The organism is Nodosilinea sp. AN01ver1 (assembly GCF_050565655.1).
GTDB lineage: Bacteria > Cyanobacteriota > Cyanobacteriia > Phormidesmidales > Phormidesmidaceae > Nodosilinea.
In genome coordinates this window covers 449,498-537,013 of the sequence record NZ_JBNXVS010000001.1, presented here as the reverse complement: position 1 = coordinate 537,013, position 87,516 = coordinate 449,498, and the positions used below count along the sequence as shown (strand labels likewise).

Below are 87,516 nucleotides of genomic sequence, written 5' to 3'. Positions count from 1 at the left end.
ACCGGGTCACCGCTTGCGCGATACCGCGCTTTAAGCTCGTCGGCTGAAAAATGAGGTTCGAGATGGAGGGGTCTAGGCATTCCCTAATCCTACACCATTTCAGGGGTAGCCAAGTCGGATTTAGTATAAGCTATAGCCAGAGTCACCTGAATTAGGACACCCATAAAGCCTGAAAACGTTCAAACGTTTGAACGTTCGTCTGGCAGGCGTTTTAACCTGATTGGTTACAGCCATATCTGGCAATAGTCGACCACACAGTGATTTTTGTTCTGTCCCAGGTAGCGTTGCTGCTCATACCTAACTGCTATGCTGATGCCAACCCATTCTTTTAGGGATGATTCACTCCTTTCGCAATCAAGGAACTGAGGATGTCTTTAACGGCAAACGTTCTAAGATCGCGCGGACTGTTTGTCCTCAGGAACTCTGGAACCGAGCCAACCGAAAACTTGACCAGCTTGATGCAGCGGTCAGCTTAGATGACTTGAGAGTTCCACCAGGCAATCGATTAGAGGTGCTTAAAGGCGATCGAGCGGGACAATACAGTATTCGAATTAATGACCAATACCGAATCTGCTTCGGCTGGACGGATCAAGGAGCAGCAGAGGTTGAGATCGTAGACTATCACTAAGACCAATTGCACCATGAGAATCCCAACTCACCGTCCCCCTACCCATCCAGGGGAAATGCTGTTAGAAGAATTCTTAGTCCCCATGGGATTGAGCCAGCAAGCCCTGGCCGAATCAATTGACGTCCCCACCGCAAAAATTGAGGCTGTTGTTAGCGGCCAACAGGGAGTGAGCCCTGGTTTTGCGTTGCGGCTAGCAAAGTTCTTCAGCATGTCTGCGGATTTTTGGCTGAATCTGCAACTTCGTTGGGATCTCTACCAGGCCCAGCAGGAAGAAGCAGAGGCTTTAGAGCAAATACACCCCTACCAGGCAGCCTCCTAGGCTAGCTCCTAGCATTAAGGAGCCGATCGGAGCGTAGCGCTGGCTGTGGCCAGGCTGAGTCAGCCACCGACTGACCTCAATCTCTCACCACTTTACCTCTAAGGCGGCGGTAGATTTTTTCGAACTCTACCCAGACAAATAGCAGAGTGCTGAAGCCGAAGCAGATCAGCAGTTCAAAGGGGCTGAGCAGGTGGGTGCCGAAGAAATTGCGCAGCGGCTCGACGTAGATCAGCATTAGCTGGAGCACGCAGGTCAGAATCACCGCCGCCAGCACAAAGGGGTTTGACCAGGGCGACATTTCTACGGTCAGGCGGGTGCTGGAGCGCACGGCGATCGCGTGGCCCATCTGGGCCAGACAGAGAGTGGTAAACACCATCGTCTTCCAGCGATCGGGGTCGCCGCCCTGCTGCGACCAGTGGTAGGCCCACACCATCATCGTCACCGAAATTATCGCAAATACGATACCGATACGCAGCATGTAGGCCCCCAGCCCGCGCGCAAAAATGCCCTCTTGCGGGTCATGGGGCGATCGCTCCATCACATCGGGTTCAGCCGGTTCTACCGCCAGGGCCAGGGCCGGAAAGCCATCGGTAACTAGGTTCATCCACAAAATTTGTAACGGCGTCAGGGGCACATCCAGAATCGGCAAAATCAGCGGCGACAGGGCAATGGTGAGCAGCTCGCCAATGTTAGAGCCGAGGATGTACTTCACAAAGCGGCGAATGTTGGTGTAGACCACCCGGCCCTCTTCGGTGGCGGCAACGATAGTGGCAAAGTTGTCGTCGAGCAGCACCATGTCGCTGGCCTCTTTGCTGACGTCGGTGCCGGTAATGCCCATAGCAATGCCAATTTCAGCCTGCTTGAGGGCCGGGGCATCGTTGACGCCGTCGCCGGTCATAGCCACGATCTGGTGGTCTTTTTGCAGGGCTTTGACAATGCGCAGCTTGTGCTCGGGCGATACCCGGGCGTAGATATTGACTTCCTTCACTGCTGCTTCCAGCTCGGCCTGAGACATCTTCTCCAGTTCGGCTCCGCTGAGCGATTGAGCCCCGCGGTCGGCAATGCCCAGGTCCTGGGCGATCGCCATCGCGGTGAGCTGGTGGTCGCCGGTAATCATCATCGGGCGAATGCCCGCGCTGCGGCAGCGCTCTACCGCCACGCGCACCTCCGGTCGCAGGGCGTCGATCATGCCGACTAAACCGAGCCACACCAGGTCTTGCTCGGCCCGATCGGCATCACCTTCGGCGGGTACTGCCTCCAGGGGACGGTAGGCAAAGCCCAGCACCCGCAGCCCCTGGGCGGCCATAGCAGCATTGTCGGCTAGAATCTGCGATCGCGCCTCCTGGTCTAGCGGCACCCGCTCTGCCCCCCTCAGGTGGCTGGTGCAGCACTCCAGCAGCATCTCCGGCGACCCCTTGGCCAGCATCAGGTAGGGAGCCCGAACCACGTCCCCAGGCGGGGTGAGGTCAGACCTCAACGCCTCGACACCGCTGAGCACCACGCTCATGCGCTTGCGCTCTGAGGAAAACGGAAACTCCACCTCCCGCCTCAGTTCGTGGCCCAGGCGGTGACGATCTAAACCGCTTTTGGCCGCCATCACCACCAGCGCCCCCTCGGTGGGGTCGCCCATGATCGCCCAGTCGCCCGCTTCCTTTTGCAGCACCGAGTCGTTGCACAGCAGGCCATCCAGCAGCAGTAGCCCGATATCGGGGCTCTGGCGGGGGTTAATTGACTGGCCCTGGCTCAAAAAATCGCCCTCGGGGGCATAGCCCTCGCCAGTGATTTGCAGCGTCTCGCTCAGGGTGCGCACCTGCTGCACCACCATTTTGTTTTGAGTCAGGGTGCCGGTTTTGTCAGAGCAAATGGTGGTGACAGAGCCCAGGGTTTCGACCGCGGGCAGGCGGCGAATCAGGGCGTGGCGGCGCACCATGCGCTGGGTGCCGATCGCTAGCGTCACGGTAATTACCGCCGGCAGTCCCTCGGGCACTACCGCCACGGCCATACTCAGGGCTACCTCCAGCAGGCGCTCAAAGGCCTCCCAGCCCGCAAAGATGACGCCGCCAACCACGACAATGGCCACCAGCGTCAGCGATCCGGTGACCAGCACGTTGCCCAACTGAGTCATGCGCTGCTGTAGCGGAGTGGGCTCGGTTTCGACCCCCTGCAGCATGGCGGCAATGCGGCCCAACTCGGTTTTCATGCCGGTGTTGGTAATCAGCACGCGGCCCCGCCCCTGCACTACCTCGGTGCCCTGAAAGACCAGGTTTTTGCGCTCGGCCAGAGCGGTCTCGGCCGCCAGGGTGTGGTGAGCCTGTTTGTTGACGCCCTGGGCTTCGCCGGTCAGGGCCGACTCGCGCAGCTGCAGGTTGACGGCCTCCAGCAGGCGACCGTCGGCGGCCACCTGATCGCCCGCCTCCAGCAGCATGATATCGCCGGGCACCAGGTCCTGGGAGGGCACCTCCTGCAAACGGCCATCGCGCTGCACCCGCACGCTAGGCGATGCCATTTGCTTCAGGGCGGCCAGGGCTTTCTCAGCCCGGCTTTCCTGCAGGTAGCCCAGCACGCCGTTGAGAATGACGATCGCAAAAATCGCGATCGCATCCTTGGGAAACTCTTGATTTCTAAACGACAGCACCCCCGACACCACCGCCACGGCGATCAGCATCAGCAGCATAATATTGGTGAACTGGTCGAGCAGAATTTGCCAGGCCGGGCGACCGCCGGTGTCTTCTAGCTCGTTGGGGCCGTACTGGCTGCGGCGCTCAACCACCGCCTGGGCACTGAGGCCCGTGTCGGCACGGCTGTCGAGCTGGCTCAGGGCCGCGTCGATGCCAACCGTATGCCAGGCGGTCGTCGTGGGGGCGGGGGAAAGGTCAGTCATGCAACGCTACCGGCTACCGTTGAATTCACGCTCTAATGGTATAGCCTTGGTCGAAGCTACGGTAACAGGCAGGGGTAGGATTTTGGCCCAGATCATTGCAATACAACGGTTAAAGGCCCTCAGGTCGATCGGATCTGGTAAACGCCTGGTCTGGCGTCTGGCGCTGCTGCTCTGGCTACCGCTGCTGCTCAGCGGCTGTCTGCGCTACGACCTTACCCTGCGCTTTGACCACCACACCCACGGCCAAATTGTGCAGACCATCGACCTGAGCGATCGCGCCACCGCCCTGGCCCAACCCACCCTGGAGCCCTGGCTGGAGGAGCTAAAGGAGCGATCGCGCCCCCTCGGTGGCCAGCTCAGCCAGAGCCCGCAGACCGTCACGCTCACCGTACCCTTTAGCACCGCCCGCGATCTGGGCGATCGCTTTCAGCAGCTGTTCGCGGCGGCACCCGAGGTCGCTCAGCCCGAGGGCAAACAGGCTGAAGCCCTTGACGTCAGCGACAATCTTGCCCGCCCAACTGGCTCCACCTATCTACAGCTGCCCGGCTGGGGGCCAGTGCCCTTTGAGCTAGACCTGGAGCAAACCAGCTGGGTTTTCGTCAGCCGCACCCACCTCACCTACGCTCTCGATCTGCGCGATCTGCCTGCCAATGAGGAGGATGCGGCTACTGCCGCCTGGGCCGATCTGCGCTTTCGCCTGCAGGTGCCCTGGGGGCTGGCCCAGCTGGCCACCGCCACCCCGCCGCTGAGCCAGGATGCCACCGGGGCCGTCTGGCAGCTTCAACCCGGCCAAACGACCCGCATCGATGCCGTATTTTGGCTGCCCAACGCGATCGCCCTCGGCACGCTGGGCATCGCCGCGCTGGTGCTGGGCGGCTACGGCCTGCGCTACCGAGTGTTTAAACCCGCAAAAACCTTTGGCCAAAGTTAAAGTCTGCCTGGTTAAATAACCTTATCTAAGTCCATCCATAGAACCCTACCGATTTCGACCGGTGGGCAACCCCTGGCGGGAAACCATAGATTCTGAGCTGGACTTAGGGCTAACCTAGCAATTTAGACCAAGCGTTTTGAGGCCAGAGCCATGCGGCAGATAAATTTCGTCGTTATTTTTGTAATTGCCCTAGCCCTGGTGCTATTCGGCATTGAGAACACCGAGCCCGTCATTATTCACCTTGCCCCCGGCATGGATATCGAAGCGCCGCTGTGCGTAGAGCTGATTATGGCGATGGGCGTTGGGGCAGTATTTGCCTGGGTGTTTAGCGTCTGGGCTCAGGTGCAGGGCTACATGTCCTTTGGCAAGCAGGTGCAGCAGCGCGAAATTCGCATTCAGGAGCTAGAGCAGGATGTGCAGCGCTACCAGGTCAAGCTTGAGGAACAGAGCCTGCTGCTGCCCGCCGCCAAAGTCGAGGAGAGCGATAGCGAGGAAGCGTTTGCCCAATAGGGCGGCTGTCGGTTGATAGGATCCTTCGGTAATAGTTCGTTAAGATAAGGGCCAGCGCTGGAGTTTTGGTTGGCCCTATCGTTGGTTATGCCGACCGTTTTCTCTAGAAATGGTATAACCAGCCACCTTGAGGAAACCTGTATGGCTTCTAACGATACGTCTAACCACCCCGACAGGTCTATCGAGGCCAATCCATCCTCAGGCAGTGGAGTAATTCAGCGATTTGTGGGCGGTGCTGCGATCGCTACGTTTTTGAGCATTATTTTAATGTCCTATGGGGTACCCATAGACTGGAGCTGGACGCAGATGGGCACCGTAGCCGGTCTGGCTCTGATGTTTGGGTTACTGTCGGCGGTTTGGGGACAACGGTTTATCGATGCAGCCATGCAGGCTTTAAACAATTTGGGACTTTAACCTCGGCTGGAATTCTCAAGGCTCATCGACTAGGGTCCTCAACCCGTTTCTCCAAAATCTTTGTGGTTCGGCAGCGACTCTGCCCCTTGACCATTTATGTCGTCATCCCTGGCTCAAACCGCGATCGCGTTTCTCATCGACCTGGCTGACCAGGGCGAAATCGACCCGTGGGATGTCAAGGTGATCGACGTCATCGATCGCTTTTTGTCGCTGCTCAAGGCCCAGGCCGAAACCCTGGCCAGCCAGGGCCGCACCCCCTACGAGGCCAACCTCTCCGAGTCGGGCCAGGGCTTTCTCTACGCCTCTATGCTGGTGCTGCTCAAGGCCGACACCATGGTGCGGGCCGAAGCCGAGGCCGAGGCCGAAGCCAACCCCGAAGAGGTCTGGGAGGAGGAGCTGCCCGAGCTGGTGCCCCTGCCCCGCAACCTGGAGCGCCACCTGCACCGCCGGGCCGTTGCCCCCACCCCGCAGCGGCGACAGGTCACCCTGCAAGAGCTAATTCAGCAGCTCGAAACCATGGCCACGGTCATGGCCGACCACACCCCGCGCCTGCGGGCGCGGCGGGCCAGGCCCCAGCCCCAGCGCCAGGCGGTGCGCGCGATCGCCCAGCTGGCCCACCAGGAAAACCTCTCCGAAATTGCCGCCGCCCTCGAAGCCTTTCTCGACCAGTACTGGGATGAGTTTGGCGAAGACCTGCTGTGGATCGACTTTGAGCTGTTGCTGCAGCAGTGGCCCCACTTCAAGCCCGCCGACCTCGAAGACGCCCACGACTTCGACACCCCCCACGCCGCTGAGGTACACGAGAAGGTAGGAGTGTTTTGGGGACTGCTATTTCTCTCGGCCCAGTCCAAGGTAGAACTCAACCAGGACACCTTCTATGCCGATTTGCGGGTCAGAAACCTCAACCGCGCCCCTCTGACGGCTGAAGACACCGAACTACCGACCTTTATTCTGCCGGACTGAGGTTTAGGCGCTCTGGGGAGCGCAGGCGATCGCTACCGTTTCAGTGTGAGGAGGGCTATTTTAAAGAAAGTGTAAGAACTCCTTGAAGGCCCGCTAGCTGAGCCATGCCCTGACTGGGGGCGCTGTTAGCATGGCCAAGTGCAATGGCTAAAGACCGGCTAGGGAAAACCTCCCGCTCTGATTTCGGCTTTTTTAGGTCGAGAGGGTCGTTTACAGCCCCAAAAACCTGCTCTGCGGCAGATCTATACCCCAATACATATTAAGGATTCTATTTGTATGAAAGCCATGATCTTGGCTGCCGGCAAAGGCACCCGCGTTCGGCCCATCACCTACACCATTCCCAAACCCATGATTCCGATCATGCAGAAGCCGGTGATGGAGTTTTTGCTCGAACTGCTGCGTCAGCACGGCTTCGACCAGATCATGGTGAATGTGAGCCACCTGGCCAACGAAATTGAGGGCTATTTTCGCGACGGGCAGCGTTTTGGGGTTGAGCTGGCTTACTCCTTTGAGGGCCGCATTGAAGAAAATGGCGAGCTGGTGGGCGACGCCATTGGCTCCGCTGGGGGAATGCGCAAAATTCAGGACTTTTCGCCCTTTTTTGACGACACCTTTGTGGTGCTCTGCGGCGACGCCCTGATCGATCTCGACCTCACCGAGGCCGTGCGCCGCCACCGCGAAAAAGGCTCGATCGCCACCATCATTACCAAAACCGTGCCCCTCAAGCAGGTGCCCAGCTACGGGGTAGTGGTCACCGACAGCGAAGGGCGGGTGAAATCGTTCCAGGAAAAACCGGCGGTAGAAGAGGCGCTTAGCACCGAGATCAACACCGGCATCTACATTTTTGAGCCGGAGGTGTTCGACTACATTCCCTCGGGGGTGTCGTTTGATATTGGCGGCGACCTGCTGCCCAAGCTGGTGGCCAACAACGCCCCCTTCTACGGCATTCCGATGGAGTTTGAGTGGGTCGATATCGGCAAGGTGCCCGACTACTGGCGCGCCATTCAGGATGTGCTCACGGGCGTGGTCAACCTGGTTGACATTCCTGGCGAAGAGATTCGCCCTGGCGTTTACGTCGGGCTGAACGTCAAGGCCAACTGGGATAAAGTCAACATCGAAGGCCCGGTCTACATCGGCGGCATGACCCACATTGAGGACGGGGCGACCATTATTGGCCCCAGCGCCATTGGCAACAACTGCGCCATTTGCAGCGGCGCGATTGTCGACAAGAGCGTGATCTTTGAATATTCGCGAATTGGCCCCGGCGTGCGCCTGGTCGACAAGCTGGTGTTTGGCCGCTACTGCGTCGACAAAACCGGAGCCTCGATCGATATGAAGGCCGCCGCCCTCGACTGGCTAATTACCGACACTCGTCAGCAGTTTCCGCTGGTGCCGCCGGTCGAGCACCGGGCGATCGCCGAACTGCTGGAGCAGCACATCTAGCTCTAGCCGCTGACCCTAACCCAAAGATTTTCTTAAATTGATGGTGTCGTGGCCCCGGAGTTTAGCGGCTCTGGGGCTTTGCGTTTGACAATCTATACCCGCAGATAGTGGCGAAGAACACGGCAGACAGTTGTTTCTGATACAACTACTTCAGGGCCTTTTGCCAATTCTTAGAGGGTAACCTAAACACCAGGGACAGCCTCGGGCTCGCTGGGCCAATCTGAAGACCTGTTTATCTGGCTCCAGGCGACCGTTCTGACGCTATTCTGCCACTGTATTTACAAGAATTTGAGAGTTATACACAATGAGCGATCGCAACCGTTCTTTTCGCCTATCGCGGCGGCAGGTGATGCGGGGGCTGCTGGCCACCTCTGCCTTTGGGCTCACCGCTAAGTTTGGCACCGGCTGTGCTCAGTCGCCGGGCACGGGCGGCGCGGCGGCTGACGGCGCGGCAGAAGAAATGGTAGTGGGCTTTATCTACGTCGGCCCCAAAGACGACTTTGGCTACAACCAGGCCCACGCTGAGGGGGCCGCAGCCATGGCCGCCAACGTGCCCGGCATTCGCCTGGTCGAAGAGGCCAGCGTGCCCGAAACCACCGCCGTGGCCGAGACCATGCGCAGCATGATCGAAATCGACGGAGCCAAGGTGCTGTTTCCCACCTCCTTTGGCTATTTTGACCCCCACATTTTGGCCCTGGCCGAAGAATTTCCCGAGGTGCAGTTTTTCCATGCCGGGGGCCTCTACCAGGAAGGCGTACACCCCAAAAATGTCGGCAGCTACTTTGGCTACATTGACGAGGCCCAGTACGTGGCCGGGGTAGTAGCCGCGCAAATGAGCCCCTCAGGCAAGCTGGGCTTTGTGGCGGCCAAACCCATCCCGCAGCTGCTGCGCAACGTCAACAGCTTTACCCTGGGAGCCCGCTCAGTCAACCCCGCCGCCACTACCCAGGTGATCTTTACCGGCGAATGGGCAGAACCGGTGAAAGAGGCCGAGGCCACCAACAGCATGGCCGACCAGGGTATTGAGGTGATTACCTGCCACGTTGACAGCCCCAAGGTGGTGATCGAAACCGCCGAGCGGCGCGGGGTGATGACCTCGGGCTACCACGCCAACCAGAGTGCCCTGGCTCCCAAAGGCTACCTGACCGGGGCCGAGTGGGACTGGTCGAGCATTTACACTCAGCTGGGCCAAGAATTTGTGGCGGGCAAGACTCTGATGACGGGGGGTATTCCCCACATTCTGCGGGGCGGGCTGGCCGATAACTTCTGCAAACTGTCGCCCTACGGCCCCGCCGTCAGCGATGAGGCCAAGGCCGCTGGCGATCAGGCGCTGGCCGCCATTAAGGCCGGAGAGTTGGTGATCTATCAGGGGCCGCTGAAGACCAATACTGGCACAGAAATTATCCCCGCCAGCGAGGAGCTAAAGACCGACAACGTCGAGCTAGAGAAAATGGACTATTTTGTTGAGGGCGTAATCGGGTCCATTAGCTAGGCAGTAGCGATGCAGTTGACGGCAATCTGGCGGCGATTTACGCAGCGCCCCCTGCGGGCAGGGCTAGAATCGGTAGTTCTACCCGTAGGGGCAGTGCTGGCGTCCCTGGTGATTTTTGGGGTGTTTTGTGCTCTGGCGGGAGCCAACCCGCTGGCGGTGTATGGCTCGATCTATCGGGCCGCCTTTGGCAGCTGGAGCGCCTGGCAAAACACCCTGATTCGCGCTTCGCCGCTGATGCTGACGGCCCTGTGTACGGCTCTGCCCGCTCGCCTGGGTCTGGTCATTATCGGCAACGAAGGAGCGCTGGTAGTGGGTGGCCTGGCGGCGGTGAGCGTCGGGCTGGGGCTGGGCGGCTCTCTGCCCGGTAGTCTGGTGCTGCTGGCGATGGCGCTGGGCAGCCTGGTGGCCGGGGGCCTGTGGATTATGGCAGCGGGGGCGCTGCGCCACTACCGGGGGGTCAACGAGACGATTAGCAGCCTGCTGCTGAACTACATTGCGATCGCCCTCCTGAACCACCTGGTGCAGGGGCCTATGCGCGATCCGGCCTTTGTCAGCAAGCCCTCCAGCTTTGAGATTGCCCCCGCTGCCTGGCTGGGCACCCTGCCCGCCACTCGGGTGCACTGGGGGCTGATCTACGGCCTGGTGGCCTCGGTGCTGGCCTACGTGCTGATTCAGCGCACCACCTTTGGCTTTGCCGCCCGCACCGCCGGGGGCAACGTGCGGGCCGCCCGCATTGCCGGGCTGCCGGTGGGCAAGCTGACGCTGGCGGTGTGCTTTCTGGCGGGCTCTTGCGCCGGGCTGGCGGGCATGGTCGAGGTGGCCGCCGTGCAAAAGCGGCTGAACGAATCGATCGTGTCGAACTACGGCTACGCGGGCATTTTGGTGGCCTTTGTGGCCCGCCACAACCCCCTGGCTACGGTGCTGGTGTCGGTGCTGCTGGGCGGCATTTTGGCGGCGGGGGGCATTTTGCAGCGATCGCACAATCTGCCCGATGCCACGGTACTGGTGTTCCAGGGCATCGTCTTTCTCTGCGTGCTCTATAGCGAATCGCTCTACGGTCGCTTTGGGGTGTTTCAGGAGCGCGTGGTCGAGAGTGAGGGAGCGGTTGTGGCCTGATGGGGGAGTGAGTGGATGAGTGGATGAGTGGATGGATGGGTGGTAGACGCGGAGCGGCTTCCCGGAGTCCTGTAGGGTGGGCACCGCCCACCAGCATAAAATCAGTGTTTTGGGATAGGCGTTTGGCCTTGGAGTAGCGAGATAAGGAGACAGGATGGCGACGGAAGCGCTGGGCTGGTGGGGCGTGCCCCTGGGCATTTTGGCCGGTACCCTACGGGGCAGCGTCCCCTTTTTGCTGGTCAGCCTGGGCGAATGCCTGACGGAGAAAAGCGGCAAAATTAACCTCGGCCTGGAGGGCACTCTGCTGTTTGGGGCCATGAGCGCCTACGCCATTTCTTATCTCAGCTCGGGCATCGTTGGCCCTGCCCTGGCTCCCTGGCTGGGGGTGCTGGCGGCGGGGGTGGCAGGCATGGTGCTGGGGGCTATCCACGGCTGGCTGTCGCAGCAGCCCAGGGTCAACGATGTGGCGGTGGGCATCGCCATGATCATCTTTGGCGGCGGCCTGGCCAATTTCTTTGGCAAGCCTTTCATTCAGCCCCAGGCCCCTCAGCTGCCGACGCTGCCAGCGGGGAGCTGGAGCAGTCTGCCCCAGGTGCAGTCGGCACTGCAGATTAGCCCGCTGTTTTTGCTGGGGGTCGCGATCGTGCCCCTGATGAGCTGGTTCTTTAAGTCGACTCGCTGGGGGCTTTACGTGCGGGCGGTGGGTGACAGCCCCGATGCGGCCTTGGCCATGGGCATTTCAATTTTTTGGGTGCGGATGGCCAGCATTGTGGCGGGCAGCTTTTTGGCGGGCATTGGCGGGGCCAGTCTGTCGCTGTTCTACCCCGGCGTGTGGACCGAGCGCATCTCCAGCGGTCAGGGGTTGATGGCGGTGGCGCTGGTGATTTTTGCCCGCTGGCAGCCCTGGCAGTGCCTGTGGGCCTCGCTGCTGTTTGGCGGTGCCCAGGCGCTGGGGCCAGCGTTTCAGTCGGTGGGCATCGACTCGTACTATTACCTGTTCAACGCCGCGCCGTACATTCTCACGCTGGTGATTATGATCATTACCTGTTCGCCTAAGAGAACCCTGGCAGGTGCGCCGGGGGCTCTGGGTAAAGATCAGTGAGGCGGCACCACAAAACCAGGGCTGTGATCAATTAGCCTTTGAAGGCACCAGAATCAACGGGTACAGCCCTTAGCCTGTTTTGTTGGGTCGGGCGTGGCACTGCTGAGATTAAAGGGTTTTTGGCCAGAATTGATGAAACGCCCAGGGTGCCCAGGCGGTATCAAATTGTGTAACGGCCTGAGGGACCTTGGGTGGGTTGTGTTTGACTACTGATCGGTGGCTGTAAGCGGTTATCGCCATACCGCTCAGGGCACCTGTTCTCGGTCGCTGTAGCATCTGCACAAGGTAACCGTTGGATGGCTCAGCCCTACACTTCATACCGAATCCTGTTCGGTTGGCCCCGATTGGTAGGGGCGTAGCATGCTACGTCCCTACGAGGTTCCTGATTGTGAATCGGGGTTAACTAAATCGGATTTTGTATCACTACTCATTCTGGGGGAATGGTTTGTGTTTACTGCTGCTATGGCTAAGCGAGTCGCGCCGAAGCGACTGAGCCTGGCTCTATTGGTCGCCCTGGCTTCCGTCCTATTACCTGCAACGGCCCAGGCCAATCCTGATCGCATCACCTGTCAGGCCACCACGCCCCTGAATCAGGGGGGGAGCCTGACCTACCGGCTGACCGGCACCGTGCCAGCCGTAACCGACGGCTCGGTGCCCCAAAATCCGATCGGCACTGGCCTCAGCCTGACTGTGCAGCAGCGCGATGGGGCTGGTCGGGTGCAAACCCTAATCAGCGCCGCTGCGCTGAGCGACTACGAGCACATCGCCCCCGATGCCGACTATTCTCAGCTGCCCTTTGGCGATCGCTTTCGGGGGCAGCCCAACCGGGGGCATCGTCTGTATAGCGCTACCGCTTCGGTCAACGGCCTCTATGTCAGCCTGCGGCCCACCAGCGGGCAGCCCCAGCAGGTGCAGGTGGTGCACTACCTGAGCCGGGGGCAGTATGTGCGCTCGGAGGTGGGTAGCTGTCAGGCGGGTTAGAAAGTGGCCCTGCCCACCGGAATACTCCCCATCTTCGTTGTTAGTAGCTGTTGCCCATTCATGTCACTCTTTATCGTCTAACCGAACGTCATCGGTCAGGTTTTTATGGGTTTATTGCCCCCATCCCAGACTCGGTTCTCGTTTTCGCTTCAGGCTGCGGCCAGTCTGCTGTTGGCGATCGGTGCGGTTTCTCCGCTGCCAGTATTGGCACAGGCGATCGGCGATCGCGCCCCCGTTTCCCACCGGGTTGAAGCTCAACCCTCGCCCGCCAAGATCTCTCTGGGCAATGCCAAGCTGTCCGTAGACACGGCCACGGCGACCCTACAGCAGCTGCTCCAGGCGCAGAACTGGGCGGCGGCGGATCGCGAGACCCGGCGACTGCTGGCTCCTGATTCAGTGCTGATTCAGCCTGATGCAGAGATTCCGGTGCTGACCCCAGAGCTGATTCGGGCCATCGACCAGGCGTGGCTGACGGCCAGTGACGGGCGCTTTGGCCTCAGCGTGCAGCTGCGGCTGTGGCAGGCGGCGGTGGCGGCCCATCCCAGCGATCGCGATGCGGCGGTGAATGCCTTTCGCGATCGCGTCGGCTGGAAAATCGCCGCCCCCCGCCAGGAGGAAGACTTTATCAGCAGCGACTGGCGCAACGAGTCGGAGCTGACCTACTCCTTGCAGGCCCCCGAGGGGCACCTGCCCTGGGCGGGGGTTTCAGATGCGGTGGTGCAGTCTGTCGCGGTGCCGCCCCCCGATCAGCACTGCGGCAGCTGCACGATTGATGCCATGGCCCTGCGCTATGGCCACTTCTATGGCTATATTCCCAGCTTGTTTTCGACCGTAGAGCGGGCGATGAATCCACCGGCTGATACCTCCTGGCGATCGCCCCAGGTGCGGTTCAGCCTTGATCTGGCGGCGCTGTACCAGACGGTTGCGCTGAGGGGGGGTGATGTATCGCCCGTGACGGCGGCGATTAGCCCCGACAATCAGCTGCTGGCCGTGAGCAGTTCCACAGAGGTTGCCGATTACCACGCTGCTCTGGCGCTGTGGAACCTGACGACGGGCACCCGCCGCGTTACCCTGCTGCAACCGGCTAGACTGCGGGCCGAGACGCTGGCCTTTAGCCCCAACAGTCAAACCCTGTGGGCCGGGTTAGACAGCGGTGAACTGGCGAGCTGGGAGACGGGCCGGGGCACGCTCATGCAGCGGTGGTACGCCAACCAGGGCAGGGTGAACGCGATCGCCCTTGACCGCGGTGGCACGTCTATCTACAGCGGCGGCGCAGACGGCACGGTCAAAGTCTGGTCGCCCAATGGCCAGCTTTATCAAACGCTGGAGCTGTCGGCAGGGGAAGCCAACCCCAGCCCGGTGCGATCGCTGCTGCTCAGCCCCGACGGTAGACAGCTGGCGGTGTCTACCGATCGCACCATCCAGCTGTGGAGCACCGACGGTCGGCTGATCAAGGTGACGACTCAAATCACGGCGCCAACCAATATTGTCTACGACGCCTCGGCTCTGGCCAACAGCATGGCCTTTAGCCCCGACAGCCGCTATTTGGCCACCCTCGACACCGACCAAAGCGTCAAGCTGTGGAGTGCGGGTACCGGGGCGCGGGTGATTACCCTGCGAATGCCAAATCCCCCCCAGGCGCTGGCCTTTACCCAGGAGGGTCAAACCCTGCTGGTGCGCGACCATCAGCAGTCGGTGGTGTACTGGAATTTGCAGACCTACCAGCGCGATCGCACCATCTCCGTGGCCACAGGCAACCGTTTTGAGCCCATCGACACCAACGAAGCCGTTGCCCTGCCACGGCCAATGGCCTTCAGCCCTAACGGTCAGACCTTTGCGGTGCCGCTAATGCTGGCTTCGCTAGAGTCTGCCGTCGATATTCGCCGTACCGACAGCGGCGAACGGCTGACCGTCTTGCCAGGGGTCCACAGGGCGCAGTTTAGCCCCGACAACCGCTGGCTCGTCACGGAAGGGGACACCGTTCAAATTTGGGCTCCTCAATAGATTCAGATCTGGGTAGCGCAGAATGATGATCCACCGGATTCCATTAATTGGCCTGGGGCTACTGCTGAGCGGTGGGCTGTCCGCCTGTCAGTTTTCCCCAGTCGAGAAGGCTGCCTACCAGCAGCTAGAAGCACAGCTGCGGGCGCAAAATTGGCCAGCAGCGGATGCCACCACCCTACAGGTATTGCTGGAGGTGAGCGATCGCGATCGCGCAGGCTGGCTCACCGAAGCGGATGTGGCGGCGCTGGACTGCTCTACCCTGTTAGCAATTGATCGACTGTGGACAGTGCACAGCCAGGGGCAGTTTGGCTGGAGTCGCCAGCAACAGATCTGGCAGGCCGTAGGCGGACAACGCGGAGACTATGCGCCAGCGGTGGCGGTAGCCTTTGGGGCACAGGTGGGCTGGCGCGAATCGGCGGCTCCCCAGTGGCGCAGTTATGAGGCGCTGACTTTTTCTACCGAGGCCCCGGCGGGTCACCTGCCTGCGACTACCGGCAACGGAGTTAGCGGGGCGGTTTGGGGCGGTGTTGCCACCCTCAGCCAGCGGCTACAGACCTGTCAGGCACCGGCAATCGTCACGCTGCTGCGAGAGGATTATTATACAGAGTGCGATCGCACCCCGCACACCGACCGCTGCCGCCTCAAAGCCGCTGCCGAGCGCTGGGGCGAAACTGCCGACTGGGGCGGTGCCGGTCTGCCTCAGCGCCTGATCGAGCTAGAGCAAGCCCTGGCGCAGCAGCGGTGGATTGCCGCCGACAAGATCACGCGGATTGTGTTCGATCACTATCGTCAGGCCCAGTGGGCCGAATTTGGCGACACCGATCGCCACCAACTGATTCCCTGTTATCTGCTGACCGCGATCGACAGTCTGTGGATGGACTATTCCCAAGGGCACTTTGGCCTCACCGCGCAGGCCGAACGCTTAGCAGACCTGAAACTTTTACCCGCCAAAAACCAACCGCCCAGCCCAGAACAAATGCTGGTCTTTTTTCAAGCGGTGGACTGGTCAGAACGCCTCTCCGATCGCTCTGAAAATCCTTACCGACCAACCTACGATGCGGTGTCACCGGAGCAAGTCCCCAAGGGGCATTACCCGTACGATATGGGCTATGGCTTTTCTACCTATAGCTCGGGTTACTACACAAGCTGGCGTTGGTCTCTCAACCCGAGCTGCGGGTTCAACTCGGCAATCAGGTGATATCAGAACCGTCTAGTGATTAGGACGGGTTTGATGTCGGGGGCGTAGCAGTGGGGGCATTGCAGTGTGTTATGCCCCCTCCACCCTATATTTGGCCCTATATCTGGCAGAGTATGGCGATCGCCCCCACCGTCTCATTCGTCACCTCCAGCTCCATCGTGCAGGCGGCGTCCGTGTTGGTGTACTGCCAGTAGTCGGCATCGGAGCGGGGCTCTACCAGCGGTGCCCCGTAGAGGCGCTCGGCCTCAGCAACGGTAGCGCCCGGACACAGCCCCGACGGCGTGCAGTAATTGGGGCTGACGCTGCGAATGGTCGCAGCAGCATCTTCAAAGAAGCTCACCGACAGGCCCCGGTAGGTCAATTTGGTCGAAAAGGGGCTAACTTGCTCGAATTGATCGGGTTCGCCCAGCTGACCAATCACCTCGGCTTCCGCAGCCCCGGCCTCAACGCCACCCAGAGAAAGCTCGGCGGACGAAATCTTGCCAATGCTGCTGTAGGCCTGCCAGCCGTTGGCTGTGCAGAGGCCGCCGCCCTCAGGGACACTGTCGCTGTGGCACCAGTAGTTTTCCCCGTCAAACAAATGGCCAGGGTTGATGGCGGTCAGTTCGCGGATGGGCCGCCATTCTTGCTCACCACCTTCGTCGTAGTAGCGGTATTGATTGCCGCGCACCTCCAGCCCCTGACCAGTGCCGCCCATGGCGTAGTAGCCCTCGGTAATGCGTGGGCGCACGGTCGCTTGCTCTGGAGCCGGATTGCCGTTGGATTCGGGCTGAGCAGGCGATTCGGCGGCTTCTGCCGGGGTGGCGTCACTGGTCGCTGCGGAGCTTGCTGGCGGACTGGTTGGGCTCTCAGCAGTGGCCGAGTTACCACAGCCATAGGCGGCGATCGCGATCGCCGTGGGCAGCAGCAGCGTACTGAAGCGTCGGCCAAAGAGATCAAATTTCATAGTATTTACGGGTTCAGTGAGGAATAAAGGAATAAAAGGAAGAGTATTGCCGATTTGACGCCAAATCTATCGGTTTAAATCCGATTTGTAGGGGCATTGCACTGCAATGCCCCTACGAGAGGCACTGAATGTTTGATTCAATCCGGTATCCAGCAGCCCCAGATTAAAAAACGCAGTCGACTCAGGCGAATCAGCGAGGCAGAGGGACGCTTGATCAAAGCTGGCATTCGACGGTCATGACGTCGATATTATGGTCATCATCAACGGCGATTTTTAGCCAGCAGGTGCCGGGCTCAGGTGGGTAATACTCCATGTACTGGCCGTCTTCTCGCTCGGTTACGGTGGGGGTGCCGTACCGGGCGCGGGCGCGCTCAAAGGCCATCGTGGGGCAGATGCCGCTGGGGGTGCAGTAGGACGAATTGGCGCTGACAACTTCGAGCACCCGCCCGGCGTAGAAGACAACGGTAAAGTCGGTGTATTCAAAGGTGCGATCGCCAAAATCTTCAGCAATATTATTTGGCTGTCCCAGTTTGCCAATTACCGTTGCTTCGTCATCGCCAGGGAAAATTCCACCGAGAGAGAGTTCGCGTTCCGATATCCCTGGCAGGGACGTTTCTCCGAGCGTTGCAGCAGATGCTGAGGCACTCTCTGGGGTGCTCTCTGGGGTGCTCTCTGGGGCGCTCTGGGATGGCGGTACAGATGGGGGCACCTGGGTACAGGCCAGCGTGGCGATCGCACCGCAACCACCGACCAGCCCAGCGACCATCGTGCAGATTCCATAGCCAGACATTTTTTGCAGCATGGTTGTGTTCAACCTGTTTGGGGTGAGTACTCTATGCCGCCAGCGATCGCCCCGACCCAGGCCAGAAAAGCAGGGTGGAGGCGATCGCATGACGTTCCTTACTTCGGCAGCGGCTGGCCGATTAGCGGCCTCGGTAGGCAGCGGCCTCCCAGCGAGATACCTTGACCCCGCCATTGACCACGTCGGTTTCCACACCGTTGGGCAGGTTCACTCTGTAACCCAGCGGCGTGCTGCGGGCGTGGAGACCTACCAGGTAGTAGTTGTTATCGTCGAACAGGGCGAAGATCGGGCCGCCCGATGCCCCTGGGTTGGTGTCGCAGTCGTGGACCAGGGTATCGTTGAGTTCGTCGTCGGTGTGCCAGATGCCCAGAACACTGCAGGCCTGGTCTACCCCTGCGGTTTCACTCGGCAGGCCAAACTCCCGCAGATTCTCGGTGGGAAAGTCGCCTGAGTAGCCCAGCAGGTTGATGCGCTCGAAGCTGGCCTCCAAGACATCGGGGCTGTCAAAATCGAGGTTGCGCCAGCCCATGTAGCCGTAGTAGTTGCCCAGGTCGGCGGCGAGCCGCAGCACCGCCCAGTCGTCTTTGTCGAGCATGTAGTTGGTCGACCAGCCAGCTTCGTAGCTGACAATTTCAGACTCGTCTAGGGCGATGCCTTCGATCAGGCTGGGCTTGAAGACCAGCTTGAGCCCCAGATCGGCATTGTCGGCGATCAGCCCCCGGTAGTCGCCGGGTTCGATAAAGGTGTTGACCAGGTCGCCAGAGCCATCTGGCAGCGGCAGAATCAGACAGTGGGAGTTGGTCAAAATGGCGCTAGGGCCAATCAGGGTGGCGGTGCAGGTGGACAGAGCCTCGCCCTGAATTTGCCACTCCAGGCGGCCCATCGCCACCCAGGGAAACTCGCGGGTTAGAACGGGCAGACGGTCATCTGCGCCAATCACCACGCGGCTGTCGTCGTAGGGGGCATCGCTCTGGGAGAGATCGGCGGGCAGCAGGGTGGTGCCGTCGGTGTCGGCGTTGAAGGGGAGCGCGATCGCAGCGGCTGCGCCAGGCACCGTCTGATCTACCTGCGCGGGAGCAGGCCGATGCAGCCCCAGCGTGGTCAATAGCGTTACCAGTAACAAAATTCCAAAGGGATGACGAATCCATCGTTTCAGCATGTTTAGCAACCTTTTTGAGTAATTGAAAAGGAATAAGTAGGTAGATACGTTTGCATTGTGTCTTTTGCGTTTGGGCGCATCGGGCCAGTATCAGAAATGGATACCAGCCGCTAGCGCCACTCACCCTGAAGCGTAAAGGCCGCCCAGTAGTAGGGGCTTTGGCCCACCTGCCACTGGTCAAGCTGGGCCGCCCGCAGCGCCGCCGCTGGCGTTTGCCCCTCCTCTAGCAGGTAGCGATACAGCCCGCCCATCAGTGCCGCTGTGGCCTCGTCATTGACATTCCACAACGACACAGCGACCCGTTCCGCACCGGCATACATAAATCCCCGCGACAGGCCGATGATGCCCTCGCCGCTGACCACTTCGCCGCGCCCGGTCTGGCAGGCGCTCAGCACCACCAGCTCCGCCGCCAGCCGCAGGTTAAAGATGTCGTGCAGCCGCAAAAAGCCGTCGTCGCGCAATTGCCCCTGCTCATCCACCAGCGACAGCACGAGGCCCGAGAGCTGCGGATTCACCGGGTTGATAAAGCCGTGGGTGGCCAGGTGCACCACGCTGTACTGGTTGAGTTTGGGGTCGGTCACCCAGTCGTAGTTGGCGTCAAAGTCGAAGGCCGCCAGGGCCGGGACCTGGCGCGCCTGGGCTAGGGCCAGAATGCTGTCGGCCTCGGTGCGGGTAAAGGGTAGGGGCTGAATCGCCTGTAGGTCCATATCCCGCAGGTTGCGCTGGGCAGCGCTGGGCAGGTCGCTATTTTCCTGCTTCAGGCGCTGGTCGTTGGGCTGGTAGACCGGGTCGGCCAGCACCGCCACCGACAGGGGCAGTTCCCCCCGGCCGCCCAGCTGCTGCCTGAGGACGGCAACGGCTGAGATCGACGGCTGTGAGAGAATCTCATGCTCCACCACCAGGGGAACGTACTCGGGGCTGCCGGGCACCGCCAGGGCCGCAAAGGGAACCTCCGCGAGCACGCCGTCTCCGGCAATCAGCAGGCGCTTGCCCTCCGCCCAGGCCGGTAGCTCGGGCAAAATCATCGCCGTCAGCGCCTGGGCCGGGCGCTTAATGAAGGAGACAGCACCGGGCTTGGCCACCGCGTTGCGAAAGGCCTGGGCGGCAGCGGTGATGTCGGCTTCTGCGGGGAGCACCACGCTCTGAAACTGGGTCTTGCCCACCAGATACAGGTAGCTCTGGTTTGCGCCCAGGGCGTACTGCACCAGCACCGTGTCATCATCCAGTATCTGCTGCTGAATTTGGGCCAGGGTGAGGGGGCGGGGCTGTACGGTGTCGGCATAGGCGGGGCTGACCCGGCGAATCTCGGTCAGCGTGGTTTCGAGCCGTTGCAGAACGGCTTCGCTCTCGCGGTCGATGGCCTCGGCCTCGGCCTGGGTGTAATCGCCGCTGCGCAGGGCAATGCGACGGCTTTCGATGGTTTGCAGCTCGGTTTTAAGAGCTTGTTCCTGGGCCAGCAGCGCGGGGTTCACGCCCTGGCGAATATCGACGTTGGCTTCGCTGAGCAGCTCGATGAGTAATCGCGCCCGCGAGGCTTCGCTGGTTTCAAAGGCGGCTTCAGGCCGACCCAGCTGCATCAGCAGGTCGGTCTTGAGCTGGTAGTAGTCTTGAACGGTGGCAAAGTAGCTGGAGCGCAGGTCACCGGGGCTGATGGCGAGGCGCAGGTCTTCGATTAGAACAATGGCATCGTTGAGAGTTGTGAGGGCGTCTTCTAGCTGGTTCTGCTCACGATATAGCAATGCCAGGTTGTACAGGGTGTCGGCTTCCCCCGATCGGTCGCCTACGGCTCGTCTCAGCGGCAGCGCTTGCTGATAGGAATCGAGGGCGGTGGCGCGATCGCCGAGGGCCTGATAACTGGTCCCGATGTTGTTGAGGGTCGTGGCCTCGCCCTGGCGATCGCCCACGGCTCGACGCAGGGGTAGCGCCTGCTGGTAATACTCCAAGGCGGTGGCGCGATCGCCTTGGAGTTGATAAATCACGCCGATGTTGTTGAGGGTTGTGGCCTCGCCCTGGCGATCGCCCACGGCTCGACGCAGGGGCAACGCCTGCTGGTAATAATCCAGGGCGGTGGCGTAATCGCCGGTAACATTGTAAATTCCACCAATATTGTCGAGGGTCACCGCTTCCCCTTCGCGATCGCCCACGGCCCGCCGCAGTGACAGGGCCTGTTGGCAATAGTCGAGGGCCGTTTCGTATTCGCCGAGGTCACTGTAGACGGCACCCATATTGTTTAGGGTGGTCGCTTCTCCGCGTCTGCTGCCCACGGCCCGATTGAGCGCCAGGGCCTGCTGGTAGTGTTCTAAGGCGGTTTCGCGTTCGCCCAGGGCATCGTAAAGTGTGCCCATATTGTTGAGCGTCGTGGCTTCAGACTGCCGGTCGCCCACAGCCCGATTGAGCGGCAGGGCCTGCTGGTAATAGTCCAGTGCGGTGTCGCGTTCGCCCAGGGCATTGTAAAGCGAGCCCAGATTGATGAGAATTACTGCTTCAGCCTGCCTATCCCCAACCGCCCGACTGAGCGGCAGGGCCTGCTGGTAGTAATCGAGAGCGGTGGTGCGATCGCCCAGGGCATCGTAGACCAGGCCGATCTTGGTGAGGGTGACAGCTTCACCCTGCCGGTCGCCCACAGCTCGACTCAGGGGCAGGGCCTGTTGATAATAGCCTAAAGCCGTTTCGCGATCGCCCAGGGTATCGTAGAGGTAGCCCATATTGCTGAGGACATCCGCTTCACCCCGGCGATCGCCGATCGCCTGTCTCAGGGTCAGAGCCTGCTGATAGTAGTCGAGGGCCGCCTGGTGATCGCTCAGGGCGCTGTAGACATTGCCAATATTGTTCAAAGTAGCGGCTTCACCCGCCTGGTCGCCAACGGCTCGCCGCAAGGGTAGGGCCTGCTGGTAGTAGTCCAGAGCAGTTTCGCGATCGCCCAACGCGTCGTAAACACTCCCCATATTCGTCAAAATCGAGGCTTCACCCCGGCGATCGCCGATCGCTCGACTCAGGGGCAGCGCCTGTTGGTAATAGTCGAGAGCCGCGCTGCGATCGCCCAGCGCATTGTAGATATTGCCCACATTGGTGAGAATCGCCGCTTCACCCTGCTGATCGCCCAGGGCTTGAATCAGCGGCAGCGCCTGCTGATAGGCATTGAGGGCGGCGGTGCGATCGCCCAGGGCGTCGTAGGCCAGGCCAAGATTGTTGAAGGTAAGCGCCAGTTCTCGCTGGGCACCGGCCTGCTGCCACAGCGGCACCACCTGCAACCACAGCTCAATGGCCCGCCGCAGCGACGCCTCACTGCCCTCCTGGTAGAGGCGATCGCCCTCCTGGTACAGGCGAGTCGCCGCCGCGAACGGGTCGGACTGGGCCTGGGCGATCGCCCCGCTGGGCTGATTCGGCACAACAGTTGTAACTGGCATGAGCCAAACCAAACCGGCACACCCGGCGATTAAAGCCCGCTGTCTGGAGTCCATACAGACACTCTTTTTTTAAGGTTTAGAACGAGTACCGACGGCGAATAAGTACAGCGTGGTCGCCGTCTGCTTAGCAATTAAGCTAATCAATTTGCGATTAATTCACAGAAAGGTTGCAAATTTTGAAACTACGGTGTTGACAGGCGTTTAAGGATTGCTATCGCCCGCCCACTTGACGACGATTTTGCCTTGATGCTCGCCCGCCCCAAAGTACTGAATCAGGGCCGGAATCTGGCTGAACGAATAGGGGCCGTCGATCTGCGGCGTCAGCTGGTGGGCCTCAAACAGGCGGTTTACCGCCGCCATGTCCTGGTTGGGCTTGAGCACCACCAGCCGCAAATCCTTCTGAGTCAATCGCCGAACGAAGGGACCAAGCAGCAGCGTTTGCAGCAGGTTGGGGGTCGCCCCGCCCACCGTCACGTAGGTGCCGCCAGGGTTGAGCACCCGCAGGTAGCGGAGCGGAAAATGGTTGGTTTTGGTATCTAAAATCAGGTCGTAGCGCTGGGGGCCTGCCGTAAAGTCGGTCTGGGTGTAGTCGATGGTGTGGGTAAAGCCCAGCGATCGCATCAGCTCAGCCTTGCTGCCGTCATCCACCCCGGTAATCTCCGTCACCCCTGCGGCCCGCGCTATTTGTACCGCCAGGGTGCCCACCCCGCCGCCCGCGCCGTTAATCAACACTTTTTGCTGGGGCCGCAGCTGGCCCTGGTCGCGCAACCCCTGCAGGGCCAGGGCTGCTGCGTGGGGCAGGGCGGCGGCCTGGGCAAAGCTCATGGGCTCGGGCTTGCGCGTCAGGGCCGTTTCGGGAACGCAGACGTACTCGGCAAACCCGCCGCCACCGTCAGAAATGTCGCCGTAGACGGCATCGCCGGGCTGAAACTGGGCTGCATTTTCACCGACGGCTTCGACCCGTCCGGCAATCTCTGCCCCCAAAATGGTGATTCGAGGCCGCCACAGACCGTAGAACAGGCGGATGACGGCGGGCGACCCCCTGAGCAGGCACCAGTCCCAGTCGTTGATCGCAGTCGCATAGACTTTGACTAAAACCTCGCCCGCTCGGGGTACGGGCTTGGCGATCGCTTTCAGCTCCAGATTGTTGGCCGCTCCGTACTGGCTCAGCACAAAGGCTTTCATCATCGGTTCATCCCTCACACGGGCGCGGTAACGCCCTGACATCAGGCGATCGCCCCATTGAGCGATCGCGTTCAGTCCCAATGTAGTCTCGCCGCCCGGGGGGGCCGCTATCTAATTGCTGCGCAAAATGGCACATTCTTGCCCTCAGTTGCGGCACTGAGTTGCGGCACTGAGGATAGACTGGACGAGACTTGGGCGCAGAAGGCTGCTCCCGGCCAGCGGCTGAAGCTGCAATTGAGCTGAATGCGATGAGGTTTTGCGATGACCCAGGGCCAGTTTTTGCCCACCAAGGGGGCGGCGGACTCAAAATGGCTGGTGACGCAGCAGTGGGGGCCGCTGGGCTTGCTTGACTGCCGTCAGACCTGTGCCGTCGAGGACGATGAGGAACCGTGGGTCTACACCACCGAGCATACCCTGGGCCTGTTTCTCTCGCCGCGTCCCCTGTGGATCTCCCATCGGCAGGCCAGCCGCAGCTATACGGGGTTTTACAACCGGGGCGATCTGCTGATCACCCCGGTCAATACAACGCTGGTAACCCAGTCGGAGGGGGTAGTTGAGATGGTGCAAATTCGGCTGCAAGACGCGTTTCTGCGCCAGGTGGCCGCAGAAACCCTGGGGCAAAACGAAGATCGCGTTGAGCTAATGCAGGCGTTTCAAACCCGCGACCCTCAGATTGAGGCGATCGCCCGTATGCTTCAGGCCGAACTCCGCCAGGCCGCTGCGGGCAGTCGGCTCTACGTAGACTCGCTGGCCAACGTGCTGGCGGTGCATCTACTGCGGCAGCACGCCACGGCGCGATCGCCCCTGCCCACCTACCCAGGCGGCCTGCCCCCGCGCCAGCTGCGGCAGGTTTTAGACTACCTCGATGCCCACCTGGCCACCGAAATCACCCTGGCCACGCTGGCCGAGCTGGTGGATATCAGCCCGTTTCATTTCAGCCGTCTGTTCAAACAATCCCTGGGCGTTTCCCCCTACCAGTACCTGCTCCAGCAGCGGATCGAGCGGGCCAAACGACTGCTCAAACAAACTGATCAACCCATCACCACCATTGCCCTCGCCTGCGGGTTTAACAGCCACAGCCACCTCGGGCGCAAGTTTCGCCAGCTCACCGGCATGACCCCCAAAACCTTTCGCCTGAGCTAATCTCAGCTAAAAAGAAAACCTGTGCTGCGGCAACCGTAGCCAAATTGCTCTGGTTTGTGGCCCTATTTCTGAGCCATAGGCAAGCCGTGACACCACTGATAGAGCTAAAACCTAGCCAATGGCGACAATTGCGCGATCGCCACAAAATCCTGCGTGCCCTCAAGGAAGAGCTTGATAAAGCAGGGCTTTAGGCCAGAGAAGGCCATTACAGTGAGATAATCAGTCAGGAACTGTTTCCCCGCGATCTCATTTCGGACCATTATCCTATGACCCAAGCTGAGCAGCTCATTCGCATGGCAGAAGACGAGCTGACGGAGTACAGCACCGACGCCCGCAAAATTGAGAAACTGCGCCGCAAGTTTAGCTTTGCGGTGCCCTACCCGCAGCAGCAGGCGGTGCGGGAGGAAGTGGCAGCCAGCATGCCCAAAAACTTTCTGGCTAAGCTCGTTGAAGAAAATCGCCAGACGGTGGCGCTGCCCTTCTGGGGCATTGGCGGGCTGGGGCTGCTGCTGGGCATTTCGGGACGGCAGCCGCTGGATTTAATTGCCACCGGAATTGGGTTTTACGTCGCTTTTCAGGTGCAGAAGTGGGGCTGGGAGCTACAGGCCAAGCGGCTGGTGCTGCAAACCCTAGACGAAATAGAGGCCAGCGTGAAGAATCCTGAACCGGAGAAAACGCCTTAGGTCAGAGCTATTGCACAGGGTTAGAAACCGTTTTTTGCTCGATACTGCCCAGAAACCCGGTTTCTTGCCCTTGGGTTTCTCGCTAGACTCCACTGAGCTATTCACAGTTTTACCCCCTATGACCGTATCTCTTGCCGACCAGATCGTCTTGATTACAGGTGCCAGCAGTGGTATTGGGGCCGCCTGTGCCCGTCAATTGGCAACCACTGAGGCGAGGTTGATTTTAGCGGCCCGCCGCTTGGAGCCCTTGCAGGCGCTGGCCACCGAGCTTCAGCGGCAGCACGGCACCGATGTGCTCACGGTAGAGCTGGACGTACGCCAGCCAGAGGCCGTCAGCGAGGCGATCGCGGGCCTGCCGGAAGAGTGGCAAGCGATCGCCATTCTCATCAACAATGCGGGCCTCAGCCGGGGGCTGGACAAGCAGTACGAAGCGCCCCTGGACGATTGGGAAACCATGATCGACACCAACGTCAAGGGGCTGCTCTACGTGACCCGAGCGGTGGTGCCGGGCATGGTGGCGCGGGGCCACGGCCACGTGGTGAATGTGGGGTCGATCGCAGGGCGGCAGACCTACCCCGGCGGCAGCGTTTACTGTGCCAGCAAGGCGGCGGTTCGGTCGCTCTCTGAGGGGCTCAAACTTGACCTGCTCGGCACCCCGGTGCGGGTGACCAACATTGACCCCGGCCTGGTCGAAACCGAGTTTAGCCTGGTGCGCTTTGGCGGCGACAGCGATCGCGCCAAGGGGGTTTACCAGGGCATGACCCCGCTGACGGGTGACGACGTCGCCGATGTGATTGTCTTTGCGGTCACCCGCCCGGCCCACGTCAACATCAGCGACGTACTGCTGCTGCCCACCGATCAGTCCTCGGTGTTTCACGTGCATCGGCGGGCGGAGTAGCTTTTCTGGGGAATCGGCGCTATGCCGCCGTAGTTATGCTGATTTGAGTGCTGATTTGAGGATCTTGAGCAGCCCATAAAAGGTTCAAACGTTTGGACGTTCCCGTGGCGACTGTCTCAGTCAGATTGGCTAGAGCTATACAATGGGCGATGGCGTGTAACGTTTATTAACTACCACTATGACCCTCTCCGTTGGCGACCCCGCCCCCGACTTTAGCCTCCCCGATGCCACCGGCAAAACCTACAGCCTGGCCGATCTCAAGGGCCAGCGGGTGGTGCTGTACTTCTACCCCCGCGACAACACCCCTGGCTGCACCAAAGAGGCCTGCGGGTTTCGCGATCGCTACGCCGACTACCAGGGCAAAGATGCCGTGGTGCTGGGGGTGAGCACCGACGACGCCAAGTCGCACACCAAATTTATCGACAAGTTTAGTCTGCCCTTTCCGCTGCTGGTCGATGAAGGCGGCGAGGTGGCCAGCCGCTACGGCGTTTATGGCCTGAAAAAGTTCATGGGCAAAGAATATATGGGTATCACCCGCAGCACCTTTATCATTGGCCCCGACGGCAACCTGGAGAAAATTTATCTCAAGGTTAAAGCCGAAACCCATGCCGACACCGTGCTGGCCGACCTAGAGACCCTCTAACCTATGGCCTACTTTGCCCATGCTTTGCGGACCCTGATGGGGCTGATTCTGCGTCGCCCCATTTTGGGTACCTGCGTCATTCCGCTGCTGGCCGATGGCACGATTGTGCTGGTGCGGCGGCGCGACAACGGCCTGTGGAGCCTGCCCGGCGGCATTGTCGACTGGGGCGAAGACGTGCTGACCGCCGCCGCCCGCGAGCTGAGAGAAGAGGCCGGGCTAGAGACCATCGGGCTAGAGCGGCTGGTAGGAGTCTACTCGCAGCCGGGGCGTGACCCGCGCTTTCACTCGGTGTGCGTTACGGTGGCGGTACGGGTGACGGGCCGCCCCTACCCCGCCGACCCGCGCGAAATTTTAGACGTGCGCCACTTTACCGCCGACACCCTACCGTGGGATCACCTTTCCCATGACCACCGTCAGCATTTGCAAGATTTCTTTAAGGGAGAAACGGTTTTAGCCTAAGCTTTTGGGTGAACCCGCTAGATTGGGATGCTGGAGCACGGCTTCCCGGTTACTCTGGTGCCATCTACCCTACCGAGTGCCATGCCGTTACCAACCGACAGTCCCATTCGCACTGGCCGCATCAAGCTGCCGCTGGGCACCCTGTTTTGGCACGAGGGCGGCAAACCCCAGGGCGAAACGGTGGTGTTTCTCCACGGTTCGTGGCACGACAGCACCCAGTGGGTACCCCTGATGCAGCGTTTGGCCCCCCGCTACCACTGCCTGGCCCCCGACCTGCTGGGCTTTGGCGAATCGTGGCGAGAGCAGAAAACTCCTTACTCGGTGGCCCTACAGGTAGAGGCGCTGCACAGCTTGTTGAATGCCCTGCGCATTCGTCGCTGTCGGCTGGTGGCCCATTCGCTAGGGGCCTGGGTGGCGGGCCAGTATGTCCTCACCTACCCCAATCAGGTGCAGAGTTTGGCCGTTATCGCTCCCGAGGGGGTGCGCGATCGCGAACTGCGGGGCCGCTGGCAGCGCGATCGCTGGCTGGTTGCCCCCTGGTCGCCTTTGCCCCTGGTGCTGCCCTGGCTGGGCAAAGCGCCCTGGGTAAAAGCGCTGCGCGATCGCCGTCGCGTTCTGTGCCAGGCCCCGGCGGCCTGCCAAACCCTTTTTCAGCGCCGCACCGCCGCCATCAACGGCGAACTGCTGCACCAGGGACTCGGAAAACTGTGGCTACCGACGCTGGTGCTAGAGTCTGCCGCTGCCGACCCCGTTTCTCATCAGCTCACCCAGGCCTGGCTGCGCCTGCTGCCCAATCCTCAGCATCACCAACTCGCCCCGGCTGACTCGCAACTGGGCATAGATGAAGCCGCCTGCGCAACAGTTCTAGAACAGATGATGGCAGCGGAGCCAACGCTTCAGCTGCCCATCCCCTCAACCATCCAGCCCGCTCCCCCCCGGCCCGCTGCTCTTTAAGCCTGAGCAGGGTCAGTAGCCAGGGCATCCATCAGCAGCCGGGACAGTTCCTCTGCCCGAGTGAGTACCATCAGGTGGCCACCGTCAGGAATGACAATATCGGCGCTGCGATCGCCCAGGGGAAAGACGCGATCGTGCCCGCCGTGAATCTGCACCAGGTTTTTGGGCACCACCTGGTTGCGCCAGCCCACCACCCGGCTCATGGCCCACTTGAGGAAAAAAGGGTCAGTATCCACCAAAACCTGCTTAAACAGCGATTGATCTTCCGGGTCCTCTAGCCCAAACAGCCAGTTCAACAAGCCGTAGACCGCCCACAGCAGCCGCTTAAACGGCACCACTAGCTGCAGCGGCAGCCAGCGAAACAGCTTGTAGTAGTTGGGCACCTGTGCCCCGCTCACGGCGCTTGAGATCACAATCACCTGGGCCGGGTCGCACAGCTTGGCCATTTCTACCGCCATCAACCCGCCAAAGGAAAGCCCCACCAGAATGGGATGCTCGGTTGTGACCTGGGCCATCAACCGCTGAGCGTAGTGCTCAATCGACTCGCCCCGAAAGGGGCGCTCCCAGTGAATGTGCACCGGGCGATAGCCCTTCAGCTGCAGGCGATGAAAAACACGCCAGTCGGCTCCCAAGCCGCTGATGAAATAAATCTCGCGGCTGGCTTCGTCATCCTCTTCCTCAATACCCGCAAAGGGATCGAGCCCCTTGGCAGTCGTGCCATCTACCGACTGTAGCTCCGGAGTTTGCGGCTCAGGCGCTGGCGTTTTAACCGGTCGTTCTGCCGTATCTGTCATGCTTGCCTCTAGCGATCTGCTCGCCCCCACGGCGGCTGGGGCCGAGGTCTACGGCACAGACCCCGAGCCCAGCAGCAGCCCTTAGCGCTGACCCTTCAGCGCCTCAATCTCTTTGCGAATAGCGGCCAGTTCCTGGGTCAACGATTCTAAATCACTCTGCACCGAGGCATCGATCACGGGGCTCGCCACGGTGGTAATGGTTGGCCCCTCGGTCGCTGCGCCAGAGCTGGCAAAAGGGTTTGGCATCTGGCTGAGCAACGAATCGACGAACAGCCGGGCCTCGCGCTCGGTGGTTTCGCCTTTGACTTCCAGCTCTTCGGTGAGCCGGTTGACGTCACCGCCCAGGGTAGAAAACTTTTGGCTAGAGGTTTCAGGGTCTTGGATAGCCTCGATCAGGGATGCGGTGGCCCCGAGGGTAACGCGAAACCCTTTCTGCAACGTCTGAGAGATATCGTCAGAATACATAGTTAATCCCTTCTTAAAAATACGTTAGCAACTCCAAAAGTCAAACAGCGGTAAGCTGCCGTTAGAGGTGGGGCAAATCGCTTTCTCAGGCACTTTTCGCGCTGTGTCAGCCGCGTTTTGCGCTCATATTCTATCGTCTTCCCCCAGGGGAAGGCAGCATCTCAGGCTACTATCCTCCTCCTGGTAGAGAGGAAAAACTTGCTTAGGGTGAGGCTAACCCGGCTCGTCGCTGGTTAGAAGGAGGGCAGCGCTGCCCCCTAATTACCCTCTGCAAAAGCTACTCTCTGCACCAGCCAAATCTAAGCCTGTCAGGCAGAACGGGTTCACCTAAGACAGGTACGCGTTGACATCTTCATAGATCTGCGACAGCTCAGCTTCGGTGGTCACCCGAATGCGATCGTCGCGCAGCGTGATCAGGGCTTTGGCGGCAAACGGGCTGGGCCAGATGTTGGGGTTGCAGAAAACCTCTAGAAAAACGTCGCCGGTATGGCGGTACTCCATTGGTGGCTGAGGGGTACGACGAGCGGGTTCGCCGCCCTGAGCCGCCGCTGCCTTGAGCGCGGTCATCAGCTCATTCAAGGCGACTTTTAGGCCCTGAGCTGCCTCACTGGAGAAGGTAAATTGCAGGGATCCCTGAGGCAGGTTGAGGGTAAGGGGGGCGCTCATAGTCATCGTGCTCGTAATTCGTGCTCATTGCGATCGCTGAAGGGGGTGCAGCCGCTGGGCGGGGGGCCAAAGCGTATTCCAAGCCGAAATGACGTCATGCCTGACTTGGCCTGAAGCTAGCACCTGCTTGCCAGCCTACGGCATTGAGGGCCGCCGTGGGTCAAAGTTTTGAGCCAGATGGTGAGTCATGTTAGCGGCGATCGCGGCGTTCCTGCCCAGGGTTGCCACTGCAGCTATGACCAGGGGCGATCGCCAAAGGTAACGATACGTTACGTTGTGTGTCTGGTTACGGCACGCCTTGAATTTTCATATAGCCCCTATCACCGGGTTTGAATCCCAAAGAAAACCCTAAAGCTTTGCCAATTCAAGGTTTTCCCTCTCTACAGTAGTAATCAGTTACTCCCATTGTCGGCGCTGATATTCCTGATTAGCTTGTTATCAGTGGGTGGAGCAAATACTCCGGTGGGCCAGCGACAGTCTTAACACTGGCTATGGTCGGCCCGCCTCTCACACCACGTCTGCTCCGTCTACCCACCCCCCAAACTGCACTGCTGAATGCTGGAGATGGCATGGCCGCAAATTTCCCCTTCCTTTCGCCCCCGACAACCGTCCGCAAATCGCTGTGGCCCGCCGCAACGTCTACCCCCGTCGATCGCATTCGTCGCCTGGTCTGGAAGATTGCCTTCGCGACCCTGGCCCTGATGGCAGTAGGCAGCGCTACCCGAGTCATGAACGCAGGCCTGGCCTGCCCCGACTGGCCCCTGTGCTACGGCCAGCTGGTACCCCAGCAGCAGATGAATTTGCAGGTGTTCTTGGAGTGGTTTCACCGACTCGATGCGGCTTTAATTGGGCTGAGCACCCTGTGGCTGGTTGGCCTGTGCAGCTGGTACCGAAAGCAGTTACCGGGCTGGCTGCCCTGGGCGGCAGTGGGTGCCCTCGCCCTAATTGGGCTCCAGGGGGCGCTGGGCGGGCTGACCGTAACCCAGCTGCTGCGCTTCGATATTGTCACCGCTCACCTGGGCACAGCGCTGCTGTTCTTTAGCGCCATGCTCGTGATTGCCAGCTGCCTGCTGCCCTACCGCTCGACTGGCACCGTCGGTCGCCTACCCTGGCTGGGGCTGGGGGCTACGGCAATTGTCTACATTCAGTGCCTGCTGGGCGGGCTGGTAGGGTCGCGCTGGGCGGCCCACCAGTGCCTGGGGCTCAAAGAACTGTGTCAGGTGATGAACAGCCACCTGCTGGGCATTGTGCCCGCCACCGCTGCGGTGCTGGCCCTGACCTGGACGGTGTGGCGCACTCCGGCGCTAACCTATCCGCTGCGGCGGTTGGGCAGCCTGGCCAGCATGCTGCTGGTGTTTCAGCTGGTGATGGGCATTGCGACTTTCCGACTCAGGCTGCAGGTAGAGCCGCTGACGGTAGCCCACCACACCCTGGGGGCAGCCCTGGTAGGTACGCTGGTGTGCTTTACGGTACTGGCCTGGCGCGACCGCCTTGGGCCTGCCCCAAATGACTACCGCATCAACACAACGGTATCGGCCCAGGAGTTAGCTAGCGCTGCCGAGTAGTTGTATAGGCCTGGAGCAGCAGCACAGCGTAAAAGCAGAGCCGTTTCGGAGGTTATCCAGCCATTTTCACCATTTTTTGCTGACAGTTGCGGTTTTTAGAACCATTTAGGATTTTTTGCATGAATCAGACCACCACCTGGAATGCCCCCACCCGCCACCACGACTCATTTGGGGCCGTCGTGCGCAGCTACGTGCAGCTCACCAAGCCCCGCATCATTCCTCTGCTGCTGATTGAAACGGCGGCGGCGATGTGGGTGGCTGGTCAGGGCCAGGTAGACCCGGTGCTGCTGATGGTGACGCTGCTGAGCGGCACCCTGGCGGCCGCTTCGGCCCAAACCATCAACTGCGTCTACGATCGCGACATCGACTACGACATGGAGCGCACCCGCCACCGCCCCCTGCCCTCGGGACGCATTCAAATTCGCGACGCGCTGGTGTTTGCCGGGGTGCTGGCAGTGCTGGCCTTTGGCCTACAGGCTCTGGTGGCCAACCTGCTCAGCGCCGTGCTGGCGATGGTGGGGATCGCTATTTATGTGGGCGTCTACACCCACTGGCTAAAGCGATCGTCGCCGCAGAATATTGTCATTGGCGGGGCGGCGGGAGCGATTCCGCCCCTGGTGGGCTGGGCCGCCGTCACAGGTGATTTGCCCCTGGCTGCCTGGCTGTTCTTTGCCATTGTGTTTATCTGGACGCCACCCCACTTCTGGGGTCTGGCCATGCTCATTCAAGACGACTACGCCAAGGTCAACGTGCCGATGATGCCCGTTGTGGTGGGCGATCAGGCCACGGCTCGGCAGATTTGGTACTACACCCTGGTGCTGGTGCCGCTGACCCTGATGATGACCTACCCGCTGGGGGCGACAGGCGCGGTCTATGCCGCGATCGCCTTAGGGTTGGGCGGTCTATTCATTCAAAAGGCCTGGGCCTTGCTGAAGTCGCCGGGCGATCGCGACCTGGCCAAAGGGCTCTTCAAGTTCTCGATTCTCTACATGATGCTGCTGTCGGCGGGCATGGTAGTCGATAGCTGGCCCATTACTCGGGCGGCTGTAGCAACGCTCTCCGGCCACCTAGAGCCTTTAGCTAGCCTGCTGCCGTTTTAGCTGCGGGCAAGGGATTGAATAGATGACGGGATGGGTGGAATTATCGTGGCCTGTCACCAGCCTCTTTAAGGCCGAAAGCCTTCCTAGCGCCTGGTCAATCCAAAGTCCCCCATCCAAGATCTAAAACCTGTCCTCCTCCCCCCGCCCAGTAGAGTTCTGTAGAATAACCAGTGTAGGAACCAATACGTTTGGGAATAGCTCTACACCATGGCCGCGGCGGTAACGATTCAAAACCTGAAGAAGTCCTACGGGGCGGTGACGGCGGTGCGCGATGTGTCGCTCACCATTCAGCCAGGCGAAATTTTTGGCCTGCTGGGGCCAAACGGGGCGGGCAAAACCACCACCATTCGCTGCCTCTGCACCCTGGCCACCCCCGACAGCGGCACCCTGGAGGTGATGGGGGTCTCGGTGGTTGAGCAGCCCCGGCTGGTGCGCCAGTACCTGGGCTACATCGCCCAGGAAGTTGCCCTCGACAAAGTGCTGACCGGGCGTGAGCTACTGCAGCTCCAGGCCGATATCTACCACATGCCCAAGGGGGTCGCCAGCCGCCGCATCGACCAGATGATCGACCTGCTAGAACTAGGCGACTGGGCCGACCAAAAGACCGGCACCTACTCCGGCGGGCTGCGGAAACGGCTAGATTTGGCCCTGGGGCTGCTGCACCAGCCCGACCTGCTGGTGCTCGACGAGCCCACCGTGGGCCTCGACATTGAAACCCGCGCGGCGGTGTGGATGTTTTTGCGGCAGCTGCGGGCGGCGGGCACCACCATTTTGATCACCAGCCACTACCTAGAAGAGGTCGATGCCCTGGCCGATCGCGTGGCCATTATCGACCAGGGGCGGGTGATCGCCTCCGGCACCCCCAGCGATTTGAAGGACAAGATTGGGGGCGATCGCATTACCCTGCGCATTCGCGAATTTACCTCCGACGAGGAAGCCGAGGCCGCCAGCACCATGCTGGCCGAACTGCCCTTCGTGCGCGAGGTGATTGTCAACGCGGCCCAGGGCAACTCGTTGAACCTGGTGGTCGATCGCCAGCCAGATGTACTGCTCACCGTGCAGCAGGCGCTCAAAGCTGCCGATTTGCCCATTTTTGGCATTGCCCAGTCGCGCCCCAGCCTCGACGACGTTTACCTGGCCGCGACGGGCCGCACGTTAATGGATGCCGAACTGGCCGCCGTGGGCCAGCGCGACCTCAAGAAAGAAAAGAAACAGGCTATGAAGGGACGCTAGGATAAAACCATGAGCACCACCATTTCCACCCCATCCACCCGAGAGGCTGCCCCCAGCCTCGAAAACTCCGAACTCAAGGCCTGGAAGGCCGATTTAATCAAGTCGAAGGGATTGGTCTCAGGGGCCTTTTTGCAAGAAACCCTAGCCATGACCCGACGGCTGTTTATTCAGCTCCAGCGACGCCCCACGACTCTGGTGGCGGGGGTAATTCAGCCGCTGATTTGGCTGGTGCTGTTTGGGGCGCTGTTTCAAAACGTGCCCGCCGGGCTGTTTGGCGAAAGCCGCAACTACGGCCAGTTTTTGGGCGCAGGCATTATTGTGTTTACGGCCTTTGGCGGCGCGCTCAACGCCGGGCTGCCGGTCATGTTTGACCGCGAGTTTGGCTTTTTAAACCGCTTTTTGGTGGCTCCCTTGGCCTCGCGCTACTCCATTGTGGTGGCATCAGCGCTGTTTATTGCCGCCCTCAGCCTGGTGCAGACGGCGGCGATTTTGGGTCTGAGCGCCGTGCTGGGGGCGGGGCTGCCCAGCCTGCCGGGGCTGCTGCTGGTGTTATTTATCGTCATGACGCTGGTGCTGGGCGTAACGGCGCTCAGTCTGGGCCTAACCTTTGCCCTACCCGGCCACATTGAGCTAATTGGGGTAATTTTTGTCACCAACCTGCCGCTGCTGTTTTCGAGCACGGCTCTGGTGCCGCTGGAGTTTATGCCCGGCTGGCTCCAGGTGGTGGCCAGCCTCAACCCGCTGACCTACGCGATCGAGCCGATTCGCTACGTGTACCTGCACCCTAGCTGGGGTTTGGGCAGCACGGTGCTGCAAACGCCCTTTGCGGCTGTGTCGCTGGGGGCCTGTCTAGCAGTTTTGGTGGCTTTCTGCGGTCTTTCTCTGGGGCTGATTCAGCCGCTGCTGCGCCGCCGCATTGCCTAAGCTGGTTCATGAGTGGTTAAAAAAGCCTGACCAATTTGAGAGCTGGGCTAGAGGGGTCGGCGGCTGGCGGGTTAGCCGCTACAATACAGGCTTAGATAGCACAGGCAGCTGTGCCCAAAGATTTCAGTTGTTATGGTGTCAAGGAGTGCTCCTATGGCTTCCCCAAATTTTCTTTCCCGCCCGGTAGCTGCCGCGATCGCAGCCCTGGCTCTACTATCCCTGGCTCCCGCTGCCCTGGCCCAGTCCACTAGCACCGACCCTACTCGCGCCCCTCGCGTTGACCCCAACGAAGGGTTTGGCAACACAGATGCCAACACCGGTCTATTTGGTGAGAACGCCAGCCCCTTTGATCTAATTCACCGGGCCGTACTGATGAACGATCGCAGCGCCAGCGATTTTAGCCGCCAGCACCGGGGTCGCATCAATACCGCCGCAGAAAACTTTCGGATTCTGCAGCAGAATGCCGTGCGTGAGCAGCAGCCTGGTCTAGAGGCTCCTGAGGCTGCGCCAGAAACCGGGGCAGAATAGCGCTGGCCATCCAGCGGTTGACGGTATTGACGCTTTTGCCAAAGCAACTGTCTTGATTCCAAAAGCCACGAAAGGCTCACCCTGAGATCTGAGGGTGAGCCTTTTGTGTTGGTGGCGTGAGACTCTGCAACGCAGGACTTTTTGGCTTGGATAACGCGCTGTGAGCCTACAGTTCGCAGGTGAATAGCCGGGTGAGAAAGTAATTCACCATTTTGGCTCCGTAGGGCGAATCCCACCAGACCACGGGGTAGCAGCCTACGGGGTCATCTAGATCGTGGCGGGCCTGATCGATGGTCTTCCACTGGTCGTTTTGTCGCCAACCCACCCGTTCGCCCAGACGATTGAGGGCAGCGCTATCCTGGGCGATCGCGCTTTCCAGAGTGCCACCCACCGACTGATAAATTTGTAGCTGCACGCTGAAGCCAAACCGTCCGCCCGTGTAGGTCGTCCACAGGCGATCGACTACCCGCAGCACGCTACAGGGAAACAGGCGAATAGCGTCGGGGGTGAGATCTTCGCGATCGGGCGTGCCCGCCTCCTGCAAGATCACCCGCACGGTTTCTTCGTCGGCCTCCAGCAGCTTGCCGGTTTTGAGCAGGCGCTGCAGCGGCTGGTAGCGTTCAACATCGGTCACCAGGGTCAGGGCATCTTCGAGCCGGGCAATGCGCTCGGTCAACCCCTGCTGAATGAACCCCTCTAGCCTGGCCTCCAGCGCTTCTAAGCGGGCGGCCAGTTCGGCCTGCGACCCTTCCCCATTCATATCGACTCCTTACAGGTAATTATGGGCCGGAGCGTTGGCCCGCACACCCGACCCACTGATCTGGGTAGGGCCATCGAGCCAACGCTATAGATTCTAGACCTGGCCCGGCCCGAGTGCCAGCTAGCGATCGCCTAGGCGGGGTTTTCTCCCTGCGACCGCAGCGGGGCCATGGCCTCGTCGGCCTCGGCCTGGGAGCGATCGCTATTGCGCAAACTGGTCGAGATAGACGGCGGTGCCCCAGGGCCACCGAATATCCGCTCGGCCAAACCTTTGAGAATGACGTAGAGCACGGGCACCACCAGCAGGCTCAGCACCGTGGCCACCAGCAGCCCGCCGAACACCGTATAGCCCACGGCCCAGCGGCTAGCGCTACCGGCCCCGGTCGCCACCAGCAGCGGCGAGAACCCCACCAGCGATGAAATGGCCGTCATGATAATCGGTCGAAAGCGCTGCTCGGCGGCGGCGATCGCGGCGGGTACCAACCCCAGCCCCTGACTGCGGGCCTGGTTAGCAAACTCCACAATCAGAATGGCGTTTTTACTGGCCAGACCAATCAGCATCACCAGACCCACCTGGGCGTAAATGTTGAGGTCAAGCCCCCGCAAGAATAAAAACACCAGGGCACCCAGTACGGCCAGCGGCACCGTCAGCAGAATGATGATCGGATCGACGTAGTTTTCGTACTGGGCCGCCAGCACCAAAAACACCACCAGCACCCCCAGCCCAAAGATGATGGTGGCCAGGCCGCCAGAGGCAATTTCTTCGCGGGCAGTGCCCTGCCAGGCCTGCCCCACCACCGGCAGCGCCGCCTGGGCGTGGGCCTCGTCCATCGCCGCAATCAGCTGCCCCGAGCTGGCTCCCGGCGCGGGCATGCCCTCCAGCTTGATCGATCGCAGCAGGTTGAAGTGGTTAATAGACGACGGCCCTACCACCTCGCTCAGGCTCACCACCTCGCCCAGGGGCACCATCGTACCCTGACGCGATCGCACGTAAATGCTGTTGATATCCGAGGGCTCATTGCGGAATTCTTCCTCGGCCTGCACATAGACGCGATAGTTGCGGCCACCGCTGGTAAAGTCGTTGACGTAGCGCGAGCCCAGGTAGGTACCCACGGTGCTGAGGGCTTCATTGATGTCAATATCGAGGGCCTTGAGGCGATCGCGGTTGACATCGACCTGCACCTGGGGTGAGCTAGCGGTGAACTGAGTGAACACCCCCATCGAAGCGGGCGACTGGTTGGCTAGGCCAATAATTTCGTAGGCGTTGCCCAAAAACTGATCGATGCTCATCTGGTTGCCGCTGCGGTCTTGCAGCTGCATTTCGAGCGCTCCGGTGGGGCTAAAGCCCGGCACGGGCGGCGCGTTAAAGGCAATCACCAGCGCCTCTTGAATGCCCGAGAGAGCCCCGTTGACCTGGGGCAGCAGCCCAGCCACCGTAGACTCCGGGGCGCGGCGGTCTTCCCAGGGGGCCAGAGTGGCAAAAAACACGCCCTTGTTGGGCGAAGGGCCGTCAAAGCCAAAGCCCGACAGCATAAAGGTGCTGGTCACCTCCGGAAACTGCGAAATAATGGCATCGGCCTGGGCCATTACCCCTTTGGTGTACTCCAGCGACACGCCGTCGGGGGCCTGCACAATGCCTAGAAAATAGCCCTGGTCCTCTTCGGGCACAAAGCCGGTGGGCACTACCCGCAGCATACCGACCATCAGCAATATCCCCACCGCGAACAGCGCCAGTACGCCGTAGCGCAGCCGAATCAACACTCGCACCAGCTGCCGGTAGCGCTCGATAATTCTCACCAGCTGTCGGTTAAACCAGGCAAAGAACCCCGCTAGAGGGCCGCCGCGCTGTCCCGCTGTCGCCGGACGCAGCAGCAGCGCCGACATGGCGGGCGAAAAACTCAGAGCATTAAAGGTCGATACCACGATCGCAAAGGCGATGGTGAGGGCAAACTGCTGATAGATCTTGCCGGTACTGCCCGGGAAAAAGGCCACCGGAATAAACACCGCCATCAGCACCAGCGAGGTGGCCACCACCGCCCCCGACAGCTCCTGCATGGCATCGAGGGCGGCCAATCGGGGGCGCATACCCTGATCAATTTTGGCGGCAATGGCTTCGACAATCACAATCGCGTCGTCTACCACCACCCCCGAGGCCAGAATGCAGCCAAACAGCGTCAGCGTGTTGATCGAAAAGCCAAACACCAGCAGAAACGCCATGGTGCCAATCAGCGACACCGGAATCGCGATCGCAGGCACAATAGTCGATCGCCAGTCCTGCAAAAAGATGAACAAGATCAGCAGCACCAGGGCGATCGCCGTGACCAGGGTGATCAGCACCTCCTTCAGCGACACCCGCACAAAATCGGTGGTGTCAAACACCAGCTCAGCCCGATAGCCCGGCGGAAAAGTCGCTTCTAACTCCGCCATGCGCGATCGCACCGAGCGGGCGACCTCCAGGGCGTTACTGCCCGGCAGCTGGTAGATCAGCAGGCCCGCCGCCAGCTTGCCCTCGGTTTTGGCATCAAAGCTGTAGTCCTGAGCGCCCAGTTCGGCGCGGCCCACGTCTTGCAGCCGCACCAGGTTGCCACTTGCGCCGACTTTGACCACCAGGTTCTCAAATTCTTCGACCTCCTGGAGGCGACCGGGCAGCCGCACCGTGTACTGGTAGGCCTGATCACTGTCCACGGGCGGGGCCCCAATTGAGCCGCCCCCCACCTGCACGTTTTGCTCCTGCAAGGCCGCCACCACGTCGTTGGGGGTCAGTTCCTGGCTGGCCAGCGCCGCCGGGTCAAGCCACAAGCGCATGGCGTAGCGACCGGCCCCAAACACCTCGGCATTGCCCACGCCGTTGAGCTGCTTCATTTCGTCGAGAATGAACAGGTCGGCGTAGTTGCTCAAAAACAGCGCATCGTAGCGATCGTCATCGGTAAAAAAGCGATACACCAGCAGAATGCTGGGCGACTGAGCGTTTACCGTTACCCCCAGCTGGGTGACTTCGGGCGGCAGCTGCGGCTCAGCTCGGGCCACCCGATTTTGCACATCTACCTGGGCAATATCTTTGCTGCGACCGGGCTGAAACACCACGTTAATGGTGCTCTGGCCGGTATTCGTACTGCTAGAGGTAATGAACTCCATACCCTCTACGCCGTTGATCTCCCGCTCCAGCACCGTCGTGACGTTGTTCTCCACGGTTTCGGCGTCGGCCCCGGTGTAGTTAGAGGCGACCTGAATCTGCAAGGGGGCAATCTCGGGCAGTTGCTCGATCGGCAGCAGCGGAATGGCCACCGCCCCCGCCAGCACAATCAGCAGCGTGCATACAGTCGTCAGTACCGGGCGACGAATAAAGTTATCGGCAATGGAGAACAGCGCCATAGGTAAAATACCGGGGGCTTAAGGGATAAAAGGGCCGCGATTTCTGTAAAAATCGCCTTGCGAATTGCGCCACACAGACGCTACACAACCGTCACAACCAGCCGCTCTACGCCACGGCGTCACCACCTAGGGCGTTGCTGACGTCTCGGCTTCGGGAGTAATTGGTCTACCGTCCTGGAGCTGCAAAATATTGGTCACAATCACATCATCTCCGGGTTGCAGCCCGTCAATCACCTGGTAGTTGTTCCCCTGTAGTTGCCCCAGCTGCACCGGCCTTTGGGAAGCCACCCGCTGGGTTTGCCCATCTTCCTGGGGCTGGTCGGTAGCTACATACACAAAGCTCTGCCCCGCAATGCGAGTCACCGCCACAGTGGGCACCAGCAGCGTTGCGGTGGTGCTCCAGATCAGCCTGGCCCGCACAAACTGGCCGTCCCGCAGGTTGCCCGCCTCATTGGGAAAACGGGCCTTGACTAAGATCGATTGCCCGTCTTCATTGACCTCGGGCGAAATAAAGTTAACGCTGCCCGTAGCCAGGGGTTCGCCCGTTTCAGGGCTCAGCAGCTCTACCGGAATCCCGGTTCGCAACTGGCTGGCCCGCGTTGTGGGCACCTGAATGCGCAAAAACAGCTCGCTGTTTTGGGTAATGGTAGCCAGGGTTTGCCCTGCCTCAACGTAATCGCCCACCTCAAGCGACACATCGCCCAGGCGACCGGCCACCGGAGCTACCACCTGCTTAAAGCCCAGGTCTGACTGGCTGACGTTGACCTCAGCCTGGGCCTGCTCAAAGGTTGAGAGCGCCTGCTGCAGCTGGGCCTGGGCAGCTCGCACGTTGTCTGCCGCCTGACGTTGAGCCGCCTGGGCGACGTTGAGCTGATTTTGAGCATTGTCTAGATCTTGGCGGCTCAGCGCCCCTGCCCCCACCAGCCGCTCAGTGCGGCTAAATTCTACGGCTGCCAGCTCGACGTCGGCCTGGGTGCGGGTGAGCTGGGCTTGGGCAGCATCGACCTGGGCCTGGGCGGCCTCGCGGCCAAAACTAGCGGCCTGGGCAGCGGCCTGAGTGGCCGCCACTTCAGACTGCACCTGCTCGGTGCTGAGCTGCACCACGGGCTGGCCCTGAGCCACGGTGCTGCCAGAGCTGACCAGCACCCGAGTCACCCGGCCCTCTACTTCGGGCTTGAGCTCAATGCGCTGCTCGGCCTCCAGGGAGCCGACAAAGTCAGAGCCCTCTTCAAAGGTGCCGGGCTGCAGTTCTTGCACCCGTACCTGCACCGCCTGAGGCCCCATTGCCCCAGGCGGCTGCGATTGACTACAGGCCGCGACAGCTAGCGACAGGGCGAGAGCAGCCCCCAAAGCCCGACCCGATCGACGAATGGTTACTGGCAGCATAGGAACACCAGACTTTGATTGCGCGTTAGACATGAGATGCCATTGCCTAATGGTAATGCAGAGAATATTTAGAGGTATGACCCTGGGCCTAGCCATGACTCGCTATGTCAAACCGTTTATCGTAGCCGTTAATTATTAAGAGTTGGTAGTGAACCCCGATCGCGCAGGTAGAGCCTTACCATGTCGACCAGCAGGCGGGCGCGATCGCGAAAGGAGCAGCTCTGTGGCTCGTAGATGCGGTGCAGCAAAATACCGTCTACCGCACAGCAGAGAAATCCCATTAGCTGTGGGTCATCTAACCCTAGCAGGGCGGCTATCTGCTGCTTACTTTCTTGCCAAACTGCTTGAAACACCTCAATGGGTGCGCCACTTTCCCGGTGCTGGTGCTGGTAGAACTCAATCCAGATCAACATTTTTTTTCTCAAAAAGTCTTCGTTTTGAGCCACAAATTCTAGAGCAGCCTCAATGCGCCCCAGCACACATTCGTGCTGGCCAGCGGCGATCGCATTTTGAATATCCTGCAGCGTTGTTTCGCGCACTAGCTGCTCGAACAAGCCTTCCTTACTGGGAAAGTAGTGGTAGAGCGTGCCCGTAGACACCCCTAGCCCCTGAGCAATTTGACGCATGGTCAGCGCCGCGTAGCCCTTCTCGGCAAACAGTTCAAAGCATTGGTTCAATAACTCCCTGCGGTACTGGTCATGGTCAACAATCTTAGGCATACATGTTCAGGCGCTGCGGCCTAACCTCTGAGCAGCTTTGAAACGATACCCCAAGCACCGAGAAAATTTATGTTGGACGATCGATATAAAAACAATAGTCCCTTTGTCCTTCCCTGTAAACCTTTTTGGTTTACGGCCTGGTGAGCGGGAGGCCGGACAATGGCGGTGCCGAGGATCGCCCCTTCTCAGCCGACGTCTGTCCCTACCCGAGGCATTGGCGAAAACCTTTGTGGACGGACAGAGCGCGAGGTGGCAATCCAGGGTAGCGCTCACTGAAGAACAGGCCGTCTACACATGCTTCAGGTTCAGACGCAAAGCATTAATTAGGTGTGTTGAGATTAGGCCGATTACCGCGCTAAATATGTTTATTTGGTTTAGCGCCTAGACATGGGCGCTAAATTTGCTCTTACATGGGCATGGGCTAATGGTCTGTTTCCTGAGCTGACGTTCATTTTGTGTACTGCCTACCATGCTTTGTTTTCCTCACCATATTTCCCTAATCGCTGGCGAGTAGCCTGACCACTGCAGTCTGCAGCAGCAGCCCGGTGGAGCTAAGTTTGGGCATCGGCAAAGCAGCGCAGGCGCTGGGTCCAACCTGGCCGTGGGCTCTGCTTGATTGCCCTGCAAAAATTGGCCGCGACGGTCAGTCAAATGACCTCAGCATTTGACCTTAGGCAAAGCAAGTCACCTCAGCTAGCGACCCAATTTCCGATGATTCTCTATTTGCGAGCAGCTGAAATCAGGGAACAGAGGTTAGAAACCATTCCCCAGGATTAGACAACTATTTGAACGATTAGGAGACCCATGGATACTTATAAATTAAATACTTATAAGCTGAGGCTGCGGCGGTTGAAACCCGGCAATCTGAAGCGAGAGTGGCTGGCTAACCCGAAAGCCGATATTTTGGCGGGGGCCGTGGTAGGGCTGGCGCTGATTCCCGAGGCGATCGCCTTTTCGATCATCGCCGGGGTTGACCCCAAAGTAGGGCTTTATACCTCGTTTGTGATTGCCGTCACCACCGCATTTTTGGGCGGTAGACCAGCGTCAATTTCGGCGGCCACCGGGGCCATGGCCCTGCTGATGATTGACCTGGTGCGCGATTGGGGGCTGGAGTACCTGCTGGTTGCCACCCTGCTTACCGGCATGTTTCAGGTGGTTTTTGGGGTACTCAAGCTGGGACGTCTCATGCGCTACGTGCCCAGGGCGGTGATGGTGGGCTACATCAACGCCCTAGCAGTGCTCATTTTTCGAGCCCAGCTTCCCCAGCTCACCAACGTGCCTGTGGCCGTATACGTGATGGCCGCCCTGTCGCTAGTCATTATCTACGGCTTGCCTCGCTTTACTAAAGCCGTGCCGTCCCCCCTGGTGGCCCTGTTTGTGATGACCACGGCGGCGATCGCGCTGAAGATCGAGGTGCCCACCGTAGGCGACATGGGCGAACTGCCCACCACCCTGCCGATTTTTGCTCTTCCCCAGGTGCCCTTCACCCTGGAAACCCTGCGCATTGTGCTGCCCTACTCGCTGACGATGGCGGTGGTGGGGCTGCTGGCATCGTTTCTCACCGCATCTCTCGTAGATGAGCTAACCGACACCCCCAGCGACAAAAACCGCGAAGCCAAAGGCCAGGGGATCGCCAATATCATCACCAGCTTTTTTGGCGGCATGGCGGGCTGCGGCATGATTGGTCAGTCGGTCATCAACGTGCAGTCAGGGGGCAGGGGGCGGCTATCGACCCTGTGCGCCGGAGTATTTTTGCTGTTTGCCATTCTGGCTCTCAGCGACTGGGTGCGACAAATGCCCATGGCGGCTCTGGTAGCGGTCATGATTATGGTCTCAATCGGTACGTTTCGGTGGGCCTCTTTTCGCGATATAGCCCGTATTCCGCGCAGCGAAACGGTCGTCATGCTAACCACCATGCTGGTGACTATTTTTACCCGTAACTTTGCTTTGGGGGTGGCAACGGGCATTGTCATGAGTACGGTGTTTTTCTCGCGCAAAATTGCCCGACGGGTGTTTGTCGATAGCGTGCTAAAAGACGGCGGTAGCCACCGGGTCTATAGCGTGTCGGGGCAAATTTTCTTTGTATCGGTTGACGAGTTTTTAGGTGCCTTCGATTTCAGCGAATTTGTCGATCGCGTCACCATTGACCTCAGCCATGCTGACCTGTGGGACCAGGGGGCGATCGCCGCTCTAGATCAGGTCGTGAACAAATTTCGTCGGACTGGGGCGGAGGTAGAGGTGATTGGCCTCAATGACGCCAGCGCCAGCCTGGTCGACAAGCTGGCGATCCACAGCCGACCACCCGTTAGTGCATCAACCCCTGGTTAGCCGTGAAACGGGTTGGCGGTATTGCCGCTGAATGACCGATTAGCGCAGCCGAGGCCAATCATTCGATTGAGGTGGCAAATTGTGGCGATTCTACTTCGCCACCGGGAGCGGCTAGAGCTGTTGTTGTGGCTTAGATTGCTGCGCTATCGGCAGGGCCGCTGGTGAGAAAAGGGTACCGCTACAGGGCTAGGCGAGCGGCGATGGTGGCCACAACCGACTGGCTGAGCGCGTCGTAGTCATAGCCGCCTTCGAGGCCAAACAGAATGTTGTCGGTAACGCTTAGGCACTGGCGGGTCAAGGTGCCATAGTCATCAGGGTTGAGGTTGACGCTGGCCAGGGGGTCGGCGGCGTTGGCGTCGTACCCGGCGCTGACGATCAGTAAATCGGGCGCAAACGCTTTGAGAAACGGAATCACCTGCTGCTCAAATGCTTTTGCGTAAGCGTCGCTGGCGCTGCCGGGGGGCATGGGGATATTGAGCACGTTGCCGTGAAAGCCGGTTTCGCTGCTGTGGCCAGTGCCGGGGTAGCCGGGCAGCTGATGCAGTGAGCAGTAGGCGATCGCCGCATTTTGTTCAACTAAGGCCTGGGTGCCGTTGCCGTGATGTACATCCCAGTCGAGAATGGCGACGCGGGCAATGCCGGGTTGTTCTAGCGCGTAGTGGGCGGCGATCGCCGCATTCGAGAACAAGCAAAAGCCCATGCCGCGATCGCGCATGGCATGGTGCCCCGGCGGGCGGGCCAGCACAAAAGCCGAGTGCCCTGTCGACCGCACGTAGTCAACGCCATCCAGCCAGGCGCTGACCGCCAGCCGCGCTACCGCATAGCTATGCTCAGAAACTACCGTATCGCCGTCGATCTGCCCGCCGCCAGTATGGGCAAGCTCGCGCAGGGCGGTGATGTAGCGGGGGTTGTGAATTTGGGCGATTAGCGTGTCTACATCGCGCTGCTGCACCGGAGTAGGCGATCGCCAGTCCAGATGGTCGGCCCAGGCCACCTGCTCTAGGGCGGCCACAACGGCTTTGAGTCGGCCCGCGTTTTCAGGGTGAAAATGGCCGGTATCGTGACTTAAAAATTCTGGCGAATAGATAACAGCAAAATCGGCCATGGTAAAAGCGTGGTGCACGGCAAACTCTCAGGCAACAAACTATCAGAATGAAGGCCCCCTCAAGGGGGGTGAGCAGGGCCGCAAAGCCCTGTGAAATAAAGGATCTTTGCCCCATCCTTCTACCATAGCAACCTCTGATTTGACCGGGGGATTTCGTGCTAAAATATAGCCTGTATGCAACCCCAAAAACACAACTGATCAAGCGCTATTCAGCACCGCTCGGTGCGAGGGTCTGACTAGCGCTTTGTTGTTCGCAAATTCGGAGTTTTTCCGCCTATGGCAACCCCAGAAGAGCGCATCGTCCCGACCGATCTGCGCGCCGAAATGCAAAGCTCTTACCTGGAATACGCCATGAGCGTGATTGTGGGTCGAGCGCTGCCAGACGCCAGGGACGGGCTGAAGCCTGTGCACCGCCGCATTCTCTATGCCATGCACGAGCTTGGGTTGGCCGCCGATCGCCCCTTCCGCAAGTGCGCCCGCGTGGTCGGGGAGGTGCTGGGTAAGTACCACCCCCACGGCGATACGGCGGTGTACGACGCCCTGGTGCGCATGGCCCAAGACTTTTCCATGCGATCGCCCCTGATCAACGGCCACGGCAACTTTGGCTCCATCGACAACGACCCTCCGGCGGCCATGCGATACACCGAGTGTCGCCTGCAATCGCTGACCAGCGACTCGCTGCTGCAAGACATCGAGTCCGACACCGTCGATTTTGCCGACAACTTCGACGGTTCCCAGCAGGAGCCGGTGGTAATGCCCTCGCGGCTGCCCCAGCTGCTGCTCAACGGCTCCTCCGGCATTGCCGTGGGCATGGCCACCAACATTCCGCCCCACAACCCCGGCGAGCTGATCGACGGCGTCATTGCGCTGATCAACAACCCCGATATCTCCACCGCCGAGCTGATGGAGATCATCCCCGGCCCCGACTTTCCCACAGGGGGGCAGATTTTGGGCCGCAGCGGCATTCGTGACGCCTACATGACCGGGCGCGGCTCAGTCACCATGCGCGGCGTCGCCACCATGGAAACCATTGAGCACCGGGGTCGGCCCGATCGCGAAGCCATCATCATCACCGAGCTGCCCTACCAGACCAACAAGGCGGGCATGATCGAGCGGATCGCCGAAATGGTGAACGAGCGCCGCCTGGAGGGGATTTCAGATATTAGGGATGAGAGCGATCGCGACGGCATGCGCATCGTCATTGAGCTCAAGCGCGACGCCTACCCCCGCGTGGTGCTCAACAACCTCTACAAGCAGACGCCCTTACAAAATAACTTTGGCGTCAACATGCTGGCTCTGGTCAACGGCGAGCCTCAGCTGCTCGGCCTCAAGCGCATGCTGGAGGTCTTCCTAGAGTTTCGCGAAGAAACGATCATTCGCCGCACCCAGTACGAGCTGCGCAAGGCCCAGGAGCGCGACCATATTCTCCAGGGCTACCTGGTGGCGTTGGCTAACCTCGATGCCATCATTGCCCTGATTCGTGGAGCCGCCGACACCCCCGCCGCCAAGCAGGAGTTGATTGACACCTACGGCCTCTCAGAGGTGCAGGCCGACGCCATTCTGCAAATGCAGCTGCGCCGCCTCACCGCCCTGGAAGCCGACAAGATTCAGCAGGAGCACGAGGAGCTGGTCGCTAAGATCACCGATCTGGAAGACATTTTGGCCCGCCGTGAGCGGGTGCTCGAAATCATCGTCACCGAGCTGGGCGAACTCAAGGCCAAGCACGACGACCCCCGCCGCACCGTGATCGAAATGGACGATGCGGAACTCACCGACATTTCGCTGATTGCCAACGAGCAGGTGGTCATTCTGGTCACCGACCAGGGCTATATCAAGCGCATGCCGGTGGCGACCTTTGAGGCCCAGAGCCGCGCCACCCGAGGCAAAGCCGGGGCCAAAATGAAGGAAGACGACGGCGTGCAGCACTTCATTACCTGCTACACCCACGACTACCTGCTGTTTTTCAGCGATCGCGGCGTCACCTACGCCCTGCGCGCCTACCAGATTGCCGAGGGCTCGCGCGCCTCGCGAGGGATGCCGATTGTGCAAATGCTGCCCATCCCCAAAGAAGAGGCGATTACCTCGGTGCTGGCGGTGCGCGAGTTTACCGACGAAGACTACCTAGTCATGCTGACCCAGGGCGGCTTCGTGAAGAAAACCGCGCTATCGGCCTTTGGCAACATTCGCACCAACGGCCTGATTGCTATTTCTCTCGAAGAGGGCGACCAGCTCAAGTGGGTGCGCCTGGCCCGCAACACCGACAGCATTTTGATCGGCTCGCGGCGGGGCATGACGATTCACTTTAAGGCCGACGATGACCAGCTCAGGCCCCTGGGGCGGCCCACTCGCGGCGTGCGGGCGATGTCGCTGCGCGATGGCGACGAGCTGATCAGCATGGACATTTTGCCCAGCCAGGTGGTCGAAGCGGTGGTTGAGGCCAACGCTAGTGACAGCGATGACGACGATGACGACAGCGTATCTGGCGGCAGCGAGGGCGGCCCCTGGGTGCTGGTGATTACGGCCTCGGGGCTGGGCAAGCGGGTGCCGGTGGCCAAGTTTCGCCTGCAAAATCGGGCCGGTATGGGCCTGATGTCGATCAAGTTCCGCAAGCGCGACGATGCCCTGGCGGCGCTGCTGGTGGTAGGTGAGGGCGACGAGCTAATGCTGGTGACCAACCGGGGCATTATCATTCGCCAGCGGGTGGGCGATATTTCGATTCAGTCGCGCCCGGCGACGGGAGTGCGCCTGCAGCGGCTGGACGGGGAAGATGCGATCGCGGCAGTCGCCGTCGTGCCCCCGGCCCTACAGGTCGAAGGCCTCGACGATGCTGAAGACGCTGCCGACGAGCCCACCGAGGCAGTTGTCGAAGCCATCGTTGAAGCCATTACCGAACCAGCGATCGAAGCCTCAACCGAAGAAGAATAAGCTCCTGTTCCCCCGCAGCTCCTCAGATGATCCACCGTCGGGCTGCGGGGGCATTACTAGACATTGCCATAAAGACTAGAACGCTTTCATCGATCACTCCTAGGCGATAGCTGTACAACCGTTCGCAGTCCTAGACCGGCTACGGGTAATACTCTGTCTTAGGCGGGCTGATTAGTGCTGTGGAGGGCGGTCTGGCTACCCTTACCCTTTTAGCTGTGGCCTGCTGACTATAGCCAAAGAGCACTAGCTAAATCCGCCCGTATTGAAGATTGACCTACAAGTTAAGCTACACAGTTGACCTACTAAACGGTTTAGTTTATGAAATAACAGTGTTTGCTCAAGCGAGGTCAACTGGTCCTGCTATGTCGCTGGCACAGCGATGACATTATCTTTAAAGGCCTAGCTATTTACCAGGTATTGATAGTAAGGCCATTAGGGGCGGCATCGTCCTCGGGCAGGCCGCCAACCAGACTGACGTAGCCTTTGGAATTACCCATGACTCAGCGCTTGAAAACTCACAGACTCAATCATCTCGCCTGGTTGCTAGGCAGCCGCTTTTTGAGAGCCAGTTTTTTAGGAGCGGGTCTACTGCAGCCGCTTGTACTGACAGAGGCTGGGTTGAGTGCTGAGCAGGTCTATGTCAGCTACGGGCCGATTGAGCGCGCTATTGATGTCGAAGACCTGCACACCTACGCTCGCACAGGGCAGCTCACCGATGACCTCAACGGCTACCGTCGATTTCTAACGTCTGAGCAGCTCGAACAGTTTCGCACCGGGCTGACCGTGAGCGCTGATCTAGACGTAGTAACCGTTGCCCAGTTTCTCTACACCTCCCAGGGAGAGGCGATTTTGCAGCTGTTGGGGGACGTCATTCAAACATCGGGACGGCTAAATGGGGCACAGGCGATTCGGGCGGCGCTGATTTTGGCGGCGGCTGACTCTGGCGGGCAGTTTAATCTGCTCAATGTCCTCGATCAGTTTCCGACGGAGGGGGTGCGGGTTGACCTGCAACAACTCTCGCGGGTCGCTGATATCGTTTTCAGCGAAATTAACCAAACTCAGCAGGTGACCGCTCAAATTCGGGAACAGGCTGCCGCTGCGGTCGAACCCGATCGCGCCCTTCTGCCAGCGCCCGCTAATCCAGCTGATCCAGGGCCATACCGCTGGGAGCGGCGATCGCTAGACCTGCACCTGCCCACCAATCTCTACCTGCCAGAGGGCCAGAAGGCTCCCCTGGTAGTAATTTCTCACGGGCTGGGGGGCAATCGGTCTACCTTTGCCTACCTGGCCGAACACCTGGCCTCCCACGGCTTGGCAGTGGCGGTGGTAGAGCATCCCGGCAGCAGCGCCGCCCAAATCGAGGCCCTTCTAGGTGGCCGAGCGGATGAAGCGATACGGCCAGAGGAAATGATTAGCCGCCCGATCGACATTCAACGGGTTTTAGACGATCTGGCGCTGGCAGCCCGCGATTCGGCCCTGGGTCGCCGCCTAGACCTGGAGCGAATTGGCGTTTTGGGCCAGTCGCTGGGAGCCTACACGACGCTGGCCCTGGCGGGAGCAACTGTTAGCCCTAGTGTTTTGGAGCAGAGGTGTCCGCCCCAGCTCTCTAGCCAGATCAACCTGTCGCTCTTGGTACAGTGCCCGGTGCTAACGTTGCCCCAGCCGCTGCCGCCCCTGGGCGATCGCCGGGTTCAAGCGGCGATCGCTATCAACCCGCTCGACAGCGCCATCTTCGGCCCCGAGGGCGTCGCCAACATTGACGTGCCGCTCATGATTGTCTCTGGCAGTGCCGATACCGTCACGCCAGCGCTGGCCGAGCAAATTCGCCCCTTCACCTGGCTGGAGTCACCGGAGAGCTATCTGTTGCTGATGGAAAACGGCACTCACTTCTCCACTATCTACGATCCGCAGACCACCGCAGAAGCCCTGCCCGTACCCCAGGCGGCAATTGGCCCCAATCCTGAAGCCGCTCAAACCTACATCGAGGCGATGGGAGTAGCTTTCTTTAAGGTCTATTTGGCCAAAGATGACGCCTACCGCCAGTACTTAAACCCGTCCTACGCAGCCGCCCTGAGTCGACCCGACCTACCCGCTTACCTGGTGCGCGATGTAACGCTCTCAGACTAAACCGGATCCGCATACTCCGCCTGCTCAGGCGGCCTGGTCTGTCGCTTCAGCGGCAACCGCGAGAGGTATAACTCTGGCATCGGCGGGCTGGGGGGTGAAGCTATCCCACCGATCGAGATACAGCGTGAGATGAGGGTCGCCCTGGGCAATGCGATCGCGCAGCATTGCCCTCACCCGCTCCTCTTCTTCGCCATACTGCTCGGGGTTAAAGAACCCGGCAAATCGCCCGGCCCGCAGCCACACCAGGTAAGTGCTTAAGGCGTCATACTGACTCTGCGCCACGATCGATCGCAAATCTCCCTCGACCCACCAATCCACCACGTCGTGAGGCTCAGTCCCCACCTGTCCGGGAATGCCCATCGCCGCGGCCAGTTCGTGCAGGGTAGGCGTCGCAATGCCCCAGCCACTCAGGGTCTGCTTCAGATCGATATGGGCATCGCCGTGGCGGCTAAAGTAGTCGCTGCCCCAGCCTTTGTCGGCGCGACGGCAAAAGTCTGCTGCCGAGATGCCTGCTACCAACCCGCGCTGCAGCAAGATCGGCAGATCGGCGGTCTGAGAATTAAAACCCACCAGCTGAGGATGGTGCTGCCCCAGGTAGCCAAGAAACGTAGCAATCAGCTCGCCCTCATCCATCAGCTGATCGAGTTGTCTCGGCAGGGTGGTCAGGCGCAGGTGAATGCCGCCGTCGGGCTGCTGCTCGCGGATCACGGCGGTAACAGCGACTACCCGACACAGGGCCGTTTTGAGGTGCGGACGGGGCTTGTCTGCCGTAGCCCCAGCCCTGGCCCACATCACGTCGAGAACGTCGGCATCGGGCATTGTTTGAGGCAGGCCGTACACCCGCCGCCCCGAGGCCGGGTCGGGCACCCACTCTAAATCAAACGCGCACACCTGCCGACCAACGGATTTGAACATGGCTGCCCCTGGGTTTAGCTAAAAACTGACCCAGACCGTTGCCCAGGCGCTGTTTCTAGCATTCCCACCCCCTGGGCTCAGGAACCTGCGCTTAGGGAACTTGCCACGCCCGCTGGTGGTAGTCGTCGGGTTTTGGAAATAGATCGACAGGCTCGCCGTGGTGATGCCCGTGCCCATGATCATGCCCATGGCCGTGAGCATGCCCGTGGTCATGGGTATGGCCCTGATCGTGAGCATGACCATGATCGTGCCCGTGCCCGTGGTCGTGGCCGTGCGGCCCGCCTCCAGCAGCCAGACGAAACTTGCACATTTCGCAGTTCATGGCCACCTGGCCCAGGTGGGTTTCTAGCTCGCGATCGCGCAAAATCTGCATCAGCTGGGGGTGACTGCCCATCTCGGGCAAATAGACCACCTGCTGATCGGGGTGCGTCGCCTGCTCCTGTTGGGTGATGTCGACAATCTTTTTCACCAGTACGCCAGTAAAGAGAAAGTAGGGCAGCACAATAATGCGTTTGGGGTTGTACAGGCGGGCGCGGCGAAAGCCTTCTTCTAGCCGGGGGTGGGTAATGCCAATAAAGCAAATCTCGACGGTTTTATAGCGACTGCCCTCCCACACAATCCGGGCCAGCTTGTACACATCGCCGTTGGCGTCGGGGTCGCTGGCCCCTCGGCCCACAAACAGCAGCACCGTGTCTTCGCGGCCAATGCCCTCGGGGTTAAAGCGAGGGGTATCTAGCTCGGCCAGGCGCTCCTGCCAGAGCTGAATGATTGCCGGAGTAATGCCGAAGTGGCGACCGTAGTGAAAGGTGACCTGGGGGTGGCGCTGGCGAGCACGATCGAGCTCGTTGGTGACGTCAAACTTGTTGTGGCGGGCGGCAAACAGCAAAATTGGCAGCACCGAAATTTCGGTATAGCCCTTCTCCACGCACAGGTCTACCCCGTCTTGAATGGTGGGCTCGCTCAGCTCCAAAAAGCAGGGAATCACCGGACGAGAGGTGTCGAGTGCCTGGTAGGCGGCAGCAAATTCGAGTACGCGATCGCGCCCCTCGCTATCCCTGCTGCCGTGGCCCACCAGCAGCAGCGGGCGCTGGCTGGGCAGGGGTGACCAGGAAACCGACGGAGCCGGAGAAAAATCGTGGAGAGTGGTGATAATGGGTGCGATCGCCATAGGTACTCAACGTGCCGCAGTGATAATAAATCTAACCTTCAGCTCAATCAAAGGGTACCGACCATGACAATTTGGACAGTAGTCGTCTGGTCAGGGGGCAACGCCACCCTAAACCCGTACAGACCTGGAGGCCAAATCCACCACCGGACTAGCCTGAGACAAAACCATAATTGCCATAAAAACGCAGCCAGATAAAAATCAGTCTGCCTGGTTATCTTAGCCCAGAGCAGAGCGTAGAACCATCCTGGGGGTGGGCATTAACACCGCATTGACACCATGGACGAAATTCTAGACGAGCAGCAAAACACCTGGCGCGATGGTCAAAAACCCGCGCTACGCGATCGCCTGCGCAGCGAATTAAACACCACCGACACCCTGGGGGGGCGGCTGATCAACGGCGCGATCGTACTGCTAATTTTTCTATCTGCCGTCATTTTTGTTCTCAAAACCTACCCCATTCCGGCCAGCCTCGACACCTGGCTAAATCGCCTCGACTGGGTGATTGTGCTGGCCTTTACCCTCGAATACGGCCTGCGACTTTGGGTAGCCCATCGCCCCTGGCATTACGCTTTTAGCCTGTACGGACTGATCGATCTCATCGCCATTCTGCCCTCCTGGATCGGCATTTTTGATATTCGGTTTCTGCGCTTTTTTAGGTCGCTGCGCATCTTGCGTCTGGTGCACATTTTCAATAATCGACTGTGGTTTGGCCGGGTAACCAGCGCCGACAGCCTGATTTTGATTCGCATTTTGTTGACCATGGGCACGATTATTTTTATCTACTCCGGCCTCATTTTTCAGGTCGAAAATCCCAGCAATCCAGAAGGCTTTGGTACGTTTCTCGACGCAGTTTATTTCGCCGTTGTGACCATGACCACCGTCGGCTATGGGGATGTCACCCCTATCTCCGAGGCCGGTCGAGGGCTAACAGTCATGATGATTCTGACCGGCATTGCGCTCATTCCCACCCAGGTCAGCCGCCTAATTCGGCAGCTGGGCAAAGTGAGGCAGCCCCAGCACACACCCTGCCCCAGCTGCGGCCTTACTCCTCACGACGACGATGCCCAATTTTGCAAACGCTGCGGTACTCTTCTAGAGCCGTAGTCGATCAGGGCCTACTCCGTCATTCTTCGAACAGCCACTACAGCAAAGGTGCTGCATCCTTGGTAACAAAATATAACGATTATTGAAAAAACAAATATGCCTTTTGCCGGACCCAGTCTTTCCGGTACAATGGCCACCCAAAAGCCATGTCAGCCCTGTCCCTGGCGCTGGCTGCGCAGTTCAAACGTTTCAGCTAGGCTCAGTTCTGAGTCAGCCCGACCCACCTCAGTTAGGACGTTCCATGACCTCTGTGCTCCATCGCCCCACCGACGACACCAAACTCTCCGGCCTTCCCGAGGATGTCAGAGCTAGGCTGCAAGACCGCTTCAAACTTGTAGTACCCGCTCGCTCTGCCGCCGATCCATCCCCGTCTCCCATGCTTGAAGAGGCTCCAAGCAACCCCGATGTTCAGCCCATCGTCTCGCTGACCAATGTAGAAAAAATTTATACCAACGGCAGCAAGGCCCTGACCGGCGTCAATTTAACGGTTAACCCCGGCGACTTTCTCTTTGTTACCGGCCCCTCGGGCTCGGGCAAATCAACCCTGCTCAAGCTGCTCTATGGGTACGAGCGCCCTACCAAGGGCAGCATTTTGGTCGGCGACGAGCCCATCTCCAACCTGCGCGGCGATCGCCTGGCTATGATGCGTCGCCGCATTGGTGTCGTGTTTCAAGACTACAAGCTCATTCCCAAGCGCACCGTGGCCGAGAACGTGGCCTTTGTGCTGTGGGCTCAAGGCTTTACCCGCAAAGAGATTCACCGCCGCCTCTGGCCCACCCTCAAAATGGTCGGGCTACAGGGTAAGGCCCAGTGCTTCCCCGATGAGCTTTCTGGGGGCGAACAGCAGCGGGTTAGCATTGCTCGCGCCGTGGTCAATACTCCACCCCTGCTGCTGGCCGATGAGCCCACCGGCAACCTGGATGCCGACAACTCGCTCCAGGTGATCAAAATTTTGAAAAAACTCAACTCCATCGGCATTACCGTCATCGTCACTACCCACGACGAGCACCTGGTGCGGATCTCAAACCACCCCGTAGTGCAAATCAAGAATGGCCGCCTGCACCACCTGCGCCGCTAACGCTACATTCCTTAACATCTAGCAGTACGCCTTATCCAATCAATAGGATAATGATCAGAGCTAACATTCAGACGACCTGAGTTCGGGCCGTCGAATGATTTTGGACTCTGAGAGGAACGTGCCTTGGTCAGTACAGCCCCGTTTAAAACAGCAAAATCACAAGAAATTTTTACCGCCGCCCAAAACCTCATGCCCGGTGGCGTTAGCTCTCCGGTACGAGCATTTAAGTCGGTGGGCGGGCAACCCATTGTGTTCGATCGCGTCAAGGGTGCCTACATTTGGGATGTAGACGGCAACCAGTACATCGACTACGTAGGCACCTGGGGCCCTGCTATCTGCGGCCATGCCCACCCTGAAGTACTGGCAGCCCTGTCAGCAGCGCTGGAGAAAGGCACCAGCTTCGGTGCCCCCTGCTATCTCGAAAACGTGCTGGCCGAAATGGTGATCCAGGCTGTGCCCAGCATTGAGATGGTGCGCTTCGTCAACTCCGGCACCGAAGCCTGTATGGCCGTGCTGCGGCTGATGCGGGCCTACACCGGGCGCAACAAAATCATCAAGTTCTCGGGCTGCTACCACGGCCACGCCGATATGTTCCTGGTGCAGGCTGGCTCTGGCGTCGCCACCCTGGGGCTACCCGACTCACCAGGAGTACCCAAATCGGCCACCAGCGACACTCTCACCGCCCCCTATAACGATCTCGAAGCGGTCAAGGCCCTCTTTGCCCAAAATCCTGATGAAATCGCCGGGGTGATTCTAGAGCCCGTGGTGGGCAACGCCGGGTTTATCACCCCCGACGGCGGCTTCTTAGAAGGGCTGCGCGAAATTACCCGCGAAAACGACGCCCTGCTGGTGTTTGACGAAGTCATGACCGGCTTTCGGATTTCCTATGGCGGTGCCCAGGCTAAGTTCAACGTCACCCCCGACCTCACGACCCTGGGTAAAGTCATCGGCGGCGGGCTGCCGGTCGGAGCCTACGGCGGTCGCCGCGACATTATGGAAATGGTTGCCCCCGCTGGCCCGGTGTACCAGGCGGGCACCCTGTCAGGCAACCCCCTGGCCATGACAGCGGGCATCAAAACCCTGGAGCTGCTCCAGCGCCCCGGCACCTACGACGAGCTAGAACGGCTGACGGCGAAGCTTACCGATGGCCTGCTTCAGGCGGCAAGGGATGCGGGCCATGAGGTCTGTGGTGGTCATATTAGCGCCATGTTTGGCATGTTCTTCCACCCCGGCCCCATCACCAAGTTTGAAGATGCCAAGGGGTCTGACCTGGAGAAGTTTAGCCGCTTCCACCGAGGCATGCTGGAGCGCGGTGTGTACCTGGCCCCATCGCAGTATGAGGCGGGCTTTACCTCATTGGCCCACACCGATGCGGATATTGAGGCGACAATTGCCGCCGCCCGCGACGTACTAGCAACGCTGTAGATAGCGAGAAATCCGCCACACCCCAAAACCCCCGAGTTTTTCAAGAACTCGGGGGTTTGCTGTACTTAATCATCGAAAAATGTCAGTCATGGGGGTGCTGAACTCGGGCAGCAGCGGTGAGGTGAGAGTATCGCTAACCAAAAGAGTTCCGACAAGCTGAAGCCGAGCATCAGTGCGGCGGTAGATCTCTAGGGTTTTGAGCTGCCAGTTGATGACCCAATATTCCTGAACGCCGTAGCGGGAGTAGAGCTTGGGCTTGACTTCTTTATCGCGCTGCTCGTTGAGGTCTCCGGGGGAGAGGATTTCGACGATCAGCTCTGGGGCGACGACCAGGTGCCCGGCATCGTCGAGGCCATTGGCCAAGCGCTCCTGGCTGACCCACACCACATCAGGAATTACCGCATCAGTTGGAGAGAACACGACGCCGGGAGCTTGGAACGCTGTGCCCAAACCCGTTTCCCGTGACCAAACCTCTAGGGCAATATGAATGTTGCCAGCGGTTCCCTGATGGCGAATATGGGGAGCGCGGGTCACGTAGAGGTCTCCATCAATGATTTCGTAGCGCTTCCAGCCGCCGTCGTCGGGCATGGCGGCAAGATCACGAATGGTCCAGGGCTGGGAGTTGGCAACCATAGCGGGTATGAGTTGGTGTGCCTCTAGTGTAGTCGGTCTGCCAGTCAGGACTGTTGAGGAGTAGCTAACGGGAAAGGGGCGATAAGGCTGAGAATTTTGTCCTAAAGCAAAGACCCGGCTTCTTGAAGAAGCCGGGTCTTTGGTGCAGTTAGCTAAAGACTATGACATAGCCTGGATGATGTAGTCGAAGTAGGGGGCTGCTTCGGCGGCATCTTCGTCAGACAGCAGGTTCAGCGAAGCATCCTTTAGACAGCGGATAGCCTCGGCCATACCGGGTACGGGAACATCGAGGGCGTTGTACATTTCGCGGACGCCTACGATACCGATGGCTTCAATGGGAGTTTGGTCGCCAGCCAGCACGCCATAGGTAACCAGGCGCAGGTACCAGCCATAGTCGCGAATGCAGAGAGCACGCTGCTTCTGGCCGTAGGCATTGCCGCCGGGGGCAATAAAGTCGGGCCGTCGCCGCCATAGCTCTCTGCTGGCCTGGTCAACAATTTTCTTTTCGTTTTCAGAGAGCATTGCGGCAATGCGGGTGCGCTGCTCGCCGGTTTTCAAAAAGTCTTCAATCGCCTTGAGCTCGCCGGTGGTTGGGTAGCGCAGCTCGTCGTCGGCATTCAAAATAACTTGGCTAACAACAGACATAGTTAAAAATGACGGGGATGACCTTTTTCATTGCTAGTTTAGCGACTTGGGGGCCGCTAGGGAAAGCTAAATTCTCATTTAGTTGACGATGTCTGAGGCAGGCCAGGGCAGTCTGCCGGGGCAGAAACCAGGCTAAAACGCGTGTTTTGCAGGGCATTCATAGCGTTTAGTCAATATTTCGCCTCTGAGAAACCCGGAAAGATGTGTAACGTTTTCGCAATAATCGAGAGACTTAGAACAGGTCGGCGCGGGGGCGAAAGCGCTCGGTTTGGCGCAGTTCTTCGTAGAGGGCTTTTTCGCGATCGCTCAACCCGGTCGGCACTACGACCTCTAGCTCCACAATTTGATCTCCGCGCCGCTCTTGCCCGGCCAAATACCCTCGCCCCGGCAGCTGAATGATCTGCCCTGTCTGCGCTCCCTGGGGCAGGGTGGTGCGCACGGGGCCGTCGAGGGTGGGGATATCGATGGTGCTGCCCAGGGCGGCCTCGCTGGGGGTGATGGGAACCCGGCAGTAGATGTCGTTGCCGCGCAGGGTGTAGAAGGGGTGGGGGTCAACCTGAATGCGTAAATACAGATTGCCGCCGCCAATGCCCTGGCCCCGCAGGCGAATGCGCTGCCCGGTGACCATACCGGCGGGCATGTTGACCTCAAGCGATCGCCCGTCTTCCAGGCGAATGCGCTCGCGCCCACCCCGAAAGGCTTTCTCTAGGGGAATGGTGAGGTCAGCTTCGGCATCGCGGCGGCCTGGAGCAGTCTGCTGAAACGAGGTATTGTCGGCGGTGGCATAGCCGTTGTCGTAGTCGGCCTGCTCAGGACTGCGACGAGCATTAGATCGGCGGTTGAGCAGCTGATCGACAAAGACATTGAAGTCGGGAAATTCACCAAAGCCAAAGTCTTCGAGGGAAATGCGTCCGCCGAAGATGTCACCAACGACCGACTTACCCTGGCCTTTTTTAAAGCCCTCCTGCTGCCAGTACTCGCTAAATTTTTCATACTGTGCCCGCTTTTCATCGTCGGAGAGGACGGTGTAGGCTTCGCTCAGCAGCTTGAACTGCTCCTCTGCGACCTGGTCGCCGGGGTTGAGGTCGGGGTGGTACTGCCGAGCTAGCTTGCGGTACGCCTGTTTGATGTCGCTAAAGGTCGCTTCTCTGGAAACCCCCAAAATGTCGTAGTAGTTCCGAAAGTTCTCCATTGAGGGGTGAGTGGGTGGATGGGTGGGGGGGTAGATGGGTCGGCGGAATTTCTTCTATGTGCCCTAGTTATCCAGGTCGAGGCATAGGAGGCTAGAGGCTGTCATCAGTTAGCTGCTAAACGTTCAAAAATCAAGGGTTGCAGCCCCTAGCTTGTCTTTTGGGTCGGGCGTGGCAAGGCTTGATATATCGAGTTTTTGGCCACAATTGATGACACGCCCTAGAGCCATTCATCGCGATCGCTCCAGTTGTCGTCATCATAGCGGGGAGCCGGACGGCGATTGGCCGCGCGTTCGGTTCCAGAATCGTTGGGTATAACCCGATCGGGAGCGGCTGGGGGGCGAGGGCGACTTTCGGGAGCCTGCGACGCCGGGGGGCGACTGGGCGACGACTGACCCCAGGGATCGTCGTCCCAACTGTTTGACGGGGCAGCCGGAGCCTGTCCAGGGCGGTTCTGGCCTGAAGACGCTTCGCGGGCATAGGGGGCGTAGCCCTGGCCCTCGTAGCCGCGATCGAAGCGCTCAGTTCCGGCGGCACTGTCGTTGCGGTAATCGGTCGTGCCGTAGTCTGAACCGTAGCCGACATCGGGCGAGCTGGGGCGACTCTCCCCTGGAGACGCTTCGCGGGTGTAGCGATCGCTGGAGCCTGAGTTGCCATAGCCCGAGTCGTCGTAGCTGGGGCGGGCGGGCTCAGAGCTGGGCGATCGCGCCGCGTCCCCATTCGAGAATTGGCCGTAGTCTGAGCGGCTGTAGTCCTGGTCATAGCCCTGACGGCCATAGCCCTGTTGGCCATAGTCTGAGCGGCCATAGTCCTGCTGGCTATAGCCCTGTTGACCGTAGCTCGACTGGCCGTAGTCCTGACGACCATAGTCAGAGGCGGGGGGCTGGCCGGGTTCTGGCGGGCGATTTCTTGAAGAGGGAGCAGCGCGATCGTAGCCAGAGCTGTCGTAGCCGCGATCGACATCGCGACTGTCTCTGTAGCGATCGCCGTAGCCCTGGCCGCCATAGCCGGGGTCGTTGTAGCTCTGATTGCCGTAGCCGGGGTCGCTATAGCCCTGGCTGCCGTACCCCTGATTGCCATAGCCCTGACCGCTGTAGCCGGTCGTGCCGTAGGCGCGATTGTCGTAGGCCGGGCTGCCGTAGCGCTGCCCGCCCGCGCCCCCGCGGTTGTCGTAGTCCCAGTCGTCGTCCCAGCTGCCCCAGGAGGAGTTGCCCTGGTACCCGTAGTTGGGCCGCGCGTCCAGGTCGTCGTCAAAGGCAAACGTTTTCTTCAGGGTGTTGCCGATCTGGCCTAGAATGCCGCCTTCGGGAGCATCGTCGGCCTCGTACAGATAGGCCTCGCGGTTGAGGTCGTAGAGTTCGTCTTGCAGTTCGGCCTGGGCGATGTCGATGCCGCGCTCGTCGCTTTGCTCCAGGTAGTCGCGCAGCTCCTGCACCAATCCTTCAATGCGGCGACGGCGATCGCGGGCGAACTGCATGCCAAAGTCGAGCGCCACCTCCCGCAGCAGTCGCTCAGCCTGGAAGGTAAGCGCCTCAGCCCGGTTGCGCTTCTCGACCCGCTCTCGCTGCAGGCGATCGGTTTCAGCGAATTCTTCCGCCTCGCGAATCATGCGCTGCACTTCGCCTTCTTCGAGGTTGGATGCGCCCTGCACCGTCAGGCTCTGCTCGCGGCCGGTGGTCTTATCCATCGCCGAGACTTGCAGAATGCCGTTGGCGTCGATATCGAAAGACACCAGCACCTGGGGCACCCCGCGCGGTGCGGGGGGAATGCCCATCAGCTTAAAGCGCCCTAGCGACTTGTTGTCGGCCCCCATTTCGCGCTCGCCCTGAAGCACGTGCACTTCTACCGAGGTCTGATTGTTCTCTGAGGTCGAGAAAATATCCGATCGCCGCACCGGAATCGTGGTGTTGCGGGGAATCACCTTCTTCATCACGCCGCCGATGGTCTCAAGGCCCAGCGACAGCGAGGTGACGTCCAGCAGCATGATGTCCTGCACTTCCTGGGTGATGATGCCCGCCTGCACCGCCGCCCCTACGGCCACGGCTTCGTCAGGGTTCACCGCCTGGCTGGGTTCGAGGCCAATTAGCCCCCGCACCAGGTCTTGCACCATAGGCATGCGGCTACCGCCGCCCACCAGCACCACCTCGTCAATGTCGTTGGGGGTGAGGCCCGCGTCGCTGAGCGCCTGCTGGAGGGGGGCGCGCAGGGCGCTAACTAAATCGCCGCACAGGCCCTCAAACTGCGATCGGCTCAGGCGAGTCTCAATATGTTTGGGGCCTTCAGGGCTAGCAGTGATAAACGGCAGGCTAATCTCGGTGCTAGCCACGCCTGACAGCTCGATCTTGGCTTTCTCAGCTGCTTCAGTCAATCGCTGGAGCGCCTGGCGATCTTTGCGCAGATCAATGCCTTCTTTTTCTAAGAACTCATCGGCCAGCCAGTCAACGATTTTGGTGTCGAAGTTGGTGCCGCCCAGCTGGGTATCGCCCGAGGTCGATCGCACCTCAAACACCCCATCGCCCACATCGAGAATGGATACGTCGAAGGTACCGCCGCCCAGGTCAAACACCAAAATGGTTTCGTTCTGAGCCTGGTCAAGGCCGTAGGCCAGCGCCGCCGCCGTGGGCTCATTGAGAATGCGCTTCACCTCTAGCCCGGCAATTCGGCCAGCGTTGCGGGTGGCCTGGCGCTGGGCATCGTTAAAGTAAGCGGGTACAGTAATTACCGCCCCGGTTACCGGCTGGCCCAGGTAGCGGCTAGCTTCATCCGCTAGCTTACGCAGCACAATGGCCGAAATTTCTTCGGGGGCAAAGTCTTTTTCGAGCCGGGGGCAGCGAATTTTGACGTTGCCCAGATCATCGCGGCGAATGGTGTAGGGCACTCGCTTGGACGACTGGTCGAGCTCAGCGTAGCGGCGACCCATGTAGCGTTTGACGCCGTAGAAGGTGTTTTGGGGGTTGAGTACCGCCTGCCGCCGGGCCATCTGCCCCACCAGGCGCTCGCCCTCTTTGCTAAAGGCCACCACCGAAGGGGTCGTGCGCATGCCCTCGGCGTTGGCAATCACTACCGGCTTGCCACCCTCCATTACAGAGACCACTGAGTTGGTCGTGCCTAGGTCGATGCCAACTACTTTTCCCATTCGCTCTGGCGTCTCCTTATCTGTCTGTTGCGTGCTCAATGAAGGTTAGCACCGAGGGGGCGTTGCTTCTGCCAACCTACTTACATCAACTTTCTTAATGATAGTCTGTCACAGGCTGGCCTAGATTCTACCGCAGAGGCTTTTTGGGGTGGATGGTCAAGGGTTTAGACTAGGCATAATCTCAAAAGACGAGCCCTATGGTGCAAACTCGGCCCAGGTTCTACAGCTTTGACGACTATCTGGCCTACGATGACGGCACAGAAGTTTTTTATGAGCTATTTAATGGAGAGCTAATTGAGGTGCCGCCAGAGTCAGGCAATAATGTCCAAATTGCCAATCGCCTGCTTCTCATCTTTGCGATGTTGGTGGGTATTGACCGGGTGCGGGGGCACGGCCTGGAGATGGAAGTGAGAGGCGAGCCCAAAAATCGCTACCCAGATCTAACGGTGATTCGGCCTGAGCACATTCAGCTGTTGGCCAAGCGCAATACCATTCGTCTGACGATGCCGCCACCGCTGCTTGTGGTGGAAGTGGTCAGCCCCGGAGAACTGCAGTGGGAGCGCGACTATATCGCCAAACGTGCCCAGTACGAAGACCTTGGCATTCCAGAATACTGGATTATCAACCCTCAAGACCAGACAGTGCTGGTGCTAGCGCAGCAGGAGCGGGGCTTTGCGACGGTTGGTACATTTACGGGCAATCAGCGGCTAGAGTCGCCCCAGTTCGCAGCCTTAGACCTCACAGCGGCTCAGCTTTTTGTCGCGGGCGCTCAGGAATAGTTGTTTTCACAGAGTGCGTCACGCAAGGCGATGACGCACCACAGCTAAACTCTAGCGATCTATTCTTCTTCAGAATAATCTTCCTCCGCTTCAGAGTCCTCTTCCTCTTCTTCTTCAGAATAATCCTCTTCGTCAGATTCTTCTTCGGAGTACTCTTCTTCGGATTCCTCTTCCTCTTCGGCTTCTTCTTCGGAGTATTTCTCTTCAGAGTAATCTTCTTCGGATTCTTCCGCCTCAGAATCTTCACTGCCATAGCTAAAGCCGTAGGATTCATCTACGGCATACTCTTGGCAGAGAGCATCGAGCGTTTCGATAAACTCGGTGGCGTCGTCGATGGTGAGATCGAAGTTGAGAATATTGAGTAGATAGGCGCTTTCTTCTGCTTCCTCATACTCGTAGTCAAAGTAGTAGTCTTCTTCGGTTTCAGCGTAGTTTTGGCAGAGTTCTTCGAGCGCGCTAGCAAACCCTTCGGGGTCTTCGGTGTGCAGATAAAACTCATACAGCAGCAGCGAACTATCGTCAGCAAAAAACGATTCGTCGCCCTCCCAAACTTCGGCGCTAAAATCGAGGTCGCTGAGCGATTTGATAATCCAGGAGTCGTGACCGTTGTAGTCGTCGTGGATGACGTAGTCGTAGGGGACGTAGCAGTAGCCGCGATCGCCCCACTCTGGCCCCCAAGAGTTGCGCACAATAAACATGCGATCTTTGTCGGAGTAGCCAACGCACAGCATGGCGTGCCAGCCGTGGGTTTCGCGCCCGTTGTCGGAGCGTTTGGGCTTGGGCACCCGGCCTTTGTTGCGGGTAGCTTCGTCAAACGATTCAAAGGTGTTGAGGGCAAAGGCGATGGGATAGCCTTCGGCCAGGGTGTGTCGCCAGAGATCGAGATCGGTGTCGAGGGCCTCGGCCTCAATTATTTTGAAGTTGGCGGCATGGTCGTAGGCGCTGGCGTCAGGTTCGGTAAAGATCAGCTCTTCATCGTTGGGCCAGAGGTCTTCGGAGCAGGCCCCGTGCTGCATCAGCGTTTCGATCGCGCAGTACATGTAGGTGCCGCCATCCTCGTTGTGGCTGCCGGTCTTTGATCGCGCGTTGTAGTACACAAACAGGCGGCTCACGTCGGCGGCATCGCCCAGGTCGCGCTTGGCCAAATACTCGTAGGCTCCCACAAAGGCATTGGCCACGCAGCTATTGCCGACCTGCTCTTCCACCTCGGTCATATGGTGACGCAAATCGACTCGGGGCGGCAGCTGTTCCTGCTCAAATCGACCCGCCTGGTGGTACTTGACATGGTCCGGCTTTTGACCAGCTTGATAACCGCCGATGCGAAACTTGCGGCTCTGCGTAAACATGCCTGTAACCTCGAAGGAATAGTCTCTCTAGCATTCCCGCCGTAGACAGGCCAGAAACAGCGCTTAAACAATTGCCCAAGCGATCGCAAACAACACTCTAAAGGCTATCTTTATATGAGATCATGAGATATCTACAGTTGCGACGTGGGTATAAAAGAATCTGGGCTTTGAGCACATCTAACGAGCAAACCTATACAACCCAAGTCAAAAGGCTTGCGTCATCAACCTGGAAATAAAAATCCAACAAAATTGACTACCTTATATCCACTAAACCCATATTTAATGAAATAGAAATTTGACTGGCTTAGGGGTTTCTGGATACGGAAGAAAAACAGGCCATAAAACAAATCGATTTCAAGCAACGACCGCCCTGCGACAACTCTCACCCATGAAAATCACGCTTAATATTTCAGATGAGATCGCTCAAGATTCTGCTTTTTCTAGAGCCAATTGGCTTAGAGAAATTGCGATCGCCCTATTTGAGCAAGAGCGGGTCACGCTGGGGGGTGCTAGCCAAATCGCTGACATGCACCTGATGGAGTTTCAAAAATACATTGGCCATCGCGGCGGTTGCATCCATTACGATGTGCAAGAATTTGACGAAGATTTGCAAAACCTGCGGAGCCGAGGTTGGCTATGATTTTAGTGAGCGATGCCTCGTCTTTAAGCAGTTTGGCGCTGATTGACTATCTCTGGCTGCTGGAGTCTATCTACGGTACCGTGATTATTTCAGAGGTCGCCGCCAGCGATTTAGCGACCGCTAAAAACGCCCGCGTTCAGGCAGTGCTCTCATCGGGTTGGGTTCACGTGCAGGCTCCAACGGAACTGGCGATCGCTGAGGTTATGCAGCCGGGTAAACAGCTCGATTTGGGCGAAACCCACGCGATCGCGCTGGCCTTACAGCTCAAAGCCGACGAGCTGTTGATGAATGAACGCCGCAGTCGCCAGGTCGCCCAAGAGCTGGAGCTGTCGGTGATTGGCATTTTTGGCGTCATTATTTTAGCCAAAAAAAGGGCGCTCATTCCCAGCGTGCGGCGACTGATGGATACGCTGGTGGAGCAGGCGGGCTTTCGCATCAGCCACCGGCTGTACCAAAAGATTTTGCGGTTCGCCGACGAAATTTAGATTGAGCCAGCGCTGAACGCTAGCTTTCACCACTTGAAGAGCCTGGCGATCGCTTACAAATCAACCCGCTCCGGTAAAATTCTGGGATGACTGAAACCCCATCCCTTCCCCAGATTCCGTCCCAAGCGTGGCAGCGACCGATCGGCCAGCCCTGGGAGCACCACTACATCGTGCGCTACGCCAGCAACCTCGACGATGGCCCAGACCACGGAGCACCGCTGGGCGGGCTGGGGGCGGGCTGTGTGGGGCGATCGCCCAATGGCGACTTCAACCTCTGGCACCTGGATGGCGGAGAGCACGTCTTCGGTCACTTTCCGGCCTGTCAGTTCAGCCTGTGGGAGAAGACCGGGGCGGGCACCCAGGCCTACGCCCTCAGCGCTCAGCCGCCGGTTGACGGCAGCCTGTCGTCGTGGTCGTGGTATCCCGCCTCCACCAGTGCACAGACTACGGGCCACTACCACGCGCTGTATCCGCGCAGCTGGTACCGCTACGAGAATGTGTTTCGCGCCCAGATTACCTGCGAGCAGATCACCCCCATCTGGCCCGACAACTACAGAGAGGCCAGCTACCCGGTGGTGGCCTTTGAATGGACGGCCCACAACCCAACCCACTTTCCCATTACCCTGAGCCTGATGGTGAGCTGGCAGAACCTGGTGGGCTGGTTCACCAATACGCAAAAATCGCCGGAGGTGCTGCTGCGCGACGACGGCAGTCCCTACTACGACTACGTGCCTGCGATCAGCCAGAGCGGGGGCAACTTTAACCAGCTGCTAACTACTGGCGGTGTCAAGGGACTGCTGCTGGATGGGGCCTGGAATGGCGACCCCGCCGAGGGGGATGGCCAGTGGTGCGTGCTCACCCCAGAGGATTCTGACATTGAGGTGTCCTACGACCTGCGCTGGGACCCGGCGGGCGACGGGCGCGACCTGTGGGACGCCTTTGCCAAGCTGGGGCGATTGATGAACCTGCTGGATACGTCTCCGGCTGGGGAGGGGGAGCAGATCGCGGGGGCGATCGCCCTGCGCTTTACCCTGCAACCGGGCGAGACCAAGCAAATCCCCGTTGCATTGGCCTGGGATCTGCCCGTCACTGAATTTGCGGCGGGGGTGATCAACTACCGTCGCTACACCGATTTCTTTGGCCGAACAGGGCGGAACGCGCAGGCGATCGCCTTCACCGCCCTGAGCGACTACAAGACCTGGCAGCAGCAAATTACCGCCTGGCAGCAGCCCATTCTAGAGCGCCCCGACCTGCCCGACCCCTTCAAAATGGCACTGTTTAACGAGCTGTACGATTTAGCTAGCGGCGGCACCCTGTGGAGCGCCGCCACCGAGGCCGACCCCGTGGGCCAGTTTGCGGTGCTGGAATGCATCGACTATCGCTGGTACGAAAGCCTGGACGTGCGCCTCTACGGCGGGTTCGCCACCCTGCTGCTGTGGCCGGAGCTAGAGAAAGCCGTGCTGCGCGCCTTTGCCCGCGCCATCCCCACCCAGGACGAGCGGCGGCGCATCATTGGCTACTACGTCACGATGGGCCTGGAGAATCCGCCCGCCGTTCGCAAGCTCAAGGGCGCGACCCCCCACGACCTGGGTGCCCCCAACGAGCACCCCTGGGCACAGACCAACTACACCAGCTACCAGGACTGCAACCAGTGGAAAGACCTGGGCAGCGACTTTGTGCTCCAGGTCTACCGCGCCTACCAGTTTACCGGGGCGACGGATGTGGCTTTTCTCAAAGACTGCTGGCCAGCGGTGGTCGATACCCTGCAATACCTGAAGCAGTTCGACAAGGACGGCGACGGCATTCCTGAAAACGAGGGTGCCCCCGACCAGACCTTCGACGACTGGCAGCTAAAGGGCATTAGCGCCTACTGCGGTGGGCTGTGGCTGGGGGCGCTGGAGTCGGCGATCGCGATCGCTGACATCCTCACCGCCAATGGGCTGGCCCCCGGCAATACCCCGATTCTGCTCAGCCAGTACCGCCGCTGGCTCGACAACGGCCTCAAGGCCTACCATCCCAAGCTGTGGAACGGGCGCTACTACCGCCTGGATACGGGCAGCGGCTCCGATGTGGTGATGGCCGATCAGCTCTGCGGCCAGTTTATGGTGCGCCACCTGGGCCTGCCGGATCTGGTGGAGGACGAGTTTACCCTGTCGGCCCTCGACGCCATCTACGACGCCTGCTGTGTGAAATTTAACCAGGTGGTGCAGAGCCAGGAACGCCCGCCCCAGCAGAAGTTTGAGGGGGCGCAGCTGGGCAACTTTAGCGCCGCCACGCTGAAGCTGGCGATCGGCGCGGCCAACGGCGTGCTGCCGGACGGTTCTCCCGAAGACCCCGACAGCACCCACCAGCAGGAGGTGTGGACGGGCATCAACTTTGGCCTGGCGGCGTTTTTGGCCCAGATGGGCAGGCGGGAAGAGGCGATCGCGATCGCCGTGGCCGTCATCGATCAAATCTATAGCTATGGCCTACAGTTTCGCACCCCCGAGGCGATCACCGCCCTGGGCACCTACCGCGCCTGCCACTACATGCGCCCGATGGCGATCTGGGGGCTGTACGATGTCTTAGCCGCAGGTCGGAATTCGACGGGCGGGCTAGGATAGAGGCCAGTCGAGCGGTTTTCTCAGGGAACGCCTCAGGCAAAGTTGGGGATAGAGCATGGTCAGAGAGTATTCGCCCAGCCCACAGTCCGCCGCAACGCAGCACTATCCCCCATTACAGAGCGGCGATCGCCTGTCGCGGGCAGAGTTTGAGCGTCGGTACGCGGCAGCAACCGCTATTAGAAAAGCGGAATTGATTGAAGGAATTGTCTACGTGGCCTCTCCCCTACGCCATCGGCAGCACGGCAAGCCTCACAGTCGAATAGTGACCTGGCTAGGGGTTTATCAAACTCTGACTCCTGGCGTAGACCTGAGCGATGCACCGACTGTGCGTTTGGATTTAGACAACGAGCCCCAACCCGATGCAGTGCTGTTTCTGGAATCAGCGGTGGGTGGGCAAACCCGCATCAGTGCCGATGACTACATTGAAGGATCCCCAGAACTGATTGTGGAAATCGCGGCCAGTAGTGCTGCCATCGACAGAGGCGCGAAAAAGCAGGTGTACCGCCGCAATGGCGTGCTGGAGTATGTGATTTGGCAGAGCTACGACAACCAGCTGGAGTGGTTTGGGCTAACGGAGGGAGAATATCAGTTGTTGTCGCCCGATTCAGATGGCATCCTTCGCAGTCGAGTGTTTCCGGGTCTGTGGCTGGATGTAGACGCGCTACTGAGTAACCGGATGGCGCGGGTACTAGAGGTCTTACAGTTAGGCTTAGCCTCACCGGAACATGCTGCCTTCATCGAACGGCTCAAAAAATAATAGTACACTTGATCTTATCGTCGTCTGTCACCCTAAGTCATCTCCCATCTACCCGCCAACCCATCCACCCATCCACCCCTATGCGCCCTGCACCGCCCGATCGCACCCCACCTTCCCCACCGCGCTACGCTGACCCCATCGATCCCTGGCCGATTCCAGTGCCCCAGCCCGTGCAGCCTCAGCCGCGATCGCGCCGCGAGTCCCCCAGATCGCCCTTTCGCCCCATTCGCACGGTGTTCAACGCGCTGATTGGCGGTGCGGTGCTGGTGGGGGTGGCAGTTGGGGTGGGCTTCTGGCGATCGCCCGATCGCTTTCTCGAAGGTGCGCGCCTCATGCTGATGGCTGCCCCAGCCGAGCCCCAGGTGGATGTGCGATCGGTCGTCGTGCAGCAGCTGCGGGGGGCCAGCGAGCTGACCACGGCGATTTTTGCCATGGAGGCGGTGGTGCCGACTAAGAGCGATCGCACCCTGGCGGGCTACGTGATTGGCTCTACTAACCTGCTCTACATTGCCTACGGCGAGGTGCGGGCTGGAGTTGACCTGGCCGAACTCACCGCTGCCAACGTGCAGGTGACGGGCGACGATGCCATTCAGATCACCCTGCCGCCGCCCAAAATTCTCGACAGCAAAATCGACCTGAGCAAATCCAACGTGTTTGACTACAGCCGGGGCTTTTTGGGCCTGGGGCCAGATGTCGCGCCCGAGCTGCAGGAAAAAGCCCAGCAGGAGGCGCTGATAAAAATTGAAGAAGCCGCCTGTCGGGAGAACCTGCTGGCCGAGGCCAACCGTCGCGCCGAAGTCACCGTGGGGCAGCTGCTCGCTACCGCCGGGTTTGAAACCGTCACCGTCACCACCCAGCCACCGACTAATTCCGCCTGTGCAGCGCCTGCAAATAGCGATACAGTGTTACCGGGTTTACCCGTACCCACTCCGCCCCCCGCAGACCCTGGTCAATAAGGACTCCTATGCTAGAGCTGTACCAGTTTGAAGCTTCCTGTTTCGCCGAAAAAATTCGTCTGATTCTCGACTACAAGCAGGTGCCCTACCGCAAAGTCGAAGTCACCCCCGGCGTCGGCCAGGTCGAAGTATTTCAGATGTCAGGCCAGCGCCAGGTGCCCGTGCTCAAAGACGGCGAATTGGTAATTCCCGACTCGACCGCGATCGCCCTCCACCTCGAAAAAGCCTATCCCGATCGCCCCCTCATCCCTACCGACCCCAAGCAAAAGGGTCTGTGCCTGGCGTTAGAGAGCTGGGCCGACGAGGCGATCGTGCCCAAGGCCCGCATCGTCATGGTTGGGGCCTTCAAGCAGCACCCCAACTTTCGCACCGCCCTGCTGCCCAGCTTTACCCCCGGCCCCCTGCGCGATCTGGTCGGCGCGCTGCCGGGCGACATTCTCAACCTGGTGGGTACCGGCGTCGGCTTTGGCCCAGGGGATATTAAGGTGGCTACCGCTGGCCTGCGCCAGGACCTCGAAGCGCTGGTGCTGATGCTGCAAAACAGCCCCTACCTGCTGGGCGATCAGCCCAGCCTGGCCGACTTTGCCGTAGCCGCCGCCACCATGTACCTCAAGTTTCCCAGCGCCCAGTACGTCGATTTGCCCAATGGCATCAGCGGTAGAGGCGTCCCTGGCCTGGTGGATGTGCCCGAATTTCAGGCTTTCTTTGAATGGCGCGATCGCCTCTATAGCGAGTTCCGAGCCGCCCGCACCAATGTGCCCCCCGCCAGCCCCGGCAGCGGCCCCACGCCGATCAGCATTGACTAGGGTATGGCCAACGTTGCTGAAATTCTGAGGGATGTTCTAGGAGACAGCTTGGGGAGCGATGCCGTTCTCTCCCCCGATGCCCTCGCTCTACCCCCCTACCTGACCCCAGAAGCCGTTGTTTGCCCCGCCACTGAAGCCGAGCTGGCGGCGGTAATGGCCTGCGCCCACCAGCATCGCTGGCGAGTGGTGCCCTGCGGCAGCGGCAGCAAGCTGACCTGGGGCGGCCTGGGAAATGGGGTCGATCTGGTGGTCAGCACCGCCCGGCTCAGCCAGGTGATCGAGCATGCGGTGGGGGATATGACGCTCACGGCCCAGGCCGGGGTAACGCTAGCGGATTTGGTCCCTCGGCTGGCCCAGCACAATCAGTTTCTCGCCATCGACCCGGCCTATCCGGAGCGAGCTACCCTGGGCGGCATTGTCGCCACGGCAGATACCGGCTCGCTGCGCCAGCGCTACGGCGGCCTGCGGGATATGCTGATCGGCATTTCCTTTGTGCGCTACGACGGGCAAATTGCCAAGGCGGGCGGGCGCGTGGTCAAAAATGTGGCGGGCTACGACCTGATGAAGCTCCTGACCGGCTCCTACGGCACTTTGGGCATCGTGTCTCAGCTCACCTTTCGCCTGTACCCAGGGCAGGATGTGTCGGGAACAGTGGTGGTAACGGGGGCCGCTGACCGGGTAGACGGGCTGGTCGGTGCCCTGCGTCTATCGCCGCTGACGCCTGTCGCGATGGACGTGCTGTCCCCTGCCCTAGCGGCACACCTGGGCTATGGTGAAACCTTTGCCCTGCTGGTGCGGTTTCAATCGATCGGCCCCGGAGTCGAAGAACAGGTGGCATCGCTCCTGAGCCTGGTGGGTGAGGGCCTCTCTGCCCGCATTCTTGACGGGGTAGAGGATGAGCAGGCCTGGGCTACCGCTTGTGCGGCCTTGTTCCCCCCTGCTTCAGAACAGAACGACGCGGTGGTGGCTAAAGTCGGGGTTCTGCCTGCCAAAGCAGTGGGCTGGCTGGCAGCGCTTCCCGAGGGTAGCCTGGCCCGACTGCACGGGGGCAGCGGCATTGGCACCGTGCGGTGGGCGACAGCCACGGCAGAAATGGTAAAGGAAGTGCGGTCTAACGCCGAAGCGGCCAGCGGCTACCTCACCCTGCTTGAAGCCCCTATATCGCTGAAAAAATCGATCGATGTGTGGGGCTACAGCGGCAGCGCCCTAGGCATGATGAAGGCGATAAAAGCCCAGTTCGACCCCCACGACATCCTCAGCCCCGGTCGGTTTGTGGGCGGCATTTAAGGGACGGCGTAGACATGTCTGGAGCCAGCGCCCATACGCTGCAAGTGGCCGAACAGGCCTTTCAGGCTTTTGCCACCGGTCTGGCCAGCGGCGACTGGGCGGCCTTTTTGGCCTGCCTGAGCGACGACTTCACCTTTTGGTTTCCGGCTGGCCCGTTCAAAGGGCTCAACCACGGCAAAGCCAGGGCTGAGGAGTTTTTTACGCTGGCCTCGACGGTGTTTCCAGTGGGGTTGACGCTGGTGGTGCAGCAGGTTACCTCTAACCCCACCACCGTTGTCTATGAAGTGCGCTCCAGCGGAACCATGCTGGGGCAGGCCTACGAAAACCAGGCGGCGATCGCCTTCGAAATTAAGGATGGTAACGTTTGCGCCTATCGCGAATATTTAGGCGTAATTTTTCAACTGGGGCAGTAGCCAGACATCAACCATCCTCAACTATGAACTCAGCCGAAACTCCCGCTCAACCCACCCTCGAACCCTCTGTAATCAAGGCTCGCAATACCCTGCTGGCCCTGTTTGTGGCGCTGTGTGTGCTCGATCTGGGGCTGGTTATTTTGGCCAAAGATAAATGGGCGATCGCACGAATTTTGCTCACCGCTGGGGTGATGTACCGGGTCTGGCAGGGTCGCAAGTGGGCCAAGTGGGTGCTGCTGGCGATTCTAACGCTGCTGATGGTCAGCCTGGTGGCCCTGGTCATCGTCCTGGGGTCTCAGCTTTCGACGGTGCTAGCCGTGGGCAGCGTGGCGTTGGCCATTCTCAGCACCGTTACCGCCATTTATATGACCACCAACCCAGACCTACAGCGCTTTTTGCACTACAAAAGACAGGCTGGGTAGACCCTTGGGAACTACAACGGAGCCCAAATCCTGAGCACAGCAACGCAGAGCTGACGGGCGCGATCGCCTTTTTTGCCTCAGCCTCAGGCCTACTCTAAGCTGAGGTTGAGGCAGCTTTTGGCATCGGCGATCGCCGTTTTCATGTGTCGATTGGTGTTTTTGGCGATGACTTCGACAATTCGGTTAGCCATTTTGAGGTCATTAATGCCAAGCTGCACCAGGCGTGCCCTCAAGGCGCTGTTGAATGCCGTGGCCAGGGCCGACTGCTGAAAGTGAAGCGTCGCCAGGCGAGCGTCTTGATCGCTAAGCTCAAAGATTCCCAGAGCTTTCATTTCGAGGGTAATCGTTTTGGCCTGGGGCGTACCGTCTTTGGCCGCCAGCCACTGCTCGACTTTGGGATGCTGCTTAACAAATTCTCGAAAGCTTTCCAGATAGGCGGCCTGGCTGATGAGGGCAACAGACTGGGCCAGCGTGAGTTCTTTTTGGGTAGTTTCCAGATAAACCTTCAGCAGTCCGGGGCCGATTGGCAGAAAAGGCAGAGTTGACCCGACCAGCTTGCCCAGAGGGGAATTAAGCGCGGCCAACAGCGAATCGAGCTGGTTCACCAGTGGCGCTAGCGTTTGGAGGTTGGGGCCTTCTTCTGCAAATACCTGGGCTAGCCCCAACACGGCATCGGCGGCATCGACAGTGCCCTTGGCTCCCCCCAGCGCAGCCAAGTCGCAGATATCGGCGGTCAGAAAGCTCCAGAGGCGAGTGGCCATTAACGGTTCCTCAAAGACATTTTAGGTTGAGGAAAAGGATCCATCTCAAGCTCAGATCAATCGTTAGGCTGCGTTCTATAGCCATCGCCAGCATAGTTCAGACATTCCAAAGGGTTTGGCGCGATGGCGATAGGCCCATTCGCCGCTCAAGTTTTCGCTAATGACGGTCATCTACATCCTAAGCGAACCGGCCACCGCTAGGCCTTGCTCTATCCAAGCCCGTACCGATGGCCGTTGCCACTGGTGCTGAACATACTCTACCAGCCGATCGGGTACCTCATCGCCATTGGCCACCAGGCGATTGATCATCAGCGCCAAATCGGTGTCGGCGATGCACCACTGGCCCAAGAGCGACAGATGGTGGTCTTTAAGCAGCGCTGTCGCGGCCTCGAAAAGCTGCTCGGCGGCAAACCGGGCGCTGTCTGATAGGGGGGTGTCTGAGGGCTGTTGAAAGATAACCGCAGTGGGGCGCTCGTCGCGCAGGGGAAGCAGGTCGCTGCGTAGCCAGGCCTGAACCTGCCGCGCCCTGGCCCGCTGATCGGGCTGCTGTGGATAGAGGGCGGCGTAGGCTGGCGGCGGAAAAACCTCCTCCAGATACTCGGTAATCGCTGACGATTCAGAGAGAGAAAATTTACCGTGCTCCAGCGCGGGAACCCGACCCGTGAGCGATCGCCGTTGATAATCAGCCTGGCGGTTTGCCTGGGTTGTGAGATCGACGCCGATTAAATCGTGGGGCAGCGCTTTCTCGTGGAGAGCCACAAACACCGACATGGCGTAGGGGCTCATAAATTGAGCATCGACATATAGCCGCAGTTGAGGTTGGTCCATGCTGTTTGCCTAAACGTAATGCAAATCGCGGTTTGGATTGAGCCTGCGGCCCTGGCTCGGTCCCTGAGCGGCTCCTGCTAGCGCTTCAAAATCCAGTTCACTAGAGGAATGGCGGCCTTGGCGGGCAGCGGCTCCACGGCAAAGCGAAAGGGCAGCAGCAGCATGACGGGCCGACCGCCGCGATCGCTAAACGGCTTGAGCTGCACCACCAGGTCAATGGAGTAGTTGCGCAGGGGCGCTTTGAAGCTGGCCAGTTTGGGAATGTCTATCGTCGGGGCGGCCTGCTGCAACACCTGGGTATCGGCGCTGCGGCTAAAGCAGTCTTCGCTGGTGACAACGGTGCTGAGGTACTGATTGGGGTTGACCACGCTGGCCACCTGGGGCAGGGCCAGGTCAAGGCGCATGCCGGGGGTCTGGCGAATCACGCGGCGAATTTCGTTGGTCATGCGGCTAATGGAGCTGCGATCCCAGTCGATGATCACCTGGAGGGCGCTGCTCTGATTGATGACCTGTACCGTTAGGCCTTGAATGGGCTGGAGCGGATGCGGTCCCTGGGGCAGCACCTGCACCACAATCTGAGCGATCTGCGGCGTTTCGGGCCGGTCCTCCGGCGGTGCAAGGCTGCGGGGTTCGGGCACCGTCAGCCGCAGGGAGACAGCTTTGCCCAGGGGTTCTACCCCAGGTAGGACTTCGGCAGCGGTTTCGTCAAACCCCTGGCGCACCATCTGCGATCGCACCGTACTCTCCAGGCTAGCGGCATCGGGCACCAGCACCACCTGGTCTTCTAACTCTGCCTCAATTGACAGCGCCATCTGATAGACCACGTAGCCTATACAGATGAAATACACCGTCAGAATGAGGATATCGATCTCCATGCGAGTTGGGTCAGAAGGGTCGGGGTTTAGAGAGCAGGAGTGCAGCCAGGAGGGCTAGCCAGCGGCAGCTTCAACAGGACAGTCGCAATCAGCTTATTCCTGAGCCATCGGGCCAAGGCAGTATAGCCACAAAGGCGACAATTTCCCTGGAAAACGCTGCGCGATCGCCTCTGAGGCAAGGCTACAGGGCTTCGAACATCGCTTTAGGGTAACACCGATAGCCGCGCCGCAAGCAGGAAAAAAGCCCGCTTTATCAGCACCTTACTCCGGCAGGGCAAAGGCGCTTTGCTTCACCAGGCAAAATGGTCCCATCTTTGGCCCCCAGGTGGTTTTGCCGGTCTCAGGATCGATGCCGCGATCGTTCATTTGAAACACCATCGGGCTGCCGGGGGTAGACGACTCGGGGCCAATGTCAAAGGCCAGCCGCACGTAGGAGGTAACGCCATTGGCGGTAAAGGTGCACAGGCTGTCGCCGGGCAGTCGAGCGCTGTAGGTCTGACCATCGGGCTGGCGCTCAATGGCAAGCCCGCAGGTGGGCAGGTCGATGAATGCCTGACGGCTCAGACTGGCCAGGCGATCGGGCTGGGTAGCGCCCCCCTGGTAGGCACTCGGATCTGGCAGGGCGTAGTACTGCCCCCAAAGACCATTGTCTTTGGTCGTCAGGTGTAGAATGCGCTGCCGGTAGGGCGGCTTGCCCGAGGTAACGCCAATCTGCTCAATAAAAAAGCCGTAGCCCTCGCTAAAGACAGACCGGGGCAGGGGCCGCAGCCACAGCCGCAGGTGTAAATACCAGGCCGGGTCGGCCAGGGACTGGGAACGGTTGTCAAACTCTCCCGCCAGGGCGGTGGCCAACGGCTGCAGCTGGGCCTCAATCATGGTCGTTGCCTGCATTGCTTCAGCCCTGATGCTACCGGAAAGCGGGGCGATCGCAATCGCCACCTAGTGCAGTGTCAAAAGGCCAGCGCCATAGGCTGAGGCGAATTACTTGAGCAGAGGCACCCCCGTGGGCGGCGTAAAGATGATGCTGGCAGGGGTAATCGTATCGGCCTGCACCCCCAACAAAATGGCCTCGGTCGAGGTCTGTCCCAGGGACGTAGTGATCTGCACGTGGGTATCGGCCCCTATCTGCGCAAGGCTCAAGAAGGTCAAGTCGCTACCGGCAAACGAAGGCTGGTTGGCAATCAGGCTCAGGTCGAGGCGATCGCCCTCGTCGGCCTTGAAGTCGAGGATCGTATCGGGTTCACGGATGACTACGCTAGGATCCACCAGCGGGCTGTAGGCCCCTGGGCTATTGAGCCGAAAGACATCGGCCCCCGCCCCGCCAACCAGCGTGTTGGCCCCACCCCCACCGTAGAGAATGTCATTGCCTGCACCACCGACCAGCAGGTCGTCACCAGCGCCGCCCTCGATCGCATCGTCGCCGTTTCCACCAAACAGGCCGTTGTCGCCAGCCCCACCCACCAGGGTATCGTTGCCAACGCCGCCAAAAGCCAGATTGTAGCCCTGACCAGTCAAAATCAGGTCGTCGCCGCTAAAGCCCAGCAGGGCATTGTCAGCGGCAGTGCCAATCAAAAAGTTCTTGCCGCTGGTGCCCTGTAGCACGACAAACGTGCGCGAGGGGGGCTCAGTGCTGGCAGCGCCTAGTCCGCCCAGGCCACCTGGTGCTGCCGTAAACAGGCCGTCAAGCGCTGTTGAGAAGAGATCTACAGGTTCACTTACGGCGCTCAAGCTGCCCTGAGCCAGATTGACCTGGTACAGCACAGGGCCAGTCGCTGAGCGCCCGTAGAAAAAGACGTTGTCTACGGTTGCGACTGCGGCCCCTGCGGGCAGCGCCAGCGCGCTGGCGCTGTCTAAAGCGGGTGCCATAGCACTCTCGGTGGTGCCCCCGGCCTCAGCACTGGCCAAGGCAACTAGCGCAACCGATTCCTGAACAACGGCAGGTTCTGCCGGAGGCACGCCCGCAGCATCGCTGGTGCCCAAATTACCAGTATCTAAAGCGCCAGGAGCCGGGTCATCAACAATAGTGGCCTCTGGTGCAGCGGGAGTCTTAACCGGGGGAACAAACAGGTCAGTCATGGCAACACAGGGGCGAACAGCATGGCTTCGAGTTTGGGCCATCGACGTTAACCAAAGCTTTACCAATGACCCCAGCCTCTATCCCTGATTCTGACGCTGGCGCATAAATCCGGAAAATTTCGCTTGGTAGCATCACGAACATTTTAAGCAAGAGCAACTGTAGTCAAGATTACGTAAATCCACGGTGAAGCATATGTTACATCGCTGCGGGATTACTTTACCCAACTCGAAAACGAATCGCAAAACTGAGGCAGAGTGAGTCGATGAATGCCCTGCGTTGCCATGGCGCGATCGGCTGCCGTGTTGTAGCCCCAGTCGGCCAAAAACAGCCCCACATTCCCCAGATCGGGCTGATCCTGCACCGCCTGCAGTGCCTTCACGCGATCCTCCACAAACCAGAGGGCGTACCCAGCCCTGGCCGACTTGATCAGCCGCAGGGTTTCGTACTTGGGCCGCTTGACCTCTTTACCTAGAATACGATCGCCCGGCTCCGGTCCCAGGGGGCCATCACCCGGCAGCGTAATGCCTCCCTGGACGAGTAATTGCTGAATAAAGCGCCCTTCTTTGGTAGAAATTATGACTAGCTCCACCCCGTCTGCGATCGCCTGGCGCAGCCGATCGACTACCCCAGGATAAAACCGCTGGTAGCTGAGCCAGTCGTCAATATTGGTATGAATCCAGCGATCGCGCACCCCATCCACCGCCTGCCCCAGGGTGGCAGGCTCCACCTTGCCCTGCTCCAGCAGCTGCGGCACCAGCTCAGGCCAGCCCTCTAAAATGTCCTGATCAGCCACCCCGCTCATCAGCCCGTAGAGCACCAGCGGCATCTCCCAGCCCGTTTCTACCACCGGGCGCAGCGGATAAAAGCGCTCCGCCAATCCCTCCGGCGGTGCCCCTGCACTGGGCTCAAATACATCGGTATAGGCCCGCCACGCGGTTTGAAAATACTCCCGCAGCCCGTCGCAAACCACACCGTCAAAATCAAGCGCCAGAATATCGGGGGAAGCCATTGGGGAAGGAAAATAGGGGGCAAGGGTTCAGGTTTAAGGTATCAGGTGTCGGGTGTCAGGTGTCAGGTGTCAGGTTCTGCCTTAGATTCCACCCCTCACCTCCTGAACCTGCAACTCACCCATCCATCCGTCCACCCCTTTCTCCCTACGGGAGACGCTAACGCGTTGGCGAAGCCTGTCCACGGGACAAACGACTACGCTCCCTTCGACTTCGCTCAGGGGCCGTCACCCATTTACCCATCCACCCATCTACTCCTACTCCGCCTGCTGCCGAATCAACTGCTGCACCGCCGTCAGCGCCCGGTTCAGCTCCGGCCCCCGGTAGGTAGGGTGTTGCTCAAAGGCCTGCTGCTCTTGCTCCAGCATCAGCACATCTTCGCGCACCAGCCGCCGCAGCACAAAGCTGGCCGAGTTGGTGAACGATCGCTTCACGAACCGCCGCACCGCCAGCGGCGTTTTGTGCAGCCTTGGGAACCGCTCCAGGGAGGTAAAGTGCAGCAGGTAGGCACGGGTGTGGGTTTCGCTGACCGGGCAAAACAGGCAGTAGATGACGAAGTCGTCCCCCAGGGTCGACTTCCAGTGGGGGTAATAATAGTAGACATCAAGCGGCTCGGGGTGGAGCTTACGCAGAGATGGAATGATCAGCTGAGAGGCCGACCAGATTTTGTCGATGCGGTAGTAGCTCTCGGCGTCGTAGTGGGCGTGGACATGGGCCTCGTCGGCCTCTAGCCCGGCCAGCACCGGGTTGGCCCACACCTGGGCTCCGCCGTGCAGGTGGCCGTGGTACATGTCCATTAAATTCTCAATTAAGAATGAGTAATGGGCTTGTACGTCGATGGTGGCCACCGAGCCGATGAAGTTGAGGTGCTCCCACTCGGGCACGGGCAGGGGCGCGACCTGCTGGGCCAGCGCCGCCTCGCCAGGGAACAGCCAGATAAAGCCGTCCCGCTCTTGCACCGGGTACCGCCGCAGGATGCAGGTAGGCAGCTTTTGCTGGGGCTCCAGGTAGGGCACGTGGGCGCAGGTGCCGTCGGGAGCAAACTGCCAGCCGTGGTAGGCGCAGACCAGGTTGTCGCCCGCCACGGTGCCCTCGCTGAGCTTGACCTGGCGGTGGGGACAGCGGTCTTCGACGGCGATGGGGGTACCAGCGCGATCGCGGTACAGCACAATCGGCTGGTGCCACAGGGTGACCGCCAGAGGTTTATCCTTCAGCTCCTCACTCTGGGCCACCACATACCAGTGGTTGAGGTTGATGCCCAGCTGTCGCAGGGGGCGTTTAGGAACCAGCGCCGCTTCAGGGTCTGAGGAACCTTGGCCGCTACCCGGCTCAGGCTGTTCAAGGGTTGTGACCGCTGTGCTCTCTAATCCATCCATTTCACACCTGCCCTATGGCTGAAAATCCGTCTGCCCATGCCGGGATAGTCCCTAAATTTTAAGCACCCCTTCCGGGTTAACCGACAGAATGGGGCGGCGCTGCACCCCTTCGCGCTGCAGGATCGCATTGGCCGCCAGCAGGCCGCTGCTCACCGCTCGCTCCATCAGCCCGCAGGGGAAGGGCATGCGCACCCAGTCGCCCGCAAACAGCAGGTTGTCGGCGGGGGTAGTGGTTTGGGGCCGGTTGGCAAAGCTGCCGGGGGGAAAGCCGGCAAAATTCTTCTGGTTGACCAACTGCCGGTGCAGCACGGTTGCGCCCTTCAGCTCGGGCACAATGTCGTACAGCTCGGCCTCGAAGGTGCTGAGAATGTCGGCCTGGGTGGGAAAGTCTTTTTCTTTATAGCAGTAGGCGTGCAGCTCGACGACGCTGCCCCCGGTGCGATCGCTCCAGGCAATATAATCGTCCTGAATGCGGTGGTAGAGGGTAATGCTGTCGGTGAGCTTGTAGCCCGAGAGCGAGGTAAACCAGCTGTGCTGCCAGTCAAAGTCGCGATCGAACCAGAAGCGGCCCACGGCAAAGGGGTCGGCCACCCGCAGCTGATCGACCTGGGCCACCAGGGTCGGTTCCACGTCGCCCTCTGAGAGGGCAAACAGGGCTTTGATGCCGGGGATATCGGCGGCCATCACGTAGTAGTCGGCGGTGAGATCGTGGGCTACATTGACCTCGGCGTTGACGGCAGCGGCCACCAGCTGAATGCGATCGCCCTCTCGCTGCAGCACCTTAAACGCCGTCAAATTTTCCCGCGCCGGGCCAGCCAGCACGGCCCCATCGCTGGCGTAGGCGGCTCCGTGGCAGGGGCAGAGGTAGCCGTCGCCATTCGTCTGCACCTGGCGCTGCACGCTACAGCCCTGGTGGGTGCAGGTCAGCGAGAGGGCGGTCTTAGCCCCCGGTGCTACCGAGTAAACGCTGTCTCCAGCCCCGAAGTATTCCATGGTTTCTGAACTCAGCAGCGGGTTGCGATCGACCCAGAAGGGCACCGGATTCACCGCTACGCTGCCGTTCTGGTAGGTGACTCCGGCCACTTTGCCGCCCTGCCAGTTGACCTGGCTGACGGTCACCCCCGTCAGCACCTGACCGCCGTTGGCTTTGATGGCTGCCACCATGGGGTCAACCAGCGATCGCCCCATATCCTGACAGGTGCCGTTGAAGGCCAGCCCCTCCGGGTTACCAAAGAAATAGAAGTGGAAGAACTGCATCAGCTCTCCAGCGCTGAGCACGTCGGGGGCGTTGAGGCTCGACTTGGCGAAGGGCAAAAAGTAGAGGTCGTACAGACCGCGCGGGAAGTCGTTGCCCACCCACTCAGTCACCGACAGGTTGTCGAGGCGCTGGTAGGTCTGGGGGTTGCGAAAGCCGGTAATTTCTCGAAACACCTGCAGGTGCTTGAGGTGAGTCAGGTTGATGCCCCATTCCAGCCGGTTCGACGACGAAATGGCCAGGTCAACAATATTCCACGGAAAGGCCGAGTTGCTGGGGCGAAATACCTCGGGGTCGTAGTGGTCTCTATAGACCAGCGAATAGTAGTCGAGCGATTTGAAGTTTTGCTGAATGCTGAGTTCGTCGACCAGGCTAAACAGGTTGTAGTACTGCGGAAAAAAGCCGTGGAAGCCGTGCTCCATCATGAAGTGATCGTCGCCCACCTGGATCGGCCAGCTGGCAATTTTGCCGCCTAGCTGGGGCGATCGCTCCAGCAGCGTGACCGCCACCCCGCGCTGGCTCAACTCGTAGGCCGTCGCCAGCCCCGCCAGCCCGCCACCCACAATGATGGCCGAGGTCGATCGCCCCACCCGAGCGGGCAGCTCCAGGCGATCGCGCTGAAACACGGTGGGCTGGGGCTTGCTGAGGCGCGAATAGCTCAGCAGAGCCGCAATACCTCCTACACCAAAAAGCTTAAGGACATTACGACGGGCCAGGGTTTGGGCGAATAGCCCCTCTAAAGATTGACTCATCTGGGGTTTTAGCGTTGCTTAGGTCAAACTCGCCTGGGAAGTATTCCCGAGGGTGTGTGGAGAGCGACTTGGGCATTACGGTAACACAGCTTCCCGGCCAGGGTAGGGCATCCAGGGCTCCCGGCCAGAGGAGGTGGATCCCACGTGAAACCTGTTAAAGACTGTAATATTAAGTTGCCTTCACAGTCTACTCATCCTGATGAAATACGTGCGAGAGACCCTGGCGGTTGCCCAGCGCATCTTGGTTGAACTGGGGCGGCGGCGACGCAGCCTAATTTTTTGGGCGATTTTTCCGGTGCTGCTGCTGATTCTCAACAGCTTGATTTTGCAGGAGCGGCTGCAAATTTCCCTGGCCGAGGCCTATACCCGGGCGGCTCCCTCCACCCTGGTCGGGGCGGCGCTGTTCTTTAGCGGCCTAGGCGGCAGCGTGGCCACAGTGGTGTCTGAGCGCGAGCAAAAGACGCTGAAGCGCCTGTTTCTGTCGCCCCTGAGCGGGGTGTCGTATTTTTTGGGCATCTGTTTGGCCTATGGGGCGATTGGGCTGGGGCAAACGGCGCTGGTCTACGCGATCGCCCTCTTCTACGGTGCCAGCCTGGGCGGCAACCCGCTGGCCAACCTGCTGATTGTGCTGCTCAGCATTGCCGCCTACGTGGGGGTGGGGTTTGTGCTGGGCACCCAGCTCGCCCGCCGCACCGAAGACGTCAATGCCCTGATTGCCGCCTTCGGCATTCCGCTGATGATTTTGGGAGGGACATTTTTGCCCACGGCCTTTTTCCCCGACTCGCTGGCCCGGCTGACCCAGTTCAACCCGATTTATCACATGATCGAAGCCCTCTCTGGGGTCGTAGTGGAGGGCAGCACCCTGGCCGAGGTCGGCCCCCACGTACGTTTTTTGGGCCTGTTTGCCGTGGCTATGGTGGTGGCTGGCTGGCTGTCCTACCGCCGCATGGTGCAGGTCGAGCGCCAGCTGTAGGGGTGGCTTAGCCCCGCTTCTGGGGCTGAAGCGATACAGTTATAAAGACATGTCGGCCCTTTCGAGGGTAATGCCCCCGATATTGGCCGCGCCTCTGCCAGAGGAGAATCACTACGTCTGTGACTGTTCGCCTGCCTGTTTTAGTGCTTGTTCACCAGTCCACCTCTAACCCAGGCCTGGTGGGGGAGGTGCTGAAATCGCTGGGCTTTACCCTCGATGTGCGCTGCCCAGCCATAGGGCAGCCGCTACCCGCCAGCCTGGAGGGCCACAGTGCCGTGGTGGTGTTTGGCGGCCCCATGAGCGCCAACGACGACCACCTGGATTTTATTCGGCAAGAACTCGACTGGATTGCGATCGCCCTGGCCTCAGACAAGCCCTACCTGGGCATTTGCCTGGGCGCACAGCTGCTGGCCCGCACCCTGGGGGCTACTGTGGTGGCTCATCCAGCGGAGCAGCGCGAAATCGGCTACTACCCCATTTTGCCAACCTCGAACGAACTGCTGCCCGGCCCGCTGATGGTCTATCAGTGGCACCGGGAGGGGTTTACCCTGCCCCAGGGCAGTCAGCTCCTGGCCACCGGCTCAACCTTTCCCCACCAGGCTTTTCGCTACGAGCGGCGGGCCTACGGTCTCCAGTTTCACCCCGAAATTACCGCCGCCATGGTCAACCACTGGACCACTGAAGGGGCCGATCACCTCAGCTGCCCCGGAGCCCAGCCGCGAGCCTACCATATTAGCCAGCACCGCCTTTACAGTCCGGCCGTCGAGCGCTGGCTGCGCCAGTTTTTAGCCGGGTGGATCGGGGTTAGCGCTAGCGCCGAGGGGGTGTGGGGACAGTACCACCCCCTTCATTCCCCCGGCCCAGCCCAGGAGATGGCCAAGGGCTACGACCAGCCGCCAACCATGACCGAAATCGGCTAGCCCAACCACAGCATGACCAACCACTAAGGAGACGACAACGGGTGAAGATTGGGGTAATTGGCACTGGATTGATGGGGTCACCGATGGCCCTCAGACTGCTGTCGGCAGGCCATCGCGTGTGGGTGTACAACCGCAGTCCAGAGCGGCTCAAGCCCCTGGAGCTGGCAGGGGCCACGGTTTGCCCTACCCCCCTCGCCCTGGCAGAGACGGTAGAGGCCGTTATTTTCATGGTGACCAATGGTGAGGCGGTGCGATCGCTTCTCGACGACATGGGCCTGCGCGGTCAGACCGCATCCCCTGAGGCAAATTCACCGTCACCCTTGAGCACCTGCGCCATCATTCAAATGGGCACCATTGCCCCCGCCGAAAGTCAGGCCCTGAGCCAGAGCGTCGCCGAAGTCGGCGGCACTTACTTGGAAGCGCCAGTGCTGGGCAGCATTCCCGAGGCCAAAAACGGCAAGCTGATCATTATGGTGGGGGCCGCAGACGAGGCCTACCAGCGCTGGCAGCCCCTGCTCGCCTGCCTGGGCAGCACGATCTACCACGTTGGCCCGGTGGGCAGCGCCGCCACCCTCAAGCTGGCTATGAATCAGCTGATTGGTTCCCTCACCGCCGCCTTTGCCCAAAGCCTGGGGCTGGTGCAGGCCGCTGGTATAGACGTCGAAACCTTTATGTCGGTAGTGCGCCAGAGTGCGCTCTATGCCCCCACCTTCGACAAAAAGCTGCAGCGGATGCAGACCCGCCAGTTCGCCGATCCCAACTTCCCCACCAAGCACCTGCTCAAGGATATGGGCCTGTTTGTCGCCGCCGCCGAGGCCGCTGGGCTGCTGGCCCTGCCAGCAGAAAGCGTGCGCCAGCTCGTTGACCAGGCCGTCGAGGCTGGATTCGCCGACGATGACTACGCCGCTCTCTACAACATCGTTAGCCCTCTACCCAATGCTGACTAGGTCGCTGGCGGGGGCAGCGTCTTGTCTTGATCCCGCCAGCGCAAAAAAGATGAGCAATTATTGAGCAAGTGTTAAGGGTTTCAACGTTCCGTAAAGCACTATCCGAAATTTTGAGCTAAAGCTGGGTATCTTTTATTGCAACCCAGCTGCCCACTACTGAGCTATCCCTGCGGCGATGCTCCTCGGTATCGCCTTAGCCAAGCTCTGTTTTCTTACCAGAGGGGCGATCGCTGAGAAATCGACGCGGTCAACCCGTGCGTATGAGTGTGACAAAAGTTCGTTCAAACCTGCGCGAAATTAATGTTGCCACTGAGGCATCCTTGTGTAAAATCGTGAGCAATATCTATGTGCCCTAGCACCCCTAAGGAGGTGAGACTTGATGACGGTTAGTGTTCAACCCAGTTTGATCCAGTTTTTGCAGGATGATCTAGCGATTTCGGCAGCCTCTATCCAGGTTGCCCTGAAGCACAGCGAGCAAGATCCTGGGCCATTGCCCATGATTCTTTGGCAGTACGGTTTAGTGACCCTAGAGCAACTAGAGCAGATCTATGACTGGATGGAAGCGGCTTAGACCCACAGCACCCGACCCAACCATTAAACAGGCCCACTCGATGAGAGGCGTAGCACCAGCTGCGCCTCTTGTTTATGTTTGGGGGGCAGAGAATTCTTTAGATCAGAACGTTCCGCTTCAGGCCCACAATTGCAGCTGCGATAGACAGCAATTCCCAGGCATGTGCTTATAAAATGCGCCGACCGCAAACTTCGCCCTGGGCAACGTGGTCGGGCAGTTAATAGGCCAGATACACCCTGTCTATGCATCGCTTGGCTCCAGCTACAGAGCCAAGGGAGCGCTATCCAGGCTTCAAATTACCCCTTTAGAGCTAGGAATGAGATGCGCCCGCCGGGGGTCTACCTCAGTAGCCATACGCATGGCTCGGGCAAAAGCTTTAAAGGTAGCCTCAATAATATGGTGCGAGTTAATGCCGTCGAGCTGGCGAATGTGCAGGGTCATCTGGCTGTGGTTGACCACGGCGACGAAAAATTCGCGCACCAGCTGGGTGTCGTAGGTGCCCACCCGCTGGGTCGGAATCTCTAGGCCGTAGCTGAGGTGGGGGCGACCCGAAAAGTCGAGCGCCACCTGCACCAGCGACTCGTCGAGGGGGGCAACAAAGTGGCCAAAGCGGGTAATGCCCTTGCGATCGCCCAGAGCCTGGTGCAGCGCCATTCCCAGGGTGATGCCGACATCCTCGTTGGTGTGGTGGTCGTCGATCTCAATATCCCCCGTGGCCTGTACATCGAGATCAATCAGCCCGTGGGAGGCAATCTGGTGCAGCATGTGGTCTAGAAAGGGAATACCTGTTTTGGCGTTGCACTGGCCGGTGCCGTCTAAATTTAGGCTCACCTGCACATCGGTTTCGCCGGTCGTGCGGCTGACGCTGGCGCTGCGGCTGGGGTAAGTCAGACTGGCATTAGGAGACGCTAGGGGCCGATCTTGGGTTTGCATGGCAGTTTAACGGGTTAAAGCTCGATCATAAACGACCGCTGAACCAGCCCAACCCTTGAGAGCGCTCCTCAAACGACACAGCGTGGAATTCAAACCGCAGTACCCTTTAGTCGGTGCTGCGGTTGCTCTACCCATCCACCCGCCTACCCACCTACTCATCCACCCCTTTCTCCCTACGGGAGACGCTAACGCGTTGGCGAAGCCTGTCCACGGGACAAACGACTTCGCTCAGGGACCGCTCTTCGACTCCGCTCAGGGACCGCCCTTCGACTTCGCTCAGGGACCGTCACCCGCCTACCCATTTATCCCTCTACCAGAACCAGCACCCTTAGCTGCCGGGAAACTTTTCGAGGTGGGCCTTGGCTTGCAGGGTCATGGTCTCTTTCTGCACGTCGATGTGCTCGACCTGAAAGGTCATACCGCTGAGGCTAAACTGACGCAGGTCAAGCAGGTCGTTCGCCGCGGCCAGCAGGCTTTGGGTAAGGGGTTCTGAGGTGTTGTTTGGGTCCATCTGCACATCGTTGAGCATCAGCTGGTAACCCTGGGCATCTACAGCTGGGGTTGCGCTAAAGGCGACGTGCTGCTGTTCCCCCGATTCCAGCTGCTGAACATCAGTTGCGATCGCCACCCGTCCATCTCCGGGCAGCGAAACCTGAACCTGCTGAATCTTCAGCTGCACCGGTTGGCCGTCCAGTTTGACCTCCAGCTTTTGCAGCTTCCGCTGAATGTAGTCAGAATTGCAGGCCCGCTCGATGTCGGCCTGCGTCAGCTTGGCGGCCATGGCGGCATTGGTGGGGCGCGTCAGCTCGATGTTGCCAAAGGCGGCTTTGATCGGGTCGATGGCCATGCCGTCGGTTTTGACCTTCAGTTCTTCGGTGCGCAGGTCGTCCTTAATCACCAAACCTCGCCCCTGAATATCTGCCGACTCCACCTCTCCCTGCACCAGGGTCCCTGGATTGGCGTGAATTTCGGCCTCCAGGGTTTCTGCCGCGTCGAGCTGGGTAGAGAGCCCCATTTCTACGGCCTTGCTAAGCGCCTGCTCACCCAGGTCTGAGTTGCCTTTAGCCATGATTAGTATCCATGTATACGCTTGAAGCCCTCAGTCTAGATGGCTGGCAAAGCCTTTAAGCTCCATCGTGGTAGGGGTTTTGAGCGTTGACAAGAGTTTGCTTTAGGCAGATAAATTAATCTTTCTTAATGAATAGCGCAAGGGGCGATCGGCGTGGCAGCCGTGTCGCCTCAGTTTCTCAACTGGCGCGGCGCAGGGCGATCGCCGACAGAGATCGCCAACCGATGGAAAGACTAGGGCGTGTCATCAATTCTGGCCAAAAACCCTTTAATATCAGCGGTGCCACGCCCGACCAAACAAAACAGGCTAGGGGCTGTAACCGTTGATTTTGGGGCTTTCAAAGGCTAATTGATGACAGCCCCTAGAGCCGAAAGCGATCGCTACAGAGCAGCCAGCAGCGCATCACGGGTGATGTCGCCTGTAACGCAGGCGGCCCCTAGCCCCTCAGGCATGACGAAGCGCACCTGCCCATCTTCAACTTTTTTGTCGCCCTGAAGCAGGTCCAAAATATCGTCTGCGCTCAGCTGCGCGGGGATTTGGGTGGGCAGCCCCGCTTTTTCAATCAGCTTGAGCTGGCGGGTTTCTTCCGCCGCAGTCCAGTAGTTGAGGGCCGTGGCGATTTTGCCGACGGCCACCATACCGATCGCCACCGCTTCCCCGTGGTTGACGCCCCGGTATTGCATCAGGCTTTCCACAGCGTGACCGATCGTGTGGCCGTAGTTGAGAATGGCCCGTCGCCCCGCTTCCTTTTCATCTTGAGAGACTACCTCAGCCTTGGCCTGGCACGATCGCGTCAAAATAGTGTGCAGCAGTTCGTCACTTAGATAGCGGTACTGGTCGAGGCGAGGGGCGGCCTCCAGGGTTTCAAACAGGGTGCGATCGCAAATCACGCCGTACTTGATTACCTCCGCCATCCCAGCGCGAAACTCTCGCGGCGGCAGGGTTTTGAGCACCGTTGGGTCGATCATGACCAGGCGGGGCTGGTGAAAAGCCCCAATCAGGTTTTTGCCCTGGGGATGGTTCACCCCAGTTTTGCCGCCAATGGAGGCATCGACCATCGCTAATAGCGACGTAGGCACCTGCACCACGCTCAGCCCCCGCAGCCAGGTGGCGGCGGCAAAGCCCGT

Annotated in this window: 76 protein-coding genes (1 of these 76 running past the window's edge); 44 read left to right on the top strand and 32 right to left on the bottom strand. The window is 59.8% G+C overall.

The window, feature by feature from the left end:
• Positions 1–334 precede the first annotated feature (334 nt).
• Both ACQ4N7_RS02545 and ACQ4N7_RS02540 read left to right on the top strand, forming a co-directional pair.
• Entirely contained in the window at positions 335–628 is a 294-nt protein-coding gene (locus tag ACQ4N7_RS02545) for a type II toxin-antitoxin system RelE/ParE family toxin (RefSeq protein WP_430710046.1), read from the top strand.
• Between the two features lie 13 nt (positions 629–641).
• Positions 642–947, top strand: a complete 306-nt coding sequence (locus ACQ4N7_RS02540) for a HigA family addiction module antitoxin (RefSeq protein ID WP_430710045.1) — start codon at positions 642–644, stop codon at positions 945–947.
• 76 nt (positions 948–1,023) lie between these two features.
• On the opposite strand, the gene ACQ4N7_RS02535 is transcribed toward ACQ4N7_RS02540, so the two are convergent.
• Entirely contained in the window at positions 1,024–3,828 is a 2,805-nt protein-coding gene (locus ACQ4N7_RS02535) for a cation-translocating P-type ATPase (RefSeq protein WP_430710044.1), read from the bottom strand.
• An 82-nt stretch (positions 3,829–3,910) separates the two neighbouring features.
• Here ACQ4N7_RS02535 and ACQ4N7_RS02530 point away from each other — a divergent pair, with 82 nt between their 5' ends.
• From ACQ4N7_RS02530 to ACQ4N7_RS02480, 11 genes are all read left to right on the top strand, one after another.
• Positions 3,911–4,759: a DUF3153 domain-containing protein gene (locus tag ACQ4N7_RS02530; protein WP_430710043.1), complete on the top strand. Its 849-nt coding sequence runs from the start codon at positions 3,911–3,913 to the stop codon at positions 4,757–4,759.
• Between the two features lie 150 nt (positions 4,760–4,909).
• Entirely contained in the window at positions 4,910–5,269 is a 360-nt protein-coding gene (locus tag ACQ4N7_RS02525; RefSeq protein ID WP_430710042.1) for a lipopolysaccharide assembly protein LapA domain-containing protein, read from the top strand.
• A 141-nt stretch (positions 5,270–5,410) separates the two neighbouring features.
• Positions 5,411–5,683, top strand: a complete 273-nt coding sequence (locus tag ACQ4N7_RS02520) for a hypothetical protein (RefSeq protein ID WP_430710041.1) — start codon at positions 5,411–5,413, stop codon at positions 5,681–5,683.
• A gap of 96 nt (positions 5,684–5,779) precedes the next feature.
• Positions 5,780–6,646, top strand: coding sequence for a segregation/condensation protein A (locus tag ACQ4N7_RS02515; RefSeq protein WP_430710040.1), 867 nt, complete (start codon positions 5,780–5,782; stop codon positions 6,644–6,646).
• A gap of 276 nt (positions 6,647–6,922) precedes the next feature.
• Positions 6,923–8,089 carry a sugar phosphate nucleotidyltransferase gene (locus ACQ4N7_RS02510; RefSeq protein ID WP_430710039.1) on the top strand — a complete coding sequence of 389 codons (1,167 nt, stop codon included), beginning with the start codon at positions 6,923–6,925 and terminating at the stop codon, positions 8,087–8,089.
• Positions 8,090–8,393: 304 nt separating this feature from the next.
• Entirely contained in the window at positions 8,394–9,581 is a 1,188-nt protein-coding gene (locus tag ACQ4N7_RS02505; RefSeq protein ID WP_430710038.1) for a BMP family ABC transporter substrate-binding protein, read from the top strand.
• Positions 9,582–9,590: 9 nt separating this feature from the next.
• The gene (locus ACQ4N7_RS02500) at positions 9,591–10,697 is read left to right on the top strand and encodes an ABC transporter permease (RefSeq protein WP_430710037.1); all 1,107 of its coding nucleotides are present in this window, start codon (positions 9,591–9,593) and stop codon (positions 10,695–10,697) included.
• Positions 10,698–10,851: 154 nt separating this feature from the next.
• On the top strand, positions 10,852–11,799 hold the full coding sequence (locus ACQ4N7_RS02495; protein WP_430710036.1) for an ABC transporter permease: 948 nt from the start codon (positions 10,852–10,854) through the stop codon (positions 11,797–11,799).
• Positions 11,800–12,261: 462 nt separating this feature from the next.
• Entirely contained in the window at positions 12,262–12,780 is a 519-nt protein-coding gene (locus ACQ4N7_RS02490; protein WP_430710035.1) for a hypothetical protein, read from the top strand.
• Positions 12,781–12,885: 105 nt separating this feature from the next.
• On the top strand, positions 12,886–14,784 hold the full coding sequence (locus ACQ4N7_RS02485; protein ID WP_430710034.1) for a GUN4 domain-containing protein: 1,899 nt from the start codon (positions 12,886–12,888) through the stop codon (positions 14,782–14,784).
• Between the two features lie 25 nt (positions 14,785–14,809).
• Positions 14,810–15,982: a GUN4 domain-containing protein gene (locus tag ACQ4N7_RS02480; RefSeq protein ID WP_430710033.1), complete on the top strand. Its 1,173-nt coding sequence runs from the start codon at positions 14,810–14,812 to the stop codon at positions 15,980–15,982.
• A 97-nt stretch (positions 15,983–16,079) separates the two neighbouring features.
• Here the strand turns inward: ACQ4N7_RS02480 and ACQ4N7_RS02475 are convergent, their stop codons facing one another.
• The 5 genes from ACQ4N7_RS02475 to ACQ4N7_RS02455 all read right to left on the bottom strand — a co-directional run bounded on the left by ACQ4N7_RS02475 (position 16,080) and on the right by ACQ4N7_RS02455 (position 23,562).
• Entirely contained in the window at positions 16,080–16,928 is an 849-nt protein-coding gene (locus tag ACQ4N7_RS02475) for a hypothetical protein (protein ID WP_430710032.1), read from the bottom strand.
• A 214-nt stretch (positions 16,929–17,142) separates the two neighbouring features.
• Positions 17,143–17,730 carry a hypothetical protein gene (locus ACQ4N7_RS02470; protein ID WP_430710031.1) on the bottom strand — a complete coding sequence of 196 codons (588 nt, stop codon included), beginning with the start codon at positions 17,728–17,730 and terminating at the stop codon, positions 17,143–17,145.
• Between the two features lie 121 nt (positions 17,731–17,851).
• The gene (locus ACQ4N7_RS02465; protein WP_430710030.1) at positions 17,852–18,889 is read right to left on the bottom strand and encodes a trypsin-like serine peptidase; all 1,038 of its coding nucleotides are present in this window, start codon (positions 18,887–18,889) and stop codon (positions 17,852–17,854) included.
• Between the two features lie 110 nt (positions 18,890–18,999).
• Positions 19,000–22,296, bottom strand: coding sequence for a CHAT domain-containing tetratricopeptide repeat protein (locus tag ACQ4N7_RS02460; RefSeq protein ID WP_430710029.1), 3,297 nt, complete (start codon positions 22,294–22,296; stop codon positions 19,000–19,002).
• A 201-nt stretch (positions 22,297–22,497) separates the two neighbouring features.
• Positions 22,498–23,562: an NAD(P)-dependent alcohol dehydrogenase gene (locus tag ACQ4N7_RS02455; protein ID WP_430710028.1), complete on the bottom strand. Its 1,065-nt coding sequence runs from the start codon at positions 23,560–23,562 to the stop codon at positions 22,498–22,500.
• Positions 23,563–23,742: 180 nt separating this feature from the next.
• Here ACQ4N7_RS02455 and ACQ4N7_RS02450 point away from each other — a divergent pair, with 180 nt between their 5' ends.
• The 6 genes from ACQ4N7_RS02450 (at position 23,743) to ACQ4N7_RS02425 (ending at position 28,261) form a co-directional block, all read left to right on the top strand.
• The gene (locus tag ACQ4N7_RS02450; RefSeq protein ID WP_430710027.1) at positions 23,743–24,624 is read left to right on the top strand and encodes a helix-turn-helix domain-containing protein; all 882 of its coding nucleotides are present in this window, start codon (positions 23,743–23,745) and stop codon (positions 24,622–24,624) included.
• Positions 24,625–24,890: 266 nt separating this feature from the next.
• On the top strand, positions 24,891–25,307 hold the full coding sequence (locus ACQ4N7_RS02445) for a hypothetical protein (RefSeq protein WP_430710026.1): 417 nt from the start codon (positions 24,891–24,893) through the stop codon (positions 25,305–25,307).
• A 118-nt stretch (positions 25,308–25,425) separates the two neighbouring features.
• Positions 25,426–26,205 (top strand): SDR family oxidoreductase, encoded by a 780-nt coding sequence (locus ACQ4N7_RS02440; protein ID WP_430710025.1) that lies wholly within the window; start codon positions 25,426–25,428, stop codon positions 26,203–26,205.
• 178 nt (positions 26,206–26,383) lie between these two features.
• A complete protein-coding gene (bcp, locus tag ACQ4N7_RS02435; RefSeq protein ID WP_430710024.1) occupies positions 26,384–26,848 on the top strand; it encodes a thioredoxin-dependent thiol peroxidase in 465 nt (154 codons plus the stop codon).
• Positions 26,849–26,851: 3 nt separating this feature from the next.
• Complete coding sequence (locus ACQ4N7_RS02430; protein ID WP_430710023.1) at positions 26,852–27,307, top strand: NUDIX hydrolase; 456 nt, start codon at positions 26,852–26,854, stop codon at positions 27,305–27,307.
• Positions 27,308–27,388: 81 nt separating this feature from the next.
• Positions 27,389–28,261, top strand: coding sequence for an alpha/beta fold hydrolase (locus tag ACQ4N7_RS02425; protein ID WP_430710022.1), 873 nt, complete (start codon positions 27,389–27,391; stop codon positions 28,259–28,261).
• On the opposite strand, the gene ACQ4N7_RS02420 is transcribed toward ACQ4N7_RS02425, so the two are convergent.
• The 3 genes from ACQ4N7_RS02420 to ACQ4N7_RS02410 form a co-directional block, all read right to left on the bottom strand.
• Positions 28,258–29,055, bottom strand: a complete 798-nt coding sequence (locus ACQ4N7_RS02420) for an alpha/beta fold hydrolase (protein ID WP_430710021.1) — start codon at positions 29,053–29,055, stop codon at positions 28,258–28,260. The genes ACQ4N7_RS02425 and ACQ4N7_RS02420 overlap by 4 nt on opposite strands.
• Before the next feature lie 81 nt (positions 29,056–29,136).
• Entirely contained in the window at positions 29,137–29,520 is a 384-nt protein-coding gene (locus ACQ4N7_RS02415) for a hypothetical protein (protein WP_430710020.1), read from the bottom strand.
• Positions 29,521–29,847: 327 nt separating this feature from the next.
• Positions 29,848–30,186 (bottom strand): hypothetical protein, encoded by a 339-nt coding sequence (locus tag ACQ4N7_RS02410; RefSeq protein WP_430710019.1) that lies wholly within the window; start codon positions 30,184–30,186, stop codon positions 29,848–29,850.
• Positions 30,187–30,755: 569 nt separating this feature from the next.
• Between ACQ4N7_RS02410 and ACQ4N7_RS02405 the strand changes: the two genes are divergently transcribed.
• From ACQ4N7_RS02405 to ACQ4N7_RS02385, 5 genes are all read left to right on the top strand, one after another.
• On the top strand, positions 30,756–31,751 hold the full coding sequence (locus tag ACQ4N7_RS02405) for a COX15/CtaA family protein (protein ID WP_430710018.1): 996 nt from the start codon (positions 30,756–30,758) through the stop codon (positions 31,749–31,751).
• A 119-nt stretch (positions 31,752–31,870) separates the two neighbouring features.
• Positions 31,871–32,851, top strand: a complete 981-nt coding sequence (locus ACQ4N7_RS02400; RefSeq protein WP_430710017.1) for a heme o synthase — start codon at positions 31,871–31,873, stop codon at positions 32,849–32,851.
• A gap of 207 nt (positions 32,852–33,058) precedes the next feature.
• Positions 33,059–34,084, top strand: coding sequence for an ATP-binding cassette domain-containing protein (locus ACQ4N7_RS02395; protein WP_430710016.1), 1,026 nt, complete (start codon positions 33,059–33,061; stop codon positions 34,082–34,084).
• 9 nt (positions 34,085–34,093) lie between these two features.
• On the top strand, positions 34,094–35,008 hold the full coding sequence (locus ACQ4N7_RS02390) for an ABC transporter permease (protein WP_430710015.1): 915 nt from the start codon (positions 34,094–34,096) through the stop codon (positions 35,006–35,008).
• A 153-nt stretch (positions 35,009–35,161) separates the two neighbouring features.
• The gene (locus ACQ4N7_RS02385; RefSeq protein WP_430710014.1) at positions 35,162–35,536 is read left to right on the top strand and encodes a hypothetical protein; all 375 of its coding nucleotides are present in this window, start codon (positions 35,162–35,164) and stop codon (positions 35,534–35,536) included.
• 166 nt (positions 35,537–35,702) lie between these two features.
• On the opposite strand, the gene ACQ4N7_RS02380 is transcribed toward ACQ4N7_RS02385, so the two are convergent.
• The 4 genes from ACQ4N7_RS02380 to ACQ4N7_RS02365 form a co-directional block, all read right to left on the bottom strand.
• Positions 35,703–36,296 carry a GUN4 domain-containing protein gene (locus ACQ4N7_RS02380; protein ID WP_430710013.1) on the bottom strand — a complete coding sequence of 198 codons (594 nt, stop codon included), beginning with the start codon at positions 36,294–36,296 and terminating at the stop codon, positions 35,703–35,705.
• Positions 36,297–36,427: 131 nt separating this feature from the next.
• Positions 36,428–39,667 carry an efflux RND transporter permease subunit gene (locus ACQ4N7_RS02375; RefSeq protein WP_430710012.1) on the bottom strand — a complete coding sequence of 1,080 codons (3,240 nt, stop codon included), beginning with the start codon at positions 39,665–39,667 and terminating at the stop codon, positions 36,428–36,430.
• A gap of 126 nt (positions 39,668–39,793) precedes the next feature.
• A complete protein-coding gene (locus ACQ4N7_RS02370; protein WP_430710011.1) occupies positions 39,794–41,053 on the bottom strand; it encodes an efflux RND transporter periplasmic adaptor subunit in 1,260 nt (419 codons plus the stop codon).
• A gap of 128 nt (positions 41,054–41,181) precedes the next feature.
• The gene (locus ACQ4N7_RS02365; RefSeq protein ID WP_430710010.1) at positions 41,182–41,772 is read right to left on the bottom strand and encodes a TetR/AcrR family transcriptional regulator; all 591 of its coding nucleotides are present in this window, start codon (positions 41,770–41,772) and stop codon (positions 41,182–41,184) included.
• An 804-nt stretch (positions 41,773–42,576) separates the two neighbouring features.
• On the opposite strand from ACQ4N7_RS02365, the gene ACQ4N7_RS02360 reads away from it, so the two are divergent.
• Entirely contained in the window at positions 42,577–44,100 is a 1,524-nt protein-coding gene (locus ACQ4N7_RS02360; protein ID WP_430710009.1) for a SulP family inorganic anion transporter, read from the top strand.
• A 178-nt stretch (positions 44,101–44,278) separates the two neighbouring features.
• On the opposite strand, the gene ACQ4N7_RS02355 is transcribed toward ACQ4N7_RS02360, so the two are convergent.
• The gene (locus tag ACQ4N7_RS02355; protein ID WP_430710065.1) at positions 44,279–45,205 is read right to left on the bottom strand and encodes a histone deacetylase family protein; all 927 of its coding nucleotides are present in this window, start codon (positions 45,203–45,205) and stop codon (positions 44,279–44,281) included.
• A gap of 276 nt (positions 45,206–45,481) precedes the next feature.
• On the opposite strand from ACQ4N7_RS02355, the gene gyrA reads away from it, so the two are divergent.
• Both gyrA and ACQ4N7_RS02345 read left to right on the top strand, forming a co-directional pair.
• Positions 45,482–48,130, top strand: a complete 2,649-nt coding sequence (gene gyrA, locus ACQ4N7_RS02350; protein WP_430710008.1) for a DNA gyrase subunit A — start codon at positions 45,482–45,484, stop codon at positions 48,128–48,130.
• Positions 48,131–48,625: 495 nt separating this feature from the next.
• Positions 48,626–50,257, top strand: a complete 1,632-nt coding sequence (locus ACQ4N7_RS02345) for an alpha/beta hydrolase (protein ID WP_430710007.1) — start codon at positions 48,626–48,628, stop codon at positions 50,255–50,257.
• 24 nt (positions 50,258–50,281) lie between these two features.
• On the opposite strand, the gene ACQ4N7_RS02340 is transcribed toward ACQ4N7_RS02345, so the two are convergent.
• Positions 50,282–51,172: a 3'-5' exonuclease gene (locus ACQ4N7_RS02340; RefSeq protein ID WP_430710006.1), complete on the bottom strand. Its 891-nt coding sequence runs from the start codon at positions 51,170–51,172 to the stop codon at positions 50,282–50,284.
• Between the two features lie 91 nt (positions 51,173–51,263).
• Complete coding sequence (locus tag ACQ4N7_RS02335; RefSeq protein WP_430710005.1) at positions 51,264–52,340, bottom strand: sirohydrochlorin chelatase; 1,077 nt, start codon at positions 52,338–52,340, stop codon at positions 51,264–51,266.
• A 276-nt stretch (positions 52,341–52,616) separates the two neighbouring features.
• On the opposite strand from ACQ4N7_RS02335, the gene ACQ4N7_RS02330 reads away from it, so the two are divergent.
• From ACQ4N7_RS02330 to hemL, 3 genes are all read left to right on the top strand, one after another.
• Positions 52,617–53,444 carry an ion transporter gene (locus tag ACQ4N7_RS02330; protein ID WP_430710004.1) on the top strand — a complete coding sequence of 276 codons (828 nt, stop codon included), beginning with the start codon at positions 52,617–52,619 and terminating at the stop codon, positions 53,442–53,444.
• Between the two features lie 241 nt (positions 53,445–53,685).
• Positions 53,686–54,522 carry a cell division ATP-binding protein FtsE gene (ftsE, locus tag ACQ4N7_RS02325; RefSeq protein ID WP_106869207.1) on the top strand — a complete coding sequence of 279 codons (837 nt, stop codon included), beginning with the start codon at positions 53,686–53,688 and terminating at the stop codon, positions 54,520–54,522.
• A gap of 123 nt (positions 54,523–54,645) precedes the next feature.
• The gene (hemL, locus tag ACQ4N7_RS02320) at positions 54,646–55,947 is read left to right on the top strand and encodes a glutamate-1-semialdehyde 2,1-aminomutase (protein ID WP_430710003.1); all 1,302 of its coding nucleotides are present in this window, start codon (positions 54,646–54,648) and stop codon (positions 55,945–55,947) included.
• A gap of 69 nt (positions 55,948–56,016) precedes the next feature.
• Here the strand turns inward: hemL and ACQ4N7_RS02315 are convergent, their stop codons facing one another.
• The 4 genes from ACQ4N7_RS02315 to dnaK form a co-directional block, all read right to left on the bottom strand.
• Positions 56,017–56,580, bottom strand: a complete 564-nt coding sequence (locus ACQ4N7_RS02315; protein WP_430710002.1) for a Uma2 family endonuclease — start codon at positions 56,578–56,580, stop codon at positions 56,017–56,019.
• 159 nt (positions 56,581–56,739) lie between these two features.
• Positions 56,740–57,225 carry an allophycocyanin subunit alpha-B gene (locus tag ACQ4N7_RS02310; protein ID WP_194050498.1) on the bottom strand — a complete coding sequence of 162 codons (486 nt, stop codon included), beginning with the start codon at positions 57,223–57,225 and terminating at the stop codon, positions 56,740–56,742.
• Between the two features lie 232 nt (positions 57,226–57,457).
• Positions 57,458–58,417, bottom strand: a complete 960-nt coding sequence (locus ACQ4N7_RS02305) for a DnaJ C-terminal domain-containing protein (RefSeq protein WP_430710001.1) — start codon at positions 58,415–58,417, stop codon at positions 57,458–57,460.
• A 218-nt stretch (positions 58,418–58,635) separates the two neighbouring features.
• A complete protein-coding gene (gene dnaK, locus ACQ4N7_RS02300; protein ID WP_430710000.1) occupies positions 58,636–61,551 on the bottom strand; it encodes a molecular chaperone DnaK in 2,916 nt (971 codons plus the stop codon).
• Between the two features lie 197 nt (positions 61,552–61,748).
• Between dnaK and ACQ4N7_RS02295 the strand changes: the two genes are divergently transcribed.
• Entirely contained in the window at positions 61,749–62,330 is a 582-nt protein-coding gene (locus ACQ4N7_RS02295; RefSeq protein WP_430709999.1) for a Uma2 family endonuclease, read from the top strand.
• Positions 62,331–62,389: 59 nt separating this feature from the next.
• Here the strand turns inward: ACQ4N7_RS02295 and ACQ4N7_RS02290 are convergent, their stop codons facing one another.
• The gene (locus ACQ4N7_RS02290; protein WP_430709998.1) at positions 62,390–63,676 is read right to left on the bottom strand and encodes a C1 family peptidase; all 1,287 of its coding nucleotides are present in this window, start codon (positions 63,674–63,676) and stop codon (positions 62,390–62,392) included.
• Positions 63,677–64,064: 388 nt separating this feature from the next.
• Between ACQ4N7_RS02290 and ACQ4N7_RS02285 the strand changes: the two genes are divergently transcribed.
• The 9 genes from ACQ4N7_RS02285 (at position 64,065) to ACQ4N7_RS02245 (ending at position 72,045) form a co-directional block, all read left to right on the top strand.
• The gene (locus tag ACQ4N7_RS02285; RefSeq protein ID WP_430709997.1) at positions 64,065–64,316 is read left to right on the top strand and encodes a UPF0175 family protein; all 252 of its coding nucleotides are present in this window, start codon (positions 64,065–64,067) and stop codon (positions 64,314–64,316) included.
• Positions 64,313–64,801 (top strand): DUF3368 domain-containing protein, encoded by a 489-nt coding sequence (locus ACQ4N7_RS02280; protein ID WP_430709996.1) that lies wholly within the window; start codon positions 64,313–64,315, stop codon positions 64,799–64,801. Before ACQ4N7_RS02285 ends, ACQ4N7_RS02280 begins: the two co-directional genes overlap by 4 nt.
• An 86-nt stretch (positions 64,802–64,887) precedes the next feature.
• The gene (locus tag ACQ4N7_RS02275; protein ID WP_430709995.1) at positions 64,888–67,404 is read left to right on the top strand and encodes a GH116 family glycosyl hydrolase; all 2,517 of its coding nucleotides are present in this window, start codon (positions 64,888–64,890) and stop codon (positions 67,402–67,404) included.
• A 55-nt stretch (positions 67,405–67,459) separates the two neighbouring features.
• Positions 67,460–68,161: a Uma2 family endonuclease gene (locus ACQ4N7_RS02270; RefSeq protein ID WP_430709994.1), complete on the top strand. Its 702-nt coding sequence runs from the start codon at positions 67,460–67,462 to the stop codon at positions 68,159–68,161.
• An 80-nt stretch (positions 68,162–68,241) separates the two neighbouring features.
• Positions 68,242–69,117, top strand: a complete 876-nt coding sequence (locus tag ACQ4N7_RS02265; RefSeq protein WP_430709993.1) for a DUF4230 domain-containing protein — start codon at positions 68,242–68,244, stop codon at positions 69,115–69,117.
• 8 nt (positions 69,118–69,125) lie between these two features.
• Positions 69,126–69,923, top strand: a complete 798-nt coding sequence (locus tag ACQ4N7_RS02260) for a glutathione S-transferase family protein (protein WP_430709992.1) — start codon at positions 69,126–69,128, stop codon at positions 69,921–69,923.
• A gap of 3 nt (positions 69,924–69,926) precedes the next feature.
• Positions 69,927–71,210: an FAD-binding oxidoreductase gene (locus ACQ4N7_RS02255; RefSeq protein ID WP_430709991.1), complete on the top strand. Its 1,284-nt coding sequence runs from the start codon at positions 69,927–69,929 to the stop codon at positions 71,208–71,210.
• Between the two features lie 14 nt (positions 71,211–71,224).
• On the top strand, positions 71,225–71,623 hold the full coding sequence (locus ACQ4N7_RS02250; protein ID WP_430709990.1) for a nuclear transport factor 2 family protein: 399 nt from the start codon (positions 71,225–71,227) through the stop codon (positions 71,621–71,623).
• Positions 71,624–71,646: 23 nt separating this feature from the next.
• Positions 71,647–72,045, top strand: coding sequence for a hypothetical protein (locus tag ACQ4N7_RS02245; RefSeq protein WP_430709989.1), 399 nt, complete (start codon positions 71,647–71,649; stop codon positions 72,043–72,045).
• An 89-nt stretch (positions 72,046–72,134) separates the two neighbouring features.
• Here the strand turns inward: ACQ4N7_RS02245 and ACQ4N7_RS02240 are convergent, their stop codons facing one another.
• From ACQ4N7_RS02240 to ACQ4N7_RS02205, 8 genes are all read right to left on the bottom strand, one after another.
• Complete coding sequence (locus ACQ4N7_RS02240) at positions 72,135–72,806, bottom strand: hypothetical protein (protein WP_430709988.1); 672 nt, start codon at positions 72,804–72,806, stop codon at positions 72,135–72,137.
• Positions 72,807–72,977: 171 nt separating this feature from the next.
• Positions 72,978–73,634 carry a glutathione transferase gene (gene yfcF, locus ACQ4N7_RS02235; RefSeq protein ID WP_430709987.1) on the bottom strand — a complete coding sequence of 219 codons (657 nt, stop codon included), beginning with the start codon at positions 73,632–73,634 and terminating at the stop codon, positions 72,978–72,980.
• A gap of 77 nt (positions 73,635–73,711) precedes the next feature.
• Positions 73,712–74,509 (bottom strand): hypothetical protein, encoded by a 798-nt coding sequence (locus ACQ4N7_RS02230; RefSeq protein ID WP_430709986.1) that lies wholly within the window; start codon positions 74,507–74,509, stop codon positions 73,712–73,714.
• Positions 74,510–74,770: 261 nt separating this feature from the next.
• A complete protein-coding gene (locus ACQ4N7_RS02225; protein WP_430709985.1) occupies positions 74,771–75,400 on the bottom strand; it encodes a CpcT/CpeT family chromophore lyase in 630 nt (209 codons plus the stop codon).
• A 90-nt stretch (positions 75,401–75,490) separates the two neighbouring features.
• Positions 75,491–76,585: a type I secretion C-terminal target domain-containing protein gene (locus ACQ4N7_RS02220; protein ID WP_430709984.1), complete on the bottom strand. Its 1,095-nt coding sequence runs from the start codon at positions 76,583–76,585 to the stop codon at positions 75,491–75,493.
• A 212-nt stretch (positions 76,586–76,797) separates the two neighbouring features.
• The gene (locus ACQ4N7_RS02215; protein ID WP_430709983.1) at positions 76,798–77,595 is read right to left on the bottom strand and encodes an HAD family hydrolase; all 798 of its coding nucleotides are present in this window, start codon (positions 77,593–77,595) and stop codon (positions 76,798–76,800) included.
• A 255-nt stretch (positions 77,596–77,850) separates the two neighbouring features.
• Positions 77,851–78,969, bottom strand: coding sequence for a Rieske 2Fe-2S domain-containing protein (locus tag ACQ4N7_RS02210; protein WP_430709982.1), 1,119 nt, complete (start codon positions 78,967–78,969; stop codon positions 77,851–77,853).
• Between the two features lie 51 nt (positions 78,970–79,020).
• Complete coding sequence (locus ACQ4N7_RS02205) at positions 79,021–80,976, bottom strand: FAD-dependent oxidoreductase (RefSeq protein WP_430709981.1); 1,956 nt, start codon at positions 80,974–80,976, stop codon at positions 79,021–79,023.
• A 199-nt stretch (positions 80,977–81,175) separates the two neighbouring features.
• Between ACQ4N7_RS02205 and ACQ4N7_RS02200 the strand changes: the two genes are divergently transcribed.
• The 4 genes from ACQ4N7_RS02200 (at position 81,176) to ACQ4N7_RS02185 (ending at position 84,387) form a co-directional block, all read left to right on the top strand.
• Positions 81,176–81,949: an ABC transporter permease gene (locus ACQ4N7_RS02200; RefSeq protein ID WP_430709980.1), complete on the top strand. Its 774-nt coding sequence runs from the start codon at positions 81,176–81,178 to the stop codon at positions 81,947–81,949.
• Positions 81,950–82,068: 119 nt separating this feature from the next.
• Positions 82,069–82,869, top strand: a complete 801-nt coding sequence (locus ACQ4N7_RS02195) for a glutamine amidotransferase-related protein (protein WP_430709979.1) — start codon at positions 82,069–82,071, stop codon at positions 82,867–82,869.
• Between the two features lie 41 nt (positions 82,870–82,910).
• The gene (locus ACQ4N7_RS02190) at positions 82,911–83,816 is read left to right on the top strand and encodes an NAD(P)-dependent oxidoreductase (RefSeq protein ID WP_430709978.1); all 906 of its coding nucleotides are present in this window, start codon (positions 82,911–82,913) and stop codon (positions 83,814–83,816) included.
• Between the two features lie 379 nt (positions 83,817–84,195).
• Positions 84,196–84,387 (top strand): DUF2949 domain-containing protein, encoded by a 192-nt coding sequence (locus ACQ4N7_RS02185; RefSeq protein ID WP_430709977.1) that lies wholly within the window; start codon positions 84,196–84,198, stop codon positions 84,385–84,387.
• Positions 84,388–84,678: 291 nt separating this feature from the next.
• On the opposite strand, the gene hisB is transcribed toward ACQ4N7_RS02185, so the two are convergent.
• The 3 genes from hisB to aroB form a co-directional block, all read right to left on the bottom strand.
• Positions 84,679–85,320: an imidazoleglycerol-phosphate dehydratase HisB gene (gene hisB, locus ACQ4N7_RS02180; RefSeq protein WP_430709976.1), complete on the bottom strand. Its 642-nt coding sequence runs from the start codon at positions 85,318–85,320 to the stop codon at positions 84,679–84,681.
• Positions 85,321–85,648: 328 nt separating this feature from the next.
• Positions 85,649–86,389 carry an LmeA family phospholipid-binding protein gene (locus tag ACQ4N7_RS02175; protein WP_430709975.1) on the bottom strand — a complete coding sequence of 247 codons (741 nt, stop codon included), beginning with the start codon at positions 86,387–86,389 and terminating at the stop codon, positions 85,649–85,651.
• 380 nt (positions 86,390–86,769) lie between these two features.
• Positions 86,770–87,516, bottom strand: the 3' portion of a protein-coding gene (gene aroB, locus ACQ4N7_RS02170; protein ID WP_430709974.1) for a 3-dehydroquinate synthase. The gene runs 351 nt beyond the window's last position; the window shows 747 of its 1,098 coding nt (coding positions 352–1,098); its start codon lies off the right edge, out of view — the gene reads right to left on this strand; it ends in the stop codon at positions 86,770–86,772.

Bases quoted from the DNA above. Each gene is read 5' to 3' on its own strand.
- yfcF (WP_430709987.1), bottom strand. From the start codon at position 73,634: ATGGACCAACCTCAACTGCGGCTATATGTCGATGCTCAATTTATGAGC.
- ACQ4N7_RS02205 (WP_430709981.1), bottom strand. From the start codon at position 80,976: ATGAGTCAATCTTTAGAGGGGCTATTCGCCCAAACCCTGGCCCGTCGT.
- ACQ4N7_RS02495 (WP_430710036.1), top strand. From the start codon at position 10,852: ATGGCGACGGAAGCGCTGGGCTGGTGGGGCGTGCCCCTGGGCATTTTG.
- ACQ4N7_RS02310 (WP_194050498.1), bottom strand. From the start codon at position 57,225: ATGTCTGTTGTTAGCCAAGTTATTTTGAATGCCGACGACGAGCTGCGC.
- ACQ4N7_RS02445 (WP_430710026.1), top strand. From the start codon at position 24,891: ATGACCCAAGCTGAGCAGCTCATTCGCATGGCAGAAGACGAGCTGACG.
- ACQ4N7_RS02280 (WP_430709996.1), top strand. From the start codon at position 64,313: ATGATTTTAGTGAGCGATGCCTCGTCTTTAAGCAGTTTGGCGCTGATT.
- ACQ4N7_RS02430 (WP_430710023.1), top strand. From the start codon at position 26,852: ATGGCCTACTTTGCCCATGCTTTGCGGACCCTGATGGGGCTGATTCTG.
- ACQ4N7_RS02355 (WP_430710065.1), bottom strand. From the start codon at position 45,205: ATGGCCGATTTTGCTGTTATCTATTCGCCAGAATTTTTAAGTCACGAT.
- ACQ4N7_RS02475 (WP_430710032.1), bottom strand. From the start codon at position 16,928: ATGAAATTTGATCTCTTTGGCCGACGCTTCAGTACGCTGCTGCTGCCC.
- ACQ4N7_RS02545 (WP_430710046.1), top strand. From the start codon at position 335: ATGATTCACTCCTTTCGCAATCAAGGAACTGAGGATGTCTTTAACGGC.
- bcp (WP_430710024.1), top strand. From the start codon at position 26,384: ATGACCCTCTCCGTTGGCGACCCCGCCCCCGACTTTAGCCTCCCCGAT.
- ACQ4N7_RS02420 (WP_430710021.1), bottom strand. From the start codon at position 29,055: ATGACAGATACGGCAGAACGACCGGTTAAAACGCCAGCGCCTGAGCCG.
- ACQ4N7_RS02185 (WP_430709977.1), top strand. From the start codon at position 84,196: ATGACGGTTAGTGTTCAACCCAGTTTGATCCAGTTTTTGCAGGATGAT.
- ACQ4N7_RS02540 (WP_430710045.1), top strand. From the start codon at position 642: ATGAGAATCCCAACTCACCGTCCCCCTACCCATCCAGGGGAAATGCTG.
- ACQ4N7_RS02265 (WP_430709993.1), top strand. From the start codon at position 68,242: ATGCGCCCTGCACCGCCCGATCGCACCCCACCTTCCCCACCGCGCTAC.
- ACQ4N7_RS02210 (WP_430709982.1), bottom strand. From the start codon at position 78,969: ATGGATGGATTAGAGAGCACAGCGGTCACAACCCTTGAACAGCCTGAG.
- ACQ4N7_RS02505 (WP_430710038.1), top strand. From the start codon at position 8,394: ATGAGCGATCGCAACCGTTCTTTTCGCCTATCGCGGCGGCAGGTGATG.
- ACQ4N7_RS02405 (WP_430710018.1), top strand. From the start codon at position 30,756: ATGGCCGCAAATTTCCCCTTCCTTTCGCCCCCGACAACCGTCCGCAAA.
- ACQ4N7_RS02500 (WP_430710037.1), top strand. From the start codon at position 9,591: ATGCAGTTGACGGCAATCTGGCGGCGATTTACGCAGCGCCCCCTGCGG.
- ACQ4N7_RS02460 (WP_430710029.1), bottom strand. From the start codon at position 22,296: ATGCCAGTTACAACTGTTGTGCCGAATCAGCCCAGCGGGGCGATCGCC.
- ACQ4N7_RS02370 (WP_430710011.1), bottom strand. From the start codon at position 41,053: ATGCTGCCAGTAACCATTCGTCGATCGGGTCGGGCTTTGGGGGCTGCT.
- ACQ4N7_RS02245 (WP_430709989.1), top strand. From the start codon at position 71,647: ATGAACTCAGCCGAAACTCCCGCTCAACCCACCCTCGAACCCTCTGTA.
- ACQ4N7_RS02520 (WP_430710041.1), top strand. From the start codon at position 5,411: ATGGCTTCTAACGATACGTCTAACCACCCCGACAGGTCTATCGAGGCC.
- ACQ4N7_RS02440 (WP_430710025.1), top strand. From the start codon at position 25,426: ATGACCGTATCTCTTGCCGACCAGATCGTCTTGATTACAGGTGCCAGC.
- ACQ4N7_RS02525 (WP_430710042.1), top strand. From the start codon at position 4,910: ATGCGGCAGATAAATTTCGTCGTTATTTTTGTAATTGCCCTAGCCCTG.
- ACQ4N7_RS02255 (WP_430709991.1), top strand. From the start codon at position 69,927: ATGGCCAACGTTGCTGAAATTCTGAGGGATGTTCTAGGAGACAGCTTG.
- ACQ4N7_RS02410 (WP_430710019.1), bottom strand. From the start codon at position 30,186: ATGAGCGCCCCCCTTACCCTCAACCTGCCTCAGGGATCCCTGCAATTT.
- ACQ4N7_RS02375 (WP_430710012.1), bottom strand. From the start codon at position 39,667: ATGGCGCTGTTCTCCATTGCCGATAACTTTATTCGTCGCCCGGTACTG.
- ACQ4N7_RS02450 (WP_430710027.1), top strand. From the start codon at position 23,743: ATGACCCAGGGCCAGTTTTTGCCCACCAAGGGGGCGGCGGACTCAAAA.
- ACQ4N7_RS02365 (WP_430710010.1), bottom strand. From the start codon at position 41,772: ATGCCTAAGATTGTTGACCATGACCAGTACCGCAGGGAGTTATTGAAC.
- ACQ4N7_RS02330 (WP_430710004.1), top strand. From the start codon at position 52,617: ATGGACGAAATTCTAGACGAGCAGCAAAACACCTGGCGCGATGGTCAA.
- ACQ4N7_RS02470 (WP_430710031.1), bottom strand. From the start codon at position 17,730: ATGCTGCAAAAAATGTCTGGCTATGGAATCTGCACGATGGTCGCTGGG.
- ACQ4N7_RS02295 (WP_430709999.1), top strand. From the start codon at position 61,749: ATGGTGCAAACTCGGCCCAGGTTCTACAGCTTTGACGACTATCTGGCC.
- ACQ4N7_RS02345 (WP_430710007.1), top strand. From the start codon at position 48,626: ATGACTCAGCGCTTGAAAACTCACAGACTCAATCATCTCGCCTGGTTG.
- ACQ4N7_RS02480 (WP_430710033.1), top strand. From the start codon at position 14,810: ATGATCCACCGGATTCCATTAATTGGCCTGGGGCTACTGCTGAGCGGT.
- ACQ4N7_RS02175 (WP_430709975.1), bottom strand. From the start codon at position 86,389: ATGGCTAAAGGCAACTCAGACCTGGGTGAGCAGGCGCTTAGCAAGGCC.
- ACQ4N7_RS02360 (WP_430710009.1), top strand. From the start codon at position 42,577: ATGGATACTTATAAATTAAATACTTATAAGCTGAGGCTGCGGCGGTTG.
- ACQ4N7_RS02270 (WP_430709994.1), top strand. From the start codon at position 67,460: ATGGTCAGAGAGTATTCGCCCAGCCCACAGTCCGCCGCAACGCAGCAC.
- ACQ4N7_RS02340 (WP_430710006.1), bottom strand. From the start codon at position 51,172: ATGTTCAAATCCGTTGGTCGGCAGGTGTGCGCGTTTGATTTAGAGTGG.
- dnaK (WP_430710000.1), bottom strand. From the start codon at position 61,551: ATGGGAAAAGTAGTTGGCATCGACCTAGGCACGACCAACTCAGTGGTC.
- ftsE (WP_106869207.1), top strand. From the start codon at position 53,686: ATGACCTCTGTGCTCCATCGCCCCACCGACGACACCAAACTCTCCGGC.
- ACQ4N7_RS02250 (WP_430709990.1), top strand. From the start codon at position 71,225: ATGTCTGGAGCCAGCGCCCATACGCTGCAAGTGGCCGAACAGGCCTTT.
- hisB (WP_430709976.1), bottom strand. From the start codon at position 85,320: ATGCAAACCCAAGATCGGCCCCTAGCGTCTCCTAATGCCAGTCTGACT.
- ACQ4N7_RS02425 (WP_430710022.1), top strand. From the start codon at position 27,389: ATGCCGTTACCAACCGACAGTCCCATTCGCACTGGCCGCATCAAGCTG.
- ACQ4N7_RS02305 (WP_430710001.1), bottom strand. From the start codon at position 58,417: ATGGAGAACTTTCGGAACTACTACGACATTTTGGGGGTTTCCAGAGAA.
- ACQ4N7_RS02240 (WP_430709988.1), bottom strand. From the start codon at position 72,806: ATGGCCACTCGCCTCTGGAGCTTTCTGACCGCCGATATCTGCGACTTG.
- ACQ4N7_RS02220 (WP_430709984.1), bottom strand. From the start codon at position 76,585: ATGACTGACCTGTTTGTTCCCCCGGTTAAGACTCCCGCTGCACCAGAG.
- ACQ4N7_RS02225 (WP_430709985.1), bottom strand. From the start codon at position 75,400: ATGCAGGCAACGACCATGATTGAGGCCCAGCTGCAGCCGTTGGCCACC.
- ACQ4N7_RS02535 (WP_430710044.1), bottom strand. From the start codon at position 3,828: ATGACTGACCTTTCCCCCGCCCCCACGACGACCGCCTGGCATACGGTT.
- ACQ4N7_RS02510 (WP_430710039.1), top strand. From the start codon at position 6,923: ATGAAAGCCATGATCTTGGCTGCCGGCAAAGGCACCCGCGTTCGGCCC.
- ACQ4N7_RS02260 (WP_430709992.1), top strand. From the start codon at position 69,126: ATGCTAGAGCTGTACCAGTTTGAAGCTTCCTGTTTCGCCGAAAAAATT.
- ACQ4N7_RS02215 (WP_430709983.1), bottom strand. From the start codon at position 77,595: ATGGCTTCCCCCGATATTCTGGCGCTTGATTTTGACGGTGTGGTTTGC.
- ACQ4N7_RS02485 (WP_430710034.1), top strand. From the start codon at position 12,886: ATGGGTTTATTGCCCCCATCCCAGACTCGGTTCTCGTTTTCGCTTCAG.
- ACQ4N7_RS02335 (WP_430710005.1), bottom strand. From the start codon at position 52,340: ATGGCGATCGCACCCATTATCACCACTCTCCACGATTTTTCTCCGGCT.
- ACQ4N7_RS02515 (WP_430710040.1), top strand. From the start codon at position 5,780: ATGTCGTCATCCCTGGCTCAAACCGCGATCGCGTTTCTCATCGACCTG.
- ACQ4N7_RS02315 (WP_430710002.1), bottom strand. From the start codon at position 56,580: ATGGTTGCCAACTCCCAGCCCTGGACCATTCGTGATCTTGCCGCCATG.
- ACQ4N7_RS02400 (WP_430710017.1), top strand. From the start codon at position 31,871: ATGAATCAGACCACCACCTGGAATGCCCCCACCCGCCACCACGACTCA.
- ACQ4N7_RS02390 (WP_430710015.1), top strand. From the start codon at position 34,094: ATGAGCACCACCATTTCCACCCCATCCACCCGAGAGGCTGCCCCCAGC.
- ACQ4N7_RS02275 (WP_430709995.1), top strand. From the start codon at position 64,888: ATGACTGAAACCCCATCCCTTCCCCAGATTCCGTCCCAAGCGTGGCAG.
- ACQ4N7_RS02230 (WP_430709986.1), bottom strand. From the start codon at position 74,509: ATGGAGATCGATATCCTCATTCTGACGGTGTATTTCATCTGTATAGGC.
- ACQ4N7_RS02200 (WP_430709980.1), top strand. From the start codon at position 81,176: ATGAAATACGTGCGAGAGACCCTGGCGGTTGCCCAGCGCATCTTGGTT.
- ACQ4N7_RS02415 (WP_430710020.1), bottom strand. From the start codon at position 29,520: ATGTATTCTGACGATATCTCTCAGACGTTGCAGAAAGGGTTTCGCGTT.
- ACQ4N7_RS02290 (WP_430709998.1), bottom strand. From the start codon at position 63,676: ATGTTTACGCAGAGCCGCAAGTTTCGCATCGGCGGTTATCAAGCTGGT.
- ACQ4N7_RS02465 (WP_430710030.1), bottom strand. From the start codon at position 18,889: ATGCTGAAACGATGGATTCGTCATCCCTTTGGAATTTTGTTACTGGTA.
- ACQ4N7_RS02490 (WP_430710035.1), top strand. From the start codon at position 12,262: ATGGCTAAGCGAGTCGCGCCGAAGCGACTGAGCCTGGCTCTATTGGTC.
- ACQ4N7_RS02385 (WP_430710014.1), top strand. From the start codon at position 35,162: ATGGCTTCCCCAAATTTTCTTTCCCGCCCGGTAGCTGCCGCGATCGCA.
- ACQ4N7_RS02285 (WP_430709997.1), top strand. From the start codon at position 64,065: ATGAAAATCACGCTTAATATTTCAGATGAGATCGCTCAAGATTCTGCT.
- ACQ4N7_RS02380 (WP_430710013.1), bottom strand. From the start codon at position 36,296: ATGAATGGGGAAGGGTCGCAGGCCGAACTGGCCGCCCGCTTAGAAGCG.
- ACQ4N7_RS02395 (WP_430710016.1), top strand. From the start codon at position 33,059: ATGGCCGCGGCGGTAACGATTCAAAACCTGAAGAAGTCCTACGGGGCG.
- gyrA (WP_430710008.1), top strand. From the start codon at position 45,482: ATGGCAACCCCAGAAGAGCGCATCGTCCCGACCGATCTGCGCGCCGAA.